The organism is Kitasatospora sp. NPDC048407, assembly GCF_043200475.1.
Taxonomy (GTDB): domain Bacteria; phylum Actinomycetota; class Actinomycetes; order Streptomycetales; family Streptomycetaceae; genus Kitasatospora.
Genome location: NZ_JBICXW010000009.1, coordinates 1 through 114,517 on the forward strand (window position 1 = coordinate 1; position 114,517 = coordinate 114,517).

The window sequence follows — 114,517 nt, forward strand, 5'->3', positions numbered from 1 at the left end:
CGCCCCGCCCCCCCGCCGCCCCCGGGGGGGGGCCGCCGGCGCCCCCGCCGGGGGGGGCGGCGGCGGGCCCCCGGCCCCCCCCCCCGCCCCCCCGCCGGCCGCCCCCCCCCCCCCCCCCCCCCCCCCCCCCCCCCCCCCCCCGGCCGGGCCCCCCCCCCCCCCCCCCCCCCCCCCCCCCCCTTCCGGTATGTCCGGGTTCGGGTAGGTGTGTCGGGCCGGAGCGGCGCGGAAGCGGCGGCTAGTGTCCGCGACCAGACGCGACGGAACTCGGACGAGAGGCTGGCCGATGGGCAGGCTGCGGCGGACGGCGGCACACGCCGGAATGGTCTTACTGGTGGTGGCGGGGACCGGCGGGGGCTGGTCGGCCGGGGCCGGTCAGGAGAAACGTTTTGCCTATGAGGGAGTACCGGTCCGGCCACCAGCCGACCGGCCCCCGCCGCTGCTGGACCAGGCACCCGCCCCCCACGGCTGCCTGCGCCAGGACATCAGCGCGGTCGACCCGGCGGCGCCGGACGGGGACCAGGACTGCCGCACACCACCGGTGCCGGTCCCGGCCCACGGGCTGCTGACCGAACCCGCCCGCCCCGCGCCCGTCCCCCCGTCCCCGCCGTGGCCGGCGCAGGACGCCGTCGCCCCCCATCAGGCCCCCGCGGCGACCGACAGCCAGAACGGCGCCCCGGACAACACCCGCGACGGCGACGAGGACGACGGCCCGCGCACCGACGTCGTCGGCCACGCCTTCGACCGCTGCTCCGCACCACCGGACAGCGCGATGCAGACCTGGGCGGAGTCCTCCCCCTACCGCGCCGTCGGGGTGTACATCGGCGGGCCCTCGCAGGCCTGCGCCTCACCCGACCGCGACTGGGTGGACGCCCGGAACGCCGAAGGCTGGGGCTTCCTGCCGATCTACGTCGGCCGCCAGGCCGCCCGCGGCCGCCTGCTGGTCGACGCCGACCAGGAAAACGCCCGCCAACAGGGCTCCGACGCCGCCGACGACGCCGTGCAGAAGGCCGAAGGACTGGGCTTCCAGCCCGGCGCGGTGCTCTACAACGACATGGAGAACTACGAGTCCTCCGTCTACCGCGACCGCGTCCTCGCCTACCTGGCCGGCTGGACCGACCAGCTGCACGCCCACGGCTACCGCTCCGGCGTCTACACCGGCGCCGCCAGCGGCGTGCGGGACCTCGCCGGACGCTGGGACGACGACTCCTACCCGGAGCCCGACGTCCTCTGGGCCGCCGCCTGGAACTCCCACCACGACGTCACCGACGACGGCATGGGCCTGCCCGGCGAAGGCCGGTTCACCGGCGGCCGGCGCGCCCACCAGTACCTGGGCGACACCACCGAGGAGTACGGCGGCGTCAGCATGACTATCGACGCCAGCTACCTGGACGTCACCTCGCCCGCCGGCGACGACGGCCGGCTGCGCCCCGGCGAGCGGCTCGCCGCCGGACGCAGCGTCGGCAACAACGCGGTGGAACTGACCATGCAGGACGACGGCGACCTCACCGTCCGGATGCGCGGCGACGGCCGGCTGCTGTGGTCGGCCGGCACCGGCGGCCACCCGGGCGCGTACGCCGTGCAGCAGGACGACGGCAACCTGGTGCTCTACGCCCCCGACGGCGGCCCCGGGGTGGGCGGCGCGCTGTGGGCCACCGGCACCTGGAACTGCCCGGGGGCGTTCGCGACGCTGCAGGACGACGGCAACTTCGTGCTGTACCGGCGCGGAGGCGGCCCGGAGACCGGAGGCGCCGTGTGGGCCACCGCCACCTGGGGATTCTCCCCGCACTGAGCAGGGCCGCCCGACCGAGGCGGACAAAGGGCCTGGACGAGTGGTCACCTCCATCCACTACAGTCCCTGACGTCACATCAGGTCGGATACGACTCAGGGGTGGGAACCACATGAAGCGTCGTACAGCAGCACGGGCCGCGGCCGTCGTGCTCGCCGTCTCGGGACTGGCCACGGCCGTCCCCAACGCGTGGGGTGCGGACACGGCGGGCGCGGGGGCGGGCACCGGCGGGCAGGCCACCAAGCGGATCGACTACCAGGGCTTCCACGCCCAGGTGCCCGCCGACTGGCCGGTCGTCGACCTCGCCGCCGCGCCCGGCACCTGCGTCCGGCTCGACGTCAGCGCCGTCTACCTGGGCACCCCGAGCGGGGACCAGAACTGCCCGGCGCACCTCGCGCCCGGCCACGCCGACGGCCTGCTGATCCAGCCGGTGGAGAGCGGACGCGTCCAGGGCACCGTGGTGCCCGGGCAGCCGGTCGCGGCGGGCGTGCTGAAGGAGGCCGAGGCCGGCCACCAGATCCAGGCCAAGCTCGGCACCAGCGGGCTGCAGGTGACGGCCAGTTACGCCACCTCGGCCGACCGGGTCCGGCAGATCCTGGAGACCGCGAGCGTCGACGCCGGGGCCCGCGCGACCGCCGCGCCGTCCACCGCCAAGCCCGCCCTGGCCGGCACCGCCCCGCGCACCGACGTCGCCGGGTACGCCTTCGACCGCTGCGCCGCGCCGTCCGACACCACCATGTCGACCTGGGCCGCGAACTCCCCGTACCGGGCCGTCGGCGTGTACATCGGCGGGCCCTCGCAGGCCTGCGCCTCGCCGGTGAAGAGCTGGGTGGACGCCCGGAACGCCGAGGGCTGGGGCTTCCTGCCGATCTACGTCGGCCGCCAGGCCGCCCGCGGCAACCTGCTCGTCGACCCCGATGTGGCCGTCGCCCGCCAGCAGGGCTCCGACGCCGCCGACGACGCGATCGCCAAGGCCAACGGCCTCGGCTTCCAGCCCGGCGCGGTGCTCTACAACGACATGGAGAACTACGACTCCAGCGTCTACCGCGACCGGGTGGTCTCCTTCCTGGCCGGCTGGACGGCGCAGCTGCACAACAAGGGCTACCGCTCCGGCGTCTACGCCAGCGCCTCCAGCGGCGTCAAGGACCTCGCCGCCCGCTACACCGACAGCTCCTACCCCGAGCCCGACGTGCTGTGGGCCGCCGCCTGGAACTCGCACCACGACGTGACCGACGCCGGCATGGGCCTGACCACCCCCGGCCAGTGGATGCCCGGCCGCCGCGCCCACCAGTACGCCGGCGACGTCACCGAGACGTACGGCGGCATCGCCATGGGCATCGACGCCAACTACCTGGACGTCACCTCGCCCGCCTCCGGCAACTCCCTGCAGCCCGGCCAGCGCCTCGCCCCCGGCCAGAGCATCAGCAGCAACGCTGTCACCCTGACCATGCAGACCGACGGCAACCTGGTCGCCAACCTGAACGTCGGCGGCGGCCGCCCGCTGTGGAGCAGCAACACCTACGGCAACGCCGGCGCGTACGCCGTCATGCAGGACGACGGCAACCTGGTCGTCTACCGCAGCAACGGCGGCCCCGGCAACGACGGCGCCCTGTGGGCCACCGGCACCTCCAGCGCCGGCGCGTACGCCACCGTGCAGGACGACGGCAACGTGGTGGTCTACCGCCGCGGCGGCGGTTCGGGCGCCGGCGGCGCGCTGTGGGCCACCGGCACCTCGGCGTTCGCGCCGAAGATCGGCTCCGGGCAGCGCCTGTACGGCAACCAGTGGACCCAGTCGGCGACCGTCCGGCTGGTCATGCAGGACGACGGCAACATGGTGATCTACCGCCGCAGCGACAACGCCGCGATCTGGTCCACCAACACCTGGGGCAACGCCGGCGCGTACCTCTCCATGCAGCCCGACGGCAACATGGTGATCTACAAGGCGGGCAGCACCACCGCCGCCCTGTGGAGCACCAACTCCTACGGCAACACCGGGGCGTACGCCCTGCTCCAGGACGACGCCAACTTCGTGGTCTACACCCAGAACGGCAGCCCGAGCGCCGGCGGCGCGGTCTGGGCCAGCGGCACCTCGGGCCGCGGCTGACCCGCCGAGGTTCCTGAAAACGGCCGAGGGCCGCACCCCGTGGGAACGGGGTGCGGCCCTCGGCCGTACTGACGTCGATCTAGAAGTCGTCGTCGAAGGAGACCGAGCCCTCGACGGCGACCTGGTACGCGGAGACCCGGCGCTCGAAGAAGTTGGTCAGCTCCTGGACGTTCTGCAGCTCCATGAACCCGAACGGGTTGGTCGAGCCGTAGCGGATCGGCAGGCCGAGGCGGGCCAGGCGCTGGTCGGCGACGGCCTCCAGGTACTGGCGCATCGAGGCGGTGTTCATGCCGGGCAGGCCGTCACCGCACAGGTCCTGGGCGAACTGGAGCTCGGCCTCGACGGCCTCCTCCAGCATCTCGGTGACCTGCTTGGCCATCTCGTCGTCGAAGAGGTCGGGCTCCTCCTCGCGGACGGTGTCGACCACCGAGAACGCGAAGTCCATGTGCATCGACTCGTCGCGGAACACCCAGTTGGTGCCGGTCGCCAGGCCGTGCAGCAGGCCGCGGCTGCGGAACCAGTACACGTAGGCGAACGCGCCGTAGAAGAACAGGCCCTCGACGCACGCCGCGAAGCAGATCAGGTTCAGCAGGAAGGCCCGCCGGTCGTCCTTGCTCTGCAGCGAGTCGATGTGGTCGACCGCGTTCATGTACTTGAAGCAGAACTGCGCCTTCTGCGCGATGGAGGGGATGTTCTCCACCGCGGCGAAGGCCGCGTTGCGGTCCTCCGGGTCGGGCAGGTAGGTGTCCAGCAGCGTCAAGTAGAACTGGACGTGCACGGCCTCCTCGAACAGCTGCCGCGACAGGTAGAGCCGCGCCTCCGGCGAGTTGATGTGCTTGTAGAGGCTCAGCACCACGTTGTTCGAGACGATCGAGTCACCGGTGGCGAAGAACGCGACCAGCCGGCCGATCATGTGCCGCTCGCCCTCGGAGAGCTTGGCGAGGTCGGCGACGTCGGAGTGCAGGTCCACCTCCTCGACGGTCCAGGTGTTCTTGATCGCGTCCCGGTACCGGTCGTAGAACGACGGGTAGCGCATCGGACGCAGCGTCAGCTCGAAGCCCGGGTCGAGCAGCATCTTCTTCTGGTCTTCGGAGCTCATTACTGGCACGCCTCGCAGGACTCGGGGTTCTCCAGGGAGCAGGCGATGGCGTCCTGCTCGGCCTGGCTGAGGGTCGGGGTCTGCACCGGCACGGGCGCGGCGGTGCGGGCGGCGCCCGACGCGGCCTGGGCGATCCGGGTCGCGGGGCGGGAGCGCAGGTAGTAGGTGGTCTTCAGACCGACCTTCCAGGCGTACGCGTACATCGAGGACAGCTTGCCGATGGTCGGCGCCGCCATGAACAGGTTCAGCGACTGGCTCTGGTCGATGTACGGCTGCCGGGCGGCGGCCAGGTCGATCAGCGCGCGCTGCGGCAGCTCCCACGCGGTGCGGTACAGCGAACGGACGTTCTCCGGCAGCCACTTGAAGTCCTGCACGGAGCCGTTGGCCTCGCGCAGCTCGTCCCGGGTCTGCTGGTCCCAGACGCCGAGCTCCTTCAGCTCGCGCACCAGGTACGGGTTGACCTGGAGGAACTCGCCGGACAGCGTCTCGCGCTTGAACAGGTTGGACACCTGCGGCTCGATGCACTCGTAGACGCCCGCGATGGACGCGATGGTCGCGGTCGGGGCGATCGCCAGCAGCAGCGAGTTGCGCAGACCGGTCTCGGCGATCCGGGCGCGCAGCGCGTCCCAGCGCTCGGTCCACTGCGGGGTGGCACCACCGCTGTGCTGGTCTTTAAAGAAATGGTCGATGTGCAGCTGGCCGCGGGCCGCGCGGGTCTCGCCGTACGCCTCGTGGCGGCCGAACTGCTCGGCCAGGTCCGCGGAGCGCTCGTACGCGGTGAGCATGATGCGCTCGGAGATCAGCGTGGAGAGCGCCTTCGCCTCGGCGGAGTCGAAGTCCAGCCGGAGCTTGAAGAAGACGTCCTGCAGGCCCATCACGCCCAGGCCGACCGGGCGCCAGCGGGAGTTGGACGTCCCGGCCTCGGTGGTCGGGTAGAAGTTGATGTCGATCACGCGGTCGAGGAAGGTGACCGCGGTGCGCACGGTGGCGTCGAGGCGGTCCCAGTCCATCGCGTTGATCAGGTCGTCCGCCGAGGCGCCCGGGGCGACGTGCGCGCCCAGGTTGACCGAGCCCAGGTTGCAGACCGCGGTCTCGGAGTCGTCGGTGACCTCCAGGATCTCGGTGCACAGGTTCGAGGAGTGCACCGTGCGGCCCGGCAGCGCGGTCTGGTTGGCGGCGCGGTTGGAGGCGTCCTTGAAGGTCATCCAGCCGTTGCCGGTCTGCGCCAGGGTGCGCATCATCCGGGCGTACAGGGTCTGCGCCGGGATGGTGCGGACGGCCTTGCCGGCCAGCTCGGCCTTGCGGTAGGCCTCGTCGAAGTCGGCGCCCCACAGGTCGACCAGCTCGGGGACGTCCGCAGGGGAGAACAGCGACCAGTCCTCGTTGGCGTTCACGCGGCGCATGAACTCGTCCGGGATCCAGTGCGCCAGGTTCAGGTTGTGGGTGCGGCGGGCCTCTTCGCCGGTGTTGTCGCGGAGCTCCAGGAACTCCTCGATGTCGGCGTGCCAGGTCTCCAGGTACACGCAGGCCGCGCCCTTGCGCCGTCCGCCCTGGTTGACCGCCGCCACGGAGGAGTCCAGGGTGCGCAGGAACGGGACGATGCCGTTCGACTTGCCGTTGGTGCCGCGGATCAGCGAGCCGCGGGAGCGGATCCGGGAGTAGGACAGGCCGATGCCGCCGGCGTGCTTGGACAGCCGGGCGATCTGCGCGTAGCGGTTGTAGATCGAGTCCAGGTTGTCCAGCGGCGAGTCCAGCAGGTAGCAGGAGGACATCTGCGGGTGCCGGGTGCCGGAGTTGAACAGCGTCGGGGAGCTGGTCAGGTACTCCAGGCGGCTCATCAGCTTGTAGAGCTCGGCCACCTCCAGCACCGACTGCTCGGAGTTGCCGACCGCCAGGCCCGCCGCCACGCGCAGCAGGAAGTGCTGCGGGGTCTCGACCACCTTGCGGGTGATCGGGTGGCGCAGCAGGTAGCGGGACTGCACGGTGCGCAGGCCGAAGTACTCGAAGCGGTCGTCGCCGGCGGCGTCGATCAGCGAGTCGAACAGCGCGGTGTGGGCGGCGACGAACTCGGCGGTCGCGTCGCCGATCAGGCCCTCGGCGTGGCCGACGGCGATCGAGGCGGAGAACGAGGTGACGCCCTGGGTGGCGGCCTCGTCGGCGATCTCCATCGCCAGCAGGCGGGCGGCCAGCTTCGAGTACTGCGGGTCCTCGGCGATCATCGACGCGGCGGCCTCCACGGCCAGCCCGCGCAGCTCGGCGAAGTCCGAGCCGGCGTGGCGGCCGCGCAGCGCGGCGGCGGCGACGTGGCCGGGGTCCACCTGGGGGAGGTCGGTGCTGCGGTCGGTGAGCAGCCGAAGCAGCGCCGCACCGGGGTCGGTGAAGGCGTCGGCGGAAGCCTGGGACGGCAGGGTGACTGAGGCGGCGACGGTCAAGGCGCACTCTCTCCTGTGGCGGCGGCGGACGTGGCTCAAGGTGTCCGGTGGCGCGCGTGCGGCAGGGGAGGACGGCACGCCGAAAACGCTCGATCGGCGCGCGAAAGACCCACCCCCGGCCCGCCCGCGAGGCCGGACGGCAAAACAGTGCTGCATGGCGTCTGCGGGGATGCCGTGTCGCACACCGTCGGTCAGGTCCTCGGACTGCGCGGGCGTTGCTACAGCCCGCTCACCGTTGCGGGGCAGTCCCGGATTCGCACCGGGTTCCCCTGCTTCGACAGCGAGGTCGAGCATACATGTTGTGGCGGCTGGAGCTGGCGGCACCAGATGTAGTAGCGCGTGTCGCGTTGGAGGTGCCGCGCGTAGACAACGGAAACCGCGCCGGAGCCGCCTCGGAACGGCCGCAGAACCGTCGCAGAACCGCCTCAGAACCGCATCGTGTAGACCATCAGGTCCACGCCCGGGGCCGCCTCCCAGTCCCGTTCGGGGGTGCGGAGGAAGCCCAGAGCATCGTAGATCCGGTGCGCCGCGGTCATCTCCGGCCGGGTGGAGAACGCCATCCCGGCCAGTCCGAGTTCCCGGCTGCGGTCCATCGCCGCGCGGACCAGCGCCCGTCCGACGCCGCGCCCGCGGGCGGCCGCGCCGACCGCCAGCATCCGGATCTCGCCCTCGTCCGGGAGCGCGACGTCCGCCCAGGGGGTGCCGCCGGCGGCGAACGTCACGCAGCCGAGGACCGCCCCGTCGCCGTCGACGGCGACCAGCAGCTCGGCCTCCCGGTTGCGGCGTGCGGTGTCCCTCAGCAGTTCGACGTAGCCGGACGCGGGGTCGGTGTGGCCGTCGCCGACGAAGGCTTCGATGCTGACCTCCCCGGCTCCGGCGAGGTCGTGGTCGAGGGCGCGGCGGACGATCGGGGAGTGCATCCGGACAGTGTGCCGGACCGCGTCCGGCGCGGGTCGGCCAGGTCCGGGTCGAAGGGGTAGCCGGTCGGGCGGTGCCGTTCGGGCCGGCCCGGGCGGCCGTTGCGGTTCAGGTCGCGGCCGACCAGAACGCCGAGGAGTCCGAAGCTGCCGATGAGGCCCAGCAGGGCGAGCGCGGAGGTCATGGCTCCACTCTCCGCGCCGCGGCACCCCGTCACGAGTGGCAGGAACGCAGCATTGCCACGAAATCCTGCCACTGCCATGCTGGACGGATGCTGAGGAACGTCGCGGTGATCGTGCTGGAGGAGATCCACCCCTTCGAACTGGGCGTGGCCTGCGAGGTGTTCGGCCTGGACCGCAGCGACACCGGCCTGCCGGTGTACGAGTTCGGCCTGGTCGGCGACCGGCCCGGCCCGATGCGCACCCACGCCGGCTTCGACGTCCACGTGCCGTACGGCCCGGAGCGGCTCGCCGAGGCGGACCTGGTGATCGCCACCGCCACCGGCATCCGCGACCACTACCCCGAGGCGCTCTGCGAGGCCCTGCGGGCCGCCCACGCACGCGGCGCCCATACGCTGTCGATCTGCTCCGGCAGCTTCCTGCTCGGCGCCGCCGGCCTGCTCGACGGCCGCCGCAGCACCACCCACTGGCGGTACGCCGACGTGCTGGCCGAGCGCTTCCCGCTGACCACCGTCGAACCCGACGTGCTGTACGTGGACGACGACCCGGTGATCACCTCGGCCGGCACCGCCGCCGGCATCGACGCCTGCCTGCACCTGGTGCGCAAGGTGCAGGGCGCCGAGGTGGCCCGGGAGATCGCCCGCCGGATGGTGGTCGCCCCGCACCGCGACGGCGGGCAGGCGCAGTTCGTCACCCGCCCGCTGCCCGAGGGCGACGGCGAGTCACTGTCCGGGACGCTGGAGTGGATGCGCCACCGCCTCGACCGGGAGACCAGCGTGGACGACCTCGCCCGGCACGCCCACATGTCCCCGCGCACCTTCGCCCGGCGCTTCCAGCAGGAGACCGGCACCACCCCGCACCGCTGGCTGACCGGCCAGCGGGTGCTGTTCGCGCAGCGCCTGCTGGAGTCCACCGACGAGAGCGTGGACGCGGTCGCCGCCCGCTGCGGCTTCGGCAACGCCGCCACCCTGCGGCACCACTTCGGCCGCCGCCTCGGCACCACCCCGCAGGCCTACCGGCGGGCCTTCGGCGGGCCCGGCGGCCCCGGGCGGGCTGCCGAGCGGCAGCCCGCCTGACGGCCGCTCAGGACAGGTGCGAGGTCTGGTTCCAGCCGGACGGCCGCAGCCGGCCCTCGCGGGCCCGCCACAGGCTGGTCGAGCAGTTGCCCACCGGCGGCAGCGCCAGCAGCTCCTCCTCGCCCAGCCGGTCCAGCACGTGACGCAGCATCAGCACCGTGCAGTCGTGGGCGACCAGCAGCACCGGCCGGCCGGCCTCCTCCTCGTTCAGGTCGCGCAGCAGGCCGCGCACCCGCAGCGCCACGTCCAGCCAGGACTCGCCGCCGGGCGGCCGGTAGTACAGCTCGCCCATCCGCCGTCGGCGCTCCGCCTCGGCGGGGTGGTCGCGTTCGATGGCGGCCTTGGTGAGCATCTCCAGCACGCCCAGCTCGCGGTCGCGCAGCCGCTCGTCGTAGCGGATCGGCAGGCCCACCGGGACGGCGCCCAGCCCGGACGCCTGGGCGAGGGCGATTCTCGCGGTCTCCGCGGTGCGCACGTACGGGGAGCACCACACCGAGCGGGGCCGGTCGGCGGGCGGCAGGGCGGCCCACCAGCGGCCCAGGTCGTGGGCCTGGGCCTGGCCGCGCAGGGAGAGCGGGATGTCGGCGTCGCGGCAGGTGATCGGGACGGTCAGGGCACCGGTGGAGTCCGCGTGCCGGAACTCCACGTTGGCGGTGGACTCGCCGTGCCGGGTGGCGATCAGGACCGACGGCAGCCGCCGTCCGCCGTCGGCCTGGGTGCGGTGCCCGTTGCGTACCGTGGTGAGGTCGGTCATGGCGGTGGCTCCCCGTTGTCGGTGCTGCCTCGGTGGTGCTCGTCTCTCCCGTGTCTCTCCCGAAAAGGGCGGTCATAACAGATGATCGCGCCGTCACCCCAGTGTCGATCGAGGCAACGGCGCGACCCAAGGGCGCAAACGGGGGCGGGTTGCGCCCCCGCACGCGTCAGTGCGCCAGCGTGGGCTGCGGGGCACGCTCCACAGCCTCGTCACCGGCCTCCGCGGAGTAGTCGGCCTTCGAGGTCTCGTCGGCGCCCTCCGGGGCCTTCAGGGCCCGCAGCACCAGCGTCAGCACCACCGCGACGAGCAGGTTCAGCACGAACCCGGTCAGGCCGATGTAGCCGATCTCGCCGATCACCGGGATCTTCGCGGCCGACCCGCCGAAGTGCTTGGTGGCCGGCGAGGACACCCCGTACGCCCGCCAGGTGCCGTAGATCATGCCGGTCGCCCAGCCCGCCAGCAGCGCCCAGCGGTGGAACCACCGGGTGAACAGGCCCGCCACCAGCGCCACCGCGGTCTGCAGGATCCACACGCCGCCCAGCAGCTGCATGTTGATCGCCGCCTGCTTGTCCATCACCAGTACGAACGCCAGCGCGCCGACCTTCACCAGCAGCGAGGCGATCTTCGCCACCCGGGTCTCGTCGGCCGGCGTCGCGTCCGGCTTCAGGAACTCCTTGTAGACGTTGCGGGTGAACAGGTTCGCCGCCGCGATCGACATGATCGCGGCGGGCACCAGCGCGCCCACCCCGATCGCCGCGAACGCCACCCCGGTGAACCAGCTCGGGAACATGTCCGCGAACAGCTGCGGAACGGCCAGCTGGGCGTTGAAGTGCTTGTCGCCCTTGCTCACCCCCGCGGCGATCGCCATGAAGCCCAGCAGCGCCAGCAGACCCAGCATCAGCGAGTACGTCGGCAGGATCGCCATGTTGCGGCGCACCGTGTTGCGGGACTTCGCCGCCAGCACGCCCGTCACCGAGTGCGGGTACATGAACAGCGCCAGCGCCGACCCGAACGCCAGCGTCGCGTACGACCACTGCCCGGCCGGCCCGACGAGCATCGACCCCGGGGCCTTGCCGGTCACCGGATCGGGCTGGAACTTGTGCGCCGCCGCGTCGAAGATGTGCCCGTAGCCGCCCAGCCGCATCGGAATGTAGATCACCGCGACCAGGATCACCACGTACACCAGGGTGTCCTTGACGAAGGCGATCAGCGCCGGCGCCCGCAGACCCGACGAGTACGTGTACGCCGCCAGCACGCCGAACGCCAGGAACAGCGGCAGGTCCTTCAGGAACCAGTTCCCGGTGCCGCCCACGCCCAGCACGTCCAGCACCGCCTGGATGCCCACCAGTTGCAGCGCTACGTACGGCATGGTCGCCAGGATGCCGGTCAGCGCCACCGCCGCCGACAGCCCGCGCGACCCGTACCGCCCGCGCACGAAGTCCGCCGGCGTCACGTAGCCGTGCACCCGCGACACCGACCACAGCCGGGGCAGGATCAGGAACACCAGCGGGTACGCGATGATCGTGTACGGCACCGCGAAGAAGCCCGCCGCGCCCGCGCTGTAGACCAGGGCCGGCACCGCGATGAACGTGTACGCGGTGTACAGGTCGCCGCCCAGCAGGAACCAGGTGATCCAGGTGCCGAAACTGCGGCCGCCCAGACCCCACTCGTGCAGGTGCTCCGCGTTGTCCGCCCGGCGCCAGCGCGCGGCCAGGAAGCCCATCACGGTGACCGCGGCGAAGAACAGCAGGAAGACCGTCATCGCGGTCCAGTCCACGTGCTTCACAGCTGCTCACCCCCGTCCGGCTGGGCGGGCACGGGGAGCGGCCCGGCCGAGGCGGCGGCCTTGCGGGCCGCCTCGTCACGGCGCAGCAGCAGGTACGCGGAGGTGGTGAACACCGCCGACAGCGGCACCCACATCAGCTGGTACCAGTAGAAGAACGGCATACCGCCGAGCGCCGGGTCGGTCTTGCTGTACGACGGCACCCACAGCACCACCACGATCGGCACCAGCAGGCACAGGCCGGCCAGCACCCGGGCGGGGGAGACCGCGGGCAGTGCGCCCGCGGATGGCGTTTGAGACGACACGAGCGGCTCCCGGATGACGAGGAGTCACCTCACTGGCACCGCACCGCACATTGCTGTACGTCCGCCGAGCAGCACCTTCGGTGATCGAAAGGTCTCCGCGAGAGTAGGGCAGGGGAGTGACTTGTGTCACTACCCTGTCAACTTCGTGTTACGCCGCGCCTATGCGGGCCGCCGCAGCCTGGTCGTGAACTTGTACCGGTCCCCGCGGTAGATCGACCGCACCCACTCCACCGGCGCGCCGTCCGCGTCGAAGGAGTGCCGGGACAGCTGGAGCATCGGCAGGCCCAGGTCGGAGCCGAGCAGGCCGGCCTCGCGCGGGTTGGCGAGGGTGGTCTCGATGGTCTCCTCGGCCTCGGCGACCGTCACCCCGTAGACCTCGCGCAGCGCGGTGTAGAGCGAGTTGTGCTTGGCGAGGTTGCGGCGGAGCGCGGGGAAGCGCTTGGCCGACAGGTGCGCCACCTCGATCGCCATCGGGTCGCCGTTCGCGAGCCGGAGACGCTCGATCCGCAGGACGCGCCCGCCGGGCTTGATGTCCAGCAGCGGGGCGAGTCGCTCGTCCGCGGAGATGTACGCGACCTCGACCAGGCGGGAGGTCGGCTCCATGCCCTGGGCGCGCATGTCCTCGGTGTAGGAGGTCAGTTGCAGCGCCTGCGCGACCTTCGGCTTGGCGACGAAGGTGCCCTTGCCCTGGATGCGCTCCAGCCGGCCCTCGACCACGAGTTCCTGCAGTGCCTGCCGGACGGTGGTGCGGGAGGTGTCGAACTGGGCGGCCAGTGCCCGCTCCGGGGGCACCGGGGTGCCGGCCGGCTGGGTCTCGGTCAGCTGCAGCAGGTGCCGCTTCAGGCCGTAGTACTTCGGTACCCGGGCCGTGGTGGTGGCAGGGCCGGTCTGGATCGGCACCGTGGAGCCCTCGGCGAGCGCCGAATCCCTGTCGCCACTCATGGCAGCTCTCACTCCTCGTTGGAGACGGGTCCTTAAGGGACCCCTAAGTCCTATGTAACAGCACATGTTTGCACGCACGGGTGAGCAAGCGGGAGCACCTGCGGGCAAACCGGCATGCGACGGGCCCGGAACGGAGCGACTGGCGTCCGGCCCGGGCCCGTACCCGAGTGTCTCAGCCCGCGGTCGCCGCGGTCACCGCGAGTCCGGCCAGCGCCTCGGCCGCGGCTGTCCCGCCGACCCGCGAACCGCCGTACGTGGCAAGGGTGGTGACGCCGAGTGGGGCGAACAGCCCGGACAGCCCGTGGGCGGTGCCGATCTCCACCACGACCGCGTCGGGGCGGTGCTCCACCAGGGCGAGCGCGGCCCGGCGCATCCAGGAGTGGCGGTGCACGTCGCGCACCACCAGCACCAGCGGACGGCCGATCGCGGCGCCGAGCAGCGGGGCGGTATCGATCTCGGCGTCCTCGGCGGCGACCGCCACGTGCAGCAGGCCGGAGCCCTCGGTGACGGTGGCCGGCGGGGAGACCCGGCTGGAGGTGGTGCCGGGGATCAGCTCGGTCAGCGGGCCGGCCACGCCCCACGGGGTGTCCTCGCCGGCCGCGATGTTCGCGCCGGGGGAGAACTCGACCACGTGCGGCACGCCGTTCAGCGGGCGGAGTTCGCCGGTGATCCGCAGTGCCCGGCGGGCGGCGGCCAGGCCGACGCCGGCCTCGCCCCGCTGTCCGAGCTGCGAGGCCCGCAGGGCGGCGGACCAGCGGGCCACCGCGCGGTTGCGCTCGGCGGCCTCGTGCAGCCGTTCGGCCGGCAGCCGGCCCTCGCGGACCGCCCACACCAGCGCGTCGCGCAGGTACACGAAGGCGTCCTCGTCGTGCAGGCCGCCGCCGACGCAGATGGTGTCGGCGCCGGCCGCGACGGCCCGCACCGAGCCGGCCGCGACGCCGTGGGTGCCGGAGATGGCGCCCATCTCGATGCCGTCGGTGACGATCAGTCCGTCGAAGCCCAGCTCCTCGCGGAGCAGCCCGGTGAGGATGCGCTGCGACATGGTGGCGGGCAGCTGGGCGTCGTAGGCGTCGAACAGGATGTGCGCGGTCATGATGCTCTTCACGCCGGCCGCGATGGCGGCCTTGAAGGGCAGCAGGTGCTGGCCGAACTGCTCGGCGGCCAGGTCGATCCGGGGCAGTCCGAGGTGCGAGTCGCCGGCCGTGTCGCCGTGGCCGGGGAAGTGCTTGGCGCAGGCCGCGACGCCGGCGGACTGCAGGCCGCGGACGTACGCGGCGGTGTGACGGGCCGCCAGTTCGCCGTCGCCGCCGAAGGACCGGACGCCGATGACCGGGTTGTCCGGGTTGGAGTTGACGTCCGCGTCGGGCGCGTAGTTGAGGTTGACGCCGACGCCGGCCAGGTCGAACCCGATGGAGCGGGCGACCCGCTCGGTGAGGTCGGTGTCGTCGACCTCACCGAGCGCCAGGTTGCCGGGGTAGGAGGACCCGCTGGTCACTTCGAGGCGGGTGACGTCGCCGCCCTCCTCGTCGGTGGCGATCAGCAGGTCGCCGTTGAGCGCGTACATCTCACCGGTCAGCGCGGCGACCTGCTGCGGGGTGCGGATGTTGCGGCCGAACAGGGCGACGCCGCCGAGTTCGCCGTCGCCCAGTCTGCGGCGCAGCCACTCGGGTGCGGTCAGACCGGCGAAGCCGGGCTGCAGGACCGCTCCGGCGTCGCGCAGGAGTTCGGCGCTTTCCGTACCGGGCATCGCCATGGTTCCTTCCCTGGGGGTGGAGGTGCTTCAGGTGCGATTGAGGGTGAGGAAGGGACCTTAGCCCTTGACCGCACCGGCGGTGAGACCCGCCGACACCTTCTTCTGGAAGAACACGAACAGGATGATGACGGGCAGCGAGACCAGCAGACCGCCGGCCATCTGCGCGCCGTAGTCCGCACCCCGGGTGGGGGTGGTGGAGTAGAAGGTCAGCCACATCATCGAGGTGTGAGCCTTGCTGCTGCCCAGCAGCACGTTGGCGACGATGAACTCGTTCCACGCCTGGATCCAGCTGTAGACACCGGTGGTGATCAGGCCGGGCAGGGTGAGCGGCAGGATGATGCGGAAGAACGCGCCCCACTGGGTGCAGCCGTCGACCATGGCGGCCTCGTCCAGCTCCGCCGGGATGTTCACGATGAACGAGCGCAGCGTCCAGACCACGTACGGCACGGTGAAGACCAGGTACGCGATGATCACACCGAACAGGGCGTTGGTCAGCCCGGCGTTGTTCATCACCACGAACAGCGGAATGATGATCGCCAGCAGCGGCACCATCTGGACGACCAGCATGGTGATGATGAAGAAGTTGCGGCCGCGGAAGTTGAACCGGGCCACGGCGACGGCGGCGAGGAAGCCGACCACCACGCCGAGCGCCACCGCGCCGAGCGTGAGGATCAGGGTGTTCTGCAGCGACGGCAGGAACTCGGGGTCGTCGAAGATCGTCTTGTAGCTCTCGAACGAGAAGGTCGAGGGCCAGAAGGTCGGGTCCTGGGCGATCAGGTCCTTGTTCGTCTTGAACGTGGTGATGATCATCCAGTAGATCGGGAAGGCCATCACCACGGCGACGCCGATGGCGAGGATGTTCCAGAACCAGGTCATCACCGGGCTGCGGCCGACGGTGCGGGCCTTGACCTTCTTCTTCGGCTTGGCGGCCTCGGGCGCCAGCGGCGGCCCGGACGGGTGCGTCGTCGTCGCGGTCATCGCTCGTTGGCTCCGATCTTGAGCATCTGGCGGATGTAGAACACGAGTACCGCCAGCATCATGACGATCATGATGATCGAGATCACCGAGCTCTCGCTGTAGCGCGAGCGGACGATGCCGTTCATGTACAGGTAGATGCCGATGGTCCAGTAGCCGGGCTCGGGCGAGGAGTTGCGCAGCGCGAAGATCTGCGCGAAGACCTGGAAGTCCCAGATGAAGCTGAGCGCGGCGGAGATCATCAGGAACGGCTTGATGACCGGGAGGGTCACGTGCCGGAAGACCTGGAGGTTGTTGGCGCCGTCCAGCCGGGCGGCCTCGGTCAGCTCCGGCGGCACCTGGGTGAGCGCGGCGTACAGGCCGAGGACCAGGAACGGCAGCGCGCCCCAGATGATGACCGCGGCGCCGACCACGAACAGGCCGACGGTCGGGTCGGCGAACCAGTCGTAGTGCTTCCAGGACTCGTCACCGGTGACCAGGAAGGCCAGGTAGTCGACCACACCGCCGTTGGCGGAGAACAGCCAGCGGAACACCTGGCCGTTGACCAGCGCCGGGATCGCCCAGACGAACATCATCACGGTGATGACGGTGACCCGGACCCAGTTGGACACCCGGTTCAGGAGCAGCGCGATCGCCATGCCCAGCACCAGCGAGAGGATGACCAGCTCGGCGGTGAAGTAGATCGAGCGGAGCACGACCTCCCAGAACTGGTCGTCCCCGAGGATCTTGCTGAAGCCCTCGAAGCCGATGTACTTCGCCATCTCGGGGTGCGCCAGCAGCGCGTACCGGTTGACGTTCTGGAACGACAGGTCGAACAGTCTGAACAGCGGATACGCCAGAACGCCCACCAGTACGACGACGGCGGGCAGCAGAAGCGTGTAGGGGACGTACTGGCCGGCCGCGAAGAATCCGCGGCGCTGCGGCTTCCCCGCCGGGGCAGGCCCCGACTTTTCGGACCGGGTCACGGTCTCGTTGGTGGTCACACTCATCAGGGTCCTTCCCGGGCCCGCGGGTTCTGGTCGGTCCTGGCGCACGGGTGGGCAGTCCGCGTGATCGCGGACTGCCCACCCCCTGGGCCTGTCCGGCCTTCTGGCGCTCAGTGCGGTGGTCCGCCCGGGAGCGGACTCCCGGGCCGACCGCGGATCAGCTGGGTCAGCCGTTCAGGTCCTTGACGATGACGTCCTGGGCCTTCTTGAGCTCGGTGGCCGGGTCGCCACCGGCGGCGATCGCGCTGAACGCGGTCTTCAGCGCGGTCTCGTCGGCGCCGGACCACAGCGGCGAGTTCGGGATGAACCAGGTCGCGCCCTCGGCCGCCTCACCGGTGGCCTTGTTCGCCGGGTCGGCCTGCTTGTAGGCGGCGACCAGGTTCTTGGCGTTCGGGATGGCGTGCTTGGCGAGCAGGGTCTGCTGCGCGGTGTTGGTGTAGATCTGCAGGAAGGTCGCGCCCAGGCCCGGGTTGGCGGCCTTGGACGGGACGGCCAGGTCGGAGCCGCCGAGGAACGCCGGGGTCGGGGTGCCGGCCGCGGTGCCCGGGAGGGCGATGGTGGCGAGCTTGTCCTTCAGGGTCGGGTCGCCGATCTTCGGGTCGGCGACCGAGCCGACCTCCCAGCTGTTGCCGATGATGGCGGCGATGTTGCCCTTGGCCATCATCGCGTCCTGGGTGGCCTCGTCATTGGTGGTGCCGCCGACCGAGAAGTCCTTCTGCAGGTCGCCCCAGGTCTTGACGCCCTCGAGGAACTTCGGGTCGGTCAGGTTGCCGGCCCACTTGTCGCCGTCCTTCTTGGCGATGACACCCTTGACACCGAACTGACCGGCGCCGAAGGCGACCGCGGAGTACCAGTTCTGGCCCGGCATGTAGAGGGCCGAGAAGTTGGCGGTGCCGGCGTTGGCGGCCTTGACCTTGGTCAGGGCGGCCTTCAGCTCGTCGATCGTGGTCGGGGCCTGGGTGACACCGGCGGCGTCGAACAGGTCCTTGCGGTAGATCAGGACGCGGGCACCGGCGTAGTACGGGACGGCGTAGGTCTTGGTGCCGTCGGCCGACTGGCCGGAGGCGGCGACCGAGTCCAGCCACTTGTCCGAGTTGTCGAACTGGCTCTTGACCCCGGTCAGGTCGACGAAGGAGCCGGCCTCGATGTACTTGGCGGCCTGGGTGTTACCGACCTCCAGCGCGTCCGGCGCGTTGCCGGAGAGCAGGGCGGTGTCGAGCTTGGTGGTGTAGTTGTTCCAGGTCTGCCACTGAACGTCGACCTCGGCGCCGGTCTGCTCGGTGAATTCCTTCTTCGCCGCGTCGACGACCTCGGGCCAGCCCTTCTGGGCGTCCTGCATCAGCCAGACGGTGATCTTCTTGCCCTTGCCGTCCTTGCTCAGGGTGGCCTTGTCACCGCCGGAGCTGGACGAAGACGAGGAGCAAGCCGAGGCGACGAGCACGGTGGCGACAGCGGCCACGGCTGCGATCTTGCGGTTCAAACCATCCTCCAGGGATGAGCAAGGTGGGGCACCGGGCCGCCGGGCCATGGGCCCTGAAGCTGCGTCGTGCCGTAAGGGGGAACGTCACCGGGTGACACGGACACGAACTGCCGGGGCAGGCGGGCCGATCCGTGAGGTGGAGTAGACCATTGGTTTAGACCAACGCCTGGAGATTGGCATGGACCAATGACGAGCGTCAAGGGATCGAAGAGCGTCTGCACAAGCCGTTATCAACGCTTGACTAGGTCGTGTTGGACTGGACCAAGTCGGGGGACGGATCCGGATATGACGGGACGAATCGGCCACATCGGAACGCTCGCCTCCGGTTACTCAATGTGGCCTGAAGTGAACCTTAAGTGAGCCTTAAGAGGCATACCCACCCCGGTATTGACGTGAGCGGGGCGAAATCAGCAACGGATCGACAACAAGCGGGACTTGTAATCATCACGCGCGTTGACGCTGCAAATGGTCTGGGCCAGTATCCGGAAAGCTGGTCTGTACCACTCGCGCAGACCTCCCCCACCTGATTCGGAGGATTTGCGTGAAGCGTCAGGTTCTGGCCACGCTCGGCACCGCCGTTCTGCTGGCCACCGCCGTCGGCTGCTCGTCCGGCGGCTCGGCCGCGTCGCCGGGCGGCGCCGACCCGAAGGACGCGACCGGCAGCGTCACGGTGTGGCTGATGGACGACGCCCAGAAGAGCTGGCCGGAACTGGTGCAGCAGGTCAACGACCAGTTCGCCGCGAAGTACCCCAAGGTGGAGCTGAAGCTCAGCTACCACTCCTGGAAGGACAAGATCGCCGAGCTGGACGCCGCGATCGCCACCAACCAGGCGCCCGACGTCGTCGAACTCGGCAACACCGAGACCACCAAGTACATGGTGAACGGCACGCTGGCCGGACTCGACCGGACCGGATTCGACAACTCCGACAACTGGATCAAGGGTCTCGCCGACACCTGTACGTACAACCAGAAGCTTTACTGCGTTCCTTATTACGCGGGCGCCCGGGTCGGCGTCTACAACGCGAAGATGTTCCAGGACGCCACCGGTTCCGCCGATCTCCCGCAGACCGAGGAAGAACTCACCGCCGCCCTCGACAAGGTGGCCCTGCGCAACAAGAGCACCGCCGGATTTTCCGCGTTCTACCTGCCCGGCCCGTACTGGTACGCCGCGATGTCCTACGTCACCGCGTACGGCGGCTCGATCGCCAAGTTCGACTCCAGCGGCGTCTGGCACGGCACCCTGCACGATCCCAAGTCGCAGGCCGGCCTCCAGCACTTCGTCAACCTGGTGAAGACGTACAACAAGGGCGATCTGAAGGTCAACGAGGCCAAGCAGGCGGGCGTGCTCGGCCACGAGAAGGCCGCGCTGATCTACGCCAACGGCTGGGAGCTGAGCGACGCGGTCGCCCCGATCACCGGCACCCCGGCGCTCAAGAACTCGCTGAAGATCGTCACCATGCCCGGCCCGAACGGGAAGCCGCTGCCCTCCTTCATCGGCGGCTCCGACCTCGCCGTCACCGCCAAGTCGCAGAACGCCGCGATCGCCACCGACTGGGTGCGGATGTTCACCAGCACCAAGTCCGAGCAGGTGCTCGCCGACAAGGACACCCTGCCGAACAACCTGACCCAGCTGGCGCCGCTGAAGAACAAGCCCGCCACCGCCGCGGCCGCCAACGCCGTCCAGGACGCCTGGTTCACCCCGGCCGCCCCCGGCTGGGGCGCGGTCGAGAAGCAGAACGTCCTGGTGAACATGCTGGACTCGATCTTCAAGGGCAAGAGCGTCGACGACGCCACCAAGGAAGCCGACGCGCAGATCGACCAGCTGATCAACAACCCGAGCTGAATCTCGCGGACCGGACGCCGACGCACCGTCACGACGTGTGCAGCGGCGCCCGGTCCACGTAGGATCGGCACAGCACAGTTCCACGCAGCGAGGGTGCGGACTCGCCGCCGTTCCAGAGGTCCCCGTCGGGCATCCCGCCCCACGGGGTAGAACCATCTCTCCACGGAGGCACCCCCGATGTCCGACCCGCAGACTGTTTCCGTACCCGGCAGGATCATGTCGGCGGAGATGGCCGAGCAGCCGGCCGTCCTGCAGCGCATCCTCGACGAGGGTGCGCCCGCGATCCGTGAGATCGCCAAGCAGATCGCCGCCCGCAACCCGCGGTTCGTCCTGCTCACCGCCCGCGGCACCTCCGACAACGCCGCGCTGTACGCCAAGTACCTGATCGAGGTGCTGCTCGGCAAGCCCGCCGGCCTCACCTCGATGTCCACCACCACCGCGTACGGCGCCAAGCCGGACCTCACCGACTGCCTGGTCATCACCGTCAGCCAGTCCGGTGGCTCGCCCGACCTGGTCGCCTCCACCAAGGCGGCCCGCGAGGCCGGCGCGATCACCCTGGCGGTCACCAACAACGCCGGCTCGCCGCTCGCCGAGGTCTCCGAGTTCCACATCGACGTGCTGGCCGGGCCGGAGAAGGCGCTGCCCGCCACCAAGACCTACACCGCCGAACTGCTCGCGCTGTACCTCTTCATCGAGGGCCTGCGCGGCAACGACGGCGACGCGGCGAAGGTCCTGCCGGAGCTGGCCGCCGGGATCCTGGCCCGTCAGGCCGAGGTCAAGGCGCTCGCCGAGCGCTACCGGTTTGCCCAGCGCCTGGTCATCACCTCGCGTGGCTACGGCTACCCGACCGCCCGCGAGGCGGCGCTGAAGCTGATGGAGACCACCTACATCCCGGCCTCCCCGTTCTCCGGCGCCGACCTGCTGCACGGCCCGCTGGCCATGGTCGACAACGTCTCGCCGGTCATCGCGATCGTCCCCGACGGCCGCGCCGGCGAGGCCCTGCAGCCCGTCCTGGACCGCCTGCGCGGCCGGGGCGCCGACCTGGTCGTCATCGGCCAGCAGGACCAGGTCGACGCCGCCAGCGCCGGCTTCGCCCTGCCGGGCGGGGTTCCGGAGGAGGTCCAGCCGATCCTGGAGATCCTCCCGCTCCAGCTCCTCGCGTACGAGGTCACCATCGCCCGCGGCCAGGACCCGGACGCGCCGCGCGCTCTCGCGAAGGTCACCGAGACCCACTGACGTCGGTCGACACGAAAGGCCGCCTCCACCAGAAGTTCGGTGGGGGCGGCCTTTCGTGGGTGCGAAACCAGGACGTGCACCACCAGGGGCGCGGGGAACGGCGCGACAAGCGCAGACGCAACGGTCAGGTCGCGATCAACGGCAAGTCATTGCCCGCGTTGCGATCCTGCTGTGAGGGCGTTCCCCTTCGCGCAGTTCCCCGCGCCCCTGGTTTCGCACCCGTCTGCTGGCGCGGAGAAAAACACTACGGGCCACGGCGCCGACACAGGACCCTCAACCTGTGCGGCACCGTAGCCCGGAGCTGTATGTCGGAGGCGGGGACCGTCCGAGAGTTGTGCGGGACCCTCGAACGACGCCTCCGACCGAGGAGCGGCCTCGCGCGGTCAGGGCAGTTGCGCGGGGGGCCTCTCCTTGGTGCACCTTCATTGTGGACTAGACCAATCTGCGTTGTCCAGGGGCCCGGGTCGATTGGTCTGGACAACGTGCCCCGGAGTGGTCGGAGATACCCTCACGGTGTGCCCTCGCTGAACGAACTCGTCCGCCGCCACACCACCCTCACCGGTGCCGACGTGGAGTGGCTGCATCTGCTGGTCTCGGAGTGGCAGCTGCTCTCCGACCTGTCCTTCGCCGACCTGGTGCTGTGGATCCCCACCTGGGACGGCATCCGCTACGTCTCGGTGGCCCAGATGCGGCCCAACACCGGACCGACCTCGTACCAGGACGACATGGTCGGCCACCTGGTGCCCCGGGGCCGCCGGCCGTTGCTGGACGCGGCGTACGACGAGGGGCGGATCGTCCGGGAGGGCGACCCGGAGTGGCGGGAGGAGGTGCCGGTGCGGGTGGAGTCCATCCCGGTGCGACGGGACGGCAAGGTGCTGGGCGTGATCGCCCGGAACACCAACCTGCTGACGGTGCGCACCCCGAGCCGGCTGGAGCTGACCTACCTGCAGAGCGCCAGCGATCTGGCGCAGATGATCGCCGCCGGCACGTTCCCGTTCCCGGGCGCCGAGCAGGCCGATATGGACGCCGCGCCGCGGGTCGGCGACGGCCTGATCCGGCTGGACGCGGAGGGCGTGGTGACGTACGCCAGCCCGAACGCGCTGTCGGCGTACCACCGGCTGGGCCTGACCACCGACCTGGTGGGAAGTCATCTCGGCCAGGCCACCGCCGAGTTGGTGCCGCCGAGCCGCGGCAAGGTGCACGAGGCGATGGTGAAGATGGCCAGCGGCTGGGCGCCCCGGCAGACCGAGGTGGAGGCGCAGGGCGGCGTGGTGACCCTGCGGACCATCCCGCTGAAGCCCAAGGGGACGCCCACCGGTTCGCTGGTGCTCTGCCGCGACGTCACCGAACTCCGGCGCCGAGACCGCGAGTTGATGACCAAGGACGCCACCATCCGGGAGATCCACCACCGGGTGAAGAACAATCTGCAGACGGTCGCGGCGCTGCTGCGGCTGCAGTCCCGCCGGATGGACTCGGATGCCGGCCGGGCCGCGCTGGACGAGGCGGTGCGCCGGGTCGGTTCGATCGCCATCGTGCACGAGACGCTGTCGCAGGCGCTGGACGAGCAGGTGGCGTTCGACGAGATCGCCGACCGGGTGCTGGCGATGGTGATGGAGCTGTCCCAGGACGGCCGGGTGGCGACCCGCCGCAGCGGCTCGTTCGGCATCCTGTCGGCCGAGGTGGCCACTCCGCTGGCGATGATCCTCACCGAGCTGACCCAGAACGCGCTGGAGCACGCGTTCGGCCCGTCCGCCTCCGGGAAGGTCGAGGTGAGTGCGCTGCGCGGCCGCGCGCCGGTGTCCGGCAAGGGCTGGTCGGACAGCTGGAACAGCGGGGCCCGGCCGGAGGAGTACCTGCTGATCACCGTGCAGGACGACGGCCGCGGCATGCCCGAGGGCTTCGACCCGCAGCAGGCCGGCAACCTCGGCCTGCAGATCGTCCGCACCCTGGCCACCGGTGAGCTCGGCGGCACCTTCGACATGGTGGCCGTGCCGGGCGGCGGCACCAAGGTGGTGCTGGAGATCCCGGTCCGCTGACCGGCGCACCCGGGGCAACGGGAACAGCCCGGGGAGACAGAAACGAGGCCCTGCCGACCGGGGGGGGTGGGTCGGCAGGGCCTCTCAACCCGGTCCGGCCGTCGGGGGGAGTCGGCCGGAACGGGGGCTCTGGGGTGGCGCGACGCTCGCCTCGTGTGTTGCACACGGTGAGCGCCACAGGTCCACGATATTGCTCTAAGTGAACAGTATCAAGTGCCTGGGCGGCTCGCGTCGTCGGCCCCGCAGTTGGAGCGGGGCCCGTGCGGGAAGGCTCGGCCGGCCAAATGCGGCCGAACCCTTGATCGTGGGTTGATCCGTACTGCTTCTGATGCTGCGTCAGGCGGTGCGGGCGCGGTTGCGGGCGGCGCGGCGCTTCATCGCGCGACGCTCGTCCTCGCTCATGCCGCCCCAGACGCCGGCGTCCTGGCCGGTCTCGAGCGCCCACTGCAGGCACTGCTCCATGACGGGGCAACGGCGGCACACGGCCTTGGCTTCCTCGATCTGCAGCAGAGCAGGACCGGTGTTCCCGATCGGGAAGAACAGCTCCGGGTCCTCTTCGCGGCAGACAGCGCGGTGGCGCCAGTCCATGGTCGTCCAACTCCTCCGGTCACGGACGGTGCCCGCGACTCACTCGTATGGCTTGTGAATGTGAACGCTTTCACGAATCCCGTAACAGCAAAAGGGACCAAAGGCCCACCGGGCCCGGGAGGTCTTTGCTGGAAGGGGTTCGGCGATTCGAGGGACTCTGCCGCGATGTCGTCTGCGGTGTGTCCCGATCGCCATGTAGAGGTTCGCAAACCTCGAAGCCGGATACAACCCCCTTCGGCAAGAAATTTTTGATTCTTCGGTGTCGCCTACCTCACAGGCGGTACTTCTATGGGGTGAAGGGGCTCGAACGTTCGAGTGCAAGGTGAAGACCCCCTTCTGGTCACACAATCACACGCAGTGCCCGTCGTACGCCTGTGAAACTGACGCGACTCCTGTCTCCAAGGTGGTCCCCGTCGACCTGAAACGGCACCGGTTCCTGTGAAACCAAGGTGAAGTGTCTGACGTCGTGATAGGAGACGAGATGCTTTCCGGTCGGGCCGGCAGGGCGTGCGCCGTCCTCTGCCGAGGGCTGCGGGCGCAGGATCTGACGGACCGTCCGGGCGGTGCGGAACGCCGTCATTCGAGTGATGCCGAAGATGTCCAGATCGGTTTCGAACGATGCCGAGGGGGACGGAAAGACCGGACGGGAGCCCAGATAGGTCCACGGAGAGGTGTTGGAGACTATGGCCATCACCATGCCCGGCACCGGTTCCCGGCCGTTGATCTCCAGGGAGATCGGGCCCGAACGGCGGCGCTCACGCTCGGTCACGTAGTGCCGCAGCGCCTCCATGACATAGAGCGCGTGAGTGGATTTGCGCCCCGCGCGGCGCTGACGCTCCACCCGGCCGACCACGCCCGCGTCGAACCCCAGTCCGGCGGTGAAGGTGAACCAGCGGTCCGGCTCGCCGGCGCTCAGCGCCTTGCCCAGACCGATCGCGCGCTCCCGCCGGTGCTCCAACGCGTCCAGGAGTGCGCCGGTGGCCTCCACCGGATCGTTGGGGAGCCCCAGCGCGCGGGCGAACACATTGGTCGACCCGCCCGGCACCACCGCCAGCCGCGGCACCCGCTCGCCCGGACCGTGCGCCAGCAGGCCGTTCACGACCTCGTTCACCGTGCCGTCGCCGCCCAGCGCCACCACCAGGTCCACCGAGCCGTCCTCGGCCGCGTGCCGGGCCAGATCGCCCGCGTGCCCCCGGTACTGGGTCTCCGCGACATCCAGCTTCAGATCGCTGCGCAGGGCATGGATCAGGACGTCCCGGGTCCGGCCACTGGTGGTGGTCGCCTTCGGGTTCACGACCAGGAGAGCGCGCATGGCGATCAGCCTACGACCCGTCCGACGTAAGACGACCGTTACCCTGGCCCGGTGACCGCTGAATCCGCTCCCGCCACCACCACCGCCCCCGACCGGCCCGTCCCGCTGCTCGTCGGCGCGGGCATCACCGCGCTGGAGGGCGCGGCGATGGCGGGTTGGGGAATCTACGACCTGATCTCCGGCTTCCTCGGCTCGGACGCCGCCTTCGGCCGCGCCGAGATGGGCGGCGCCGTGCTCGTGCTGATGGGCCTGCTGCCGCTGCTGGCCGGCCGCGCGCTGCTGCGCGGGCAGAAGTGGGGCCGCAGCCCCGCCGTGCTCACCAACTCGATCTGCCTGCCGGTCGCGTACTACATGTGGCAGTCCGGCGGCGGCATGGTCGCCGTCGGCGCCGCGGTCGCGGTGATCGGCCTGGCCGGCATCGTCGCGCTGCTCAACCCGCGGGTCACCGCGGTGCTCTACGGCGAGCAGTAGCCGCCCCCTACGCACGCCGCAGGGCCCGCCCCCGGGATCGGGGACGGGCCCTGCGGCGTACGTGCGAGGGGTGGTTACTCCTCGACCAGCAGCTTTTCGCGCAGCTGCGCCAGGGTGCGAGCCAGCAGCCGGGAGACGTGCATCTGGGAGATGCCGACCTCGGCCGCGATCTGCGACTGCGTCATGTTCCGGAAGAACCGCAGCACCAGGATCTTCTGCTCCCGGGGCGGGAGTTGGGCCAGCAGCGGCTTCAGCGACTCGCGGTACTCGACGCCCTCCAGGGCCTCGTCCGTGGCGCCCAGGGTGTCCGCGACGGCCGGCGACTCGTCGTCGCTGTCCGGCACGTCCAGGGACAGCGTGGAGTACGCGTTGGCGGACTCCAGGCCCTCCAGCACGTCCTCCTCGGAGATGCCCAGGTGTTCGGCCAGCTCGTGCACCGTGGGGGAGCGGCCGTGCCGCTGGGACAGCTCGCTGGTCGCCGTGGTCAGCGACAGCCGCAGCTCCTGCAGCCGGCGCGGCACCCGCACCGCCCAGCCCTTGTCGCGGAAGTGGCGCTTGATCTCGCCGACGATGGTGGGCGTCGCGTAGGTGGAGAACTCGACGCCGCGCTCGTGGTCGAAGCGGTCCACCGACTTGATCAGGCCGATGGTGGCGACCTGGGTCAGGTCGTCCAGCGGCTCGCCGCGATTGCGGAACCGGCGGGCCAGGTGCTCGACCAGCGGGATGTGCATCCGGACCAGCTGGTTGCGGATCTCCACCCGCTCCGCCGACCCCTCCGGCAGCTCGGACAGCCGCACGAACAGGGCCCGGGCCGCCTCGCGGTCGGGCGCGCCGCTGCGGTGCCCCTGTGCCGGGACGGTCGAGCGGACGGCCTCGGCGGCGGCCGCCGGGCCGCCCTCCTCGGGCTCGGCCGCGGGCCGCTCGGGCTTCGGGTCGGTCGGCTGGCTCATCCGGCTGGGGTCCTTCGGGAGGGCTTCGTCAGGGGTGGCGGTGCGGGCAACGCTGGCCTGCGGAGGTACGACGGCAACTGTGCGGTCCAGATCACTCACGGCGATCACCCGTTCCGTTCCGAGAACACGTCACTACCTACGGCTGGCCCGGCGACCCGCCGCGCTTCTTGTGCAGGCTGATGGAGACGGTGTTGTCCGCGGCCACCGTGGAGTCCACCTCGCCGGCCAGTGCGGAGAGCACCGTCCAGGCGAAGGTGTCCCGTTCCGGGGCCCGCCCGTCGGTGGTCGGGGCGGAGACGGTGACCCGCAACGCGTCCCCGACCAGGCGGAACTCGCAGCTCAGGATCGAGCCCGGAACGGCCTGTTGGAGCAGGATCGCGCAGGCCTCGTCCACTGCGATGCGGAGATCCTCGATCTCGTCCAGGGTGAAGTCCAGCCGTGCCGCGAGGCCGGCCGTGGCCGTCCGCAGCACCGAGAGGTAGGCGCCCGCCGCAGGCAGGCGGACCTCAACGAAGTCCTTCACTCCGGGCTCGCTGTCGATCTGGGACACCCTCACCTCCTGGGTGGCGCTCGGTGCTTGGGGGGCCGGAGGCCCCGGCACCACCATTGGCATCGGTTCAACTGCCTTGTGCCCCGAGACGTTACCGCGCCCGGGGCCGGTCTGTCGTGATCTCCGTCCACCGTCACGGGAACGAGGGACCGGTGTTCGAAATGCGCTGCCCTCAGCGGGGCGTGGAACCCAGCTCGGTGAGCGCGTCGTCGGTGAGCCGGAAGACCGTCCACTCGTCCATCGGGACGGCGCCCAGCGACTTGTAGAAGCCGATCGACGGCTCGTTCCAGTCCAGCACCGACCACTCCAGCCGGTGATAGCCGCGCTCCACGCAGATCCGGGCCAATTCGGTGAGCAGCGCCTTGCCGTGGCCCCCACCGCGCTTGTCGGGGGAGACGTACAGGTCTTCCAGATAAATGCCATGAGTGCCGCGCCAGGTCGAGAAGTTGCGGAACCACAGCGCGAAACCGGCCGGCACGCCCGACTCGTCCTCGGCGATCAGGCCGAACAGGGCGGGGTGCTCGCCGAACAGCGCGTCGTGCAGCTGCTCCTCGGTGGCCCGGGCCTCGTGCAGGGCCTTCTCGTAGTCGGCGAGCTCGCGGATCATGGCGTGGATGACGGGAACGTCGGCGGGAGTCGCGGTGCGGATCATACGATCGAGCGTACTCATCTCCCCCCTCCTTCCGGAAAGCCCCAGAGGCCGGGAAATTGCTGTATGCCCGGGAGGAACCTGGGAAAACCCCGGGCCGGGCCGGGGCCGGGCCGGGACAGGGCCGGGGCCCGGAAATGCGGAACCCGACCGCCGGGGCCCCGGGGCGGGGGCGGTGGCGGCCGGGTTCCGGCAGACGCAACTGGCGTGGCGTCAGGCCTTCTTGGTCTCCCAGAAGATCCCGTCGATCTCGGCGATCAGGTCCAGCAGGGCCTGGCCGGTCGCCGGGTCGGTGGACGCCTTGGCGGCCGAAGCGGCCTTGCCGGCACGGTTGAACAGGTCGTGCAGGCCCGGGTAGGCCTCGAAGTGCGGGGCCTTGAAGTAGTCGGTGTGCAGCACCGAGAGGTGGTGCTTGACCAGCTCGGCGCGCTCCTCCTTGATGACGATCGCACGAGCGCGGAACTCGGCGTCCTCGTTGGCCTGGTACTTCTCCTGAGTGGCCTTCACCGACTCGGCCTCGATGCGGGCCTGGGCGGGGTCGTACACGCCGCAGGGCAGGTCACAGTGCGCGTGGGCGGTGACCCGCGGAGCAAACAGACGAGAGAACATGGGGGTCCTTCCTTAGATCGTCTTCCCGGGCCCGACATTACCCTCACGGCGAGCCGAATTCGCCGTCGCCCCGGGGGCCTAGGGCAAAAGAAGGAGTCATAAATCGTGCGATATGGGACACCGTTCGGCGTGGCCGACATCGCCGGACCGTCGATGCGCCGGCTGCTGTCCGACGGGGACCGGGTGCTGGTGCGCTACGGCGCCCCGCTGCGGCCGGGCGCGATCGCGCTGTTCAGGCACCCACTGCAGCAGAATCTGCTGGTGGTGAAGCGGGCCGCGGGCCGCCGGCCGGGCGGCTGGTGGATGCTCTCCGACAACCCGCTGGTGCACACCGACAGCCGCGAATACGGCGCGGTGCCGGACGAGTTGGTGCTCGGCCGGGTGCTGCTGCGGCTGGCGCCCCGGCCGGCCTGGCTGGCGCCGGGCCGCGGCCTGGAGCGCGCGCTGCGCGGCCGCCCGGCGTGGCTGGCCGAGCGGCTGGGCGTCAGCGCGCCGGTGGAGACGGAGCTCTGATGTTGTCTCAGGCTTGGGCGGCGGCCAGTGCGCGCTGCGCCTCCTGGCGCTTGCGGGCCCGGTAGGCGGCCACGTTGGCGCGGGTGGCGCAGCGGTCCGAGCAGTAGCGGCGGGAGCGGTTGGTGGAGGTGTCCAGGTAGGCGTTGCGGCAGGGCGAGGCCTGGCAGATGCCGAGCCGGTCGACGCCGAGCTCGGTGAGGTGGATGGCCAGCCCCATGCAGGCGACGGCGGCGTAGTTGGCGGCCGCGGTGGGCGCGTTGTCGGCCAGGTGCAGGTGCCAGTTGGGGCGGCCGGTGTCGTCCAGGTCGTCGTGGCCGGAGACCAGCGGGCTGACGGGGTACTCCACCATCAGGCTGTTCAGCAGGTTGACGGCGCGCACGTCCTCGCCCTCGGCGGCGGCCTCGAAGACGCCGCGCAGCCGGGTGCGGACGCCGCGCAGCCTGGGGAGGTCGGACTCGTCGGCGAGCGCGGAGGCCCGGGCGGAGGTGCTGCCGAACAGGGCCCGGACGGCGTCCACCGAGGTGAGGCCGTCGGTGCCGCGGTCCGGCTCCTCGCTGTTGACCAGCCGGACGGCGAAGTCGGCGTACGAGGCGAGATCCACGGGGGTCCTTCCGAGGCGGGATGTAACGGGTCTACTGGCTCCAGGGTATTACAGGCCGGTGGGCGGACATGCCGGTGCCCGCCGCATGTGGGGCGTGCGGCGGGCACCGGGGGAGTGCGGCGGGGTCAGAGCACCTTGGACAGGAACGCCCGGGTGCGCTCGTGCTGCGGGTTGGTGAGCACCTCGCGCGGGTGGCCGGACTCGACCACCACACCGCCGTCCATGAACACCAGGGCGTCGCCGACCTCGCGGGCGAAGCCCATCTCGTGGGTGACCACGATCATCGTCATGCCCTCCTCGGCCAGGCCGCGCATGACGTCCAGCACCTCGCCGACCAGTTCGGGGTCGAGCGCCGAGGTGGGCTCGTCGAACAGCATCAGCTTGGGCTGCATGGCCAGCGCCCGGGCGATCGCCACCCGCTGCTGCTGACCGCCGGAGAGCTGGGTGGGGTAGTTGCCGGCCTTGCTGGCCAGCCCGACCCGCTCCAGCAGGACCATGGCCCGCTCCTTGGCGGCCGCCCGGTTCTCCTTCTTGACCTGCACCGGCGCCTCTATGACGTTCTCCAGCGCGGTCATGTGCGGGAACAGGTTGAACCGCTGGAACACCATGCCGATGTCCTGGCGCTTCAGCGCGACCTCGCGGTCCTTCAGCTCGTACAGCCGGTCGCCGCGCTGCCGGTAGCCGACCAGTTCGCCGTCGACGTACAGCCGGCCGGCGTTGATCTGCTCCAGGTGGTTGATGCAGCGCAGGAAGGTGGACTTGCCGGAGCCGGACGGGCCGACCAGGCAGAACACCTCGTTCTGCTTCACCTCCAGGTCGATGCCCTTGAGCACCTCGACCTGGCCGTACGACTTGTGCACGCCCTCGGCCTTGACCATCGGCTGGTCGGTGGCCTGCGGCTTGGTCAGGTCGGTCATGCGTGGCTCCCTCCGCTCGGCACCTCGGTGTCCGCGGGGACGGCCTTCGGGGCGGACTTGCCCGCGAACATGGCCTGCACGCGCTGGATCGGGGTGGGCGGCAGCGTCCGGTTGGCGCCCCGGGCGTAGTGCCGCTCGATGTAGTACTGGATGACCGTCAGGATCGAGGTCATCAGCAGGTAGTACATGGAGACGGCGATCAGCACCGGGATGGTCTGGAAGGTGCGGGCGTAGATGTCGTGGCCGGCGGTGAACAGCTCGACCAGCGCGATCACCTGGACCAGCGAGGTGGTCTTCAGCATCGAGATGGTCTCGTTGCCGGTCGGCGGGATGATCACCCGCATCGCCTGCGGCAGCACGATCCGGCGCATGGTGGCCAGCTTGGACATGCCGAGCGCGTGCGCCGCCTCGGTCTGTCCCTCGTCCACCGACTGGATGCCGGCCCGGACGATCTCCGCCATGTACGCGGCCTCGTTCAGGCCGAGGCCGAGCAGCGCGGCGGTGAACACCGGGATCAGGGTGTTGGAGCTCTCGGACCAGAACGACGGGCCGAACGGGATGCCGATCGACAGCGTCGGCCAGAGCGCGCCGATGCTGTTCCAGAACACCAGCTGCACCAGCACCGGAGTGCCGCGGAAGATCCAGATGTACACCCAGGCGGTCCCGGAGAGCACCGGGTTCGAGGAGAGCCGCATGACGGCCAGCAGCACACCGCCGACCACGCCCATCAGCATGGACAGGACGGTCAGCTCCAGGGTCACCCAGATGCCGTGGACGACGGTGGGATCAGTGAGGGTCGCGCGGACGATGTCCCACTTGATCGCCTCGTTGGTGAGGAGGGCGTGGAGCAGCATGGCCGCGAGAACGGCGATGACGGCTACTCCGACCCAGCGTCCGGGGTGGCGGACCGGGACGGCCTTGATGGCCTGGTGCTGTCCCGATGTCACCGACCCCTGGTCGGTCTTGTTCACGTGTACCTCGTCAGGGGTTCGGGCGGGCGGAGGGTCAGCTCTTCGCGGCGTTGATCTCGGAGGTGGTGACGGCGCCGGCGGCGACACCCCACTTGTCGAGGACGGCCTTGTAGGTGCCGTCGGCGATGAGCGCGGTGATCGCGCCCTGGACGGCCTTGGTCAGCTCGGTGCCCTTGTTGACGATCACGCCGTACGGCGCGGAGTCGTAGGTGTCGCCGACCTTCTCCAGCTGGCCGCCGGTCTGCTTCAGCGCGTAGTCGACGACCGGGGAGTCGGCCAGCATGACCTGGTCGCGGCCGGCCATCAGGGACTGGGTGACGTCCGTCTGGAGGACGAACTTGTCGCCGTCGTTCGGGATGGCGGGCTTGCCGGCCTTGGCGCACGCCGGGTTCAGGGTGTCCTTGACCTCGTCGGCCTGGGTGGTGCCGGTCTGCACGGCGACCTTCTTGCCGCACAGGTCCTTCGGGTCGATCTTGTTCGGGTTGCCCTTCTTCACGGCGGCGGCGGAGCCGGCGGTGAAGTAGGTGACCATGTCGACGGTCTTCTCGCGCTCCTTCGTGTCGGTGAAGGAGCTCATGCCGAGCTGGTACTTGTTCGAGGAGATGCCCGGGATGATCGCGGTGAACTCGGCGTTCTGGACGTCCGCGGTCAGGCCGAGCTTCTGGGCGATGGCGACCCCGAGGTCGATGTCCATGCCGACGATGTTGCCCTTGTCGTCCTTGAACTCGTTGGGCGCGTAGGAGGCGTCCGCGGCGATCACGAGCTTGCCGGAGGCCTTGACGTCGGCCGGGAGGAGGGCGGCCAGCGCCGGGTCGGCGGAGGCGGCCGGGATGACCTGGGTCGGTATGGCCGCGGCGCCCGCGCCACCGCCGGAGCCGGAGTTGCTGGTGGTGCTCCCGCAGGCGGTGAGGAGCAGGGAACCGGTGGCGAGGACGGCGGCCGCGGCGATCAGCCGGGTGCGCGGGGTACGGGTCATGAGGGGATCCTCCTGGGGAGTCGGACGGGGTCAGCGCCGCTTGGGGGGAACGGTGCGGGGATACAGCGGGGTCGGTGCTCGCCACCCTCCGCCGAGGTGACACGTGGATCCGATGTGTGGGAATCCTGCCACCGTGAAGGCCTGATCAGGCGCCGGATCAGATCAAAATCGGATAACAGGACCACCATGTGTCCGCTATTCGGACTATTCGCCTGGCCATGTCACATTGTGCATAAGTATGCACCCATGGGCTGCCGGGGCCCAGGACCGCCACCGGCCCCGGGCCCCGTCCCACACGCGGCCCTAGAAGCCGCCGTTCACCACCGCGTTCTGCGCCGCACCCGCGGTCAGACCCCACTTCGAAAGGATCTTTTCGTACTCACCACTGCGGATCACCCGGTCGAGTGCCTTCGCCAAGGTGTCCCGCAGCGCGGTGTCCTCCTTGGACAGCACGATCCCGTACGGACCCGGCTGCATCTGCTCGCCCACCACCTGGAACTGCGCACCCGCGCGCCCCTGCTGCGCCGCGTACGCCGCCGCGGGCGTGTCACTCAGATCGGCGACCGCCTTGCCCTGCGCCACCAGCGCGAGCGCCTGGTCGTCGGTGTCGGTCTGCTGCACCGTCAGCTTCTTGCGGGTCTTCTCGCACACCGGGACCTGACGCTCGGCCAGCGCCGCCTGCACAGTGCTGCGCTGGAGAGCCACCGTTCGCCCGCACAGGTCGTCCAGGGTGGCGATCTTCTGCGGGTTGCCCTTGGCCACCACGATCGAGGTGCCGGTGACGAAGTAGTCGATGAAGTCCACACCGGAGTTCATCTTCATGCCCTTGGCGTCGGTGCCGTCCCGGCGCTGCAGGTTGTCGGTCATCCCCGACATCACCACGTCGAACTCGCGGCCCTGCAACCCCAGGAACAGCCGCTCGAACGGCGTCTGGCTGAACTCCACCCGCACGCCCAGCGCGCGGCCCAGCGCGTTCGCCAGATCGACGTCCAGGCCGTCCGGCTTGCCCTCGGCGTTCTTGAACCCGATCGGCGCGTAGCCCAGGTCGGTGCCGACCCGCAGCACCCCCGCACTGCGCACCGGGTCGGGCAGCTGCCCGTGCAGGTCGGGGGCCGCGGAATCCCCCGAGGAGGACGTGCTGGTGCAGGCCGCCAGCAGCAGTGAACCGGCCACCGCGGCGAGGCCGAGCCGCTGACCTGCACGCGGTCTTGCATGCGGTCCTTCCTGCGGTCTCGCCGAGGGGGCGGAGGGGTGGGTGGCGAACGACATGAGGGATCCTCCTGTGGAGAGGTGGCGCGGGCCGGCGCCGGTGCGCGGGTGTGCGCGACCGGGCGCGGGCGGGCCTCCGGACGCGGAGCGGAAAGGCGTGGGAACGTCCGGACAACGGTGGTCGAACTCCGGATACTGCCATCCCACCCGGACGATCCCGGTGGCGGGTGTGTCAGAATCTGCTATCGGGTGACCCCCGACGCAGAACTCAGACCGCCGGTTCGCCACAGGGCCGGGGGTGCGCAGGAACGGAAGCCGTCACCGGCTCCGTATCCGAAGCACCAGCTCCCTTGCGTGTCTGCGTTCACTCCTGCGAGTGCCTGCGGACCCCTCGCTATCGGGGGCCACGCGGAACAAGACGGACCCGGTACATGTTGCGAAGCCGGTGTCCCGACGAAAGCGCAGAACACCGAAAACCCTCACCCGAGGGCGCCCGCCCGACGGCAGCGCCCCGACCCGGCCACGGGTACGCCACCGACGGCGTGCCCGTCTTCGCGCATCGGCGCGCGAACGGGTCGAAGTCCGTCGGAAGCGCGCCTTCGCTGATATGACGAAGAGGTCATTGTGGCAGCGGAGATCATCACCGATACCCAGAGCACGGCCGACCCGGTCGACGCCGTCTTCGCGCTGCACCGCGGCGGCAAGATGGAGATCCGGGCCACCGTCCCGGTGCGCGACGCGGACGACCTGTCCCTCGCCTACACCCCCGGCGTCGCCCGCGTCTGCACCGCGATCGCGGAGAAGCCCGAGCTGGTCAACGACTACACCTGGAAGGCCAACACCGTCGCCGTCGTCACCGACGGCACCGCGGTGCTCGGCCTCGGCGACATCGGCCCGGAGGCCTCGCTGCCCGTCATGGAGGGCAAGGCCATCCTGTTCAAGCAGTTCGCCGGCGTCGACGCGGTGCCGATCGCGCTCGCCTGCACCGAGGTCGACGAGATCGTCGAGACCGTGGTCCGGATGGCCCCGTCCTTCGGCGGCATCAACCTGGAGGACATCTCCGCCCCCCGCTGCTTCGAGATCGAGAAGCAGCTCCAGGAGCGGCTCGACATCCCGGTCTTCCACGACGACCAGCACGGCACCGCGATCGTCAGCACCGCCGCCCTGTGGAACGCCGCCAAGGTCACCGGCCGCGAGATCGGCGACCTGCGGGCCGTCATCTCCGGTGCCGGCGCCGCCGGCATCGCGATCGCCAAGATGCTGGTCGCCGCCGGCATCGGCGACGTCGCCGTCTGCGACCGCCGCGGCGTGGTCCACGAGGGCCGCGGCGACCTGACCGACGCCAAGGCGGAGATCGCCGCGCTCACCAACCGCACCGGCCTGAAGGGCAGCCTCGTGGACGCCCTGAACGGCGCGGACGTCTTCATCGGCGTCTCCGGCGGCACCGTCCCCGAGGAGGCCGTCGCCACCATGGCGCCCGGCTGCTTCATCTTCGCGATGGCCAACCCCACCCCGGAGATCCACCCCGAGGTCGCGCACCGCTACGCGGCGGTCGTCGCCACCGGGCGCTCCGACTTCCCGAACCAGATCAACAACGTGCTCGCCTTCCCCGGCATCTTCGCCGGCGCGCTGTCGGTCCGGGCCAGCCGGATCTCCGAGGGCATGAAGCTCGCCGCCGCGAAGGCCCTGGCGGGCGTCGTCGCCGACGAGCTGACCCCGCAGAAGGTCATCCCGTCCCCGTTCGACGAGCGGGTCGCCCCGGCGGTCACCCGGGCGGTCGCGGAGGCGGCGAAGGCGGAGGGTCTCGCGCGCATCTAGTACCACGAGGGCGTGGGGAGACCTGCGCGAGCGGATGGGCGCGAAATCAGGGGCGCGGGGAACTGCGCGACAAGCGCACGTCACGTCCGCAAGGTCGCGATCAAGTGCAAGCCATTGCCCTGCGTCGCGATCTTGCGGACGTGGTGCGTTCCCCTCCGCGCAGTTCCCCGCGCCCCTGGCGGTGCTCACCCTGGTTTCGCACCCTTTGGGCCTGTATGGTCCCGGGCATGTTTGCTGCCTATGCCGCACGTATCAGTCCTGACGACCCGTTGAGCGCGCTGGAGCTGGGCGAGGTGCCCGAGCCCGAGGTGCGGCCGGGGTGGAGCGTGGTGACGGTGAAGGCCGCCACGTTGAACCACCATGACCTGTGGTCGTTGCGGGGGGTGGGGCTGCCGGCCGAGCGGCTGCCGATGATCCTGGGGTGCGACGCCTCGGGCGTCGATGAGCACGGCAACGAGGTGGTGATCCACTCGGTGGTCGGACAGAGCGGTCACGGGGTGGGGCCGGACGAGCCGCGGTCGATTCTCACCGAGCGGTACCAGGGGACGTTCGCGCAGCGCGTCGCGGTGCCGACGTGGAACCTGCTGCCGAAGCCGAAGGAGCTGAGCTTCGAGCAGGCGGCGTGCCTGCCGACGGCGTGGCTGACGGCGTACCGGATGCTGTTCACCAACGCGGGCGTGAAGCCGGGTGACACGGTGCTGGTGCAGGGGGCCGGTGGCGGGGTGTCGACGGCGTTGGTGGTGCTGGCGAAGGCGGCGGGGCTGCGGGTCTGGGTGACCGGGCGGGACGAGGCCAAGCGGGCCCGGGCGGTCGAGTTGGGCGCGGATGCCGCGTTCGAGAGCGGTGCCCGGCTGCCGGAGCGGGTGGACGCGGTGATGGAGACGGTGGGCGCGGCGACGTGGTCGCACTCGGTGAAGTCGTTGCGTCCGGGCGGCACCATCGTGATCTCGGGGGCGACCAGCGGGCCGAGCCCGAAGGCGGCCGAGCTGAACCGGATCTTCTTCCTGGAGCTGAAGGTGGTCGGTTCGACCATGGGGTCCAAGGAGGAGCTGGCCGGCCTGCTGGCGCTGTGCGCGAACTCCGGGGTGCGTCCGGTGATCGACTCGGTGCGGCCGCTGGCGGAGGCCCGGGAGGCGTTCGAGCAGCTGGAGCGCGGGCAGGTGTTCGGCAAGCTGGTGCTGACCCCCTGACCCCCTGACCCCCTGACCCCTGACCGCCTGAGCAGGCGAAGGGCCCCTGAGCAGGCGAAGAGCCCCTGACCTTCCTTCAGGTCAGGGGCTCTTCGGGCTCATCGGCGCTCGTGCAGGGCGCGGGCCGCGGCGGCCAGGGCCTGTTGGGCGCGGGCCAGGCCGGCGGCGTCCACACCGCGGTCGCGGGCGGTGTCGCGGACGTGGTCGCGGAAGCGGTCGAGCAGGCGCTCCAGTTCGCGGACCGGGTCGCCGGCCGGGTCGGTGCGGGCCCAGTCCGGCAGCTCGGTGTCGGACTTGTCGAGGTCGATCCGGACGGGTTCTTCCGGGGCCGGCGTCTCGGTGGCCGGTGTCTCGTGGGAGCCCCAGCGGGCGGCGTCGGCGAGTGAGCCGAGGCCGCGGGTGAGTTCGGCGAGGCCCTCGGCGAGGCCGGTGGACCAGTCGCCGTGCGAGGTGTGCTCGCGGACCTGTTCCTCGATCCGGCGCTTGAGCCGCAGCGCTTCCTGCTGGGCGGCGGTGCGGGCGGCCTTGGACTGCTCGCGCAGCCGCTTGGCCTCGGCCTCGGCGGCCTTGGCCTGCTGCCGGGCCGCCTTCTCCTGCTCCTTGGCGCGCCGGGCCTGTTCCTTGGCCTCGGCCTTGAGCTGGGCGAACTGTTCCTTGGCGCGCTGCCAGGACTCCTTGTCCCGCCAGGGTGCGGCGAACGGGTCGCCGCCGGCGGCGGGGGTCTGTTCGGCCTGCTGCCAGAGTTCGGCGCGCAGGTCCTTGGCGCTGTCCCGGACGTCCTGCCGGATGGCGCCGGCCAGCTGGCCGACGGAGTCGTGGATCTCGGCCTCCAGGGACGTCAACTCGTCCTGGCGGGAGGCGAGTTCGGTGCGCCCGGTGTCCGTCAGCCGGTAGACCTTGCGGCCGCCCTCGGTGGTGTGGCTGACCAGTCCCTCGGCCTCCAGCTTGGCGAGCCGGGGGTAGACGGTGCCCGCGGAGGGCGCGTACAGGCCGTGGAAGCGCTCCTCCAGCAGGCGGATCACCTCGTACCCGTGCCGGGGGCTCTCGTCGAGCAGCTTCAGCAGGTACAGGCGAAGCCGGCCGTGGCCGAACACCGGGGTCATTTCAGGCCTCCTTGGTCAGGTCGAGCGGGCCGGAGGTCAGTTCCTTGGCCGGCCGGTCCTCCTCGGCGTCGGGACGGCGCTGGACGGTGACCGCACCGGTGACGGTGGTCACCTGGAGGCGGCCGGCGCCGGAGCCGAGCTGGCCGGAGAGCTTCTTGGATCCCCAGCCGCCGCCGACGGCGAGCTCGGCGAAGGCGCTGGAGAGGGTGCCGCTGGTGGTGCCGGCCTCGACCTTGGCGTCGGCGAACGAGGGCAGCCGGACGCCGACCGCGCCGGAGACGGTGGTCACGCCGATGTCGGTGGGGGTGGCGGCGTCCAGGTCGAGGGTGACCGCGCCGGACACCGAGTGGGCGCGGATCCGGGTGGCGCTGCCGGCCACCAGGGTGACCGCGCCGGAGACCGTGTTGACCTTCAGCTCGCCGGACAGGCCCTCGGCGTCCACGTCGCCGGAGACGGTGTTGGCGGAGACCGGGCCGGTCAGCCCGGCCAGCGTGGTGTCGCCGCTGGCGCCGTTCACCGCGACCTCGCCGGTGATGCCGGAGACGGTGGCGTGCGCGGAGACCGTGCCGACCTTGACCGCGGCGGCGGCCGGGACGGCCACCGTGATCTCGGCCCGGCGCTTGCGGCGCAGGCCGGAGAAGTACGACTTGACGGTCTCCACGGACTTCACGGCCACGCCGACCTCGGCCCAGCTGAGGTCCTTGTAGCTGACGGTGAGTACGCCGTCGATCAGGGTCACCTCGAGCGGTTCGCCCTCCAGAGCGGCGACTTCGAGGCGGGCCGGTCCCTCGGTGGGGACCACGTTCACGGTGCCGTCGACGATCCGGACGTGCAGGATGTGCGCGGCCTCGTCGAAGGTGATGGTCTCGGTGCTGTCTACCGTCTGCTGGAACATGTCCGGCTCCCCGTCCTCCCATACGCGATGTATCGCGTTCTCTTTGATATTTACGATATATCGCGTCGGGCGGAAGTCAAGGAGATCCGACCCCGATCCGGACCCGGAGCGCACCCCGGCCGACCCCGACCCCACCCTGAAGGGCGACCCCGGGACCGCCCGAAAAAGCCGGCGGCCCGGGAGGCGAGAACGCCTGCCGGGCCGCGCTGCTGAGGGCTTGTCAGTCCTCGTCGTCCTCGTCGTCCAGCCGGGCCAGCCAGGTGGCCAGCCGCTCCACCGGCACCTCGAAGTCCGGGTTCAGGTCGACGAACTCGCGCAGGCGCTCGGCCAGCCACTCGAAAGTGACCTCCTCCTCGCCACGCCGGCTGTCCAGCTCCTCGATGCCGCGGTCGGTGAAGTACACGGTTACTCGCTCCGGTGGGTGGTTCTGGTACGCCGCCGCCCAGGATAGTGCGCCGCCCGGGAACGGATGCGGCCCCCGCCCCCGGAGACCGGGGGCGGGGGCCGACAGGGCCGGGTGGGCGTCAGCGCGTCAGAGCGCGAACACCTCGTCGACCAGGGCCGCCTGCTCGGCGGCGTGCCGCTTGGCCGAGCCGACCGCGGGGGCCGAGGAGGCCGTGCGGGCGACGCGGCGCAGGCGGGCGCCACCGTTGGCGGAGCGGCCGATGACGACCTGCAGGTGGTCGACCAGGTTCATCGCGATGAACGGCCAGGCACCCTGGTTGGCCGGCTCCTCCTGCGCCCAGACGAACTGGACACCCTCGCCGTAGCGGGCCAGCTCCTCCTGGAGCTCCGCGATCGGCAGCGGGTACAGGCGCTCGACGCGGACGATCGCGGTGTCGGTGACGCCACGCTCGGTCCGGGCCGCCTCCAGGTCGTAGTAGAACTTGCCGGAGGTGATGACCACCTTGCGGACCTGCGCCGGGTCCACCGTGCTGTCGCCGATCACCGGGCGGAACGAGCCGCTCATGAACTCGGACGACGAGGACGCCGCGGCCTTCAGACGCAGCATCGACTTCGGGGTGAAGACGACCAGCGGCTTGTGGTGCGGGTTGTGCGCCTGCCAGCGCAGCAGGTGGAAGTAGTTCGACGGCAGGGTCGGCATGGCGACCGTCATGTTGTCCTGCGCGCACAGCGCCAGGAAGCGCTCCGGGCGGGCGGACGAGTGGTCCGGGCCCTGGCCCTCCATGCCGTGCGGCAGCAGCAGGGTGACGCCGGAGTGCTGGCCCCACTTCTGCTCGGCGGACGCGATGTACTCGTCGACCATGGTCTGCGCGCCGTTGACGAAGTCGCCGAACTGCGCCTCCCACATGACCAGCGCGTTCGGGCGGGTCAGCGAGTAGCCGTACTCGAAGCCCATCGCCGCGTACTCGCTGAGCAGCGAGTCGTAGACGGTGAAGCGGGCCTGGTCCTCGGTCAGGTACATCAGCGGGGTGTAGTCCTCGCCGGTGTTCCGGTCGATCAGCACCGCGTGGCGTTGGCCGAAGGTGCCGCGGCGGGAGTCCTGGCCGGCCAGCCGGACCGGGTGGCCCTCCATCAGCAGCGAGCCGATGGCGAGCGCCTCGCCGGTCGCCCAGTCGATGGTGTTGTCCTCGATCGAGGCGGCGCGGCGCTGGAGCTGCGGCAGCAGACGCGGGTGCACGGTCAGCCAGTCCGGCAGGTTGACCTGCGAGGCGGCGATCCGCTTGATCATCTCGGCGGAGATGCCGGTCTGGATGGACACCGGGAAGTCCGCGACCGGGCGGCCGGTCTCGGCCGGCGCCGGGGCGGCGGTGGCCTCGCGGACCTCCGCGAACACCTTCTCCAGCTGTCCCTGGAAGTCCTGGAGCGCCTGCTCCGCCTCTTCCATGGTGATGTCGCCGCGACCGATCAGCGCCTCGGTGTACAGCTTGCGCACCGAACGCTTCTTGTCGATCAAGTCGTACATCAGCGGCTGGGTGAACGACGGGTTGTCGGCCTCGTTGTGACCGCGGCGGCGGTAGCAGATGAGGTCGATCACGACGTCCTTGTGGAACTGCTGACGGAACTCGAAGGCCAGCCGCGCGACGCGGACCACGGCCTCCGGGTCGTCGCCGTTCACGTGGAAGATCGGCGCCTCGATCATCCGGGCGACGTCGGTGCAGTACATCGACGAGCGCGAGGAGGTCGGGGCGGCGGTGAAGCCGACCTGGTTGTTGACCACGATGTGCACGGTGCCGCCGGTGCGGTAGCCGCGCAGCTGCGACATGTTCAGCGTCTCCGCGACCACGCCCTGGCCCGCGAAGGCCGCGTCGCCGTGGATCTGGATCGGCAGCACCGGGAAGGTCGTGCCGCCGAAGTCCAGGATGTCCTGCTTGGCGCGGGCGATGCCCTCGACGACCGGGTCGACCGTCTCCAGGTGGGACGGGTTCGCGGCCAGCGACACCTTGATGGTCTCGCCGTCCAGGCCGGTGAAGGTGCCCTCGGAGCCCAGGTGGTACTTCACGTCGCCCGAGCCGTGCATCGACTTCGGGTCGAGGTTGCCCTCGAACTCGCCGAAGATCTTGCCGAACGGCTTGCCGACGATGTTCGCCAGCACGTTCAGGCGGCCGCGGTGCGCCATGCCGATGACGGCCTCGTCGAGGCGGTGCTCGGCGGCGGCGTCGATGGTGGCGTCCAGCAGCGGGATGAGCGACTCGCCGCCCTCCAGCGAGAAACGCTTCTGCCCGACGTACTTGGTCTGCAGGAAGGTCTCGAACGCCTCGGCCGAGTTCAGCCGGCGCAGGACGCGCAGCTGCTCCTCGCGCTCCGGCTTGGTGTACGGCTTCTCCAGGCGCTCCTGCAGCCACTTGCGCTGCGCCGGGTCCTGGATGTGCATGTACTCGATGCCGACGGTGCGGCAGTACGTGTTGCGCAGCAGGCCGAGGATGTCGCGGAGCTTCATCATCTTCTGGCCGCCGAAGCCGCCGACCGCGAACTCGCGCTCCAGGTCCCACAGGGTGAGGCCGTGCGTGGTGACGTCCAGGTCGGGGTGCTTGCGCTGCATGTACTCCAGCGGGTCGGTGTCGGCCATCAGGTGACCGCGGACCCGGTAGGAGTGGATGAGCTCCATGACACGCGCGGTCTTGTTGACCTCGTCGTCGTGCGTGGTCGCCACGTCGGTGGCCCAGCGCACCGGCTCGTACGGGATCCGCAGAGCCTCGAACACCTCGTCGTAGAAGTTGTTCGCGCCCAGCAGCAGCTGGTGGATCGAGCGGAGGAACTCGCCCGAGGCCGCGCCCTGGATGACCCGGTGGTCGTACGTCGAGGTGAGCGTCATGATCTTGGAGACGCCCAGGCGGGCCAGGGTCTCCGGGGAGGAGCCCTGGAACTCGGCCGGGTACTCCATCGCGCCGACGCCGACGATGGTGCCCTGGTTCTGCATCAGGCGCGGCACGGAGTGCACGGTGCCGATGCCGCCCGGGTTGGTCAGCGAGACCGTGACGCCGGTGAAGTCGTCCATGGTCAGCTTGTTGGCGCGGGCCCGGCGGACGATGTCCTCGTAGGCCTGCCAGAAGCCGAAGAAGTCGAGCGTCTCGGCCTTCTTGATGGCCGCGACGACCAGCTGGCGGTCGCCGTTCGGCTTGACCAGGTCGATGGCGAGGCCCAGGTTCACGTGCTCGGGCTTCACCAGGTAGGACTTGCCGTCCTCCACCTTGTAGCTGTAGTTCATGCCCGGGTTGGCCTTCACGGCCTGAACCAGCGCGTAGCCGATCAGGTGGGTGAAGGAGACCTTGCCGCCGCGGGCGCGCTGCAGGTGGTTGTTGATGACGATGCGGTTGTCGATCAGCAGCTTGGCGGGCACCGCGCGCACCGAGGTGGCGGTCGGAACCTCCAGCGAAGCATCCATGTTCGACGCCACGGCCTTGGACGGGCCGCGCAGCTGCACCAGCTCCGGGCCCTCGGCGGCGGCCTTCGCGGCGGCGGCCGGGGCCGGAGCCGGGGTCGCGGCCTTCGGCGCGGGCGGCGCGGCGGGAGCGGCGGCCAGCGGCGCGGGGGCCACCGGCTGCGCGGGCGCCGGGGTGGCGGCCATTGGAGTGGCATCGGCCGGAGAAGTCGCGGCCGGAGCAGCGGCAACAGGAGCGGCAACGGGGGCCGGCTGGGCGCCGACCGGGGTTGCGGCCTGGGTCACGGGAGTCACCTCGGTACCGGGCTTGTAGTCGGCGAAAAAGTCCCACCAGGCACGGTCGACCGAAGCCGGGTCCTGGAGGTACTGCTGGTAGATCTCGTCGACGAGCCACTCATTGGGGCCGAAGCCAGTGGAGCTTGCCGAGCTGGGGGTTTCTTGGTGTGGCGACACGGGGCAACCGCCCTCTTCCGCTTCCTTTTGGGATGGTGGACAGCGGGGATTAAGGCTACGCCTCCGACCAGTGATCGCGCAGTCCCCGATGGTCAGGCGTCGCCCAGATCACATCGGTGGACCGGATTTTGGCTGGAATTGTGCGTTAGAGATGCCGGAAAGCAGGGAACCCGCGGCCGGGGCGATCACTGCCATACCGAGTGAAAATCGGACGAACAGGCGGGCCGGGACGGTCCGTTGACTGTCCCGGCCCGGCCTCGAACGCGGTTTGTACCGGTTCCGCCACAAACTAGACGGCGATCGCGCTTTCACCCGGCAGGGTGACCTCGATCCGGCAGCCCGCGGCGGCCTCCGCCACCCGGATCCGGCCGCCGTGCAGGTCCACCGCCCAGCGGGCGATGGCCAGCCCGAGGCCGGTCCCGCCGTCACTGCCCGGGCCGAGCGCCGTCGGCGAACCGCTGCGGCCGAACCGCTCGAACACCCGCTCCCGGTCGGCGACCGGAATGCCCGGACCCTGGTCCTCCACCTCCAGCAGCAGCCCGCCGCCCTCCGCCGCCCGGGCCCGCACCGTCACGGTGCCGCCGGCCGGCGAGTGCTTGCAGGCGTTGTCCACCAGATTGGCCACCACCTGGTGCAGCCGCTCCGCGTCCGCCACCGCCGACAGCTCGGCCGGCTGCACGTCGACCGCCAGCCGCACGTCCTCGCGCCGGGCGTACGCTCCGCCCGCCGTCGCGCCGTCCACCGTCACGCCCCGCAGCACGCCGTCCAGGAACTCCCGCACCTGGAACGGGCGGCAGTCCAGCGGGACGACGCCGTCGTCCAGCTTCGACAGGTCCAGCAGGTGGGTGACCAGCCGGCCCAGGCGTTCGGTCTGCTCCAGCGCGGTGCCCAGGTTCTTCGGGTCCGGCTTCACCACGCCGTCCACCACGTTCTCCAGCAGGCCGCGCAGCGCCGCGATCGGCGTGCGCAACTCGTGCGAGACGTTGGCGATCAGCTCGCGGCGGTGCCGGTCGGCGGCCTCCAGGTCGCCGGCCATCCGGTTGAAGGTGTCGGCCAGCTCGCCGATCTCGTCCCGGGAGGACACGTCCACCCGGGCGGTGTAGTCGCCCTCGGCCATCGACCGGGCCGCCGCCGTCATGTCCCGCAGCGGCGCGGTCAGACCGTTCGCCAGGAACTGCATGAACAGCAGCGAGGCGATCAGCGAGAAGATCATGATGATCCGGATCTGGGTCTCCGACCGGATCGCCACCACCACCATGCCGGTGGCCAGCACCACCGAGACCACCACCAGCATCGCCAGCTTGCCCTTGACCGAGCGCACCGGATCGAACGGGCGGATGTCGGCCCACACCCGGCGCGCGGCGCGCACCGCCAGCGGGGGCTGCGGGGTCGGCTCGGCTTCCCCGTTGCGTTGCTGTGGAAAGGTCATGTGTCCCCAGAACTCGTCCCCCGTGCACGACCGGACCGCCGCGCGGGCCCCCCGGAGGCCCGAACCGGCGGCTCCGGGTCAGGACAGCGGAGCCTCCAGCGCGTAACCCACGCCGTGCACCGTACGGATCCAGCTCGCACCGATCTTCCGGCGCAGCGCCTTCACGTGACTGTCGACCGTGCGGGTGCCGGACGCGTCGGTCCAGTCCCACACCTCGGCCAGCAGCTGCTCGCGGGTCAGCACCGCACGCGGCTGCGCGGCCAGGCAGGCCAGCAGGTCGAACTCGGTCGGCGTCAGGTGCACGTCGCCCGAACCCAGCCGGACCCGGCGCTGCACGTGGTCGATCTCCAGCTCGCCGAAGCGCAGGCTGCCGAGAGCCGGCGTGCGGGCCGCCTGCTGGGCGCGCTCCACCCGGCGCAGCAGCACGTTCACCCGGGCCGCCAGCTCGCGCATCGAGAACGGCTTGGTCATGTAGTCGTCCGCGCCGACGCCCAGACCGACCAGCAGGTCCGTCTCGTCGTCCCGCGCGGTCAGCATCAGCACCGGCACCGGGCGCTGGGCCTGGATCCGGCGGCACACCTCGAGGCCGTCGAAGCCCGGCAGCATGATGTCGAGCACCACCAGGTCGGGCTGCCAGGTGTGGAACCCGTCCACTGCGCCCGGCCCGTCGTGGGCCACCGCCACCTTGAAGCCCTCGGCTCCCAGGCGCGCCGCGATCGACTCCGCGATGGTCGGCTCGTCCTCCACGACGAGCACCCGTCGCTGGGTACCCACCGGGCCACTGCTGATCGTCTCTTGCTGAATCTCTGTCACGGTCACGCCACCGCCCCCAGGGCTGCGGGCCGGCCGTCTGTGGGGACGGGCGGGCTCCGCGTTGTAGTCGTCTCAATCCGTCTTGGGCTGTTGCCCCGCCCGCCGGTGCTGCTCCTGGCAGCGTACGGACGCCGTCCCCGCCCGGGTGGGCTGACCGGATGATTCCGGCCGCGGACCGTCATGCTTGGCAGGTCCCCGATCGGACGGGCACGGGCCAGTACCTTACCCAAAGCGCTTGCGACCTGTAACGGTACGTGTGCGAGCGGCATATGCACGGACAGTGGTCTTCACAGGACTTACCCAGACACCTCTCACCTGCCACCCGTATCGTGGGGCGGACGAAGCGTTCGGGAGGCACGATGACCAGCGCGGAACTGCGACGACGGCTGATCCGGCCGGGCCTGCGGGCCGTCCCCACCCCCCGGACGAACCCGTTCGCGCTCGGTTACCTCGGCCTGCTGCTCGGCACCACGCTCTACGCCCGCTTCGGCGACCCCGACACCGTGCACCGGCTCCAGTCGGTGTCCTCCACCGACGCGCACAACCTGCTCGTCCACCCCGTGGTCTCCCTCATCGGCAGCGGCCTGTGGGTCGCCGGCTCGGTCTGGGCGCCCTACTTCTGGGCCTTCCTCTGCACCGTCGCACCTCTTGAACGACGGGCGGGGGGAGTCCGTGCCCTCGGCGTCTTCGGGGCCGGGCACATCGGCGCGACGCTGCTCTCGCAGGGGGTGGCCGTGGCGAGCGTGGCCGGAGGGGCGGCCGGGCCCGATGTGCTGGACGCGATGGACATCGGCGTCAGTTACGGGGTGCTGGCCTCGCTCGGCGGGCTGGCCGGACTGCTGCCGCGGCCCGGGCGGGCCGTGGCGCTGGGCGCGGGGCTGGCGTTGATCGGGCACCAGTTGCTCTCCGACCCCGATCTGGTGACTTCGGTCGGGCACCCGGCGGCGTTGCTGTTGGGTGTGGCGATGTGGCCGTGGCTGAGGCGCGGCAGGGGGCCGCGCGGGCCGGAGCGGGCGTGGGCGTGGAAGCGCTCGACGGCCGTCGCGGAGGGCTGAGACATCCACCCTGAGTCCCCTTCGCTCAGGGTGAACACCCGGAGGGGAACAACCGAGGCGTGCCAAACCTTAGTCAGGTCAGCTCAACTTCACTGACTGGGGAGAGATCATGGCATCGACGTCCATTCCGCTCACTCTGCCCGTGCTGCCCCTCGACGACGAGGTCGTGCTCCCTGGCATGGTGGTTCCGCTGGAGCTTTCGGATCCGGAGGTGAGGGCTGCCGTGGAGGCGGCCAGGGCGGGGAGCAACGGGGGGAAGCCGCAGCTGCTGCTGGTGCCGCGGCTCGACGGGTCGTACGCGGCGGTGGGTGCGCTGGCGACGGTCGAGCAGGTCGGGCGGCTGGCGGACGGTGACCCGGCGGCGCTGGTACGCGCGGTGCGCCGGGTGCGGATCGGCAAGGGGACGACCGGGCCGGGGGCGGCGCTGTGGGTGGAGACCACGCCGTTCCAGGAGTCGGACGCCGGGCTGCCGGTGGCAGGTCGGGCGGCCGAGCTGGCCAAGGAGTACAAGGCGCTGTCCACCAAGTGGCTGCGCAAGCGCGGGGCATGGCAGATCGTGGACCGGGTGGCCGCGATCGAGGACATCGGCGAGCTCGCGGACAACATCGGGTACGCGCCGTTCGCCACCGCCGAGCAGAAGCTGAAGGTGCTGCTGGAGGCCGACCGTCAGGCCCGGCTGGAGTACGCGCTGGGCCTGCTGCGCGAGCACCTCGCGGAGGAGGAGGTCAACGACACCATCCGCAAGGACGTCGAGGAGGGCGTCGCCAAGCAGCAGAAGGAGTTCCTGCTGCGCCGCCAGCTGGAGGCCGTCCGCAAGGAGCTGGCCGAGCTGAACGGTGAGGCGGGTACCGAAGAGGATGACTACCGGGCGCGGGTGGAGGCGGCCGAGCTGCCCGAGAAGGTCCGGGAGGCGGCGCTCAAGGAGGTCGACAAGCTGGAGCGTTCCAGTGATCAGTCGCCCGAGGGCTCGTGGATCCGCACCTGGCTGGACACCGTGCTGGAGCTGCCGTGGAACGAGCGCTCCGAGGATTCGTACGACATCACCGCCGCGCGTGCCGTGCTGGACGCCGACCACACCGGTCTGGCGGACGTGAAGGACCGGATCGTCGAGTACCTGGCGGTCCGCAAGCGCCGGGCCGACCAGGGGCTCGGCCAGATCGGCGGCCGGCGCGGAGGTGCGGTGCTGGCGCTGGTCGGCCCGCCCGGTGTCGGCAAGACCTCGCTGGGCGAGTCGGTGGCCCGCGCGATGGGCCGGTCGTTCGTCCGGGTGGCGCTGGGTGGCGTCCGGGACGAGGCGGAGATCCGCGGCCACCGGCGGACGTACGTGGGCTCGATCCCCGGCCGGATCGTCCGGGCGATCAAGGAGGCCGGGACGATGAACCCGGTGGTGCTGCTGGACGAGATCGACAAGGTCGGCTCGGACTACCGGGGCGACCCGGCGGCGGCGCTGCTCGAGGTGCTGGACCCGGCGCAGAACCACACCTTCCGGGACCACTACTTGGAGGTCGAGCTCGACCTGTCCGACGTGGTGTTCCTGGCCACCGCCAACGTGCTGGAGGCCATCCCGGAGCCGCTGCTGGACCGGATGGACCTGGTCCGGCTGGACGGCTACACCGAGGACGAGAAGGTCTCCATCGCCCGCGACCACCTGCTGCCCCGCCAGCTCGCCAAGGCGGGCCTCGCCGCGGAGCAGCTGACGGTGGACGAGGAGGCGCTGCGCCGGCTCGCCGCCGAGTACACCCGGGAGGCGGGCGTCCGGAACCTGGAGCGGTCGATCGCGCGGGTCCTGCGCAAGGTCGCCGCGCAGACCGAGCTGGGCGAGCGCGAGCTGCCGGCCGCGATCGGCCCGGACGACCTGCGGGCGCTGCTGGGCCGGCCGCACCACGTGCCGGAGTCGGCGCAGGAGCCGGCCGAGCGTCGCACCGCGGTGCCCGGGGTGGCGACCGGCCTGGCGGTCACCGGGGCCGGTGGTGACGTCCTCTACATCGAGGCGTCGCTGGCGGACGCGGAGACCGGCTCGACCGGGCTGACGCTGACCGGGCAGCTGGGCGACGTGATGAAGGAGTCGGCGCACATCGCGCTCTCCTACCTGCGTTCGCGCGGCGCCGAGCTGGAGCTGCCGGTGACGGGCCTGCGCGAGCGGGGCATCCACCTGCACGTGCCGGCCGGCGCGGTGCCGAAGGACGGCCCGAGCGCGGGCATCACGATGACCACGGCGCTGGCCTCGCTGCTGTCGGGGCGCAAGGTGCGCACCGACGTGGCGATGACCGGCGAGGTGTCGCTGACCGGCCGGGTGCTGCCGATCGGCGGGGTCAAGCAGAAGCTGCTGGCCGCAGACCGGGCCGGGGTCACCACGGTGATCATCCCGAAGCGCAACGAGGCGGACCTGGACGACGTCCCCGCCGAGGTGCTGGAGCGGCTCACGGTGCACGCCGTGTCCGACGTCCGGGAGGTGCTGCGGCTGGCGCTGGAGCCGGCGGAAGTGCTGGTCGCGGCGGCCTGATGACGGCCGAGGGGCCGGGGAGTGTCCACTCCCCGGCCCCTGGTGGTTGCCGATTGTGGCCCATGGCAGACTTCCGGCATGCCGTCCCCTACGCAGCGCGCGCTGACCGCAATGCCGGAGAACTTCCGTCCGTTCCTGGTCAAGCACCGCAAGTTGGTGAAGTTCCTCGTGGTCGGAGGAACCTGCTTCGTGCTCACCATGTTGATCAACTTCGCTCTGAAGATGACCGTCTTCGAGGCCAAGCCGCTCGTCGCCCTGACCGTCGCGACCGTGATCGCCACCGGCGTCTCGTACGTGCTGAACCGGCAATGGTCCTTCCGGGCCGCCGGCAAGCATCGCGAGGCTGTCCTGTTCGTCGTGGTCAGCGCTCTCGCGGTCGGTGTCAACGACCTTCCGCTGGCGGCCTCGCGCTACCTGTTCGACCTGCGGGAACCGCACGTCACCCACATGACCCAGGAGGTCGCCGACTTCCTCAGCGGCATGATCCTGGGCACCCTGCTGGCGATGGTGTTCCGCTACTGGGCGATGAACCGGTACGTGTTCACCCGGTTGTCGGACCGGGTGAGCGAGGAGCAGGGGCGGGCGACCGAACGGGTCTGACCCCGCCCCTTTCCGTGACGGCCGCTCACACCTCCGTCGGGGTGGGGCGGCCGAGGAACGGGTGGCGGGACGCCGCGAGGAAGGTCACCGCGACACCGAGGGCGGCCCAGACCGCCAGCACCGTCAGCGGCATCGCCAGCGCGGACGAGCCCAGGTAGGCGATGGAGCGGGTGGCCGAGGTGCCGGCGCCGTTCGGGATCCACTGGCCGATCGCCCGCCAGAACGTGGGCAGCAGCGGCGGCGGGTAGACGCCGCCCGCGCTGGGATTGCCCAGCACCACGAAGATCAGTACCGCCACGCCGATGCCGATGATGTCGAACAGGCACTGCAGCGCCATGGTGACCGCGCCGACCGCGAACACCACCAGTGCGCCGATGGCGGTCAGGGCCACGATCGAGCCAGGCAGCGCGTCCAGGATCGGGCCGGTGATCAGCGTGCCGCCGAGGCCCGCGACGACCGAGTACAGCGCCAGGGCGCCCAGGCGCACCGCGGCCCGGTTGACGTTGGCGGGGCGGGCACCGGCGCTGATGCCGAGGATCGAGGCGACCAGGTAGCCGCCGACGCACCAGCCGACCACCAGGTAGAAGCTGGACAGGCCCCTGCCGTCGCCGGGGGCCAGCGGAATGGTGTCCTGCACCTCGACGGTGCGGTGCTGGGCGGCCGCGACCTTGGTGACGATCAGCTCGGCGGCGCCGGAGGCGGCCGGGCCGCGGGCCTCCGCGACCAGCAGGGTGTCCTGGGTACCGGTCGGGTCGAACACCCAGGCCGCGTAGATCTTCTGGTCCTTGATCCGGGCCTTCGCGGTCTCCGCGTCGGGCAGGACGGACGCACGCACCGCGTCGTCCGGGACGGACTCCAGGGCGGCGGTCAGCTTCGGAGCGACCTCGGGCGGGGCAACCACTGCGATGGACAGCTGGTGCGGCTTCGGCTGGTGGAGCGCACCCACGTACGAGGTGATGAAGCCGAGCTGGAGCAGCAGGACGGCGACGACCATGAGGAACGCGCGTGGTGTCACCGCGTCCTTGAGATCGGCGACGAATCCCTTTGCAGGCTCTGCCATGGGCGGGCATCTCCCTATCAATCCGGTACCAGTACACAAATCGGATACTTAATATCATGAAACAGTTGCGCCCCGGAGAACGTGCAGGCTGCGCGATACTGAGCGCCATGAACGACCCCGTGGCAGAGCCGAACGCCGCCGAACTGGCATTTCTCGCGGTCGAGCGCGAGGTGGCGACGCTGTTCCGGCGCAGCAGGGCCCGGGCCGCCGAGGTCTCGCGGCAGGTGCACCCCGAGCTGGAGGCCGGGGCGTACGTCCTGCTCTCCTTCATCCGGGAGTCCGGGCAGGCGCGGGTGACCGACATCGGGCTGCACTTCGGCGTGGGCAAGGCCACGGTGAGCCGGCAGATCCGGGCGATCGAGGAACTGGGGCTGCTGCGGCGGGAGACCGACCCGCTGGACCGGCGGGCCTCGCTGGTGTCGCTGACCGAGGAGGGCGAGCGGCGGTTCGCGGCCGCCCGGGAGGCGCGGATGGCGCGCTTCCGGGCCTCGCTGGAGGCGTGGGAGGTGGGCGAGCTGGAGCAGTTCGCGCGCCTGCTGGAGCGGTTCAACGAGCTGACCGAAGGGGTCTGACCCGTTCTGACCTGGGCCTTTGAGGGGGCCCTTTACTTTGACTTGAATAAAGTTGTCTTAGTCAACTATCGGCGTATAGTTGCTTGAGGCAACGAATTTTTAGTCGAAGGAAACGCATGTCGACGACCCCCCAGACACCCCCGCAGGCCCAGCTGTCCCACCGCCAAGTGCTCGAAGCCCTGTCGGGCCTGCTGCTCGGCCTGTTCGTGGCCGTGCTGTCCTCCACGGTCGTCTCCAACGCGCTCCCGCGGATCCTCCACGACCTGCACGGTGGCGAGTCCGCCTACACCTGGGTGGTCACCGCCGCCCTGCTCTCGATCACCGCCGCCACCCCGCTCTGGGGCAAGCTCTCCGACCTGGTCAGCAAGAAGCTGCTGGTCCAGATCGCCATGGTGATCTACGTGCTCTCCTCGGCACTGGCCGGTCTGTCGCAGAGCATCGGCATGCTGATCTTCTGCCGCGTGCTGCAGGGCATCGGCGCCGGCGGTGTGATCGCGCTCGGCCAGATCTGCCTGGCCGCGATGGTCCCGCCGCGCGAGCGCGGCCGGTACAGCGGCTACTTCGGCGCGGTGTTCGCACTCGCCACCCTCGGCGGCCCGCTGATCGGCGGCGTCATCGTGGACACCTCCTGGCTCGGCTGGCGCTGGTGCTTCTACGTCGGCGTCCCGTTCGCCCTGCTCGCCATCCTGGTGCTGCAGCGCACCCTGAAGCTCCCCGAGCAGACCGTCCGCAAGCCGAAGATCGACTACCTGGGCGCGGTGCTGATCACCGCCGCCGTCAGCCTGCTGATGATCTGGATCTCGCTGGCCGGCAAGAACTACGACTGGGTGTCCTGGCAGACCGCGGTGATGGTGCTCGGCGGCCTGGCACTGGCCGGACTGTTCGTCGCCGTCGAGAAGCGCGCCGCCGAGCCGCTGATCCCGCTCGACCTGTTCCGCCACCGCACCGTCGCGCTCGCCTCGGTGGCCTCCGCTTTCGTCGGCGTCGGCATGTACGGCACCACCACCTTCCTCGGCCAGTACTTCCAGCTCGCCAAGGAGAAGACCCCCACCCAGGCCGGTCTGCTCACCCTGCCGATGATCCTCGGCCTCGCGGTGTCCTCCACGGTGGCCGGAAAGCTCATCACCAAGTACGGCAAGTGGAAGGGCTACCTGGTCGGCGGCACCGTGATGCTCGCCGTCGGACTCGGCCTGATGGGCACCGCCCGGGCCGGCACCTCGTACGGGCTGCTCGCGCTCTACATGGCGGTGGCCGGCATCGGCCTCGGCCTGACCAGCCAGAACCTGGTCCTCGCGGTGCAGAACACCGTCCCGCGCCACGAACTGGGCGCGGCCAGCTCGGTGGTCACCTTCTTCCGCACCATGGGCGGCGCGATGGGCGTCTCCGCGCTCGGCGCGCTGCTGGGGCACAAGGTCGCCTCGTACATGGCGGAGAACTTCGTCAAGGCCGGCCTGCCCGCCCCCGCGGGCGGCGGCGACGGCATCCCGGACCTGCACGCGCTGCCCGCGCGGATCGTCCCGCTGGTCACTGACGCGTTCGGGCACGGCGTCGGCACCGTGTTCCTGGTCGCCGCCCCGTTCGCGGTGGTCGGCTTCCTGCTGGTGCTGTTCATCCGCGAGGTGCCGCTGCGCACCGCCGACGACGACCGGGCCGCCGCCCCGGCCGCCAAGGCCGCGGAGCTGGTCACCGACTGATCGCTGCCGACATGCGTGAAGGGCCCCGCCGGATGGCGGGGCCCTTCGTCGTGTCCGCTCGCGTTACTTGGCGGCGATCAGCGAGATGCCGTACGCGACCACCGCGGCGCAGGCGGTGAAGCACACGACCGCGGCGGCCAGGGCCGGGACGCCCTTGCCGGTGCCGGCCTCGACGGCCGCCTCGCGGCGGGTCAGCGCCAGGTTGCCCAGCGCGAAGACGGTGACGACGGCGAGGGTGACGGCCAGGCTGACGCCCGCGGTCTCGGCCAGAGCGGCCCACTTGATGTGCATGATTCGTAGTCCTTTCAGGCCGCGATGGTGGTCTGGCCGGTCGGGCTGCCGGTGACCGGCAGGTCCACCGTCTCGCTGTCGTGCACGTTGCCGGCGTGCACCGGCTGGCGGCGGGAGATCAGCCACATCGAGCCGGCGCCGAGCACCAGCGCCACGCCGACCACGGCCACGCCCCAGTCGCCCTGGTCCGCGATCAGGGCGGCCAGGCCGGACACCGCGGCGGCGGCCGGCAGGGTCAGGCCCCAGGTGTAGACCATGCGGCGGACCATGCCCCAGCGCAGCTTGCCGGAGGGGCCGCCGAGGCCCGCGCCCATGATGCCGCCGGAGCAGACCTGGGTGGTGGACAGGCCGTAGCCCATGTGCGAGGAGGTCAGGATCACGGTCGCGGCGGCGGTCTCCGAGGCGAAGCCCTGCGGCGGCCGGATGTCGGCCAGGCCGGAGCCCATCGAGCGGATGATCCGCCAGCCGCCCATGTAGGTGCCCAGCGCGATCGCCAGACCGGCGCTGACGATCACCCAGGTCGGCGGGCCGTCGCCCTTGTGCAGCTGGCCGGCCGAGATCAGGGTCAGCGTGATGATGCCCATGGTCTTCTGCGCGTCGTTGGTGCCGTGCGCCAGCGAGATCAGCGAGGAGGAGAAGATCTGGCCCCGCCGGAAGCCCTTCTCGGTGCTCTTCTTCGGGCTGCTGCCGGCGATCAGGTAGGCCAGCTTGGTGGCGCCCCAGGAAGCGACGCCCGCGATGATCGGGGAGGCCACCGCCGGGATCAGGATCTTGGAGACCACGACGCTGAAGTTGACGCCGCCGATGCCGGCGCCGACCACCGTCGCGCCGATCAGGCCGCCGTACAGGGCGTGCGAGGAGGACGAGGGAAGGCCCTTGAGCCAGGTCAGCAGGTTCCACAGGATCGCGCCGACCAGGGCGGCGAAGATGATCGAGGGTTGCAGTCCGGCCTTCTCGTTGACGATGCCACCCGAGATGGTGGTGGCCACCTTGACCGAGAGGAAGGCACCACCGAAGTTCAGCGCCGCGGCGATGGCCACGGCGACCTTGGGCTTGAGGGCGCCGGTGGCGATGGAGGTGGCCATCGCGTTGGCGGTGTCGTGGAAGCCGTTCGTGAAGTCGAAGGCGAGCGCCGTGATGATCACAACGGCCACCAGGAACGTGATGTGTTCCATACCCAAACAATCGTCGAAGGTGTCGGACTGACGTTGCTGTCCTCGGTGACCGTAGGAAGCGATGGTGAACGGGAGGTTAACTCGGCACGGAGTTGTGGTTCCTTGGGTGGCGCGGGAGTTGCCGGGGCGTCGGTTTTCCATGGAGATCGCGAAATCCGGTGAGAGGGTTGTCACACTCCCGCGCGGATGAGAATTCACTTCACGCCCCCCTGGGCATCTGCCGGGAACTCCCTCCGCATGGCAGGATCGGTCCGATCGCCGACGGGAACCAGGGGAGGGCCGGCCGATGGGGGCAGGGCAGCGCGCGGAATCGACCGGGATGCGGCCGTGGGTACGCGCCGCACTGCGTTGCGGGGCGGTGCTCGCCGTCGCCGCACTGACCTTGCCGTTCGCCTCCGCCGCGTACGCCGCGCCGGACCCCGGAGCCTCGACCTCCGCCCCCGGGGCCGACCCGCTGGCCGAGGCCAAGCGGACCCTCGGCCCGCTGCTGGAGCAGCTGCACACCCTGTACCAGGAGGCCGAGGCCGCCACCGAGCAGTACAACGGCACGGTGGCCCGGCTCGCCGAGCAGCAGGCCAACGTCCAGGACCTGAACGCCCGGGTGACCCGGCAGCAGGAGGCCGTGGACACCGGCAACGACCTGGCCGCCCAGCTGGCCGGCGCGCAGTACCGCAACAGCCAGATATCCGGGTACGCCGAGATGCTGCTGGCCAAGGACCCGTACGAGGCGGTGGTGATCGCCGGACTGCTGGACTCCGCCGGGCGCTCGCAGAAGGAGTTCCTGGAGCGGCTGAAGTCCGACCGGGACACCCTCGCCGCCGCGCAGCTGGCCGCCCAGCAGGCGCTGACCGAGGCGCAGACGCTGGCCGGTCAGCAGGAGCAGCAGAAGAACACCGTGGCCAAGAAGCTGGCCGACGTGGAGACCCTGGTCGGCTCGCTCACCGGCGCCCAGCGCAGCGAGCTGGAGGCGCTGGAGAAGCAGCAGGCCGACCAGGCGCAGCTGACCTTCCTGGCGTCCGGCGCACTCGGCAAGGGCGAGCGCACGCCGTCCGCGATGGGCCGCAAGGCGGTGCAGTACGCGCTCCAGCAGCTCGGCAAGGACTACGTGTGGGGCGGTGCCGGGCCGGACGTGTTCGACTGCTCGGGCCTCACCTCGCAGGCCTGGCTGCACGCCGGGAAGGCCATCCCGCGCACCAGTCAGGAGCAGTGGGCGCAGCTCAAGCACGTGGCGCTGAACGAGATGCGCCCCGGTGACCTGGTGGTCTACTACGGCGGCGCCACCCACATCGGGATGTACATCGGCGGCGGCCTGGTCGTGCAGGCCCCGCGCACCGGCGACGTGGTGAAGGTGTCGAAGGTCGGCGCGATGCCGATCCTGGGCGCCGTCCGGCCCGACCCGGAGGACTCGGCGGACGACGCGGGCGGCGAGTGGAAGGTGCCGGACGTGAAGGCCGGCGAGTCGAAGATCGGGCCCGCCAAGCCGTCCACGCTGCCGCCGGCGCCGAGCACGCCCGCGCCGAGCACGCCTGCGCCGAGCACCCCGGGCCCGAACGTCCCGGGGCCGGACACGAAGCCCAGCAACCCCGGCACCATCCCGTCGCAGCCCGGTGGCAGCGGCTCGCCGAGCACCGGTTCGAGCAACTCGCCCAGCGGATCGGCGAGCGGTTCGGCCTCCGGCTCGCCGTCCGGCGCCGCGTCGGCCTCCGGGTCGGGTTCGGCCGCGCCGACGGGCAACTGACCGACCGGGCCGCCGTCGCAGGACGGCGGCCCAGGCGGGGCGGACGGGTCAGGCGGTCGGCTCCAGGCGGACCACCACGGCCTTGGAGGTCGGGGTGTTGCTGATGTCCGCGGTGGAGTCCAGCGGCACCAGCACGTTGGTCTCCGGGTAGTAGGCGGCCGCGCCGCCCCGGGCCACCGGGTAGTGCACCACCCGGAAACGCGGGGCGCGGCGCTCCACGCCGTCCTTCCACTCGCCGACCAGGTCGACGAACTGCCCGTCGGTGAGGCCGAGTTCGGCGGCGTCGGCGGGGTTGACCAGGACCACCCGGCGGCCGCCCTTGATGCCCCGGTAGCGGTCGTCCAGGCCGTACACGGTGGTGTTGTACTGGTCGTGCGAGCGGAGCGTCTGGAGCAGCAGCCGGCCCGGCGGGACGTCGGGGGCGGTGAGCGGGTTGACGGTGAAGTTGGCCTTGCCGGTGGCGGTGGGGAAGCTGCGGCTGTCGCGCGGGGCGTGCGGCAGGGCGAAGCCGCCGGGGCGGCGGACCTTGGCGTTGAAGTCGTCGAAGCCGGGGATCACCCGGGCGATGCGGTCCCGGACCAGGTCGTAGTCGCGGGCGAAGTCCTCCCACGGGGTGGGGTCCTGCGGGCCGAGTGCGGCCCGGGCCAGCCGACTGACGATGGCGACCTCGGAGAGCAGGTCGGGCGCGGGCGGGCGCAGGCCGCCGCGCGAGGAGTGCACCATGCCCATCGAGTCCTCGACGCTGACGAACTGCGGGCCGAGCGCGCTGACGTCCCGGTCGGTGCGGCCCAGGGTGGGCAGGATCAGCGCGCGGGCGCCGGTGATCACGTGCGAGCGGTTCAGCTTGGTGGAGACGTGCACGGTCAGCCGGCAGCGGCGCATCGCGGCCTCGGTGGCGTCGGTGTCGGGGCTCGCGGAGACGAAGTTGCCGCCCATCGCGAAGAACACCTTGACCCGGCCGTCGCGCATCGCCCGGATGGTGTCGACGGTGTCGAAGCCGTGGGCGCGCGGCGGCTCGAACGCGAACTCCTGGCCCAGGGCGTCCAGGAACGCGGTGCTCGGGCGTTCGAAGATGCCCATCGTGCGGTCGCCCTGCACGTTGCTGTGCCCGCGCACCGGGCAGACGCCCGCGCCGGGGCGGCCGACGTTGCCGCGCAGCAGCAGGAAGTTGACCACCTCGCGGATGGTCGGCACCGAGTGCTTGTGCTGGGTCAGGCCCATCGCCCAGCAGACGATGATCTTCTGCGAGGAGAGCACCAGGCGGTGCAGCTCCTCGATCTGCTCCCACGGCAGGCCGGTGGCCGCCAGCGTGGCCGGGCGGTCGAGTTCGGCCGCCTCGGCGGTGAACTCCTGGTACCCGGCGCAGTGTTCGGCGACGAACGCCTCGTCGACGGCGCCGGGGGTGGTGAGCAGCAGGTGGTTCAGGGCCCGGAACAGCGCCAGGTCGCCGCCGAGGCGGATCTGCAGGAACAGGTCGGTGAGCTTGGTGCCGCCGCCGACCAGGCCGCGCGGGGTCTGCGGGTTCTTGAACCGCTCCAGGCCCGCCTCGGGCAGCGGGTTGACGCTGACGACCTTCGCGCCGGCCCGCTTGGCGCGCTCCAGCGCGGAGAGCATCCGGGGGTGGTTGGTGCCCGGGTTCTGGCCCGCGACGATGATCAGATCGGCCTGGTACAGGTCCTTGAGCGAGACGCTGCCCTTGCCGACGCCGAGTGTCTCGGTGAGCGCCGAACCCGAGGACTCGTGGCACATGTTGGAGCAGTCGGGCAGATTGTTGGTGCCCAGCCGGCGGGCGAACAACTGGTAGGCGAAGGCCGCCTCGTTGGACGTCCGGCCGGAGGTGTAGAACGCGGCCTCGTTCGCGGAACCCAGCGCGGTGAGCTCGGCGGCGATCAGCGCGAACGCCTCGTCCCAGCCGATCGGGGTGTAGTGGGTGGCGCCCTCGTCGAGCAGCATCGGGGTGGTGAGGCGGCCCTGCTGGCCGAGCCAGTAGCCGGAGCGCTCCGCGAGGTCGGCGACCGGGTGGGCGGCGAAGAACTCGGGGGTTATCCGCCGCTCGGTGGCCTCCTCGCTGACCGCCTTCGCGCCGTTCTCGCAGAACTCCGCCAGGTGCGGCTTGTCCGGCTCGGGCCACGCGCAGCCCGGGCAGTCGAAGCCGTCCTGCTGGTTGACCTTGCGCAGGGTGGAGAGCACCCGGCCCGGGGACATCTGGTCGGCGGCCATCCGCAGGGTGTGACCGATCGCGGGCAGACCGGCGGCGGCGTGCGCCGGAGGTCCGACGTGCGGCGCGTCCTGGGCGGGGTCGCGGTGCGGGGGCTGCTTGGCCATGGCGGACTCTCCGGAGGGCTCGGGGGTGCTTGGAGCGTATCCGGTACGACCGCGGGTGTCGTGGGGCGGAGGGCCGGGCCGGTCACCAGCCGTGCGGGATGCGCTCCAGCACCCCGCCCGCGAACACGTCGTACAGCGGCAGCGACTCCAGGTGCACATAGCCGATGTGGCAGTCGCACTCGCCCAACGGGCAGGCGCGCGGGCGCAGTTGGGCCCGGTAGGAGTCGTCGTACAGGTTGCCCAGCGGCGGTCGGACGAAGTGGCAGCGACGCACCGTGCCGTCCCCGTCCACCGACACCACGCTCTCCCCGGTGCGGCACGGCAGGCCCGCGCTGCGGTGCGGGTGGCGGCTGTAGCCGAACAGCGGGTCCAGCTCCGTCCACCCGGCCGCCTCCGCGTCGGTGTACGTGAGCCCGTCCGCCGCGTTCACCCACAGGTAGACGGACGCCGGCAGCGCCGCGCGCAGCCGGCGGGCCGCCGCCAGGTGCTCCGGCTGCCCGACCACGCCGACGCTGAACCGCACGCCCAGTGCCGTCAGTTCGGCGCACTTGGCGAGGAAACGCTGCTCCGTCACCTGGCCCGGGTGGTACGTCACCCAGAGCGCCAGCTTCGACAGGTCCGCCTCGGCCAGCCAGCCGGTGCGGCAGCTCGCGTTGGTCTGGATCGCCACCCGCTCCAGGTGCGGCAGCCGGCTCAGCTCCACCATCGCCCGCCGGTACCAGGACCGCACCAGGCCCTCGCCCCACGGCGTGAACAGGACGGAGAGACGGCCGTGTTCGTACCGGGACGCCCACGCGGTGAACCGCTCCAGCGCGGCCCGGTCGGTGCGCAGCAGCTCCGGGGGGTCCCGCCGCTTGGCGAACGGGCAGTACGGGCAGTCGTAGTCGCAGGAGGACAGCGGGCCCCGGTACAGGACGGTCAGTGCGCTCATTTCGGCGAGTACCCCGCCATCCGCTCGCGCACCCCGGCGGAGAACAGCCGCGGGCCGATCGCGTCCGACCAGGCCAGGCCCTCCGCGGTGAGCAGCAGCCGGTCCGCGCCGGCCGCCAGCCAGTTGTTGGCGGCGAACCCGGTCAGTTCGGACGGGAAGTCCTGCTCGGGGCTGCTGCCGAAGCGCTCCCGGTAGGCCGCCAGGTCGACGCCCTCGCCCTGCAGCAGCGACTGCACCAGATGGCGGCGGCGGGTCTCCTCGTCCGTCATCTCCCAGCCCAGTTCGGCGCGCGAGAAGTCCGGCGCCGCCACGTAGTCGTCGATGATCCGGCGGACCTCGCGGGCGTCCACCGCGTAGTCGAAGGAGTAGTGCAGCTTCGAGGTGTACGAACGCGCCCCGCAGCCCAGGCCCACCATGCCGTCGGTCTGGCAGGCGTACTCGCCGGCGCTCGCGCCGGCCGCGCCGGAACGGCGGAACATCCGCATCGACACCTGCTCGTAGCCGTTCGCCAGCAGGTGGTCGCGGCCGGCCCGGTAGAGCGTCAGGCGCTGAGCGTCCCACTCGGGGGAGGGTGTGCTGTCGGCGTGCCGGCCGAGCCCGGTCAGCGGGCGGACGTACAGCGGGTACAGGTACAGCTCCTCGGGCTGCCAACTCAGCGCCGCGTCAAGGGACTTGATCCAGCTGACGGCCGTCTGGCCGTCGATGCCGTAGATCAGGTCGATGTTCAGCACGGGGAAGCCCGCGTCCCGGATCCGGCCGAGCGCCGCCTCCACCGCCGCCCGCTTCTGCGGCCGGACCGCCGACCTCGCCTCCTCGTCCAGGAACGACTGCACGCCCAGGCTCAGCCGTGTCGTGCCGCGCTCGGCCAGGACCTGGAGGCGGTCCGCGGTGGCGGTGTCGGGGGAGGCCTCGACGGAGAGGGGGATGGACCGCAGATCCGCGCCCATCCGGTGCTCGGCGATGTCGCAGAGACGCTCCAACTCGGCCGCCGTCAGATAGGTGGGCGTGCCGCCGCCGAACGCCGCGAGAGCGAATTCGGCGGTGTCGGAGAGGGCCTCCCGGGCCTGGCCGGCCTGTCGCTCCAGCGCGTCCAGGTAGGCCGTGGTCAGGCCCTCCGGGCTGCCGATCCGGGTGAACAGGTTGCAGAAGCCGCAGCGCACCTCGCAGAACGGGATGTGCAGATAGAGGGAGAGCGCGTCCTGCTTCTCGCCCCGCCACAGGTCCGCCAGCGACGGGCGGGCGGGCAGCGGGCGATAGGCGGTCTTGTGCGGGTACGCGTAGACGTACGACTGGTACGGGGACTCGGCGGGCGTCATCGGTGCTCCTGGATGGTGGCCGGGAGGGTGAAGTGCGCGTACGGCACCGTCCAGACCACCTCGTGGCCGATCCGGTGACCGGTGTAACCGTCCTCGCCGTACGCGGTGCCGTGGTCCGAGCAGACGATCGCGAAACACGGACGGCGGGCGGACATCGCCGCGAACAACCGCCCCAGATGCGCGTCCACGTACTCCAGCGCGGCCGCGTGACTGGCCCGGGAGTCGCCGTCCTCACGAGTCGCGCCCGGGAGGTGGAACCAGTTCGGCTGGTGCAGCGCCGAGACGTTGATGAACAGGAACAGCGGCTGGTCGGACGGCTGTTCTGCCGCGACCCGCTCGGCCACCGCCACCTGCGACTCGAACGAGGTCGGGGACGGGACACCCAACTCCGGTGCCCAGTGGCTCTCCTGGAACAGGCCGGGGAGAACGGAACCCAGCGGGCCCTGCTTGTTGAAGAACCCGACGCCACCGATGCAGACCGTGCGGTAACCGGCCGCGGCGAGAGCCGTCGGCAGATCGGGCGCGTCGAACACCCAAGTGCGGGACTCGGTCGACTCGGAGCCGGCGAAACGCGCGGCGAACAGACGCGGGTGCGGGCCATTGGGGGACGCGGGCGTGGGGAGGAAACCGGCCAGGATCGCCTGGTGCGCGGCGTACGTGAAGCTGCCGGGGGAGTGGCGGCGCTCCCAGGCTCCGTTCGGGATCACCCGGGCGAGATTGGGGAGGCGGCCGGCGGCGAGAAGCTCTTCGGCGACGTCGTAGCGGAGGGTGTCGAGGGTGACGAGGAGGAGATCGTGGGTGCCGACGATCTCGTTCATGTTCGGTATGCCGTGCTGCAAGGGAGTTCCTTCGGGGTTACGCCGCCGGGGCGTCAACTGGCTGCGGGGTGAGCGGATCCGGCCGGACAGGCCCTAGTCCTGGCGGGCTGGGAGGTGCCCCCACGCGTCCCTGGTTTCGCACCCGCTCGCGCTCCCCGCCGGGGGCTGGGAAGAGCGCCTCCCGGTACTTCGGCGAAGCCAGCTGTGCCGCGTAGGTGTCGAGTCCCGGGGCCGGGCCGTCCGGGAGGCCCGGGAGGTTGGGGAGGAGGTCGCCGAAGGCGTTGACCTCGCCGATCAGGGTGCGGCGCCAGCGGGCGTGGGGGAGCAGGTCGACGCCGACCATCGGGGCGTGCGGGAAGCAACTCGCGGCGGCTTCCGCGGTGGCGAGCAGGGTGGGCCAGGTGTCGCCGGCGGCGGCGCGGACGGCGGCCAACTCGCCGCGGGCGCCGCCGAGGTGGAGGTTGGTCATGGGGTGGCGGCTGGTGCGGACCACCATGTGGGTGGCCCGGCCGCCGACCACCAGTACCCGCAGGTCCGCGGCGCGGCCGCCCTGGCCGGACTTGGGGACCCACTGTTCGACGTGCAGGCCCTCCGGGGCGAGCCGGTCGACGAGTGCGGCGACCTCGGCCGCGTCGCGGTAGCGGCGGACGGTGAGCGAGTTGTGCAGCCCGTCCGGGGCGACCTCCACCGAGGTGGTGGCCTGGACCTGCCCGCGCGGGCCGAACTCCAGTGCCACCACCCCGGAGGCGGAGGAGCCGTGCACCGGTTTGAGGAACACCCGGCGCATTCCGGCGGACGCCATCCGTTCCCGCAACTCCTCGAAGGAGGACGGGAGTTCACCAGGGAGTGCGGGCGGAACCGGCACCCCCGCGGCGGCCAGCGCCGCGTGCGCGCGGCGCTTGTCGAACATCACGGCGATCTCCTCCGGATCGCCGAGCATCCGCACCCCGGGCCGGGCGGCCAGTTCGCGGAGTGCGGCGGTGACGCCCGCGTACCAGGCCGGTCCGCCCTCGACCCGGGTGGCCGCGTAGCTGTCACCCAGTGCGGCGCCGCGCAGCAGCCGGTCGGCCTCCGGGTCCTCGCCGGGCGAGTCGACCCGGACCACCGCGCCGGGCGGCAGTTCGTACCGTCCGCGCAGCACCGAGGACCAGGGCAGCACGGCGGGCTCCGGCAGGCCGGCGGCGTGGGCCGCGGCGGCGAACAGGGTGACCCTCCGGTGCCCCGGGCAGCCCAGGACGACCAGCTTCGGCGGCGTCAACGCAGGACCTCCGCCTACTCGGAGACGGCGACGTAGCGCCAGTTGTCGTTCGGGTCCCCGGCCTGGGAGAGGTCGATCTCGACGCCGGGCAGGGCGTCCCGCAGGCGCTTCCGCATGCCCTCGGTGAGGTAGTGGTGGCGCAGGTCGAGCTTCTTCAGGTGGGTGAGCGGCTGGCCCTCCAGCAGCGCCGCCGCGCCCTCGTCGGTGAGCGCGCCCAAGGACAGCGCCAGCCCGGTCAGCCGGGGCACCACCGGGGCCTGGGCGACCAGCGCGGCGATCCGGTCCTGCTGTTCGGCGTTCTGCAGGCCGAGGTACGTCAGCGACGGCAGGTTGGCGCCGGACAGGAACGGGCCGAGGTCCTCCATCGTCCAGTCGCCGCCGTAGTTGTCGACGCCGAGCCACAGTTCCAGCTTCTCCAGCGCCGGGAAGTCGCAGGCCGCGACCGAGCGGATCACCGAGCCCGGCAGGCCGCCGGCCTCGAAGCGGAGCGCCTTCAGCTTCTCGTGCTTCACCGGCTTCAGGGAGAGCGGGTCCTTGCCGTCGTAGTCGCCGTCGGTGCCGCGCACCACCAGCTCCTCCAACTGCGGGAAGGCGGCGAAGACCGGCGTGATCTCGCACATCTGGATCCAGGAGATCTCGCACTCCTCCGCGATGATGTCGCCGATGAACAGCGCCCGCAGCGCCGGAAAGCGGTCGGCGGCGGCGAGCACCGTCGGCAGCACCCCGGACAGCGACTCCGGCTCCTCGGAGAACCAGGGGCCGAGCACCAGCGCGGTGACCTCCTCCAGCGCGACGGTCTTCAGGAACGCTGCCCAGACCTCACCGAACTCGCGCTCCTCCTCGTAGTCCAGCCCGATCCGCCAGGCGGTGGCCGCGGCCGCCGGCAGCTTCTTCCCCTCCGCCTCGGCGGTCCGGAAGTCGGTGACGGGGAGGCCGTGGAACTCCTCGATGTGCTGATTGATGGTCATGCGCGCCGCTCCTGGCTGCTCGTCGTGGGCCTGACCCTGTCTACCAGCCGCCCCCGACGTTCACCCGCACGGGGAGTTCTCTGGCGTGGTGTTGTCGGTGGCGCCGCCTAGTTTTCCGGTCGGGACGTCCGGCGCCCGGCCGGACCCGACTGCGGGAGGACTTTCGTGTACCGCCAGGGTGACGTACTGATCGTGCCGGTCGAACAGAGCGCGGTCCCGGCCGCGGTGGCCCACCTGCCCCGCCAGCCGCGGGACGGCCGCGGCCGGCTGGTGCTGGCCCTCGGCGAAGTCACCGGCCACGCCCACGCGGTGGTCGGCCCGGGCGAACTGCTGCGCGAGTCCGGCCCGTTCGGCCGGGCCTGGCTGCACCTGCCCGAGGGCGGCAAGGTCGTGCACGAGGAGCACGCGGCGATCCCGCTGCCCACCGGCTGGTTCCGGGTGGTCCGGCAGCGCGAGTACGCGCCCGGCGCGGTCCGGATCGTCGCGGACTGAGCACCCCTTAAGGATTGAGGACAGAACTGATGAGCACGCAGCTGACCGGCCGTCCCGCCGACGCCTCGGTGGCGCACTGGCGGGCCGTCGCCGCCGCCACCGGGCCGGCCGACCGGGCCACCGCCGAACACGCCGTCCGCGCCGCCTACCGGGCCGCCGGGCTGGCCGAGCCCACCGCGTTCCGCTGGTACCCCTCGCCGCTCGCCGCCGTCACCGAACTGCTCGACCACCGCGAGGAGTTCGGCGCCAACGTTCGCGAACAGGTGCGCACCGCCGCCTGGGAGCGCGCCCGCACCGCCGCGTTCACCGCACACGGCCCGGGCGGCTGGGCCGAGATCTGGGGCGCGACCGGCGCCGAACTCGCCGCCACCACCACGCTCCCCGCCGAACGCGTCCGCGCCGCGCTGCTCGACCACTTCGCGCCCGAGCCCGAACCGCTCGACTGGGAGGAATCCCGCAAGCCCGAGAACAAGGAACGCCGCCGGGTGGCCGGCGAAGCCCGCGCCAAGGTCCGGCTCGCCCTGGTCGACGCCGTCGCCGGGCAGCACGACGCCGCCTGGTTCGCGGCGTTCGACACCGCGGGCACCGGCGACGAGGCGCTCGCCGCGCTGGCCGGCGTCGCCCGGCAGACCGGCTGGTGGTGGCCCTTCGAGAACACCGTGCTGCTCAGCGAACGCCCCACCGCCCTGCACCGCGACGAGGCCGGCCGCCTCGACCGCGCCGACGGCCCCGCCCTCGCCTACGCCGACGGCTTCGCGCTGCACGCGTGGCGCGGCATGCCCGTCCCCGCGGACTTCCTGGAGCAGCTGACCGGCCTCACCGCGGAGCGGATCCGCGCGGAGGAGAACGCCGAACTGCGCCGCGTCATGCTGGAGCACTTCGGCTACGAGAGGTACCTGGCGGAGAGCGGCGCGAAGCCGCTGCACCGGGACGAGACGGGCGTGCTCTGGCGGATCCAACTCCCCGACGACGAACCGGTGGTGATGGTCGAGGTGGTCAACTCCACCCCCGAACCGGACGGCACCTACCGCACGTACTACCTGCGCGTCCCCCCGTCCGTCCGCACCGCGAGGGCGGGCGTGGCCTGGACGTTCGGGGTCGAGGAGGCGGAGTACCGCCCCCAGCGGGAAACCTGACCGCGGGCGGGTGCGAAACCAGGGGCGCTGGGGGTACCCCCAGGCGAAGCCGAGGGGGCGGAACTACGCGACAAGCGCAAGTCACGTCCGCAAGGTCGCTCTCACGTGCAAGTCATTGTCCTGCGTCGCGATCTTGCGGACGTGTCGCGTTCCCCTTCGCGCAGTTCCGCCCCCTCGCTTCGCTGGGGGTACCCCCAGCGCCCCTGGTTGTTCGCCGCAGGTGTTCCATGAGCACCCCCGCCGGGCTGTCCTCCGTCTCCAAGCGGAGCCAGTTGCGCAGGACTTCGGCCGTCTGTTCGTCGCGGACGGCCGTTGCGGCGGCCATCACGACGAACTGGTCGACCAGCCAGTCGCAGAGGGAGTCGAGGGGGATCTGGTGGCCCTCGTCGAGCCAGCTGATCGCGGAGGCTTCGACCACCGAGATCCAGGAGCGGACCAGCAGGGTGAGTCGCGGGCCGGCCTCGCGGACGCCCAGGTGGCGCAGGGTGCGGCGGATCGCCGCCCTGCGGACGTCGTCGACGATGGCGGAGGTGCGGGCGGTCTCGACCACGGAGCCGCCGCGGAGGAGTGCGGCGTAGCCGGCGGCGTGTTCGTCGACGAACGCGAAGTAGCGGTGGAGGACGGCGCCGAGTTGCTGGGTGGGGGTGCCGGGGGTCGCGGAGACCGTGAAGCGCTGGGTGAGTTCGGTGGCGGCGCTGCGCAGGGCGGCTTCGTAGAGCTGCTGCTTGCCGCCGGCGAAGTAGCGGTAGACGAGGGGGCGGGACGCGCCGGCGGCCTCGGCGACGTCGTCGAGTGAGACGTCCTCGGGCGGGCGGGCGGCGAAGAGTTCGAGGGCGACGGCGATGAGTTGTTCGCGCCGTTGCTGGACGGGCAGTCGGCGGTAGGTGGCGCGCCGGGGGCGCTGGGCCTCGGTGCGGGAGGGGGTCGCTGCCATGGGTGCCAGCGTAATCGTCGGGCGGGTCGTTGCCGCCGACCGCAGACTGTGAGCAGGTGTCGGTGGAGTGCGACGAGGAGCGGCCGGTGCGGTGGGTTCGGGCGGTCGGTCGGTGGATCGGCAGGTCTCCGGGGACGTACGTGTGGCTGCTGCTGCTCGCGGTCACGAGTTTTGTGGTGGGTCAGAAGGATCCGGCCGCGCTGCACTATTTCCTGCAGAAACGGTCCACCAATATCGATCAGCTGACTTCGCACCCGGTGCATGTCCTGGTGGCCAGCCTGATCTGGACGGAGCAGGCGAACTTCTGGTTCTACTTCGTGATGTTCCACATCTTCCACGTCCCGGCCGAGCGCTGGCTGGGCACCCGGCGCTGGCTGACGGTGGCGCTGACCGCGCACGTCCTGGCGACGTACATCAGCCAGGGGGTGGTGGCGTGGGGCGTCCACCACCAGGTGCTGCCGATGAACATGGCGAACACCGTGGACGTCGGGGTGTCGTACGCGCTGGCGGGGGTGCAGGGCGTCCTGACGTGGGGGCTGGCGGGCTGGTGGCGGTGGGTGTACGGCTGCGGGCTGGTGGTGTTCTACCTGGTGCCGCTGCTGATCTCGCACACCTTCACCGACCTGGGGCACTTCTGCGCGGTGCTGATCGGGCTGGCGTTCCGTCCGATCACCCGGGGCCGGCCGGTGTGGGATCCGTGGCAGGCGGTGCGGCGCCGGTGGCCGGTACGCAGTTGACGCGATCACTTCCAGTTGGGGCTTGAATTCGTCCGCCGCTGCGACAGGATGGCCGAATGGCTCATGAACTGAACGATCGTCACGTCGGCGGCCCCACTCCGCGCCGCATCGCCGACTCCTACGTCCACGCCCTCGCCGAGCTGGACCCGCTGACCGCGGTCTACCTCGGCCTCAACCCGGAGGACGACCGGCTCACCGACCTGTCCCCGGCGGGCACCGCCGCCCTCGACGAGCTGGCCCGCCGCACCCTTGCCGAGCTGGACGCGCTGGAGGCGTCCGGCCCGATCGAGGACGAGGCGGAGCGCCGCTGCGCCCGGCTGCTGCGCGAGCGGCTGATCGCGGAACTCGCGGTGCACGACGCGGGCGAGGAGTTCCGGTCGGTCCGCAACCTGGGCTCGCCGGTGCACAACACCCGGGAGATCTTCACCCTGCTGCCCACCGACACCGACGAGGACTGGCTGCGGCTGGGCCGCCGGCTGGCCCGCTTCCCGGAGGCGCTCGCCCAGTACCGGCAGACCCTGGAGGAGGGCGTGCGGCGCGGCCTGCTGTCGGCGCCGCGCCAGGTGACCACCGTGGTCGGCCAGTTCGAGGAGTGGATCGAGTCGGAGCGGCCCGGCGGCTGGTTCGGCGACCTGGTCGCCCCCGCGCCGGAGCACCTGCGCGAGCAGCTGACCGCCACTGCGGTCGCGGCCACGGCGGCCCTCGCCGAGCTGCGCGACTGGATGCGCGACGTGTACGGCCCCGCCGCCCAGGGCACCCCCGACGCGATGGGCCGCGAGCGCTACGCCCGCTGGGTGCGGTTCTGGACGGGCGCCGACCTGGACCTGGACGAGGCGTACCGCTGGGCGTGGGAGCAGTTCCACGACCTGGACGCGCAGATGCGGGTCGAGGCGGAGAAGGTGCTGCCGGGGTCGACCCCGATGCAGGCGATGAAGTGGCTGGAGACCGACGGCCCGGCGATCCGCGGCGAGCAGGAGGTGCAGGAGTACCTGCAGGGCCTGATGGACCGGGCGATCAACGACCTGCAGGGCGTGCACTTCGACCTGGCCGAGCCGCTGCTGAAGGTGGAGTCGCGGATCGCGCCGCCCGGCAGCGCCGCCGCCCCGTACTACACCCAGCCGTCGCTGGACTTCTCCCGCCCCGGCCGGACCTGGCTGCCGACCCTGGGCCGGGAGGCGTTCCCGGAGTGGGACCTGGTCTCCACCTGGTACCACGAGGGCGTCCCGGGCCACCACCTGCAGCTCGCGCAGTGGACGTACATGGCGGACCGGCTGTCCACCTACCAGGTCACCCTGGGCGGCGTCAGCGCCAACATGGAGGGCTGGGCGCTGTACGCCGAGCGCCTGATGGACGAGCTGGGCTACCTCACCGACCCGGGCCACCGCCTGGGCTACCTGAACGCGCAGATGATGCGCGCGCTGCGGGTGATCGTGGACATCGGCATGCACGCCGAGCTGGAGTTCCCGGCCGACTCGCCGTTCGCCGCAGGCGAGCCGATGCTGCCGGAGCGCGCCCGCGAGTTCTTCGGCGCGTACTGCGGCCTGTCCGCCGATTTCCTGGACAGCGAGCTGGTCCGCTACCTGGGCCTGCCCGGCCAGGCGATCGGCTACAAGCTCGGCGAGCGGGCCTGGCTGAGCGGCCGGGCGGCGGCCCGGGCGGCGGCCGAGGCGCGCGGCGAGGAGTTCGACCTGAAGGCGTGGCACATGGCGGCGCTGTCGCAGGGCTCGCTGGGCCTGGACGACCTGGTGACGGAGCTGGGCGCGCTGTAGCCGGGGGAGTGTCCCGGGTGGCCGATGCGGCCGGGCACCCGGGTCCCGCGTCACAAATCATGACAAAAGAACACAGACCGCCTTGCCGATGACCGGATCGGGCGTTTGGCTGGAGAGAGCGCCGTGCGCGCGACCAGGCCCATTCCCGATTCGGCGGAAGGCGGTCCTCCGGTGACCTCCCAGCACGCCCCCGACACCCAGACGGTTGACCCGCGCCGCTGGTGGGCCCTGGCGGTCATCGCCATCGCCCAGCTGATGATCGTCCTGGACGCGACGATCGTGAACATCGCCCTCCCGTCCGCCCAGCACGACCTGGGCATCTCCAACGCCAACCGGCAGTGGGTGATCACCGCCTACACGCTGGCCTTCGGCGGTCTGCTGCTGCTCGGCGGCCGGATCGGCGACCTCTACGGACGCAAGCGCACCTTCATCATCGGCCTGCTCGGCTTCGCGGCCGCGTCCTGCCTCGGCGGCTTCGCCACCAGCGGCGGCATGCTGTTCGCCGCCCGCGCGTTGCAGGGCAGCTTCGGCGCGCTGCTCGCCCCGTCCGCACTGTCGCTGCTGTCGATCACCTTCCGCGACGCACGTGAACGGGCCACCGCGTTCGGCGTCTTCGGCGCGCTGGCCGGTGGCGGCGCCGCGATCGGCCTGATCACCGGTGGCCTGCTCACCGAATACCTCAGCTGGCGCTGGTGCCTGTACGTCAACGGCCCGATCGCCGCGGCCACCGCGCTCGGCGCCTACTACCTGCTGCGCCGCGACCACATCGACCGCTCCCACCGGGTCCGGCTCGACCTGCCGGGCGCGGTGCTCGGCTGCGGCGGACTGCTGCTGATCGTCTACGGCACCTCCGAGGCCGTCGACCGCGGCTGGGGCGACTGGCTGGTGCTCACCGCGCTGTGCACCGGTGTCGCGCTGCTCGCCGTGTTCGCCCTGGTCGAGCGGCGCACCCCGCACGCACTGCTGCCGATGCACCTGGTCCGCGACCGCAACCGGGCCGGCAGCGCGCTCTCGGTCGGCCTCGCCGTGATCGCCATGTACGGGCTGTTCCTGTTCCTGACGTACTACATGCAGGTGGTCAAGGGGTACTCGCCGATCCGGGCCGGCGTCTCGTTCCTGCCGATGACCGGCGCGATCATCCTCAGCTCGGCCGGCATCGGCTCCCGCCTGATGACCCGCATCCCCACCCGCGCCCTGATCGTCCCCGGACTGCTGATCGGCGCGGGCGGCATGGCCTGGCTCACCCAGCTGCGGGTGGACAGCTCCTACGCCGGACTGGTGCTGCCCGCCGAACTGCTGCTCGGCATCGGCCTCGGCCTGGTCTTCATGCCGGCCATCAACCTGTCCACCCTCGGCGTCGCCCCGCAGGAGACCGGCGCCGCCTCCGCCATCATCAACAGCGCCCAGCAGGTGGGCGGTTCGATCGGCACCGCGCTGCTGAACACCATCGCCGCCAGCGCCACCGCCACCTACCTCGCCACCCGCAACCCGACCGACCCGCTGGTCCAGGCCCAGGGCGCGGTGCACGGCTACACGGTCGCCACCGTTGTTGCGATGGGCATCCTGCTGGCCGCCGCGGTGGTCGCGTTCCTGATGATCACCCACCGGCCCGCGCCCGGCGAGGCCAGAGGCCGGGCCACCCAGCCCGAGGCCAGAGCGGTGGCCTGAACGGTGGCCTGACCCGCCCGCCGGGTGTCGCCGACCCCGCACCCGGCCCCGGCCGTGAGACCCTGCTGTCCGCCACCGGAAATCTCACGAGTCTCCCAGCCAGGAATCACGGCATTTCCAGCTCGGCGACGCATATTCGAGACAGCTCGGGTCACCGGTGTCCGCGTCGACAACGACGCGGACACCGCTACGATCCTCCGGTCGGCAGGAACGGGGCACCATGGGACGGCACGCCAAGCAGCGCAAGCGCCGTTCGCTACGCCCGGTCGTCCTCAGCTCGGTCCTCGCCGTCGGCGTGGTCGGCGTGATAGCCGTCGCCGGGCTGTTCTCCGTCCACGTGCGCGACCCGCGGCAGCGGACCAGCGCCGACAGCGTCGCGATGGCCGCCTCGGCCCCGGCGCCCGTCCCCGTCACGGGCGCCACGGTCGACGCGAGCCCGAGCCCGAGTGCCGGTGAGGAGACCGGTGCGAGCGAGCAGCCCGGCGCCGCCGCAGGGTCCGCCGACCCCAGCGCGGGTCTCAGCCGGCAGATCCCGCCCTTCGCGCCGCCGGACGTGAAGCTCGGCGTCACCGCCGACGCCGCCGTCAACACCGAGTCGGTCCGGGTCGGCGCGCTGTTCACCGGCGACATCGGGCCGGGCAACCACTTCTGCACGGCCAGCGTCATCGACAGCCCCGGGCGCAACCTGATCCTCACCGCCGCGCACTGCCTGTCCGGCGTCAGCAGCATCACCTTCGTCCCCGGCTACCACGACGGCCAGGCCCCGTTCGGGAGTTGGCAAGTCAGCAAGGTGTTCACCGCGGACGGCTGGCAGAACGGCAACGACCCCGACGAGGACTTCGCCGTCCTTGCCGTCGCCCCCAGCAACGGGCAGCGGATCGAGGACGTGGTCGGCGGCAACCCGCTCGGCATCAACGCCGCCTGGACGGTGCAGACCCGCCTGTACGGCTACCCGGACGGCGCCGAGAAGCCGATACTGTGCACCAACGTCACCAGCCGCGAGGACACCTTCCAGCGGCGCATCGACGGCCCGTCCTTCCCCGGCGGCACCAGTGGCGGCCCGTTCATCGACGCGGCCACCGGGCAGGTGATCGGCGTCATCGGCGGCTACCAGCAGGGCGGCGACACCGACGGCACCTCCTACAGCGCCTACTTCGACCACACCGTCGCCGACCTGGTCACCCGCGCGAGCTGACCAACCCTGGAATCCCTCGGGGCCGTCACCCACAATGGGGCGACGACGCAGACGAGGGGGAGGCGCGGTGTTCCGCCGCTGGTGGTTCCTGAAAGCCGCGGGGCCCGCCCCGACATCCGAACACCACCCGAGCCGCCGGGAGATCCGCGAGCACAACGCCCTGGTGCTGGGGGAGTGGGAAGCCCTCCGGGACCGGCTGCGCGACCTCGCCGCCGAGCGGGTCACCACCGCCGGCGCGGTCTTCCGGGCCGCCGAACTCCAGCTCCCCACCGAGGAGTCCGCCGCCCGCCGGGCCTACCAGTGGGCGTTGGAGGCGTACGAGGCGGCCGGCCGGCTGCTCGACGCCGCCGAGCACCGCGACACCGACCTGCCCGACCTGGCCGCCGCCGTGGTGCTGGCCGAGCAGGCCGTCGAACGCCTGGCCGCCGCCCACCTGTTGCACGCCGGACAGCGCCCAGGCCCGCTCGTCGTCCGCTGCTACTACAACCCGCTGCACGGCCCCGCCGAGAGCGCGGCGGAAGCGCCGAAGAACCGCAAGACCCGGCAACGGGCCCACACCACCGTCCGGGAGGCCGCCGCGGACCGGCGCCCCGCCTGCCGCTCCTGCCGCACCGCGATCCTGGCCGGCCAGACCCCCGACGTGCTGCCCGCGCTGCTCCCCGCCAAGGCCGCCCCCGGTCGCAAGGGCCCCGTGCTGGTCCCGTACTTCGCCGTCCCCCGCCAGTGGTCCCCCTGGTCCACCACCGCCTGCGGAGCCTACGACCCGGCCACCCCGGCCCTGGTGCTGCGCGGCGATCACCGCAAGCGGAAGCCGAGTTGACGCTGCCTCAGCGCTTCTTGCGCTCGGCCACCCGGCGTTCGACCTCGGCCAGGAAATGCGGCGGGACTTCGCCGGTGGCCCGCAGGTGCGCGCGTTCGGCGGCGGTGAGTGACTCGGCCGCGATGTCCACGGCGAAGGCGTATTCGTGCAGCTTCGCCGAGGCCGCGTCGCGCCGCATGTCCCCGGCCATCCCGGCCGCCTGCCGTCCGGCCGATCCGCCGCGGAAGGCGAAGATCGCGGTGAACCAGCCGAACGCCCCGGGCCGGCGGGCCTTCTTGTTCAGCTGGTCGCGGACCGCCAGCCAGGCCAGTCGGTCGTCCGACAGGTTCGGAACGGTGTTGGTCATGGTGGTTCCCCCCTCGTGCAGGTGTCGGGGGAGCGTACCGGTCGGGGGAGCGCGAAGGACAACGAAAAAGGCCCAAGTCCCTTGGACTTGAGCCTCGTTCACGCACTTGCTGCGAAGTGCCCCCGGTAGGATTCGAACCTACGCACCCGCCTCCGGAGGGCGGTGCTCTATCCCCTGAGCTACGGGGGCCTGGGTGATCTGTGATCGCCCGGCCTTGCGGGGAAAACACTACCAGGGAAACTCCGTGGTCCGTGCACGGGTTTCCGGCAGCGGGGCCGGACGGGCCGTCAGGGGGCGATCGGCAAGTCGGGCAAAGGCCGGACGGGCGGGGTGGGGCGCGGCTACCCTCGGTGAGGTGGCGGCGGCGTCGGGGCGGGTCCTCGTGGTGGACGACAGCGAGGCGATCCGTCGGCTGATCACGGTCAACCTGGAGCTGGAGGGCTTCGAGGTGGTGACCGCCGCCGACGGTGCCGAATGCCTGGAGGTGGTCCGCCGGGTCGCGCCGGACGTGGTGACGCTGGACGTGGTGATGCCCCGGCTGGACGGGCTGCGCACGGCGGCCCGGCTGCGCGCCGCCTGGGAGACCGCGCACCTGCCGATCGCGATCGTGAGCGCCTGCACCCCGGCGGATCTGGAGCGGGGTGCCTCGGTGGGGGTGGACGGCTATCTGGCGAAGCCGTTCGACCCGGCGGACCTGATCGAACTGGTGCGCCGCCTGCGGGCGATGGACCGCCGGCCCGCGGCGGGGCGCCGTTTCGCGTACGACTTCGGCAGCACCGCGCCCTCGATACCCGTCCCGCCCGTTCAAACCGTACGAGATTTCGCCCTGAGCGAACAGTCGCAGGAACTTGTTCCGCCGGACGAGTCACGCCCGTGAGATGTGCCGGTCTGCGGCGCTGTTCGACGAGACGAAGCACACCGGGCGGCACGACGCGCGTCCCACTCGGCAAACCGAGTGGCGGGCGACCACCCCCTCTCGCCTAGGCTTGGGCCCGTGACACCCGCAGAACTCTCCCAGGCAGTCCAGGCCGCCGTCAGCGCCGCCATCCAGGCCGGCGAGCTGACCGTCGACGTGCCCGCGCACGTGACGGTCGAGCGGCCCAAGAACAGGGACCACGGCGATTACGCCACCAACGTGGCCCTCCAGCTCGCGAAGCCGGCCGGCAAGCCGCCGCGAGCCGTCGCGGAGATCCTGTCCGCCCGCCTGCGAGAGATCGCCGGCGTCGCGAAGGTCGACATCGCCGGTCCCGGCTTCTTGAACATCACGCTGGACGCGGCCACTCAGGGCGAGCTGGCGCGCACCATCGTCGAGGCGGGCGAGGCGTACGGCCGCAACGACGCGCTCAAGGGCCTGAACATCAACCTGGAGTTCGTCTCGGCGAACCCGACCGGCCCGATCCACATCGGCGGCGTCCGCTGGGCGGCCGTCGGCGACTCGCTGGCCCGCGTCCTCAAGGCGTCCGGCGCCGAGGTGGCCACCGAGTACTACCTCAACGACGCCGGCGTGCAGATCACCAAGTTCGCCAAGTCGCTGAAGGCCGCCGCGAACGGACAGCCCGTTCCGGAGGACGGCTACGTCGGCGAGTACATCGCCGACATCGCCAAGGCCGTCACCGACGGCGTGCCCGGCATCCTGGAGCTGCCCGAGGACGAGCAGCTGCTGGCCTTCCGCACCGAGGGCCTGAAGCTGATGGTCGCCGAGATCCAGCGGTCGATGGCCGAGTTCGGCGTGCACTTCGACACCTGGTTCTCCGAGAAGACGCTGCACGACTCCGGCGCCGTTCAGCAGGCCATGGAGCGGCTGCGCGAGCAGGGCCACGTCTTCGACCGGGACGGCGCGATCTGGCTGCGCACCACCGACTTCGGCGACGACAAGGACCGCGTCCTGATCAAGGCCGACGGCGAGACCACCTACTTCGCCGCCGACGCCGCCTACTACCTGAGCAAGCGGGACCGCGGCGCGGAGGTCTCGGTCTACATGCTCGGCGCCGACCACCACGGCTACGTCAACCGCCTGAAGGCCATCGCGGCCTGCGCCGGCGACGACATGGACCGCAACATCGAGGTGATGATCGGCCAGTTCGTGAAGATGCTGCGCGACGGCAAGGAGGTCCGACTCTCCAAGCGCGCGGGCAACATCATCACGATCGACGACGTGGTCGACTGGATCGGCGTGGACGCCGCCCGCTTCATGCTGGTGCGGCAGTCCACCGACTCCACCATCACCATCGACATCGACCTGGTCACCCGCCAGAGCAACGACAACCCGGTCTTCTACGTGCAGTACGCGCACGCCCGGATGTGTTCCGTGCAGCGCAACGCGGTGGACAAGGGCGTCATCCGCAGCGCGGACTTCAAACCGGAGCTGCTGGACACCGAGTGGGAGAACGACCTGCTCGGCCGGCTCGGCGAGTTCCCGCGGGTGGTGGCCCGGTCCGGTGAGGAGCGCGCCCCGCACCACGTGGCCACCTACCTGACCGAACTGGCCCGCTCCTACCACCGGTTCTACGACAACTGCCAGATTCTGCCGAAGGGCGACGAGCAGGTCACCGACCTCACGCACGCCCGCCTCTGGCTCGCCGACGCCACGCGAACGACGCTCGCCAACGGCCTCGGTCTGCTCGGCGTATCCGCGCCCGAGCGGATGTAAAGCACCACAACCCCCAAGCGCAGCACAGCGGGGGCGGCGGACCGGTCGACGGAGACCGGTCGCCGCCCCTCGCCATAGGTCGAGGAAGTTCCGCACATGTCTCGCTCCGCACACCCCGCAGGTCCCCGGCACGGCGACGTGCTGCCCGAGGGCCACTACCAGGCCCCGCCCGCCGACCTGAACGCCCTCGACCCGAAGATCTGGTCGCGCACCGTCACCCGTGACGCGGACGGCGTCGCCACCGTCGGCGGCGTCGATGTCCGCACCCTGGCCGCCGAGTTCGGCACCCCCGCGTACGTGCTGGACGAGGCCGACTTCCGGGCCCGCGCCCGGGCCTGGCGGGACGCGTTCGGCGACGACGCGGACGTGTACTACGCGGGCAAGGCGTTCCTGTCCAAGGCCGTGGTGCGCTGGCTGCACGAGGAGGGCCTCAACGTCGACGTGTGCTCCTCGGGCGAGCTGCAGGTCGCGCTGGCGGCCGGCATGCCGGGGGAGCGGATCGCGCTGCACGGCAACAACAAGTCGGTGCGGGAGCTGGAGCAGGCCGTGCGGGCCGGCGTCGGGCACATCGTGGTCGACTCGTTCCAGGAGATCGACCGCCTGGCGGAGATCGCCGCGGCGCGGGGCGTCCGCCAGCCGGTGCTGATCCGGATCACCGTCGGCGTCGAGGCGCACACCCATGAGTTCATCGCCACCGCGCACGAGGACCAGAAGTTCGGCCTCTCGCTCTCCGGCGGCCTGGCCGCCGAGGCGGTCCGCCGGGTGCTGGCCAAGCCCTCGCTGGAGCTGCGCGGCATCCACTCGCACATCGGCTCGCAGATCTTCGACTTCGCCGGTTTCGAGGTCGCCGCCCGCCGGGTGGTCGGCCTGCTCGCCGAGGTCCGCGACGAGCACGGCGTCGAACTGCCGGAGATCGACCTCGGCGGCGGCCTCGGCATCGCGTACACCCCCGACGACGATCCGCGCGAGCCCGCTGAGATCGCCGTCTCGCTCGGTGAGATCGTCCGACGCGAGTGCACGGCAGCACAGTTGACGGCCCCTCGGATCTCGGTGGAGCCCGGCCGGGCGATCGTCGGCCCGACCGCTTTCACGCTGTACGAGGTCGGCACCGTCAAGCACCTGGAGGGCCTGCGCACCTACGTCAGCGTGGACGGCGGCATGTCCGACAACATCCGCACCGCGCTGTACGACGCCGAGTACTCGGTGGCGCTGGTCTCCCGCACCAGCGAGGCCGAACCGATGCTGGTCAGGGTGGTCGGCAAGCACTGCGAGTCCGGCGACATCGTGGTCCGGGACGCCTTCCTGCCCGCCGACCTGGCGCCCGGCGACCTGATCGCGGTGCCCGCCACCGGCGCCTACTGCCGGTCGATGGCGAGCAACTACAACCACGCCCTCAAGCCCCCCGTGCTGGCCGTCGCGGACGGTGCGGCCCGAGTGATCGTCCGCCGCGAAACGGAGGAGGATCTCCTGCGGCTCGATATCGGCTGACGAAATTTTCGTCTCAGAACGTGGACCAGCCGTAGATCCGTGCGGAAAGTCCCGGAGACTGGTGGGGACAGGAAAGCCCCCGGGGAAACCGAATCGCCCCGGCGGGGACCGAAGAATGCAGAGCGGAGTCGGATGATGCGTACGCGCCCGCTGAAGGTGGCGTTGCTGGGCTGTGGTGTGGTGGGCTCCGAGGTGGCGCGCATCATGACGACGACAGCCGACGACCTCGCCGCGCGCATCGGCGCCCCGGTGGAGCTCGCCGGCATCGCGGTACGGCGGGCCGGGCGCCCCCGTCCCGGGGTGCCCGAGCACCTGCTCACCACCGACGCCGAGGCCCTGGTCGGCCGCGACGACATCGACGTGGTGATCGAGGTCGTGGGCGGCATCGAGCCGTCCAAATCGCTGATCCTGAAAGCCTTCCAGGGCGGCGCCTCGGTGGTCTCCGCCAACAAGGCACTGCTCGCCAAGGACGGCGCCGAACTGCACGCCGCGGCCGCCGAGGCCGGCGTCGACCTCTACTACGAGGCCGCCGTGGCCGGCGCCATCCCGCTGCTGCGCCCGCTGCGCGAGTCGCTGGCCGGCGACAAGGTGAACCGGGTGCTGGGCATCGTCAACGGCACCACCAACTTCATCCTCGACAAGATGGACTCCACCGGCGCCGGGTACTCCGAAGCGCTGGAGGAGGCCACCGCACTGGGCTACGCCGAGGCCGACCCGACCGCCGACGTGGAGGGCTTCGACGCCGCCGCGAAGGCCGCCATCCTGGCCGGCATCGCCTTCCACACCAAGGTGACCGCCGCGGACGTCTACCGCGAGGGCATCACCGAGGTCTCCGCCGCCGACATCGCCTCCGCCAAGGAGATGGGCTGCGTGGTCAAGCTGCTGGCGATCTGCGAGCGCTCCGCCGACGGCAGCTCGGTCACCGCCCGGGTGCACCCGGCGATGATCCCGCTCAGCCACCCGCTGGCCTCCGTCCGCGAGGCGTACAACGCGGTGTTCGTCGAGGCCGAGGCGGCCGGCCGGCTGATGTTCTACGGCCCCGGCGCGGGCGGCTCGCCGACCGCCTCCGCGGTCCTCGGCGACCTGGTCGCGGTCTGCCGCAACAAGGTCAACGGCACCACCGGCCCCGGCGACTCGGTCTACACCCAGCTGCCCGCCAAGCCGATGGACCAGGTGGTCACCCGCTACCACGTCAGCCTCGACGTGGACGACCGGGCCGGCGTGCTCGCCCAGGTCGCCTCGGTCTTCGCCGAGCACGGCGTCTCCATCGACACCGTGCGCCAGCAGGGCCGCGACGGCGACGCCGCACTCGTCGTGGTCACCCACCGCGCCACCGACGCCGCCCTGTCGGCGACGGTCGACAAGCTCCGCGCACTGGACAGCGTGCGCGACGTGGCCAGCATCATGCGGGTCGAAGGGGAGTAGGAAGAACCATGAACGCCGAAAACGCTGCCCGAGGCACCCACACCCACCAGTGGCGCGGCCTCATCGAGGAGTACCGCGACCGCCTCCCGGTCACCGACTCCACCCCCGTGGTCACCCTGCTCGAGGGCGGCACGCCCCTCGTCCCCGCCCAGGTGCTCTCCGAGCGCACCGGCTGCGAGGTCTACCTCAAGGTCGAAGGCGCCAACCCGACCGGCTCCTTCAAGGACCGCGGGATGACCATGGCCATCTCCAAGGCCAAGGAGGACGGCGCCCAGGCCGTCATCTGCGCCTCCACCGGCAACACCTCCGCCTCCGCCGCCGCCTACGCGGTCCGGGCCGGCATGGTGTCCGCCGTGCTCGTCCCGCAGGGCAAGATCGCCCTCGGCAAGATGGGCCAGGCGCTGGTGCACGGCGCGAAGATCCTCCAGGTGGACGGCAACTTCGACGACTGCCTGACCCTCGCCCGCGAACTCTCCGAGAAGTACCCGGTCGCCCTGGTCAACTCGGTCAACCCGGTGCGCATCGAGGGCCAGAAGACCGCCGCCTTCGAGATCGTCGACATGCTCGGCGACGCCCCCGACATCCACGTCCTCCCGGTCGGCAACGCCGGCAACATCACCGCCTACTGGCGGGGTTACCGCGAATATGCGGCCGACGGCCTTTCCACCAAGACCCCGCGGATGTGGGGCTTCCAGGCGGCCGGCTCCGCACCCATCGTGGACGGCGCCCCGGTGCTCAAGCCGCAGACCATCGCCACCGCGATCCGGATCGGCAACCCCGCCTCCTGGGACTTCGCGCTGGCCGCCCGGGACGAGTCCGGCGGCCTGATCGACAAGGTGACGGACCGCCAGATCCTGTCCGCCTACCGCCTGTTGGCCGCGCGGGAGGGCGTCTTCGTGGAGCCCGCCTCGGCCGCCTCGGTGGCCGGCCTGCTCGCCAAGGCCGAGGCCGGACTGGTCGACCCCGGCCAGCGGATCGTCTGCACCGTCACCGGCAACGGCCTCAAGGACCCGGACTGGGCGGTGGCCGGCGCGCCGCAGCCGCAGATCGTCCCGATCGACCCCGAGACGGCCGCCCGCAGCCTCGGCCTGCTCGACTGATCCTGCGTCAACGCCCTTGAGTGGCGGGCCTGATCGGGCCCGCCGCTCAACCGCATCTGCGCTGCTTTCAGGTCATCCGACCGGCGCTTTTCCGCTTCTTGTGGCAACACGGAAGATCCGGGCCGGGCAGGGTGTACCGCTCTGGAACCTCTCTTCGATACGCTGGACCCCGGCGGGCCGCGCCATGCTGCGCGCTCCCTTCGACCAACCCGCCGTCGTACCACCGCAGGCCCCGTCGTCCGGGCCGCCCCCACTTTTCAGGAGTGTCCACCGCATGGCCGGTCCCGCGTTCCGCGCCGCCGCCGTCCGGGTCCGCGTTCCCGCGACCAGCGCCAACCTCGGCCCCGGCTTCGACGCTTTCGGCCTCGCCCTCGGGCTCTACGACGACGTGGTGGTCCGGGTCGCCGACTCCGGCCTGAGCGTGGACATCGCCGGCGAGGGCGCCGACACCCTGCCCCGCGACGAGCGCCACCTGCTGGTCCGCTCGCTGCGCGCCGCCTTCGACCGGCTCGGCGGACAGCCCCGCGGCCTCGAAGTGGTCTGCGCCAACCGCATACCGCACGGCCGCGGCCTGGGCTCCTCGTCCGCGGCGATCTGCGCCGGCATCGTCGCCGCCCGCGCGGTCACCATCGGCGGCGCTTCCGCCCTCGACGACGACGCGCTGCTCGCCCTCGCCTCCGAGCTGGAGGGCCACCCCGACAACGTCGCGGCCTGCCTGCGCGGTAACTTCACCGTCGCCTGGACCGAGGACGGCACCGCCCGCACCATCACGCTCGACCCCTCCGACCGAGTGGTTCCGGTCGTGTTCGTGCCCTCGACCGAGGTGCTCACCGAAACGGCGCGCGGTCTCCTCCCCAAGACCGTTCCGCTCTCCGACGCCGCCGTCAACGCCGGCCGCGCCGCACTGCTGGTCGAGGCGCTCACCCGCCGCCCCGAACTGCTGCTCACCGCCACCGAGGACCGCCTGCACCAGGACTACCGGGCCTCCGCCATGCCCGACAGCGCCGCCCTGGTCGCCACGCTGCGCGCCGAGGGCGTGCCGGCCGTCATCTCGGGTGCCGGACCGACGGTGCTCGCCCTCGCCGACGAGGCCGGCGCGGAGAAGCTGCTCAACTTCGCGGGGCCGCAGTTCGCGGCGCACCGGCTGGAGCTCGACCGCACCGGCGCGACGGTTCTGCCGCTCGACATGTGAGACGGACACGATTGACAAACAAAGGGCTGGGGAATGTGTCAGGGGGTCGGTAGTGTTAACCTCATTGCTGCACCAGATGCCCTCCGGGGCCCGGTGCGACGCATCCCGATCCCGTTCCCCCGTCCGCACGGGGGCCGGAAGCTCGGGATCACGATTCTCCGGGAGCCCGCCACACTGCGTACGCAGCCTGCCTGCGCAACTGCGGCCCATCCCGAAGCCGTGACGGCACCAGACTCCCACCCGCAGCCTCTGCACTGAGGCCTGGCCGGGCGGGGCCCGAACTGCCGCCGCGCGACGGGGGCCCGGGCATCAACAAGGCGCAGCGAGGTCGGTACCGGCCGTCCGCGCCACCTTCGCACCACAGTGCACCGCACTTCGCAGCTCCCCGGAAGGACCAGCCTTCCGCGGGAATCCAGCCCCTGACCAGCGCACAGAGACGTTGGACAGGACAGCACAACCGGTCGCCGTGCCAGACAGGCCGACGTCCGCTCCAGGGAAGGACCCTTAGTGAGCGACACCACCGATCTGATGGGCGCGCGCCCGGACGCCGAGGCGTCGGACGCAGCCGCCGCCCCCGCGGCTCCGGCGCGACGCCGTCGTACCGCTGCCGCCGGCCTGGACGGCCTGGTCCTGGCCGAGCTCCAGAAGCTCGCCTCGACCCTCGGGATCAGCGGTACCGGACGGATGCGCAAGAGCCAGCTGATCGAGGCCATCAAGGAGAAGAGCGGCGGAGACCCGCTGCTCGCGGGCGGCTCCGCCCCCGCCGCTCCGGCCGCCAAGAAGGCCGCCAAGTCGGCTGCTCCCGCCGCCGAGGCCGCTCCGGCCGCCGCGGAGGAGAAGGAGAAGCCGGCCCGCCGCGCCCGCACCGCCGCCGCCACCGAGCCGCAGCCGCAGGCGCAGATCGAGATCCCGGTGCAGGCCGCCGCCGACACCGCGGCCGCCACCACCCGGACCGAGCGTCCGCGCCGCCGCGCCACCGCCGCCGCCGGTGCGCCGACCGCCGAGGCCGCGGCCACCACCACCACCGAGCAGGCCCAGCCGGCCGCCGAGGCCAAGGCCGAGGGCCAGCGCCAGGCCGCCGAGGGCGAGGGCCGTTCCGAGCGCCGCGAGCGCCGGGACCGCCGCGACCGCCGCGAGGGCGGCGAGCGCACCGAGCGTGCCGAGCGCACCGAGACCGCCGCGGCCGACAGCGACGGCGAACTGCGCGAGTCCCGCCGGGACCGCCGCAACCGCCGTGAGCGCGACCGCGCCGACCGGCAGCAGGGCGGCGGCCAGCAGCAGGACGGCGGCCAGTCCCGCCAGCAGGGCCAGCAGCAGGGCCAGAGCCAGGGCCAGCAGCAGGGCGGCGGCGCCCAGCAGCAGGGCGGCTACGACGACGACGAGTTCGGCGACGGCCGCCGCGGCCGCCGTGGCCGCTACCGCGACCGCCGGGGCCGTCGCCGCGACGGCTTCGAGGGCACGACCGGCCCCGAGGTCCCGCTGAGCGACGACGACGTCCTGATCCCGGTCGCGGGCATCCTGGACATCCTCGACAACTACGCGTTCGTCCGGACCTCCGGCTACCTGCCCGGCCAGAACGACGTCTACGTCTCGCTGGCCCAGGTCCGCAAGCACGGCCTGCGCAAGGGTGACGCCATCACCGGCGCCGTCCGGCAGCCGAAGGACGGCGAGCGCCGCGAGAAGTTCAACGCCATGGTGCGCCTGGACTCCGTCAACGGCATGGACCCGGACAGCGGCCGCGGCCGCCCCGAGTTCGGCAAGCTGACCCCGCTGTACCCGCAGGAGCGGCTGCGCCTGGAGACCGACCCGGGCGTGCTGACCACCCGGATCATCGACCTGGTGTCGCCGATCGGCAAGGGCCAGCGTGGTCTGATCGTGGCCCCGCCGAAGACCGGTAAGACCATGATCATGCAGGCGATCGCCAACGCGATCACCCACAACAACCCCGAGTGCCACCTGATGGTCGTCCTGGTCGACGAGCGTCCGGAAGAGGTCACCGACATGCAGCGGTCGGTGAAGGGCGAGGTCATCTCCTCGACCTTCGACCGCCCGGCCGAGGACCACACCACCGTCGCCGAGCTCGCCATCGAGCGTGCCAAGCGCCTGGTGGAGCTGGGCCACGACGTGGTGATCCTGCTGGACTCCATCACCCGTCTGGGCCGCGCCTACAACCTGGCCGCGCCCGCCTCCGGCCGCATCCTGTCCGGTGGTGTCGACTCGACCGCGCTGTACCCGCCGAAGAAGTTCTTCGGTGCCGCGCGCAACATCGAGAACGGCGGCTCGCTGACCATCCTGGCCACCGCGCTGGTCGAGACCGGCTCGCGGATGGACGAGGTGATCTTCGAGGAGTTCAAGGGCACCGGCAACATGGAGCTCAAGCTCGACCGGAAGCTCTCGGACAAGCGCATCTTCCCGTCCGTCGACGTGGACGCCTCCGGCACCCGCAAGGAGGAGATCCTGCTCGGCCACGAGGAGCTCTCCATCGTCTGGAAGCTCCGCCGGGTGCTGCACGCTCTGGACTCGCAGCAGGCGATCGAGCTGCTGCTGGACAAGATGAAGCAGACCAAGACGAACGCCGAGTTCCTGATGCAGATCGCCAAGAACACCCCGGGTTCCGGCGACTGATCCGGTTACGCCCTGCTGAGACCCCGTACCGCCGCGCGCGGTGCGGGGTCTCAGGCTTTTCTCAGGCGGGGTTCGCAACCCGCTCGCCCTACCGGTGCGTCACTTATGCTCGAAAGGTCGCACTCCAGGTGAAATGAGGCGATATGGCCGAACACCGGAAGACCCGCTTCACGGGTCGACGCGGACTGCGGATCGCGCTGTTCGCGCTGGTCGCCGTGCTGTTGCTGGTCGCAGGACTGGGTGGGCTCGCCTACTGGAAGCTGAACCGGAACCTGCACGGCGTCGACATCTCCGGGCAACTGGGCAGTGCCCGGCCGCCCGCCTCCACCGACGGCTCGTTCAACCTGCTGGTGCTCGGCTCGGACTCCCGGGCCGGCGCCAACGGCGACCTGGCCGGTGGTGACACCGGGAACACCGCCCGCTCCGACACCGCCATGGTGGTGCACGTCAACCAGACGCACACGGCCGCCTCGGTGGTCTCCATACCGCGCGACACCCTGGTCGCCCGGCCCGCCTGTACCGGTCCGGACGGCAAGCCCGTCCCGGCGGTCCGCAGCGCGATGTACAACTCGGCGTTCGAGGTCGGCGGACCGGTCTGCGCGGTGAAGACCACCGAGCAGCTCACCGGGATGCGGATGGACCACTTCGTCGAGCTGGACTTCGCCGGCTTCGCCTCGGTGATCGACGCGATCGGCGGGGTGGACGTCACCACCACCGTGCCGATAAGCGACCAGGACAGCGGGCTCCAGCTGCCGGCCGGCACCCACCACCTGGGCGGGCAACAGGCGCTGGCGTTCGTCCGCACCCGGCACGGCGTCGGCGACGGCAGCGACCTGGGGCGGATCGAGCTCCAGAAGGAGATGGTGAAGGCCATGCTCGGCCGGATCGACGCGCAGGGCCTGGCCACCGATCCGATGGCGGTGTGGAGCCTCGGCGACAAGCTCACCAAGTCGCTCACCACCGACTCCGACCTGGCCTCGGTGAGCTCGCTGGTGGGCCTGGCGCAGACCCTGAAGCGGATCGGCCCGGATCAGCTGACCATGGTCACACTGCCCGTGACGTACGCCCCCAGCGACCCGAACCGGGTGGCCCCGAAGAACCCGGACGCCCAGCAGCTCTGGGCGGCGCTGCGGGTCGACCAGCCGGTGCCGACCCCGGTGGTCTCCGAGCAGCCCAGCAACCCGGCGGAGGCCTCCCCGTCCGCCCGGGCGTCGATCAGCCCCGGCGCGGCGGCCCCGTACCGGGGCGCGGAATAGCGCAACCCCCCTCCCGGTTTGGGAAGAAGCGGGCAGTGCTGGCACACTGGTCCGTCGGTCCCGGTTCACGTGCGGATGTCCATGTTCGCCGACCCGGTGCCCTCCCGATCAGCTAGGAGAATCCGTTGAAGTCCAACGTTCACCCGGAGTACGTGGTCACCAAGGTGACCTGCACCTGCGGCAACGAGTTCACCACTCGCTCGACCGAGACCAGCGGTGAGATCCGCGCCGAGGTCTGCTCGAACTGCCACCCGTTCTACACCGGCAAGCAGAAGATTCTGGACACCGGTGGCCGCGTGGCCCGCTTCGAGGCGCGCTTCGGCAAGAAGCTTTCCGGCAACAAGTCGGCCTAGCGCTTCCACGGCGCCGGTCTCGGGCGCCCTCGTGTACTGCACGGGGGCGTTCGGGCCGGCGCCGTTCGCGTCTCTCCTGCCCAGCACCCAGGTTGGGCACCCCCTGTTCGGCACTCACGGAAGTAGGACCACCCGATGTTCGAGGCAGTCGAAGAGCTCCTCGTCGAGCACGCCGACCTCGAGAAGAGGCTGGCCGATCCGTCCGTGCACGCCGACCAGGCGAACGCGCGCAAGCTGGCCAAGCGGTACGCCGAGCTGACCCCCATCACCCGGACCTACCTGGCCTGGAGGCAGGCCGGCGAGGACATCGTCGCCGCGCGTGAACTCGCCGCCGAGGACCCGGACTTCATCGCCGAGGCGAAGGCGTCCGAGGCGCAGCAGGCGGAGCTCACCGAGGAGCTGCGGCTGCTGCTGGTGCCGCGCGACCCCAACGACGACAAGGACGTCATCCTGGAGGTCAAGGCGGGTGAGGGCGGCGAGGAGTCCGCGCTGTTCGCCGGTGACCTGCTGCGGATGTACCTGCGGTACGCGGAGCGGGTCGGCTGGAAGACCGAGATCATCGACGCCAACGAGTCCGACCTCGGCGGCTACAAGGACGTCTCGGTGGCCGTGAAGACCAAGGGGAACGCCGAGCCCGGCCACGGCGTCTGGGCGCAGCTGAAGTACGAGGGTGGCGTGCACCGGGTGCAGCGGGTGCCCGCGACCGAGTCGCAGGGCCGCATCCACACCTCCGCCGCGGGCGTGCTGGTCACCCCGGAGGCCGAGGAGGTCGAGGTGGAGATCCACGCCAACGACCTGCGGATCGACGTCTACCGCTCCTCCGGCCCGGGCGGGCAGTCGGTCAACACCACCGACTCCGCGGTCCGGATCACCCACCTGCCGACCGGTATCGTCGCGTCCTGCCAGAACGAGAAGAGCCAGCTGCAGAACAAGGAGCAGGCGATGCGCATCCTGCGTTCGCGGCTGCTGGCCGCCGCGCAGGAGGAGGCCGAGCGGGAGGCGTCCGACGCCCGCCGCAGCCAGGTCCGCACGGTCGACCGCTCCGAACGGATCCGGACGTACAACTTCCCGGAGAACCGCATCTCCGACCACCGCACCGGGTTCAAGTCGTACAACCTGGACCAGGTGCTGGACGGCGACCTGAACGCGGTGATCCAGTCCTGTGTGGACGCCGACGCCGCGGCCAAGCTGGCCGCCGCGCAGGAGAACTGAGCCTAAGGGGCCCGAGGGATGAACCTGCTGCTCGCCGAGGTGGCCCAGGCCACCCAGCGCCTCGCCGCGGCCGGCGTACCCTCGCCGCGTTTCGACGCCGAGGAGCTGGCCGCGCACATCCACGGCGTGAAGCGCAGCCAGCTGCATACCGTGCCGGACGGGGACTTCGACGCCCGCTACTGGGAGGCGATCTCCCGCCGTGAGCAGCGCGAGCCGCTGCAGCACATCACCGGGCGGGCGTTCTTCCGCTACCTCGAACTGGAGGTCGGCCCCGGGGTGTTCGTGCCCCGGCCGGAGACCGAGACAGTGGTCGAGTGGGCGATAGAGGCGGTCCGCGCGATGGACGTCGCCGAGCCGCTGGTGGTCGACCTGTGCACCGGCTCCGGGGCGATCGCGCTGGCGCTCGCCCAGGAGCTGCCGCGTTCCACGGTGCACGCGTTCGAGCTCGACGAGGGCGCGATCGCCTACACCCGCCGCAACATCGAGGCCAGCCCCGACCGGGCCCGGGTCCACCTGCACCAGGGCGACGCCACCAAGGCGTTCGCCGACGACCGGGCCTGGGACGGCCGGTTCGACCTGGTGATCAGCAATCCGCCGTACATCCCGCTCACCGAGTGGGAGTACGTCGCCCCCGAGGCCCGCGACCACGACCCGCAGATGTCGCTGTTCTCCGGCGAGGACGGCCTGGACACCATCCGCGGCATCGAGCGGGTCGCCGCCCGGCTGCTGCGGCCCGGCGGCGCGGTGGTGATCGAACACGCGGACACCCAGGGCGGCCAGGTTCCGTGGATCTTCCGCGAGGAGGGCGGCTGGACGGACGCCGCCGACCACCGGGACCTGAACAACCGGCCGCGCTTCACAACGGCCCGGAGGGCTTCGTTGTGAACATCAGGCACAGCACAACGGCGCGCCGCGCTTCGCTGTAGACCACCACTGAATTCACCGGAAGGGGATTGCTCCGATGAGCCGCCGATACGACTGCTCCGACGCCCAGGATCGCGCCAGCGGGCTGCGTGAGGCCGCCACGGCGATCCGCCGCGGGGAGCTGGTGGTGGTGCCGACCGACACGCTGTACGGGATCGCGGCGGACGCGTTCTCGCCGGAGGCGGTCGGCGCGCTGCTGGCGGCCAAGGGGCGCGGGCGGAACATGCCCTCGCCGGTGCTGGTCGGCTCGCCGACCACGCTGCACGGGCTGGTCACCGACTTCTCCGAGCAGGCCTGGGAGCTGGTGGACGCGTTCTGGCCGGGCGGCCTGACCCTGGTGGCCCGGCACCAGCCGTCGCTGCGCTGGGACCTGGGCGAGACCCGGGGCACCGTCGCCGTCCGGATGCCGCTGCACCCGGTCGCGCTGGAACTGCTGAACGCCACCGGCCCGCTCGCGGTGTCCTCCGCCAACAAGACCGGCGGCCCGTCCCCGTCCACCTGCGACGCGGCCGAGGCGCAACTCGGTGACGCGGTGTCGATCTACCTCGACGGCGGGACGGCCGACTACGCCACGGCCTCCACCATCGTCGACGTCACCGGCAAGGTGCCGGTGGTGCTGCGGGCGGGCGCGATCAGCGTCGAGCAGCTGAGGGAGGTCGCTCCGGACGTCGAGGCCGGCAGTTGACCGCCGCCCCGTTGTACGGAGCGGGGAGTGCCCTGGCGCCGTTCCCGGCGTCCGGGCCGCTCCCGCTGGACACCTTCAAGATCCTGTTCGTCTGCACCGGCAACATCTGCCGCTCCCCGATCGCCGAGCGCCTGGCGCGGTTGGAGCTGGACTCCCGGCTGGGCGCCCGGGTGGGCGGCCGGATCGTCGTGGAGAGCGCCGGGACCTGGGGCCACGAGGGCGCCCCGATGGAGGCGCACGCGGCCACCGTGCTGGGTGAGTACGGCGCGGACAGCGCCGGCTTCGCCGGGCGGGAGCTGCTCGACGAACACGTGATCGACGCCGACCTGGTGCTGACCGCGACCCTGGACCACCGCGCGCAGGTGATCTCGATGGGACACGCGGCGGGTCTGCGCACCTTCACGCTGAAGGAGTTCACCCGGTTGGTGCAAAGGGTCGATCCGCGGACCCTGCCCGACCCCAGGGACGGCGCGCGGCTGACCGAACGCGCCCGCGCGCTGGTCCGCTCGGCCGCCGCCCTGCGCGGCTGGCTGCTGGCCGCCGCACCGGAATCGGATGAGCTGAGGGACCCGTACGGGGCGCCGATCGGCATGTTCCGCAACTGCGGCGAGGAGATATTCGACGCGCTGGACCCGGTGGTGACCGCACTGACCGGCGTGGACCGGTGAGTTGAGCGCCCTCCACTAAAGTTTCGGTGGAGAAGTTGTGAAGCCTGCGTGCGCAGGCGATGCAGGTGACCGAGGCGCGGCCGAAAGGCCCAGTCCCGCGCGTGGGGGCGGGCCCGGTGACAGGGGCCGACCTAGGCTGGAGAGATCTCCGCCCGCACCGGCCCCCTCGCCTTCGGCTGGGGGACCCCCCACCCGGGAGCCAGCATGACGGTCGCCGATGCCCGACAGACCCACTGGCAGGCCGCCGAGGCCCTGCGCGCGGCGGACCCGCTGACCGCCGACCTGCTCGCCGCCGAGGACGAACGCCGGGCCGATTCCGTGCAGTTGCTGGCCGGCGAGAACCTGGCCACCCCCGCCGTGCTGGCGGCGCTGACCGGCCCGCTGATCGACAAGTACGCCGAGGGCTACCCCGGCCGCCGCCACCACACCGGCTGCGCGCCCGCCGACACCGTCGAGCTGCTGGCGGTCGACCGGGCCCGCGAACTGTTCGCCGCCCCGCACGCCAACGTCCAGCCCCGGTCGGCGACTTCGGCCGTGCTGGCGGCCTACGCGGCGCTGCTGCGGCCGGGCGACGCGGTGCTGGCGATGTCGCTGGAGCACGGCGGCCACCTGAGCGCCGGTTCGCGGGCCAACTTCTCCGGCCGCTGGTTCCAGTTCCACGGCTACGGGGTGCGCGAGGAGGACGGCCTGATCGACCTCGACCAGGTCCGCCGGCTGGCCCACGAGCACCGTCCCAAGGCGATCGTCGCGGGCGGCATCTCCTACCCCCGGCACCTGGACTGGGCGGCCTTCCGGGAGATCGCCGACGAGGTGGACGCCTACCTGATCGCCACCGCCGGGCAGAGCGCCGGCCTGGTCGCGGCCGGCCTAGCGCCGTCCCCGGTGCCGTACGCGGACGTCACCGCCGTGGCCACCCACAAGCTGCTGCGCGGCCCGCGCGGCGGCCTGCTGCTGTGCACCGACGAACTGGCGGACCGGATCGACCGCGCGGTGTTCCCGTTCTGCCAGGGCGGGGCGGCGATGAACGAGGTGGCCGCCAAGGCGGTGGCGCTGGCCCAGGCCGCCACCCCCGCCTTCGCCGAGTACGCCCGTCGGGCCGTGGCCGGAGCCCGGGCGCTGGCCGCCGCGCTGGCCGCCGCCGGGGCCGCGCCGCTCACCGGCGGCACCGACACCCACCTGGTGACCGCGGAGGTCGGCGGCCTCGGCCTGACCGGCGTGGAGGCCGAACGCCGTTGCGCCGCAGCGGGGTTGATGCTCGGGAGGTGCGCCGTCCCGTACGACCCGGCGCCGCCCACCGAGACCTCCGGGATCCGGCTCGGCACCGGCACCTGCGCGGCCCAGGGGATGGGGGAGAGCGAGCTCGGCGAGGTCGGTGAGCTGCTCGGACAGGTGCTGCGCGGGGCCGAGCCGGCGTCGGTGCGGGGCCGGGTCCGGGAGCTGGCGCGGGCCTTCGCCGGGCGCCGCTGAGCATCCGGTGGCCGCGGAGGCGAACCGCGATGCGGGGGCTGGGCGTCGGAGTCAATAAGGTGTGCACCGTGGCGACGCACCTCGAACCCCGAACCTGCGCGGGAGTACCCTGCGTACTCGTCCGTCGGACCGTGACCCTGGAGGCCAGTGGTGCGTGAGTATCTGCTGGTCCTGTTCGTCTCGGCGGCAGTGACCTACCTGCTGGTGGCCCCGGTGCGGAAGTTCGCGATCGCCGCCGGCGCCATGCCCGCGGTGCGGGCGCGTGACGTGCACCGCGAACCGACCCCGCGGCTCGGCGGCATCGCGATGTTCGGCGGCCTGCTGGCCGGCCTGCTGGCGGCGTCCCAACTCACCAACCTGGGGCGGCTGTTCGTACAGAGCGCGGACGTCAAGGCGCTGCTGTCCGGGGCCGGGATCATGTTCGTGCTGGGCGTCCTGGACGACAAGTGGGGCGTGGACGCGCTGGTGAAGCTCGGCGGTCAGATGATCGCGGCCGGCGTGATGGTGTGGCAGGGCGTCACGGTGATCTCCATCCCGGTGCCCGGCTACGGCACGGTCACCTTCACCCCCACCCAGGGCATGCTGATCTCCGTCACGCTGGTGGTCGTGATGGTGAACGCGGTGAACTTCATCGACGGCCTGGACGGCCTGGCGGCGGGCATGGTGTGCATCGCCGCGATCGCGTTCTTCCTGTACTCGTACCGGCTCTGGCTGGGCTACGGGATCAACGACGCCGCTCCCGCCGCGCTGTTCACCGCCGTGCTGATCGGCATGTGCCTGGGCTTCCTGCCGCACAACCTGCACCCGGCGCGGATCTTCATGGGCGACTCCGGCTCGATGATGCTGGGCCTGATGCTGGCCGTCGCCGCGATCTCCATCACCGGCCGCGTCGACCCCGACCTGATCTCGGCCCGGACCGGTTCGCAGACCAGCGCCGTGCACGCCCTGGTGCCGATCTACATCCCGCTGATCCTGCCGCTGACGGTGATCGCGCTGCCGCTGGCGGACCTGCTGCTGGCCGTGGTGCGCCGCACCTGGGCGGGCAAGTCGCCGTTCGCGGCGGACAAGCAGCACCTGCACCACCGGCTGCTGGAGGTCGGGCACTCGCACAGCCGGGCCGTGCTGATCATGTACTTCTGGGCCGCGCTGATCGCCTTCGGTACCGTCGCGGTCTCGATCACCAACACCGGCCGCACGGTCGTCCTGACCATGGCGGGCCTGTGCCTGGTGGGCCTCGCGGTGCTGCTGATGCCGCGCTTCAAGCCGCGCGCCCCGAAGGCCGTTCAGCCGTTCGTGCCGCCCCGCTACCGCAGCAGCGAGCGGGCCGCCGGGCCGGATTCCGTGGAGGGTGCTAAGGACGCCGCCGAGGACGCCTCCGAGGTGCCCGCGATGGCCGAGCTGTCGGCCGAGGACAAGGCCCTGCTGGGGCGGATCGGAACGGGGGCGACGGCGTCCGGCCGGCGGGACGAGCGGCAGTCCTGACGCGGTGTCAACTCCCGTTGGGCCGTTCGGATACACCCGTTCGGCGGCACTCGTGGGCCGATGGTGTGACAGGTGCCACACGTTCATGGTAAAGCTCTCATCAAATAGTTTGTGATACCGTTCACGAGTACCGAGAACACGCCGAAAGACCTGACATGGAGGACTTCCGTCCCTGGTCGGTCTCCCTCGACGGGCTCCGCACTCAGTGGTGGTCCGCGGCGTGGTTCTCGTCCTTGTACCTCTGCCCCTTGCCACCGACATGCCGCCGGAGCTGCCGACATGCCGTCCCACGACGCCCGGATCCTCCGTGGCGCCGCAATCCCCACTGCGGCCGCCGGAGTGATCGCCATGGCGATCTCCTTCGCCGTTGCCCAGGGGAAGGGCCTGCTCGGCGCCCTGCTGGCAACGGTGGTGGTGATCGGTTTCTTCGGATTCGGCCAGGTCGCACTCGACCGGCTGACCCGGAACAATCCGCAGATGATGATGGCGGCAGCGCTGCTGGTCTACACCACGCAGATCCTGCTGATCGGCATTCTGCTGGCAGTCGCCAAGCACCTCTCGTTCTTCGACCACAAGGTCTTCGGTTTCACCCTGCTCGGGCTCGCGATCATCTGGACGGCGTTCCAGGTGCGCGGCTGGCTCAGGGCGAAGACCTTCTACGTGGAACCCGACGGCAAGTCGAAATCCGGGCGTCAACCGTGAGTGGGGCACACCGTCCCCCTCGCGAGGGGGGCGGTGTTTATGCCCTCCTGACGGGCTGCTATCGTCCGTCCCAACGGCGGAGTGCGGGATGCGGCCAGGTCCCTCCGGGAATCGGACGGATCGCCCCCCAACTCCACGAAGCTTTCGAAGATCCCGTGGCGTGGATATGCGCCGCGCAGGGTCCGCGAGAAATCCAACTAGTTCCAGTGCCGCACCGTGGCCGCAGGCCACGCCGACACACCGAGGTTGCCGTAACCATGCGTCAGAACGAAGGAGTCTGTGGTGGGTGCTGACGTCCAGCTCGCCTCCGAGGCCGGTTGCCACCTGAACTCCGGCTGCGGCTTCCCGGCCCCCGGCCTGAACGAGTTCGACTTCAAGCCGATCTTCTCGATCGGTAGCGTCGACTTCACCAAGCCGATGCTGCTGTCGATCATCTGCGCACTCCTGGTGGTCGGCTTCTTCTGGGCCGCGTTCGCCAAGCCGAAGCTGCTCCCGGGCAAGCTCCAGCTGGTCGGCGAGATCGGGTACGACTTCGTCAAGCGGAGCATCGTGCTCGAGACGATCGGCAAAAAGGGCGAGAAGTACGTCCCGATGCTGGTCTCGATGTTCTTCTTCGTGTGGATCATGAACATCATGTCCATCATCCCGTTCGCCCAGTTCCCGGTGATGTCGCGCATCGCGTTCCCGGTCGGGCTCGCGGCGATCGTGTGGATCACCTACATGACGCTGACCTTCAAGAAGCACGGCTTCGTCGGCGGTATGAAGAACCTCTGCTGGCCGTCGGGCATCCCCGGCTGGGTCATGTTCATCCTGGTGCCGATCGAGTTCTTCTCGAACATCTTCGTGCGCCCCTTCACCCTCGCGGTCCGAGCCTTCGCGAACATGTTCGCCGGTCACCTGCTGATCGTCGTCTTCTCGGTGGCCTCGTGGTACCTGCTGAGCCCCAGCATCGGCGCCCTGTACGGCTCGGTGTCCTTCGTGGTGGCCGTCGGTCTGACCGGTTTCGAGCTGCTGGTGCAGTTCCTGCAGGCGTACATCTTCGTGATGCTCGCCAGCAGCTACATCGCCGGTGCCCTGGAAGAGGCGCACTGAGCCCCGCGGCCCCGGCCGCGCCCCTGAACTCCCGGTGGCCAACACCCACCGGTATCCCATCCCCGCAAAGGATTAGCTGAGATGTCCGCTCTCGCCGCTGGTGTGTCCGGTTCCGTTGCTTCCATCGGCTACGGCCTCGCTGCGATCGGCCCCGGCATCGGTGTCGGTCTGATCTTCGGTAACGGCGTGCAGGCGATGGCCCGTCAGCCCGAGGCTGCCGGCCTGATCCGCTCCAACATGTTCATCGGCTTCGCCCTGACCGAGGCCCTCGCCCTGATCGGCATCGTCATGCCGTTCGTCTACGGCCAGTGAGCCAGGCGCACCGGTAGTCAATTCCGACGAAAGGTTCTGATATGACCCCCGAGGTTCTCCTCGCGGCTGAAGAGAAGATGAACCCTCTTCTCCCCGCGTGGCCCGAGGTCATCATCGGCCTGCTCTGCTTCTTCATCGTCTTCGGTCTTCTCGGCAAGAAGCTCCTCCCCAGCATCGAGAAGGTGCTGGAGGAGCGCCGCGACTCCATCGAAGGCGGCATGAAGCGCGCGGAGACCGCTCAGGCCGAGGCCCAGGCCCTGCTGGAGCAGTACCGTGCCGAGCTGGCCGAGGCGCGTCACGAGGCCGCTCGGATCACCGAGCACGCCCGTGAGCAGGGCGCTGTCCTGATCGCCGAGATGCGCGAGGAGGGCCAGCGTCAGCGCGAGGCCATCGTCGCCGCCGGCCACGCGCAGATCGACGCCGACAAGAAGCAGGCGACCGCCGCCCTGCGCCAGGACGTGGGCTCGCTGGCCTCCCAGCTGGCCTCCCGCATCGTCGGTGAGTCCCTGGAGGACCACGCCCGCCAGAGCGGTGTCATCGACCGCTTCCTGGACGAGCTGGAGTCCAAGGCCGCCGCTGCCCAGGGTGCGTCCAAGTGATCGGCGCGAGCCGTGAGGCCCTCGCCGCCGGTCGCGGGAACCTCGAGAGCCTGACCGACAACACTTCGGTGGACGCGGCCAAGCTCGCCGAGGAACTCGCCGCCGTCACCGTGCTGCTGGACCGTGAGGTCTCGCTGCGCCGCGTGCTGACCGACCCGTCGCGGTCCGGTGAGGACAAGGCCCAGCTGGTCGCCTCGCTGCTGGCCGGTCAGGTCTCCGGCGAGACCGTCGACCTGGTCTCCGGCCTGGTCCGCTCGCGCTGGTCCGGTTCGCGTGACCTGGCCGACGCGGCCGAGCAGTTGACCGCGTACGCCGAGGTCATCGCCGCCGACAAGGCGGGCGCGCTGGACGATGTCGAGGACGAGCTGTTCCGGTTCGGCCGGGTGGTGGCGGGCTCGCACGAGCTGCGCGCCGCGCTGACCGAGCCGAAGGCCGACAAGGCCGCCAAGACGGCGCTGATCCGCAAGCTGCTCGGCGGCAAGGCCAACGCGGGCACCGTCCGCCTGGTCACCAGCCTGGTCACCGCCCCCCGGGGCCGTAGCCTGGAAGGCGGCCTGGAGTCCTACTCCAAGCTCGCCGCCTCCCGGCGTGGCCGCGTGGTGGCCCTGGTCACCAGCGCTGTGCCGCTGTCGGACCGCCAGAAGGAGCGGCTCGCCGCTGCGCTGGCCGGCCTGCACGGCCGTCCGGTGCACCTGAACATCGACGTGGACCCCGAGGTCCAGGGCGGTGTCCGGGTGCAGATCGGCGACGAGATCATCGACGGCACCGTCGCGAGCCGCCTCGAAGGCGCTCGCCAGGGCCTCGAAGGCTGAGCACCAGCACTATCCGACCCTCGGTCGGGCGTCGGTCCACACCAGGTGGGCCGGCAAAACGTACGGCCGGTTCACCCGACCCGGCCGAGAGTCGAGCACTTGCGGCCCTCAATGGCGGGCCGAGGATCGCAAACTAGGAGAGCAGGGAAGCCTGATGGCGGAGCTTACGATCCGTCCGGAGGAGATCCGGGACGCGCTGGCCGACTTTGTCCAGTCGTACCAGCCGGACGCCGCTTCTGTGGAAGAGGTCGGCAAGGTCACTGACGCGGCGGACGGCATCGCGCATGTCGAGGGCCTGCCCTCGGTCATGGCGAACGAGCTGCTGAAGTTCGAGGACGGCACGCTCGGCCTCGCGCTGAACCTCGACACCCGCGAGATCGGTGTCGTCATCCTCGGTGAGTTCGGCGGCATCGAAGAGGGCCAGACCGTGCGCCGCACCGGCGAGGTCCTCTCGGTTCCGGTCGGCGACGGCTACCTCGGCCGCGTCGTGGACCCGCTGGGCAACCCGATCGACGGCCTGGGCGACATCGCCTCCACCGGCCGCCGTGCCCTGGAGCTGCAGGCCCCCGGCGTCATGGCCCGCAAGTCGGTCAAGCAGCCGCTGCAGACCGGCATCAAGGCCATCGACGCGATGACCCCGATCGGCCGCGGCCAGCGCCAGCTGATCATTGGTGACCGTCAGACCGGCAAGACCGCGGTCGCCGTCGACACCATCATCAACCAGCGCGACAACTGGCGCTCGGGCGACCCGGAGAAGCAGGTCCGCTGCATCTACGTCGCCGTTGGCCAGAAGGGCTCCACCATCGCGTCCGTCCGCGGCGCCCTGGAGGAGGCCGGCGCGCTGGAGTACACCACGATCGTGGCTGCTCCCGCCTCCGACCCGGCCGGCTTCAAGTACCTCGCCCCGTACACCGGTTCGGCCATCGGCCAGGAGTGGATGTACGACGGCAAGCACGTCCTCATCGTCTTCGACGACCTGTCGAAGCAGGCCGAGGCCTACCGCTCCGTCTCCCTGCTGCTGCGCCGCCCGCCGGGCCGCGAGGCCTACCCGGGTGACGTCTTCTACCTGCACTCCCGCCTGCTGGAGCGCTGCGCCAAGCTGAACGACGCCCTCGGCGGCGGCTCGATGACCGGTCTGCCGATCATCGAGACCAAGGCCAACGACGTCTCGGCGTACATCCCGACCAACGTCATCTCCATCACCGACGGCCAGTGCTTCCTGGAGTCCGACCTGTTCAACGCCGGCATCCGCCCGGCCGTGAACGTCGGTATCTCGGTCTCCCGCGTCGGTGGCTCCGCCCAGATCAAGGCCATGAAGTCGGTCGCCGGCCGCCTGCGCCTGGACCTGGCCCAGTACCGCGAGCTGGAGGCGTTCGCCGCCTTCGGTTCCGACCTGGACGCGGCCTCCAAGGCCCAGCTGGAGCGCGGTGCGCGCATGGTCGAGCTGCTGAAGCAGGGCCAGTACCAGCCGTTCGCGGTCGAGGACCAGGTCGTCTCGATCTGGGCCGGCACCACCGGCAAGCTGGACGACGTCCCGGTCGCCGAGATCCGTCGCTTCGAGCGCGAGTTCCTCGACCACCTGCGCCTGGAGCACAAGGGCATCCTGACCGGCATCGCCGAGACCCAGAAGCTCGAGGACGGCACCATCGACGCGCTGACCGCGGCGATCACCTCGTTCAAGCAGGGTTACACCACGGCGGACGGCAAGCTGCTCTCCGAGCAGGCCTGAGTCCGGTAGCGAGGGAAAGGACGTAACGACCCATGGGAGCACAGCTTCGGGTCTACAAGCGCCGCATCCGCTCCGTCACCGCGACGAAGAAGATCACCAAGGCGATGGAGATGATCTCCGCGTCGCGCATCGTCAAGGCGCAGCGCGCGGTGGCCGCCTCCACCCCGTACGCCGATGAGCTCACCCGTGCGGTGACCGCGGTGGCCACCCGGTCCAACGCGAAGCACCCGCTGACCACCGAGAACCCGAACGCCACCCGCGCCGCCGTGCTTGTGATCACGGCGGACCGCGGTCTGGCGGGCGGCTACTCGACCAACGCCATCAAGCAGTCGCTGGCGCTCGCCGCCCGCCTCCGCGAAGAAGGCAAGGAAGTGGTCACGTACATCGTCGGCCGCAAGGGCGTCGGGTACTACGGGTTCCGCAACCTCGCGGTCGCGAACTCGTGGACGGGCTTCTCGGACAAGCCGACCTACGGGGACGCGAAGACCGTCGCGGCGGACCTCATCGAGGCCTTCACCGCGGAGACCGGTGGCGTGGACGAGCTGCACCTGGTGTCGACCGAGTTCGTGTCGATGCTGACGCAGACGGCCGTGGACCGGCGCCTGCTGCCGCTGAAGCTCGACGAGGTCGAGCTCAGCGACAAGTCGCCGGCGAAGAACCAGATCTTCCCGCTGTACGACTTCGAACCGTCGGCCGAAGGCGTCCTCGACGCCCTGCTGCCGCGGTACGTCGAGAGCCGGATCTACAACGCTCTCCTGCAGTCGGCCGCCTCCGAGCACGCCGCCCGCCGGCGTGCGATGAAGAGCGCGACGGACAACGCCGGCGAGCTCATCAAGTCGCTCACGCGGCTTGCCAACTCGGCCCGTCAGGCCGAGATCACCCAGGAAATCAGCGAGATCGTGGGCGGCGCGAACGCGCTGGCCGACGCTAGCGCGGGGAGCGAATGATATGACCACCACTGTTGAGACCACGGCGACGGGCCGCGTCGCGCGGGTCATCGGCCCGGTCGTCGACGTGGAGTTCCCCGTCGACGCTATTCCGGACATGTACAACGCCCTGCACGTCGAGGTGGACAACCCCGACGGCACCGGCAAGAAGACCCTGACCCTCGAGGTTGCCCAGCACCTCGGCGACGGCCTGGTCCGCGGCATCTCGATGCAGCCGACCGACGGCCTGGTCCGCGGCTCGCAGGTCACCGACACCGGTTCGGCGATCTCCGTCCCGGTCGGCCAGATCACCAAGGGCAAGGTCTTCAACGCCCTCGGTGAGGTGCTGAACGTCGACAAGGCCGAGTTCGAGGCCTCCGTCGAGGTCAAGTGGCCGATCCACCGCAAGGCCCCGAACTTCTCCGAGCTCGAGTCGAAGACCGAGATGTTCGAGACCGGCATCAAGGTCATCGACCTGCTCACCCCGTACGTCCAGGGTGGCAAGATCGGTCTGTTCGGTGGTGCCGGTGTCGGCAAGACCGTTCTGATCCAGGAGATGATCTACCGCGTCGCCGAGAACTTCGGTGGTGTGTCGGTGTTCGCCGGTGTCGGTGAGCGCACCCGTGAGGGCAACGACCTCATCGACGAGATGGTCGACTCGGGCGTTCTGGACAAGACCGCGCTGGTCTTCGGCCAGATGGACGAGCCGCCGGGCACCCGTCTGCGCGTCGCGCTCTCCGCGCTGACCATGGCGGAGTACTTCCGCGACGTCGAGAAGCAGGACGTGCTCCTCTTCATCGACAACATCTTCCGGTTCACCCAGGCCGGTTCCGAGGTGTCGACCCTGCTCGGCCGTATGCCCTCCGCGGTGGGTTACCAGCCGAACCTGGCCGACGAGATGGGCCTCCTGCAGGAGCGCATCACCTCGACCCGCGGTCACTCGATCACCTCGATGCAGGCGATCTACGTCCCCGCGGACGACCTGACCGACCCGGCGCCGGCCACCACCTTCGCCCACCTGGACGCGACCACCGTTCTGTCGCGCCCGATCTCGGAGAAGGGCATCTACCCGGCCGTCGACCCGCTGGACTCCACGTCCCGCATCCTCGACCCGCGGTACATCGCGCAGACCCACTACGACACGGCCATCCGTATCAAGGGGATCCTGCAGAAGTACAAGGACCTGCAGGACATCATCGCGATCCTCGGTATCGACGAGCTGTCCGAGGAAGACAAGATCACGGTGCAGCGTGCCCGCCGCATCGAGCGCTTCCTCTCGCAGAACACCTACGTGGCGAAGCAGTTCACCGGTGTCGAGGGCTCGACCGTCCCGCTGTCGGAGACCATCGAGGCCTTCAACGCCATCGCGGACGGCAAGTACGACCACGTCCCGGAGCAGGCCTTCTTCATGTGCGGTGGCATCGATGACCTCGAGCGCAACGCCGCCGAGCTGCTGAAGAAGTAACCGCAGACCGGTCGCACGGCAGACCCAACCGTTGAGGGGTGGTTCCCGGCTCTCGTCGGGGGCCACCCCTCAACGCTGGAAGTGCTGTGATCCCGGTCATTTACGGGCCCTTGGTTTCGTTCCGGGGGCGCGTGACCGTTATTCTTACCGAAACTGCCGAGAGCTCAGCCGCCCGTTCGCCCGGGTGGCCGGGCCCCGGCGAGAGCCAAGGAGCCCACGTTGGCTGAGCTGCACGTCGAGCTGGTCGCAGCCGACCGCAAGGTGTGGTCCGGTGCGGCCACCATCGTTGTTGCCCGTACGGCCTCCGGCGACACCGGCATCATGCCGGGTCACACCCCGGTGCTGAGCGTGCTGGAGACCGGCCCGGTCACCATCCGCACCGTCTCCGAGGGCACGATCGTCGCCGCGGTGCACGGTGGCTTTATCTCGTTCGCCGACAACAAGCTGTCGATCCTCGCCGAGATCGCCGAGCTGGCCGACGAGATCGACGTCGCCCGCGCCGAGCGCGCGCTGGAGAACGCCCGGAACGAGGCCGACGCGCACGCCGAGCGTCGCGCCGAGGTCCGGCTGGTCGCCGCCGGCGGCCTGAAGGCGCACCACTGAGCCTGGTCTCAGCGACGGTCCCGGGGACGCTTGTAGCGTGTCCTCGGGACTGTCGTATCAGTTGGTAGGAATGGGTGGCCGCGCAAGGCCGCCAACGGGGATGAAGGCAGCGAGGAGGTAGGTGAGCGTGGTCCTCGCCCTTGTGGTGTGCGCGTCGGTAGTGGTCCTCGCCCTCGCGGGCCTGGTCGGCTTCGCGGTACGCCGCCGCCTCATCCAGCGGGTGGGCGGCACCTTCGACTGCTCCTACCGCTTGAAAATGCCGGCGGACGCCTCCACGCAGCCGGATCTCGACGAGAACGGCCAACCCACCTCGGCCCCGGTCCCACAGACCGACGGCAAGGGGTGGGTTTTTGGTATCGGCCGGTACAGCGGCGACTCCATCGAGTGGTTCCGGGTGTTCTCCTACGCGCCCCGGCCGCGACGGGTCCTCCCGCGCACCGAGATCGAGGTGCTGGGCCGCCGCTACCCGCAGGGGCAGGAAGAACTCGCCCTGCTCTCCGGCTCCGTGGTGCTGCGCTGCCTGCACCGGGGCGCGCCGCTGGAGCTCGCGATGAGCGACGACGCGCTGACCGGCTTCCTGGCCTGGCTGGAGGCCGCCCCGCCCGGGCAGAGGGTCAACGTCGCCTGATTTCCCGGGTGCTTGATCTCCCGGGTGCTTGATCTCCCGGATGCCTGATTCGGCGTCAGGAGAGCGTGACGCGGCTCGCGTCCACCCGCTCCGACGTGCGCGCTAGGCTGCGGGCATGGTGAACCTGACGCGCATCTACACCCGCACCGGGGACGACGGCACGACCGCGCTCGGCGACATGAGCCGGACCACCAAGACCGACCCGCGACTGATCGCGTACGCCGACACCAACGAGGCCAATGCCGCGATCGGCGTGGCGCTGGCCGCCGGGGCGCTGGACGGCGAGCTGGTGACGGTGCTGACCCGGATCCAGAACGACCTGTTCGACGTGGGCGCGGACCTGGCGACGCCGATCGTCGAGGACCCCAAGTACCCGCCGCTGCGGGTCGAGCAGTCGTACATCGACCGGCTGGAGGGGGACTGCGACCGGTTCCTGGAGGAGCTGGAGAAGCTGCGCAGCTTCATCCTGCCCGGCGGCACCCCCGGCGCCGCGTACCTGCACCTGGCGTGCACCGTGGTGCGGCGGGCCGAGCGGGCCACCTGGGCGGCGATCGAGGCGCACGGGGACAACATCAACCCGCTGACCGCGAAGTACCTGAACCGGCTGTCCGACCTGCTGTTCATCCTGGCCCGCACCGCCAACAAGGAGCGCGGCGACGTGCTGTGGGTGCCCGGCGAGAACCGCTGACGCCTGGTCATCCGGTCTGCTCGGGCCGCTTGGGGAAGACCGTGTAGCTGGCGGCGATGACGAGGTTGATGCCGACCACCAGCGCCATCCGCGGGTACCAGGAATCCAGCCGCGCGGTGCGCGCGGCGTCGCCGACCAGCCACTGGACGGCGGCGATCAGCGCCACCGTGACGGCCGAGGCCAGCAGCGTCAGCAGGAACACGCCCCACTCGTAACGGGCCCTCGGCGCACCGTACTTGGGCGCGCCGGGCGGCTTGGGGCCGCCGGCCAGCCGGTGCGCGGCGTGGCCGTCGGCCCAGCGGACCATGCGGTGGCCGTAGGCGATCGAGAAGCCGACGTAGGCGGCGGCCAGGCCGTGCGTCCAGTCGGCGGTGGCGCCGCCGCGCAGGTCGGCGACGGTGGCGCCGAGAATCACCAGATCGACCACCGGCAGCAGCGCCAGCAGCGCCAGGCCGGTGCGGCGCAGGCGCAGCGCGTAGCGGGCCAGCAGCCCCGCCGCCAGTACGACCCAGAAGCCGGCCTCGCCGGCCACGATCAGGGAAACCATGCTTCGATCCTTCCCGCACCCGGGCGGGCCGTCATCGTCCGGCCAGTGGAGTGGCGTGTCAGCCGTTCGTCGGACGGCGGGTCCTCCGAGGGGTCGTTCCGGCCGGTGGGGAGGAGTGCTGGGATGGGTCGGGTGAGACTCTCCGAACGCGGGCAGGACATGGCCATCGCCCTGGCCGGGCTGCTGGGCGGCCTGCTGTTGATCTCGGTCGGCGCGTACGACCGGCGGCCCGAGTGGTCGGCGTGGGTGTCGGTGCTGCCGTTGGTGGCGATGGCCGGGCTGTCGCTGGTGCGGCGCCGGTGGACGGTGTGGACGGTCAGCGTCGGCGGCGTGGTGTTCGGCGTCGCCGTGTACCTCGGCTCGCTGGTGCCGACGATGCTGCTGTACACCGACCTGCTGTACGCGGCGGTGCTGTACGGCCCGCCCCGGATGAGCCGGGTCCTGCAGCTGTCCGGCGCCGCCACCACCGTGGTGCTGACGGGGCTGACGTGGCAGTACGCCTCGCTGCCCGAGGCGCTGCTGGTCGCCGTGTTCTGCGGGCTGATCTTCCTCTCCCCGGTGTGGACGGCCGACCTGCTGCGGCGGCACCGGGAGGTCGCCGAGACGGAGCGGCTGCGGGCCGAGCAGACCGCGCTGCTGGCCGAGTTGGACCGGCGCGGCGCGGTGGTCTCCGAACGGGCCCGGATGGCCCGCGAGTTGCACGACGTGATCGCCAACCACCTGTCGGCGATCGCCATCCACGCCACCGGCGCGCAGGCGGTGGCGCGCCGTCAGGCACGGGAGGCGGACGAGCCGTTGGTGGAGGCGCTCGCGGTGATCCGGGAGAACAGCGTGCAGGGCCTCGCCGAGATGCGTCGGATGATCGGACTGCTGCGCGAGGCCACACCCGAAGAGCCCTACGCCGCACCGCGGTTGACCGCCGTCGACGTGCTGCTGGAGCAGGCCGGGGCGGCCGGGCGGTCGGCCGGGCTGCGGTTCGAGGCCGAGCAGCAGGGCGAGGCGGTCGAGCTGCCCGCGCCGGTCGAACTGGCCGCGTACCGGATCGTCCAGGAGTCGCTGACCAACGCCGTCAAGCACGCCGCACCCGGCTCCGTCCGGCTCTGTATCCGGTACGGGGAGCGGGAGTTGGAGATCACCGTGGAGTCCGCGTACCGGGAGGGCGAGGGCCGGGCGGTGCCCGGGGCGAAGGCCGGGCTGGTCGGCATGGGCGAGCGGGCGCAACTGCTCGGCGGCGCGTTCGACGCCGGGCCGGACGGGCGGACGTGGCGGGTCCGGGCGGTGCTGCCGCGGACGGCGAGCGGGGAGCGGGAATGATCCGGGTACTGGTGGCGGAGGACCAGGCGGCCGTCCGGGCCGCGCTGGTGATGATCCTGCGGGCCGAGGCCGACCTCCAGGTGGTCGGCGAGGCCGCGGACGGCGAACAGGCCGTCCGGATGGCGCTGGAGCTGCGGCCGGACGTCGTCCTGATGGACGTCCAGATGCCCCGGCTGGACGGCGTCGCCGCGACCCGGCAGGTGGTGGAGGCCGGGGCGGCGCAGGTGCTGGTCCTCACCACCTTCGACCTGGACGAGTACGTGTGGGGCGCGCTGCGGGCCGGCGCCGCCGGGTTCCTGCTCAAGGACCTGGAGGCGGACACCCTGGTCGAGGGCATCCGCACGGTCGCCCGCGGCGACGGCATGCTCGCGCCGTCCGTCACCCGGCGGCTGATCACGTCCTTCGCCAAGTCGCCGGCTCCGGCGCCGGACTCCGGTGCGCTGCTGGACGGGCTGACGCCGAAGGAGCGGGAGGTGCTCGGCTGCCTCGGGGCCGGCCTGTCCAACGCGGAGATCGCGCACCGGCTCGGGACGGCGGAGGCCACCACCAAGACGCACGTCAGCCGGATCCTCGCGAAGCTCGGGCTGCGCAGCCGGGTGCAGGCGGCGATCCTCGCGCAGGAGCGGGGAGTGCCCGTTCCCGGGGAGCGGTGACGGGGCCGGTGTGACGGAGTTCGTCCGGCGGGGTCTGTGTGGCGGAGCGGTTCCGTGGGAGGGGCGCAGATCACACCTGTTCCGGTGCAGATCACACTGCCGGAACGCACCACGGAACGCGTGCTCCTACTAGAGTCCGGCGCAGAGCGATGTGGCTCCCGCCGGGCGGTCGGTGCCGCCCCGGCACGGGCGGCCCTCGGCGTGCCCCCGGGAGGACCAGATGACCGTACGACCAGCTCTCTAGCGGCGCCCGCACCCGCCGGGTGAGTTTGCTCACGGAGCACCCCGCAGACGGGTGATTTGGGCGGTTATCGAGCGTAAGTACCAGGTGTACCTGCGTATATTCCCTCGGACGGGTGAAGTTGAGGGACAGTCCGCCGGGTGACAGCAACCTGCGGAACTGGTTGGCCGTCAGATTCAGCAAGGGCCGGTGCACAACCGGCCCGAAACATGTCGCGGTCGGTCCTTGGGGAACGGGACGGGCGGCAGGGCGCAACGCGGCGGACGAGCAACGGCACACGGCCGAGGAGGAGGACAGCGTGCGCATCACCGGCGACCACACCGGACTGGCCATCGAAGGGCGGCTCGACGTGCGCAGCGCCGCCGACGCCAAGGCGCGGTTGCACGCGGCGGTCGACGGCGGAGAGGGCGACTTCGTCCTCGACCTCTGCCGGCTCGAGTCCTGGGACGCGACCGGACTCGGCGTCATCATGGGCACCCACCGCCGGGCCGGGCGGGCCGGGCGACGGCTCGTCCTGCGGGAGGTGCCGGTGCAGCTCCAGCGGCTGCTGGTGGCTACGCGGCTGCACCGGATTCTGGCGGTGGAGGGGGCGGCGCTTCCCGCGATGGGGTAGTGGCGGGCCCGACCGCTGGGGCGCGAGTACGGGCAAGTCATTGTGCGGTGGCGCGATCTTGTGGTGGGGTGCGTTCCCCCTCGCGCGGTTCCACCCCCTCGGCTTCGCCCGGGGGTACCCCCAGCGCCCCTGGTTTCCCATCGCTACCCGGTGTGTTGACCCGGTTCGGTCATGTGGGACAGTCTCCGGTCAGGTGTCCGAGTGGCGGGGAGCAACGACGTGGGTCAGCCGAGCGGGGAATTCCGGGGGGACGGGGTACGCCCGCGGGGTGGGGAACTGGTCAGCGGTGAGCGGCTGGTGGTGGTCGGGGGGCCGGAGGGGTCGGAGGCGCGGCGCTGTCCGGACGAGTGGTTGCCGCAGCCGCGGCGCATACGCGGGTTGGTGCAGGCGCGGCCGGAGTTGGGGCCGAGTCCGGCGGTGGGGCCGCTCGCGTTGGGGGCCGGGCCGGGGGATCTGCCGCTGCTGGACCGCGACGGTGACATCGAGGCCGTGATCGGGCAGCTCCGGGAGGGGCGTTCGGTGCGGCTGGTCGGGCAGTCCGGCTCGGGCCGTTCCGCGTTGCTGGCGGCGGTCGCCGAGGCGGCGGGGGAGTTGGCGCCGGACGGCGTGGTGCGGCTGAGCGGCTACCGCAGGACGTCCGCCGATCTGTTGCAGGACCTGTTCGCGACGACGCATCAGGCGCCGGACTTCCGTCCGGACCGGGAGCAGTTGGTCGAACTGCTGGCCGGGGTCGCCGCGGTGGTGGTGATCGACGATCTGGAACCGTCCGGCGAGGAGTTGGAGGAGCTGCTGGCGCTGGCCCCCGAGTGCGCGTTCCTGGTCAGTACGGCGCCGGACGCGCCGCCGTCGCCGCCCGGTTCGCGGTTGCGGGACCACCTGGTGGCGGGTCTGTCCCGGCCGGCGTGTCTGACGCTCGCGGCGCGGCTGGCGGGCCGTCAGCTGGACGAGGCCGAGCGGGCCTGGGCGGTGGACCTGTGGTTCGAGTCGGAGGGCCTGCCACTGCGGTTCGTCCGGGCGGCGGCGCTGGTGCGGCAGCGGGACGTCGCGGTGGACGCGCTGGTCGCCGCGCAGGAGGACCGGCGGAGCGTCTTCGGCTTCGTGAAGGAGTACGAACTCCCCAGCGATCCGGCCGAGTTGGAGGCCGAGCTGCGGGCCGGGGTGCCGTTGCCGTCGGTCGGTGAGAGTGCCGCGCCGGCCCGGCTGCTGGTGCAGGGCCTGAGCGAACCGGCCCGGCGGGTGCTGCGGCTGGCGCTGGCGCTGAACGGGGAGTGCCCGACCGCGCCGCACCTGCCCGCGCTGATCGACGTCGGTCTCGGCGAGAGCGCGCTGCAGGAACTGGTGGACAACGGCCTGGCGGTGTCGGTGGGCGGACACCACCGGCTCACCGAAGGCGTGCTCGCCGCGCTGCTGCCCGAACTCGAGGCCGACGCGCACGGGCAGCCCGCCCCGTTCGCCCCCGGCGGCGTCGCGCACGGCGCGGCCGAACACCTGTCCTGGTGGGTCGGGCACGCCTCGGTGACGACCCGCCAGGTCGCCGCCGAGGCCGAGGTGATCCTCGCGGTACTGGCGGCCGAACGGGACGCCGACCGCCCAGAGCAGGTGCTGCGGCTGGCCCGGGCCGCCGCGCCCGCGCTCGCCCTGTCGCTGCGCTGGGGCGCCTGGGAGCGGGCCCTGCAACTCGGCCTGGAGGCCGCCCGGATGCTCGGGGCGGACGCCGAACAGGGCTGGTTCCACCACGAGTTGGGCGTGTACGCGCTGTGCGTCGGCAACTCGCAGCGGGCCGTCGCCGAACTGGAGGCCGCGCTCGCGCTGCGCGTCGCCGGCGGCGACCAGCGCGGTGGCGCGGTCGGGCGGCGGATGCTCGACCTGATCCGGCTGGAGGAGACCGCGGCGATCACCGCCGGCACCGGCGAAACCCCGTCGGACCGCGGCCGGCGCACCATCCGCGCGATCGCCCAGGTGCCGGCCCGGCTGCGCAAGCGGGCTCCCGCCGGGGCCCGGAAGACCGTTCTGGCCGCGAGTGCCGCTGTGATGGCGCTCGGCGTGCTCGGCACCGCGATCGGCGTCGCCGTCAGCAGCGAGGACAGCCCCGCAGGCAAGCAGCCCGGCAACTCCGCGGACGACATCGTCCCGGACCCGGGCGCCACCACCAGCCCCCGGCCCAGCACCAGCCCGCGGCCGTCGGCGAGCGACAGCGCGACGCCGTCCGACAGCCCGTCGGAGACGGCGAGCGGCAGTCCCTCCAGCAGTCACCGGCCGAGCGGCAGCGCGAGCAGTACGAAGCCGAGCGCCACGACGAGCACCACCAAGTCGTCGTCCCCGCCGACGAGTTCGTCCCCGCAGCCCACCAAGTCGTCCACCCAGTCGTCCTCCCCGTCGCCCAGTACCTCGTCCAGCGCCTCGCCGTCGGACAGCCCGTCCCCGTCGAACAGCGCGGTGGGCTAGCCCCGGAGCCAAGCCTCGACAGTTTCCGGGTCCAGGTTGCCGCGAGCCGCCGATCCGGCGTGCCCGGCCCAGGTCGGGCAGCCGAGCATGGCCGCGCCGAGGTGTTCGGGGGCGGCCGCGCCGAGGGCCTCGGCGGTGAGGCGGTAGGCGAGCGGGAGCGTCGCCCGGCGGTCGGCCAGCCAAGCCTGGGTGGCGGCGAGGCCCTGTTCGGCGTGCAGGCGGCGCAGGGGCACGAGCCAGCCCTCGCGCCACCAGGTGGCGAGCTCGGCGGCGGGGACTTCGGCGAAGGTCGGGGCGAGGGCGTCGGCCAGGCGTCGGGTGTGGTCGGACTCCTCGCCGGCCAGCCGCGGGTACTCGGTGGCGAAGTTCGGCCAGTCGGTCTCGGTGAGCACGTCGTCCAGGCCGATCGGGTGCTCGGCGTAGTGGGCGATGTCGGTCGCGAAGACATCCCGCAGTACCTGGTAGCGCAGGCGGGTGGAACCGGCCAGCAGGGCCGCGTCGTACAGATCCTTGCCCTGCGGGTCGCTGTCGGTGGCGAGCCAGAGGAGTTTCCAGGCGAGCGAGAGCTCCCGCCCGGCGACGTTCAGCACCGTGCCGGGGGCGACCTCCAGGGGCTCGGCGGGGACGGGCAGCTCCTCGTTGAAGACGAAGTCGAGCTGGACGGTGCCGCCGGGCAGGCCGTCGGTCTCCCAGCTGAACAGCAGGCGGCGGCCGGGGGCCCGCTCGTACGTCCAGATGTCCTCGCTGACGGTCCGCTCGGGCAGGAAGCGGACCGGGCCGGTCGAGGCGGCGACGGTGCGGGTGAGGTCGTCGAACAGGTCCTCGGTGCGCGGGTCGTCGAGCATCCAGTCGGCGGGGGTGATGACGAAGTCGAGGTCGCCGGGCTCGCGGGCGGCGTCGCCGAACCAGGCCTTCAGCACCACCGAGCCGCGCAGCACCAGGTGGTCGGACCGGCCGGAGGCGGCGACGGCGGCCAGGACGGTGTCCATCGCGGTGCGGCGGGCCGCGTACCAGGCGGCGGAGAGGGCCGGGTCGGTGAACTGCGGGTCGCCGGCGCGGTAGGCGTTGGCGAACTGGATCAGGGCCGGGTCGTAGATCTCGGCCTGGGTGGCCCGCGGGTCGTCGATCGGCAGGAATGTGCGGGGCCAGTTGTCACGGGCCTGCGGCAGCATGCGGGGGTCGGACATGGGTCCTCCTCGGTCAGGCGGTGGTCGGGGCGTCGTCGAGCCAGCCGGAGTCCAGCGCGAGCGCCGAGTCGTGGACCACGTACTCGCGGGTGACCTTCAGCGGCGGGAAGCCGGCGGCGGTCAGGGCGGCGGTGAGGCGGTCGAGGTGCCGGCCGGCGGTGGTCAGGCCGAGGCGGTGGCAGCGCTGGGTGACGAAGTACTGGCGGTGGCCGCCGGGTTCGGTGCGACGGGCGTTCCAGGAGACGTGGGCGTGGTGGCCGTCGGCGGCCCGGGCCAGGGCGTCGCGGGGGACGTCCGGGGCCAGCCGGACCTTCACGTGGTGCTCGAAGTAGCGGGCGGGGTCGGCCTGTTCGGCTTCCGCGTCGGTGCCGGGGACGCCCGGGGTCCAGGGGGCGGCCTCGATCTTCACCCGGACCGGGGTGAACCCGGCGGCCCGCAGCCGGGCCGCTTCGGCGGCGGCGCGGTGGTGCTGGGCGGCCAGGGTGCCGTCGCTCTGCCAGGACAGCATCGGCTGCGAGGGGTGCCGGCCGCGGGCCAGCAGGATGTGGGTGAACTCCAGGCCGTTCGCGGCCGCCCAGTCGGCGAGCGCCTCGGCCTCGGCCGGGGCCAGCGTGAGATGGGTCTCGTACCGGCCGACCTGGTCAGCGCTTCGAACGGGCATGCGGTGATCTTGGCAGGCGGGCGCGGAGGGCGGCCCGCCGGGGTCCGCCGGGGCCCGTCGGGGTCAGAACAGCTTGAGCTTGTCGTCGTCGATGCCGCGCAGCTCGTCGTAGTCGAGGACGACGCAGCCGATGCCGCGGTCGGTGGCGAGGACGCGGGCCTGCGGCTTGATCTCCTGGGCGGCGAAGATGCCCTTGACCGGGGCCAGCAGCGGGTCGCGGTTGAGCAGGTCGAGGTAGCGGGTGAGCTGCTCGACGCCGTCGATCTCGCCGCGGCGCTTGATCTCGACGGCGACGGTGGCGCCGTCGGAGTCGCGGCAGAGGATGTCGACGGGACCGATCGCGGTGGGGTACTCGCGGCGGATCAGCTGCCAGCCGGTGCCGAGGACCTCCATCCGGTCGGCGAGCAGTTCCTGCAGGTGGGCCTCGACGCCGTCCTTGACCAGGCCGGGGTCGACGCCGAGCTCGTGGCTGGAGTCGTGGTGGACGTCCTCCAGCGTGATGATCAGCTTCTCGCCGGCCTTGTTGGTGACCGTCCACACCCCCTCGGTCTCCTTCAGGGAGCACGGCGGGGACATCCAGTTCAGCGGCTTGTAGGCCCGGTCGTCGGCGTGGATGCTGACGCTCCCGTCGGCCTTCACGATCACCAGGCGCACGGCGGAGGGCAGATGTGCAGCGAGGCGGCCCGCGTAGTCCACGGTGCACTTGGCGATTACAAGACGCATGGGGACAAGCCTACGGCCCGCCGGGAGTGCCCCCGTCCCTGTTCGATTTTGGAGGGGCGCGGGGACGGGGCGTGCGGTGGGGGAGGTGCGCCGGCGTGCAGTGGGTCGAGGGGGCGTGATTCCTGAGACAGGCGGCTGTCCGGAGGGGCCCTCGGGGGCCGTTTGAAGCGAGTGTCCGCACAGTGGGTGTGGGCCGGGCGGGAGGGGCGAAACATGGTGACCGCACGGCCACCGGCGGTGAGCCGTGCCAGCTCGGCACAGAGGGTCGGTGCACAACTGATTCCGGCCAATCTCGGCCTCGGCACGGCGATTCGGGCGGCAATCCCCGGATTCTCCAGCCGGGTCCGGGAAGGACTGACACGCTGGTTGAACCCCTGGCCAGGACCTCGACGTACGCGGCGTCACCCCCAGCCCGCCGCGCCGTCGGTATTCGAACATCGCGCGCGGTTCACCGCACGTCCGTCCAATGCACCCTCAGCACACCGGTACGACCGCCCCGTCGAATCCGCCGGGGCGGACCGTGAGAGGAGAACCCATGTCGCTCGACGTCTCACCGGCCCTGTTGGAGAAGGCCGAACGAGGCGAGGTCGACGAGCGGGAGTTCGTCGACTGTGTCCGCACCTCGCTGCCCTACGCCTGGGACATGATCAGCTCGCTGGTGGCCCAACTCAAGGTCGACGGAACCGACTTCGCCGACAACGAGGTCCCCCCGCCGAGCGAGCAGGAGCGCGGACAGCTGCTCCGGGCGCTGGCCAGCGATGCCATCCGCGGAGCCCTGCAGCGCCACTTCGGCGTCCAGCTGGCCTTCCAGAACTGCCACCGGGTCGCGGTCTTCGCCCCCGGCCCCGACACCGACGAGCGGCTCGCCCGCTTCACCTCGGTCCGCGCCCAACTGCTCAACCAGTCGCCGGAGTTGCGCGACTGCTGAGCCCCGACACGCCCGAGCGCGGGTCGCCCCGGTCCCCATCGGACGGGGCGGCCCGCGGGTGCGGTCTCAGCGCAGCTGCGGCAGCACCTCGTCGCCGATCCGGTCCAGGTTGTGCAGCGTCGCCGCGGTGTCCCCGGAGCCCTCGGCGAGCAGCGCGAAACGCCGGATTCCGGTGCTCTCCGCCGTCGCCTTCAGCCGGTCCGCGCACTGCCGGGGCGTGCCCACCGCGTGCAGGTCGCACAGCAGCTCGGTGTACGCCCGAGGGTCGCGCATCGAGCGCTCCCGGCCGTCCACCGTGCGGTGCGCGCCCAGCCCGTACGCGAAGAAGTCCGGCATCGCCCGCAGCAGGCTGGCCCGGGCCGCGCCCGCCCGGTCGTCGACCTGCACCACGCCCGCCGCGACGTGCTCCCGCTCCACCCGGGACAGGCCCTCCTCGCCGCGCCCCGCGGCCCGCCAGGCCGCCCGGTAGGCGGCCAGCATGTCCCGCTTGTCCTCGTCGCCCGAGTGCATGCCCAGCAGCATCGGCAGACCCCGCTCGGCGGCCGTCCGCACCCCCGCCGGGGAGGTGCACGCCATCACCACCGGCGGGCCCGACTGCGCCTGCTGTGCGGGCTCCTGGCGCTGCCGCGGAATCACCGCGGTGGTGGTGGCGGCCCCGTCCAGGCCCAGCCAGCCCGTCAGGTCCGACCGCCGGGCCGGTTCGGCGGCCCGCGGCACCACCGCCACCTCGGGGAAGTCGAAGTGCGGCCCCGAGCCGCCCACCCGGGCCCCGCGCAGCCAGCGCAGCAACAGGTCCAGCCGCTCCGGGTAGCCCTGCTCGTACGCCTCCAGGCCGCCGCCGAACACCGCCAGGTCGATCCACGGCCCGCCCCGGCCCACGCCCAGCGTGAACCGGCCGCCGGACGTCAGGTGCAGCAGCGCCGCCTGCTCGCCCAGCGCCACCGGGTGCTTGGTGCTCAGCACGCTGACGGCGGTGCCCACCCCGATCCGCCGGGTGCGGCCCAGCAGCATCGCCGCGAGCGTCGCAGCGTCCGGGCAGACCCCGTACGGCACGAAATGGTGCTCGGCCAGCCACACCGCGTCCAGGCCCACCCGTTCCGCGGCCAGCGCCGCCGAGACGGTCCGGTCCAGCGCCTCGCCGTGGCTCTGCCCCGGGAACTGTGCGGACAGCAGGAACGCGCCGACCCGGATCGCGTCCGTATCGGCGCCCCGCGAGGGCTCCGGGGCCGGCTGCGCGGCCGGTGCCACCCCTCGGCCGGCCCGCCGCTGCTGCTCGGCGGATCGGGAGTGGCGGCGGGCGGTGGTCTTCGTCATGCGGTGTGCCTCCTCGGTGCGCGCAGGGTTCGCGGGCCCCGCCGTGTCACCTCGTGAGTAACCCATGTCATGTGCCAATGGCACGCCGAACCCTCAATTTGCCCAAGGGAAGGGTGGATTACCGTCGAATCGCTGAAGCCGGACGGGGATCCATGCTAGTGGCGCACGAGGGGCCGGTGTGGCCGCCGAGACCCCCGGGAGACAGCGGATGGGAGCCTGTCCGTCCGGCGCCGGCGCGGTGGCCCGTACCCTTGGAGGACAACGCGCCGGAACGAGGGGTAGTCACGTGTCACCGCGACGCAATCGGATCCAGAAGCCCGAGGGCGGCGAGAGCGCCGCACCGATGGGCGGTGGGCTGCGGCGGGTGGAGTCGTACCGGGGCGAGGACTGGATCGTGCAGACCGTGGCCGGGACGGCGGGGCGGTTCTACCGGTGCCCGGGGTGCGATCAGGAGATCCCGCCGGGCGTCGGGCACGTGGTGGCGTGGCCGGATCACGGCAGTGGGGTGGACGACCGGCGGCACTGGCACCGGGCGTGCTGGGGAGCGCGGGAGCGCCGCGGCTCCAACCTGTTGCGGGGCCGCGGCGCTCCGAGGTACTGACGGCGGGTCAGGCGTCGCGCCGCTTCAGCACCAGGTAGCCGCCGAGCAGGGCGGCCGCCGCCCAGGCCGCGCAGATCGCCAGGCCCGTCCACGGGCCGTACGGGTGGTCGGAGGTCTGGTGGACCTGGAAGGCCGCCGAGCCCGCGCGGTCCGGGAAGTACCGGGCCACGTTCTCCACCTTGGGGACGATCGACAGGATCGGCGAGACCAGCAGCAGGAACGGGACCAGGATGCCCAGCGACAGCACCTGGTTGCGCAGCATCATGGTGACGCCGATCGAGAACAGGCACAGCAGCGTCAGGTAGCAGGCCGCGCCGAACACCGCCCGCAGCACGTCGGGTTGGCCGAGATCGGTGTTGTACTGGCCGAGCGCCGCCTGGCCGAGGAAGAAGGCGGCGAACACCGTCGCCAGCGAGACCAGCAGCGCGAGGACGCCCAGCACCGCCGTCTTCGCCCCCATCAGGGGGCCGCGCTGCGGGACGGCCGCCAGCGACACCCGGATCATGCCGCTGGCGTACTCGTTGCCGACCGCCAGCACGCCGAACACCACGATCGCCAGCGCGCCGAGCGTGATCCCGGCGAGCGAGGTGGTCGTCGGGTCGAACGGGTTCCGGTTGTGCTCGGTGAACTGGACGAAGTTCAGTCGGGTGAGCAGCGAGATCACGAAGCCCATCACGACCACCACCAGGAACGTGGCGACCAGCGTCCACACGGTGGAGCGGATGGTGCGGACCTTGGTCCACTCGGACTGCAGGACGGCGGGGAACGCGGCCATCTCAACTCTCCTTTCCGGCCCGGCGGGCATCCCAGTCGGCGCCCCACGCGGGCTGCTGTTGCTGCGGCGGGGGCGGGGTGGTGCCGGCCTCGGGGACGTCGGTGCGGTACTCCACGGAGTCCGCGGTCATCTGCATGAACGCCTCTTCCAGCGAGGCCTGTTGGGGGCTCAGCTCGTGCAGCGTGACGCCGTGCGCGGCGGCCAGGTCGCCGAGGAACACCGGGTCGCCGTCGACCACCTCCCAGGCCCCGTCCGGGCCCGGCTCGGCGGTCAGGCCGGCGCCGCGCAGCGCGTCCAGCAGCTGCTCCGGCTGCGGGGTGCGCAGGCGCACCGAGGAGCGCGAGTTCCGCTTGATGAACTCGGCCATCGGCAGGTCCGCCAGCAGCCGGCCGCGGCCGATCACCACCAGGTGGTCGGCGGTCAGCGCCATCTCGCTCATCAGGTGCGAGGAGACGAACACCGTGCGGCCCTCGGCGGCCAGCGACTTCATCAGCCGGCGGATCCACACGATGCCCTCGGGGTCGAGCCCGTTCACCGGTTCGTCGAACATCAGGATCTTCGGGTCGCCGAGCAGTGCCGAGGCGATGCCCAGGCGCTGGCCCATGCCCAGCGAGAACCCCCGGGCGCGCTTCTTCGCGACGGCGGTCAGGCCGACCAGTTCGAGCACCTGGTCCACGCGTTCGCGCGGGATCCGGTTCGACTGCGCCATCCACAGCAGGTGGTTGTAGGCGGTCCGCCCGGGGTGCGCGCCCTTCGCCTCCAGCAGCGCGCCGATCTCGCGCAGCGGGTCCTGGACGGAGGCGTAACTGCGGCCGTCGATGGTGACTTCGCCGGCGGTGGGCCGGTCCAGGTCGAGGATCATCCGCATCGTGGTGGACTTGCCGGCGCCGTTCGGGCCGAGGAATCCGGTGACCACGCCCTCCGGGATCCGGAAGCTCAGATCGTCCACGGCCAACTTGTCGCCATAACGCTTCGTCAGGTGGTGCAACTCGATCATGTGCCACTCCTTGGTCTGGGGCCAGGGTAGGGCAGAAGTGGATTAATCGGGCGATCGTCGTCCGGGGCGCGGCGCCCGGGGCCTACGGTGGAGCCATGACCTCCCCCAGCGCGCCGGTCGTTCGCGCGAACGGCACCGGCACCCCGCTCGTCCTACTGCACGCCTTCCCGCTCTCCGCGCGCATGTGGGAAGGACAACTGGAACGCGTACCCGGTCCGGCCGGGGACGATGCGTGGGTGGTCGCGCCGGACCAGCGCGGCTTCGGCACCGCCCCGCTCGGCGAGGAACCGCCGTCGCTGGACACCGCCGCCGACGACCTGGTGCACCTGCTGGACGAACTCGGCATCGACCAGGCCGTGCTCGGTGGCCTGTCCATGGGCGGCTACGTGGCGATGGCCTTCGCCCGCCGCCACCCCGAACGGCTGGCCGGCCTGATCCTCGCCGACACCAAGGCCACCCCCGACACCGACGCCGCCCGCGCC

102 protein-coding genes, 1 tRNA gene and 1 riboswitch (1 of these 104 cut by a window edge) are annotated in these 114,517 nt (G+C 71.3%); of the genes, 56 read left to right on the forward strand and 47 right to left on the reverse strand.

Annotated elements, in window-relative coordinates; all coding sequences use genetic code 11:
* The first annotated feature begins 334 nt into the window (after positions 1-334).
* Positions 335-1,792, forward strand: a complete 1,458-nt coding sequence (locus ACGFWJ_RS18230; RefSeq protein ID WP_392950575.1) for a glycoside hydrolase domain-containing protein — start codon at positions 335-337, stop codon at positions 1,790-1,792.
* A gap of 110 nt (positions 1,793-1,902) precedes the next feature.
* Positions 1,903-3,894 (forward strand): glycoside hydrolase domain-containing protein, encoded by a 1,992-nt coding sequence (locus ACGFWJ_RS18235; protein WP_392950576.1) that lies wholly within the window; start codon positions 1,903-1,905, stop codon positions 3,892-3,894.
* Between the two features lie 79 nt (positions 3,895-3,973).
* Here the strand turns inward: ACGFWJ_RS18235 and ACGFWJ_RS18240 are convergent, their stop codons facing one another.
* The 3 genes from ACGFWJ_RS18240 to ACGFWJ_RS18250 form a co-directional block, all read right to left on the reverse strand.
* Complete coding sequence (locus ACGFWJ_RS18240; RefSeq protein WP_387637459.1) at positions 3,974-4,993, reverse strand: ribonucleotide-diphosphate reductase subunit beta; 1,020 nt, start codon at positions 4,991-4,993, stop codon at positions 3,974-3,976.
* Positions 4,993-7,425, reverse strand: coding sequence for a ribonucleoside-diphosphate reductase subunit alpha (locus ACGFWJ_RS18245; protein ID WP_387865542.1), 2,433 nt, complete (start codon positions 7,423-7,425; stop codon positions 4,993-4,995). The genes ACGFWJ_RS18240 and ACGFWJ_RS18245 overlap by 1 nt, the downstream gene beginning before the upstream one ends.
* A gap of 172 nt (positions 7,426-7,597) precedes the next feature.
* Positions 7,598-7,730, reverse strand: a riboswitch (cobalamin riboswitch).
* Between the two features lie 120 nt (positions 7,731-7,850).
* Entirely contained in the window at positions 7,851-8,345 is a 495-nt protein-coding gene (locus tag ACGFWJ_RS18250) for a GNAT family N-acetyltransferase (protein WP_392950579.1), read from the reverse strand.
* 269 nt (positions 8,346-8,614) lie between these two features.
* Between ACGFWJ_RS18250 and ACGFWJ_RS18255 the strand changes: the two genes are divergently transcribed.
* A complete protein-coding gene (locus ACGFWJ_RS18255) occupies positions 8,615-9,598 on the forward strand; it encodes a helix-turn-helix domain-containing protein (RefSeq protein WP_392950582.1) in 984 nt (327 codons plus the stop codon).
* A gap of 7 nt (positions 9,599-9,605) precedes the next feature.
* Here ACGFWJ_RS18255 and ACGFWJ_RS18260 read toward each other — a convergent pair whose 3' ends face one another.
* From ACGFWJ_RS18260 to ACGFWJ_RS18295, 8 genes are all read right to left on the reverse strand, one after another.
* Positions 9,606-10,352, reverse strand: a complete 747-nt coding sequence (locus tag ACGFWJ_RS18260) for a histidine phosphatase family protein (RefSeq protein WP_392950585.1) — start codon at positions 10,350-10,352, stop codon at positions 9,606-9,608.
* Positions 10,353-10,518: 166 nt separating this feature from the next.
* Complete coding sequence (gene mctP / locus ACGFWJ_RS18265; protein WP_392950963.1) at positions 10,519-12,114, reverse strand: monocarboxylate uptake permease MctP; 1,596 nt, start codon at positions 12,112-12,114, stop codon at positions 10,519-10,521.
* 20 nt (positions 12,115-12,134) lie between these two features.
* Positions 12,135-12,440, reverse strand: a complete 306-nt coding sequence (locus tag ACGFWJ_RS18270; protein ID WP_387637446.1) for a DUF3311 domain-containing protein — start codon at positions 12,438-12,440, stop codon at positions 12,135-12,137.
* A gap of 159 nt (positions 12,441-12,599) precedes the next feature.
* A complete protein-coding gene (locus tag ACGFWJ_RS18275; RefSeq protein ID WP_392950587.1) occupies positions 12,600-13,382 on the reverse strand; it encodes a GntR family transcriptional regulator in 783 nt (260 codons plus the stop codon).
* A gap of 172 nt (positions 13,383-13,554) precedes the next feature.
* On the reverse strand, positions 13,555-15,129 hold the full coding sequence (locus tag ACGFWJ_RS18280; protein WP_387865539.1) for a glycoside hydrolase family 3 protein: 1,575 nt from the start codon (positions 15,127-15,129) through the stop codon (positions 13,555-13,557).
* A gap of 63 nt (positions 15,130-15,192) precedes the next feature.
* Positions 15,193-16,113, reverse strand: coding sequence for a carbohydrate ABC transporter permease (locus ACGFWJ_RS18285; RefSeq protein WP_387637438.1), 921 nt, complete (start codon positions 16,111-16,113; stop codon positions 15,193-15,195).
* Positions 16,110-17,099 carry a carbohydrate ABC transporter permease gene (locus ACGFWJ_RS18290; RefSeq protein ID WP_392950592.1) on the reverse strand — a complete coding sequence of 330 codons (990 nt, stop codon included), beginning with the start codon at positions 17,097-17,099 and terminating at the stop codon, positions 16,110-16,112. Before ACGFWJ_RS18290 ends, ACGFWJ_RS18285 begins: the two co-directional genes overlap by 4 nt.
* A gap of 163 nt (positions 17,100-17,262) precedes the next feature.
* A complete protein-coding gene (locus tag ACGFWJ_RS18295) occupies positions 17,263-18,576 on the reverse strand; it encodes an extracellular solute-binding protein (protein WP_387865537.1) in 1,314 nt (437 codons plus the stop codon).
* 541 nt (positions 18,577-19,117) lie between these two features.
* On the opposite strand from ACGFWJ_RS18295, the gene ACGFWJ_RS18300 reads away from it, so the two are divergent.
* The 3 genes from ACGFWJ_RS18300 to ACGFWJ_RS18310 all read left to right on the forward strand — a co-directional run bounded on the left by ACGFWJ_RS18300 (position 19,118) and on the right by ACGFWJ_RS18310 (position 23,691).
* Positions 19,118-20,419: a sugar transporter gene (locus tag ACGFWJ_RS18300; protein ID WP_392950595.1), complete on the forward strand. Its 1,302-nt coding sequence runs from the start codon at positions 19,118-19,120 to the stop codon at positions 20,417-20,419.
* 177 nt (positions 20,420-20,596) lie between these two features.
* On the forward strand, positions 20,597-21,655 hold the full coding sequence (locus tag ACGFWJ_RS18305) for an SIS domain-containing protein (RefSeq protein WP_392950597.1): 1,059 nt from the start codon (positions 20,597-20,599) through the stop codon (positions 21,653-21,655).
* A 515-nt stretch (positions 21,656-22,170) separates the two neighbouring features.
* Positions 22,171-23,691, forward strand: coding sequence for a sensor histidine kinase (locus ACGFWJ_RS18310; protein WP_392950600.1), 1,521 nt, complete (start codon positions 22,171-22,173; stop codon positions 23,689-23,691).
* A gap of 336 nt (positions 23,692-24,027) precedes the next feature.
* Here the strand turns inward: ACGFWJ_RS18310 and ACGFWJ_RS18315 are convergent, their stop codons facing one another.
* A complete protein-coding gene (locus tag ACGFWJ_RS18315) occupies positions 24,028-24,279 on the reverse strand; it encodes a WhiB family transcriptional regulator (protein WP_014138019.1) in 252 nt (83 codons plus the stop codon).
* A gap of 340 nt (positions 24,280-24,619) precedes the next feature.
* On the reverse strand, positions 24,620-25,591 hold the full coding sequence (locus tag ACGFWJ_RS18320; protein WP_392950603.1) for a diacylglycerol/lipid kinase family protein: 972 nt from the start codon (positions 25,589-25,591) through the stop codon (positions 24,620-24,622).
* 51 nt (positions 25,592-25,642) lie between these two features.
* On the opposite strand from ACGFWJ_RS18320, the gene ACGFWJ_RS18325 reads away from it, so the two are divergent.
* Positions 25,643-26,062, forward strand: a complete 420-nt coding sequence (locus ACGFWJ_RS18325) for a hypothetical protein (RefSeq protein WP_387865531.1) — start codon at positions 25,643-25,645, stop codon at positions 26,060-26,062.
* Positions 26,063-26,136: 74 nt separating this feature from the next.
* On the opposite strand, the gene ACGFWJ_RS18330 is transcribed toward ACGFWJ_RS18325, so the two are convergent.
* The 4 genes from ACGFWJ_RS18330 to sodN form a co-directional block, all read right to left on the reverse strand.
* Complete coding sequence (locus tag ACGFWJ_RS18330) at positions 26,137-27,111, reverse strand: RNA polymerase sigma factor SigF (protein WP_387637411.1); 975 nt, start codon at positions 27,109-27,111, stop codon at positions 26,137-26,139.
* Positions 27,112-27,148: 37 nt separating this feature from the next.
* Positions 27,149-27,562 (reverse strand): anti-sigma regulatory factor, encoded by a 414-nt coding sequence (locus ACGFWJ_RS18335; RefSeq protein ID WP_387637409.1) that lies wholly within the window; start codon positions 27,560-27,562, stop codon positions 27,149-27,151.
* 172 nt (positions 27,563-27,734) lie between these two features.
* Positions 27,735-28,214: a GNAT family N-acetyltransferase gene (locus ACGFWJ_RS18340; protein ID WP_387638852.1), complete on the reverse strand. Its 480-nt coding sequence runs from the start codon at positions 28,212-28,214 to the stop codon at positions 27,735-27,737.
* 210 nt (positions 28,215-28,424) lie between these two features.
* A complete protein-coding gene (sodN, locus tag ACGFWJ_RS18345; RefSeq protein WP_073814350.1) occupies positions 28,425-28,820 on the reverse strand; it encodes a superoxide dismutase, Ni in 396 nt (131 codons plus the stop codon).
* A 105-nt stretch (positions 28,821-28,925) separates the two neighbouring features.
* Between sodN and sodX the strand changes: the two genes are divergently transcribed.
* Positions 28,926-29,333: a nickel-type superoxide dismutase maturation protease gene (sodX, locus tag ACGFWJ_RS18350; RefSeq protein WP_392950608.1), complete on the forward strand. Its 408-nt coding sequence runs from the start codon at positions 28,926-28,928 to the stop codon at positions 29,331-29,333.
* A gap of 7 nt (positions 29,334-29,340) precedes the next feature.
* On the opposite strand, the gene ACGFWJ_RS18355 is transcribed toward sodX, so the two are convergent.
* From ACGFWJ_RS18355 to ACGFWJ_RS18375, 5 genes are all read right to left on the reverse strand, one after another.
* On the reverse strand, positions 29,341-29,934 hold the full coding sequence (locus ACGFWJ_RS18355; protein ID WP_392950611.1) for a CGNR zinc finger domain-containing protein: 594 nt from the start codon (positions 29,932-29,934) through the stop codon (positions 29,341-29,343).
* A 125-nt stretch (positions 29,935-30,059) separates the two neighbouring features.
* Positions 30,060-30,812: an amino acid ABC transporter ATP-binding protein gene (locus ACGFWJ_RS18360; protein WP_387865668.1), complete on the reverse strand. Its 753-nt coding sequence runs from the start codon at positions 30,810-30,812 to the stop codon at positions 30,060-30,062.
* Positions 30,813-30,847: 35 nt separating this feature from the next.
* Entirely contained in the window at positions 30,848-31,822 is a 975-nt protein-coding gene (locus ACGFWJ_RS18365) for an amino acid ABC transporter permease (RefSeq protein ID WP_392950613.1), read from the reverse strand.
* Positions 31,823-31,856: 34 nt separating this feature from the next.
* Positions 31,857-32,798, reverse strand: coding sequence for an ABC transporter substrate-binding protein (locus ACGFWJ_RS18370; RefSeq protein ID WP_387637399.1), 942 nt, complete (start codon positions 32,796-32,798; stop codon positions 31,857-31,859).
* Positions 32,799-33,101: 303 nt separating this feature from the next.
* Complete coding sequence (locus ACGFWJ_RS18375; protein ID WP_392950616.1) at positions 33,102-34,067, reverse strand: ABC transporter substrate-binding protein; 966 nt, start codon at positions 34,065-34,067, stop codon at positions 33,102-33,104.
* Positions 34,068-34,631: 564 nt separating this feature from the next.
* On the opposite strand from ACGFWJ_RS18375, the gene ACGFWJ_RS18380 reads away from it, so the two are divergent.
* Together ACGFWJ_RS18380 and ACGFWJ_RS18385 are read left to right on the forward strand one after the other, a co-directional pair.
* Positions 34,632-35,825, forward strand: a complete 1,194-nt coding sequence (locus ACGFWJ_RS18380; RefSeq protein ID WP_392950618.1) for an NADP-dependent malic enzyme — start codon at positions 34,632-34,634, stop codon at positions 35,823-35,825.
* 227 nt (positions 35,826-36,052) lie between these two features.
* Positions 36,053-37,015 (forward strand): zinc-binding dehydrogenase, encoded by a 963-nt coding sequence (locus tag ACGFWJ_RS18385; protein ID WP_392950621.1) that lies wholly within the window; start codon positions 36,053-36,055, stop codon positions 37,013-37,015.
* A gap of 98 nt (positions 37,016-37,113) precedes the next feature.
* Here ACGFWJ_RS18385 and ACGFWJ_RS18390 read toward each other — a convergent pair whose 3' ends face one another.
* From ACGFWJ_RS18390 to ACGFWJ_RS18415, 6 genes are all read right to left on the reverse strand, one after another.
* Positions 37,114-38,118 carry a PadR family transcriptional regulator gene (locus ACGFWJ_RS18390; RefSeq protein ID WP_392950623.1) on the reverse strand — a complete coding sequence of 335 codons (1,005 nt, stop codon included), beginning with the start codon at positions 38,116-38,118 and terminating at the stop codon, positions 37,114-37,116.
* Position 38,119: 1 nt separating this feature from the next.
* The gene (locus ACGFWJ_RS18395) at positions 38,120-39,013 is read right to left on the reverse strand and encodes a DUF4097 domain-containing protein (RefSeq protein WP_387865513.1); all 894 of its coding nucleotides are present in this window, start codon (positions 39,011-39,013) and stop codon (positions 38,120-38,122) included.
* 220 nt (positions 39,014-39,233) lie between these two features.
* The gene (locus tag ACGFWJ_RS18400) at positions 39,234-39,416 is read right to left on the reverse strand and encodes a DUF6104 family protein (RefSeq protein WP_387637385.1); all 183 of its coding nucleotides are present in this window, start codon (positions 39,414-39,416) and stop codon (positions 39,234-39,236) included.
* Between the two features lie 129 nt (positions 39,417-39,545).
* Entirely contained in the window at positions 39,546-43,310 is a 3,765-nt protein-coding gene (locus tag ACGFWJ_RS18405) for a multifunctional oxoglutarate decarboxylase/oxoglutarate dehydrogenase thiamine pyrophosphate-binding subunit/dihydrolipoyllysine-residue succinyltransferase subunit (protein WP_392950627.1), read from the reverse strand.
* Positions 43,311-43,599: 289 nt separating this feature from the next.
* Positions 43,600-44,739, reverse strand: a complete 1,140-nt coding sequence (locus ACGFWJ_RS18410; protein ID WP_387637380.1) for an ATP-binding protein — start codon at positions 44,737-44,739, stop codon at positions 43,600-43,602.
* A 78-nt stretch (positions 44,740-44,817) separates the two neighbouring features.
* Entirely contained in the window at positions 44,818-45,552 is a 735-nt protein-coding gene (locus tag ACGFWJ_RS18415; protein WP_014138042.1) for a response regulator transcription factor, read from the reverse strand.
* Positions 45,553-45,911: 359 nt separating this feature from the next.
* Between ACGFWJ_RS18415 and ACGFWJ_RS18420 the strand changes: the two genes are divergently transcribed.
* From ACGFWJ_RS18420 to ACGFWJ_RS18430, 3 genes are all read left to right on the forward strand, one after another.
* On the forward strand, positions 45,912-46,607 hold the full coding sequence (locus ACGFWJ_RS18420; RefSeq protein ID WP_392950629.1) for a rhomboid-like protein: 696 nt from the start codon (positions 45,912-45,914) through the stop codon (positions 46,605-46,607).
* 109 nt (positions 46,608-46,716) lie between these two features.
* A complete protein-coding gene (gene lon, locus ACGFWJ_RS18425; RefSeq protein ID WP_392950631.1) occupies positions 46,717-49,110 on the forward strand; it encodes an endopeptidase La in 2,394 nt (797 codons plus the stop codon).
* A gap of 78 nt (positions 49,111-49,188) precedes the next feature.
* A complete protein-coding gene (locus ACGFWJ_RS18430; protein ID WP_392950635.1) occupies positions 49,189-49,710 on the forward strand; it encodes a GtrA family protein in 522 nt (173 codons plus the stop codon).
* Positions 49,711-49,735: 25 nt separating this feature from the next.
* On the opposite strand, the gene ACGFWJ_RS18435 is transcribed toward ACGFWJ_RS18430, so the two are convergent.
* A complete protein-coding gene (locus tag ACGFWJ_RS18435; RefSeq protein WP_392950638.1) occupies positions 49,736-50,770 on the reverse strand; it encodes a DUF3533 domain-containing protein in 1,035 nt (344 codons plus the stop codon).
* Positions 50,771-50,877: 107 nt separating this feature from the next.
* Between ACGFWJ_RS18435 and ACGFWJ_RS18440 the strand changes: the two genes are divergently transcribed.
* A complete protein-coding gene (locus ACGFWJ_RS18440) occupies positions 50,878-51,342 on the forward strand; it encodes a MarR family winged helix-turn-helix transcriptional regulator (RefSeq protein ID WP_392950640.1) in 465 nt (154 codons plus the stop codon).
* Positions 51,343-51,458: 116 nt separating this feature from the next.
* Complete coding sequence (locus ACGFWJ_RS18445) at positions 51,459-53,036, forward strand: MDR family MFS transporter (protein WP_392950643.1); 1,578 nt, start codon at positions 51,459-51,461, stop codon at positions 53,034-53,036.
* A 63-nt stretch (positions 53,037-53,099) separates the two neighbouring features.
* Here ACGFWJ_RS18445 and ACGFWJ_RS18450 read toward each other — a convergent pair whose 3' ends face one another.
* The gene (locus ACGFWJ_RS18450; protein WP_387865501.1) at positions 53,100-53,327 is read right to left on the reverse strand and encodes a hypothetical protein; all 228 of its coding nucleotides are present in this window, start codon (positions 53,325-53,327) and stop codon (positions 53,100-53,102) included.
* A gap of 14 nt (positions 53,328-53,341) precedes the next feature.
* Complete coding sequence (locus ACGFWJ_RS18455; protein ID WP_392950646.1) at positions 53,342-54,502, reverse strand: anion permease; 1,161 nt, start codon at positions 54,500-54,502, stop codon at positions 53,342-53,344.
* A 319-nt stretch (positions 54,503-54,821) separates the two neighbouring features.
* Here ACGFWJ_RS18455 and ACGFWJ_RS18460 point away from each other — a divergent pair, with 319 nt between their 5' ends.
* A complete protein-coding gene (locus ACGFWJ_RS18460) occupies positions 54,822-56,240 on the forward strand; it encodes an NlpC/P60 family protein (RefSeq protein WP_392950649.1) in 1,419 nt (472 codons plus the stop codon).
* Between the two features lie 48 nt (positions 56,241-56,288).
* Here ACGFWJ_RS18460 and ACGFWJ_RS18465 read toward each other — a convergent pair whose 3' ends face one another.
* From ACGFWJ_RS18465 to ACGFWJ_RS18490, 6 genes are all read right to left on the reverse strand, one after another.
* Positions 56,289-58,565 (reverse strand): FdhF/YdeP family oxidoreductase, encoded by a 2,277-nt coding sequence (locus ACGFWJ_RS18465; protein WP_392950651.1) that lies wholly within the window; start codon positions 58,563-58,565, stop codon positions 56,289-56,291.
* An 82-nt stretch (positions 58,566-58,647) separates the two neighbouring features.
* Entirely contained in the window at positions 58,648-59,496 is an 849-nt protein-coding gene (locus ACGFWJ_RS18470) for an STM4011 family radical SAM protein (protein ID WP_387865494.1), read from the reverse strand.
* Positions 59,493-60,812: an STM4012 family radical SAM protein gene (locus ACGFWJ_RS18475; RefSeq protein ID WP_392950654.1), complete on the reverse strand. Its 1,320-nt coding sequence runs from the start codon at positions 60,810-60,812 to the stop codon at positions 59,493-59,495. Before ACGFWJ_RS18475 ends, ACGFWJ_RS18470 begins: the two co-directional genes overlap by 4 nt.
* Positions 60,809-61,630, reverse strand: coding sequence for an STM4013/SEN3800 family hydrolase (locus ACGFWJ_RS18480; RefSeq protein ID WP_392950657.1), 822 nt, complete (start codon positions 61,628-61,630; stop codon positions 60,809-60,811). Before ACGFWJ_RS18480 ends, ACGFWJ_RS18475 begins: the two co-directional genes overlap by 4 nt.
* Before the next feature lie 37 nt (positions 61,631-61,667).
* Positions 61,668-62,888: an STM4014 family protein gene (locus ACGFWJ_RS18485; protein WP_392950660.1), complete on the reverse strand. Its 1,221-nt coding sequence runs from the start codon at positions 62,886-62,888 to the stop codon at positions 61,668-61,670.
* Between the two features lie 14 nt (positions 62,889-62,902).
* On the reverse strand, positions 62,903-63,856 hold the full coding sequence (locus tag ACGFWJ_RS18490; protein WP_392950663.1) for an STM4015 family protein: 954 nt from the start codon (positions 63,854-63,856) through the stop codon (positions 62,903-62,905).
* Between the two features lie 165 nt (positions 63,857-64,021).
* Between ACGFWJ_RS18490 and ACGFWJ_RS18495 the strand changes: the two genes are divergently transcribed.
* Together ACGFWJ_RS18495 and ACGFWJ_RS18500 are read left to right on the forward strand one after the other, a co-directional pair.
* Positions 64,022-64,348, forward strand: a complete 327-nt coding sequence (locus ACGFWJ_RS18495) for a hypothetical protein (RefSeq protein WP_387637340.1) — start codon at positions 64,022-64,024, stop codon at positions 64,346-64,348.
* 29 nt (positions 64,349-64,377) lie between these two features.
* Entirely contained in the window at positions 64,378-65,484 is a 1,107-nt protein-coding gene (locus ACGFWJ_RS18500; protein WP_392950666.1) for a DUF6745 domain-containing protein, read from the forward strand.
* 112 nt (positions 65,485-65,596) lie between these two features.
* On the opposite strand, the gene ACGFWJ_RS18505 is transcribed toward ACGFWJ_RS18500, so the two are convergent.
* A complete protein-coding gene (locus tag ACGFWJ_RS18505) occupies positions 65,597-66,418 on the reverse strand; it encodes a TetR/AcrR family transcriptional regulator (protein WP_392950668.1) in 822 nt (273 codons plus the stop codon).
* 86 nt (positions 66,419-66,504) lie between these two features.
* Here ACGFWJ_RS18505 and ACGFWJ_RS18510 point away from each other — a divergent pair, with 86 nt between their 5' ends.
* The 5 genes from ACGFWJ_RS18510 (at position 66,505) to ACGFWJ_RS18530 (ending at position 72,607) form a co-directional block, all read left to right on the forward strand.
* The gene (locus ACGFWJ_RS18510; protein ID WP_392950671.1) at positions 66,505-67,155 is read left to right on the forward strand and encodes a rhomboid-like protein; all 651 of its coding nucleotides are present in this window, start codon (positions 66,505-66,507) and stop codon (positions 67,153-67,155) included.
* 56 nt (positions 67,156-67,211) lie between these two features.
* A complete protein-coding gene (locus ACGFWJ_RS18515; protein WP_392950673.1) occupies positions 67,212-68,924 on the forward strand; it encodes a DUF885 domain-containing protein in 1,713 nt (570 codons plus the stop codon).
* Positions 68,925-69,095: 171 nt separating this feature from the next.
* Positions 69,096-70,592, forward strand: a complete 1,497-nt coding sequence (locus ACGFWJ_RS18520; RefSeq protein ID WP_387637325.1) for an MFS transporter — start codon at positions 69,096-69,098, stop codon at positions 70,590-70,592.
* Between the two features lie 220 nt (positions 70,593-70,812).
* A complete protein-coding gene (locus tag ACGFWJ_RS18525; RefSeq protein ID WP_392950676.1) occupies positions 70,813-71,787 on the forward strand; it encodes a trypsin-like peptidase domain-containing protein in 975 nt (324 codons plus the stop codon).
* Between the two features lie 67 nt (positions 71,788-71,854).
* Positions 71,855-72,607: a hypothetical protein gene (locus ACGFWJ_RS18530; protein ID WP_387637320.1), complete on the forward strand. Its 753-nt coding sequence runs from the start codon at positions 71,855-71,857 to the stop codon at positions 72,605-72,607.
* Positions 72,608-72,614: 7 nt separating this feature from the next.
* Here the strand turns inward: ACGFWJ_RS18530 and ACGFWJ_RS18535 are convergent, their stop codons facing one another.
* Positions 72,615-72,953, reverse strand: coding sequence for a hypothetical protein (locus tag ACGFWJ_RS18535; protein ID WP_387637318.1), 339 nt, complete (start codon positions 72,951-72,953; stop codon positions 72,615-72,617).
* A gap of 117 nt (positions 72,954-73,070) precedes the next feature.
* Positions 73,071-73,142 (reverse strand) — tRNA-Arg (locus tag ACGFWJ_RS18540).
* Positions 73,143-73,308: 166 nt separating this feature from the next.
* Here ACGFWJ_RS18540 and ACGFWJ_RS18545 point away from each other — a divergent pair.
* From ACGFWJ_RS18545 to ACGFWJ_RS18670, 26 genes are all read left to right on the forward strand, one after another.
* The gene (locus tag ACGFWJ_RS18545; RefSeq protein WP_392950681.1) at positions 73,309-73,830 is read left to right on the forward strand and encodes a response regulator; all 522 of its coding nucleotides are present in this window, start codon (positions 73,309-73,311) and stop codon (positions 73,828-73,830) included.
* A gap of 117 nt (positions 73,831-73,947) precedes the next feature.
* Entirely contained in the window at positions 73,948-75,603 is a 1,656-nt protein-coding gene (argS, locus tag ACGFWJ_RS18550) for an arginine--tRNA ligase (RefSeq protein WP_392950684.1), read from the forward strand.
* A gap of 96 nt (positions 75,604-75,699) precedes the next feature.
* Positions 75,700-77,091 carry a diaminopimelate decarboxylase gene (lysA, locus tag ACGFWJ_RS18555; RefSeq protein ID WP_387865468.1) on the forward strand — a complete coding sequence of 464 codons (1,392 nt, stop codon included), beginning with the start codon at positions 75,700-75,702 and terminating at the stop codon, positions 77,089-77,091.
* Between the two features lie 132 nt (positions 77,092-77,223).
* A complete protein-coding gene (locus ACGFWJ_RS18560; RefSeq protein WP_387637308.1) occupies positions 77,224-78,516 on the forward strand; it encodes a homoserine dehydrogenase in 1,293 nt (430 codons plus the stop codon).
* Positions 78,517-78,524: 8 nt separating this feature from the next.
* The gene (gene thrC / locus ACGFWJ_RS18565) at positions 78,525-79,616 is read left to right on the forward strand and encodes a threonine synthase (RefSeq protein ID WP_392950689.1); all 1,092 of its coding nucleotides are present in this window, start codon (positions 78,525-78,527) and stop codon (positions 79,614-79,616) included.
* A 274-nt stretch (positions 79,617-79,890) separates the two neighbouring features.
* Complete coding sequence (gene thrB, locus ACGFWJ_RS18570; RefSeq protein ID WP_387637304.1) at positions 79,891-80,808, forward strand: homoserine kinase; 918 nt, start codon at positions 79,891-79,893, stop codon at positions 80,806-80,808.
* Between the two features lie 507 nt (positions 80,809-81,315).
* On the forward strand, positions 81,316-83,433 hold the full coding sequence (gene rho, locus ACGFWJ_RS18575) for a transcription termination factor Rho (RefSeq protein ID WP_392950692.1): 2,118 nt from the start codon (positions 81,316-81,318) through the stop codon (positions 83,431-83,433).
* Between the two features lie 143 nt (positions 83,434-83,576).
* Complete coding sequence (locus tag ACGFWJ_RS18580) at positions 83,577-84,689, forward strand: LCP family protein (RefSeq protein ID WP_392950695.1); 1,113 nt, start codon at positions 83,577-83,579, stop codon at positions 84,687-84,689.
* Between the two features lie 125 nt (positions 84,690-84,814).
* Entirely contained in the window at positions 84,815-85,042 is a 228-nt protein-coding gene (gene rpmE, locus ACGFWJ_RS18585) for a 50S ribosomal protein L31 (protein ID WP_035866123.1), read from the forward strand.
* Between the two features lie 135 nt (positions 85,043-85,177).
* Positions 85,178-86,254: a peptide chain release factor 1 gene (gene prfA / locus ACGFWJ_RS18590; protein WP_392950699.1), complete on the forward strand. Its 1,077-nt coding sequence runs from the start codon at positions 85,178-85,180 to the stop codon at positions 86,252-86,254.
* Between the two features lie 18 nt (positions 86,255-86,272).
* Complete coding sequence (gene prmC / locus ACGFWJ_RS18595; protein WP_043916027.1) at positions 86,273-87,139, forward strand: peptide chain release factor N(5)-glutamine methyltransferase; 867 nt, start codon at positions 86,273-86,275, stop codon at positions 87,137-87,139.
* 76 nt (positions 87,140-87,215) lie between these two features.
* A complete protein-coding gene (locus ACGFWJ_RS18600; RefSeq protein WP_387637294.1) occupies positions 87,216-87,863 on the forward strand; it encodes an L-threonylcarbamoyladenylate synthase in 648 nt (215 codons plus the stop codon).
* Positions 87,864-87,895: 32 nt separating this feature from the next.
* On the forward strand, positions 87,896-88,531 hold the full coding sequence (locus ACGFWJ_RS18605; protein WP_392950968.1) for a protein-tyrosine-phosphatase: 636 nt from the start codon (positions 87,896-87,898) through the stop codon (positions 88,529-88,531).
* Positions 88,532-88,735: 204 nt separating this feature from the next.
* Positions 88,736-89,998 (forward strand): serine hydroxymethyltransferase, encoded by a 1,263-nt coding sequence (glyA, locus tag ACGFWJ_RS18610; protein WP_387637292.1) that lies wholly within the window; start codon positions 88,736-88,738, stop codon positions 89,996-89,998.
* A gap of 150 nt (positions 89,999-90,148) precedes the next feature.
* Complete coding sequence (locus tag ACGFWJ_RS18615) at positions 90,149-91,480, forward strand: glycosyltransferase family 4 protein (protein WP_392950704.1); 1,332 nt, start codon at positions 90,149-90,151, stop codon at positions 91,478-91,480.
* A gap of 279 nt (positions 91,481-91,759) precedes the next feature.
* On the forward strand, positions 91,760-92,182 hold the full coding sequence (locus ACGFWJ_RS18620; protein ID WP_387637286.1) for a hypothetical protein: 423 nt from the start codon (positions 91,760-91,762) through the stop codon (positions 92,180-92,182).
* A gap of 279 nt (positions 92,183-92,461) precedes the next feature.
* Positions 92,462-93,274, forward strand: a complete 813-nt coding sequence (atpB, locus tag ACGFWJ_RS18625; RefSeq protein WP_387637284.1) for a F0F1 ATP synthase subunit A — start codon at positions 92,462-92,464, stop codon at positions 93,272-93,274.
* An 81-nt stretch (positions 93,275-93,355) separates the two neighbouring features.
* Positions 93,356-93,586, forward strand: a complete 231-nt coding sequence (gene atpE / locus ACGFWJ_RS18630) for an ATP synthase F0 subunit C (RefSeq protein ID WP_100588007.1) — start codon at positions 93,356-93,358, stop codon at positions 93,584-93,586.
* 41 nt (positions 93,587-93,627) lie between these two features.
* Complete coding sequence (locus ACGFWJ_RS18635; protein WP_387637282.1) at positions 93,628-94,185, forward strand: F0F1 ATP synthase subunit B; 558 nt, start codon at positions 93,628-93,630, stop codon at positions 94,183-94,185.
* Positions 94,182-94,997 carry a F0F1 ATP synthase subunit delta gene (locus tag ACGFWJ_RS18640; RefSeq protein ID WP_392950708.1) on the forward strand — a complete coding sequence of 272 codons (816 nt, stop codon included), beginning with the start codon at positions 94,182-94,184 and terminating at the stop codon, positions 94,995-94,997. Before ACGFWJ_RS18635 ends, ACGFWJ_RS18640 begins: the two co-directional genes overlap by 4 nt.
* A 154-nt stretch (positions 94,998-95,151) precedes the next feature.
* The gene (gene atpA, locus ACGFWJ_RS18645) at positions 95,152-96,726 is read left to right on the forward strand and encodes a F0F1 ATP synthase subunit alpha (RefSeq protein WP_043916035.1); all 1,575 of its coding nucleotides are present in this window, start codon (positions 95,152-95,154) and stop codon (positions 96,724-96,726) included.
* A gap of 32 nt (positions 96,727-96,758) precedes the next feature.
* Positions 96,759-97,673 (forward strand): F0F1 ATP synthase subunit gamma, encoded by a 915-nt coding sequence (locus ACGFWJ_RS18650; protein WP_387637276.1) that lies wholly within the window; start codon positions 96,759-96,761, stop codon positions 97,671-97,673.
* 1 nt (position 97,674) lies between these two features.
* Complete coding sequence (gene atpD, locus ACGFWJ_RS18655; protein WP_387637273.1) at positions 97,675-99,117, forward strand: F0F1 ATP synthase subunit beta; 1,443 nt, start codon at positions 97,675-97,677, stop codon at positions 99,115-99,117.
* Between the two features lie 219 nt (positions 99,118-99,336).
* Positions 99,337-99,720, forward strand: coding sequence for a F0F1 ATP synthase subunit epsilon (locus ACGFWJ_RS18660; RefSeq protein WP_387637270.1), 384 nt, complete (start codon positions 99,337-99,339; stop codon positions 99,718-99,720).
* Between the two features lie 127 nt (positions 99,721-99,847).
* Positions 99,848-100,348, forward strand: coding sequence for a DUF2550 domain-containing protein (locus ACGFWJ_RS18665; RefSeq protein ID WP_392950713.1), 501 nt, complete (start codon positions 99,848-99,850; stop codon positions 100,346-100,348).
* Positions 100,349-100,463: 115 nt separating this feature from the next.
* Positions 100,464-101,036: a cob(I)yrinic acid a,c-diamide adenosyltransferase gene (locus ACGFWJ_RS18670; RefSeq protein ID WP_387637265.1), complete on the forward strand. Its 573-nt coding sequence runs from the start codon at positions 100,464-100,466 to the stop codon at positions 101,034-101,036.
* A 7-nt stretch (positions 101,037-101,043) separates the two neighbouring features.
* On the opposite strand, the gene ACGFWJ_RS18675 is transcribed toward ACGFWJ_RS18670, so the two are convergent.
* Positions 101,044-101,583 carry a hypothetical protein gene (locus ACGFWJ_RS18675; protein WP_392950716.1) on the reverse strand — a complete coding sequence of 180 codons (540 nt, stop codon included), beginning with the start codon at positions 101,581-101,583 and terminating at the stop codon, positions 101,044-101,046.
* A gap of 123 nt (positions 101,584-101,706) precedes the next feature.
* Here ACGFWJ_RS18675 and ACGFWJ_RS18680 point away from each other — a divergent pair, with 123 nt between their 5' ends.
* The 4 genes from ACGFWJ_RS18680 to ACGFWJ_RS18695 all read left to right on the forward strand — a co-directional run bounded on the left by ACGFWJ_RS18680 (position 101,707) and on the right by ACGFWJ_RS18695 (position 106,849).
* Positions 101,707-102,897: a sensor histidine kinase gene (locus ACGFWJ_RS18680; RefSeq protein WP_392950718.1), complete on the forward strand. Its 1,191-nt coding sequence runs from the start codon at positions 101,707-101,709 to the stop codon at positions 102,895-102,897.
* Positions 102,894-103,550: a response regulator gene (locus ACGFWJ_RS18685; protein WP_392950721.1), complete on the forward strand. Its 657-nt coding sequence runs from the start codon at positions 102,894-102,896 to the stop codon at positions 103,548-103,550. Before ACGFWJ_RS18680 ends, ACGFWJ_RS18685 begins: the two co-directional genes overlap by 4 nt.
* Before the next feature lie 539 nt (positions 103,551-104,089).
* On the forward strand, positions 104,090-104,404 hold the full coding sequence (locus ACGFWJ_RS18690; RefSeq protein WP_387638841.1) for an STAS domain-containing protein: 315 nt from the start codon (positions 104,090-104,092) through the stop codon (positions 104,402-104,404).
* Between the two features lie 381 nt (positions 104,405-104,785).
* Positions 104,786-106,849 carry an ATP-binding protein gene (locus ACGFWJ_RS18695; RefSeq protein ID WP_392950724.1) on the forward strand — a complete coding sequence of 688 codons (2,064 nt, stop codon included), beginning with the start codon at positions 104,786-104,788 and terminating at the stop codon, positions 106,847-106,849.
* On the opposite strand, the gene ACGFWJ_RS18700 is transcribed toward ACGFWJ_RS18695, so the two are convergent.
* The 3 genes from ACGFWJ_RS18700 to nucS all read right to left on the reverse strand — a co-directional run bounded on the left by ACGFWJ_RS18700 (position 106,846) and on the right by nucS (position 109,420).
* On the reverse strand, positions 106,846-108,036 hold the full coding sequence (locus ACGFWJ_RS18700; protein WP_392950727.1) for a nucleotidyl transferase AbiEii/AbiGii toxin family protein: 1,191 nt from the start codon (positions 108,034-108,036) through the stop codon (positions 106,846-106,848). The two genes, ACGFWJ_RS18695 and ACGFWJ_RS18700, sit on opposite strands and share 4 nt — an antisense overlap.
* A 13-nt stretch (positions 108,037-108,049) precedes the next feature.
* The gene (locus ACGFWJ_RS18705; protein ID WP_392950729.1) at positions 108,050-108,697 is read right to left on the reverse strand and encodes a hypothetical protein; all 648 of its coding nucleotides are present in this window, start codon (positions 108,695-108,697) and stop codon (positions 108,050-108,052) included.
* Between the two features lie 63 nt (positions 108,698-108,760).
* Positions 108,761-109,420 carry an endonuclease NucS gene (gene nucS, locus ACGFWJ_RS18710; RefSeq protein ID WP_387637246.1) on the reverse strand — a complete coding sequence of 220 codons (660 nt, stop codon included), beginning with the start codon at positions 109,418-109,420 and terminating at the stop codon, positions 108,761-108,763.
* A gap of 535 nt (positions 109,421-109,955) precedes the next feature.
* On the opposite strand from nucS, the gene ACGFWJ_RS18715 reads away from it, so the two are divergent.
* Positions 109,956-110,348, forward strand: a complete 393-nt coding sequence (locus ACGFWJ_RS18715; RefSeq protein WP_387865438.1) for an SCO5389 family protein — start codon at positions 109,956-109,958, stop codon at positions 110,346-110,348.
* A 66-nt stretch (positions 110,349-110,414) separates the two neighbouring features.
* Here ACGFWJ_RS18715 and ACGFWJ_RS18720 read toward each other — a convergent pair whose 3' ends face one another.
* Entirely contained in the window at positions 110,415-111,539 is a 1,125-nt protein-coding gene (locus ACGFWJ_RS18720; RefSeq protein ID WP_392950970.1) for an LLM class flavin-dependent oxidoreductase, read from the reverse strand.
* Between the two features lie 409 nt (positions 111,540-111,948).
* Here ACGFWJ_RS18720 and ACGFWJ_RS18725 point away from each other — a divergent pair, with 409 nt between their 5' ends.
* The gene (locus ACGFWJ_RS18725) at positions 111,949-112,263 is read left to right on the forward strand and encodes an ATP/GTP-binding protein (protein WP_392950733.1); all 315 of its coding nucleotides are present in this window, start codon (positions 111,949-111,951) and stop codon (positions 112,261-112,263) included.
* A gap of 7 nt (positions 112,264-112,270) precedes the next feature.
* Here the strand turns inward: ACGFWJ_RS18725 and ACGFWJ_RS18730 are convergent, their stop codons facing one another.
* Together ACGFWJ_RS18730 and ACGFWJ_RS18735 are read right to left on the reverse strand one after the other, a co-directional pair.
* Positions 112,271-113,038, reverse strand: a complete 768-nt coding sequence (locus ACGFWJ_RS18730) for an ABC transporter permease (RefSeq protein ID WP_392950735.1) — start codon at positions 113,036-113,038, stop codon at positions 112,271-112,273.
* 1 nt (position 113,039) lies between these two features.
* On the reverse strand, positions 113,040-114,035 hold the full coding sequence (locus ACGFWJ_RS18735; protein ID WP_387637235.1) for an ABC transporter ATP-binding protein: 996 nt from the start codon (positions 114,033-114,035) through the stop codon (positions 113,040-113,042).
* A gap of 95 nt (positions 114,036-114,130) precedes the next feature.
* Between ACGFWJ_RS18735 and ACGFWJ_RS18740 the strand changes: the two genes are divergently transcribed.
* Positions 114,131-114,517, forward strand: the 5' portion of a protein-coding gene (locus ACGFWJ_RS18740; RefSeq protein WP_392950738.1) for an alpha/beta fold hydrolase. It continues 417 nt past the right edge of the window; 387 of the gene's 804 nt are visible here — the first part of the coding sequence; its start codon is at positions 114,131-114,133; its stop codon lies beyond the right edge, outside the window.

Coding starts and splice junctions, on each gene's coding strand:
- ACGFWJ_RS18235 (WP_392950576.1), top strand. CDS start 1,903: ATGAAGCGTCGTACAGCAGCACGGGCCGCGGCCGTCGTGCTCGCCGTC.
- ACGFWJ_RS18240 (WP_387637459.1), bottom strand. CDS start 4,993: ATGAGCTCCGAAGACCAGAAGAAGATGCTGCTCGACCCGGGCTTCGAG.
- ACGFWJ_RS18250 (WP_392950579.1), bottom strand. CDS start 8,345: ATGCACTCCCCGATCGTCCGCCGCGCCCTCGACCACGACCTCGCCGGA.
- ACGFWJ_RS18255 (WP_392950582.1), top strand. CDS start 8,615: ATGCTGAGGAACGTCGCGGTGATCGTGCTGGAGGAGATCCACCCCTTC.
- ACGFWJ_RS18260 (WP_392950585.1), bottom strand. CDS start 10,352: ATGACCGACCTCACCACGGTACGCAACGGGCACCGCACCCAGGCCGAC.
- mctP (WP_392950963.1), bottom strand. CDS start 12,114: ATGACGGTCTTCCTGCTGTTCTTCGCCGCGGTCACCGTGATGGGCTTC.
- ACGFWJ_RS18275 (WP_392950587.1), bottom strand. CDS start 13,382: ATGAGTGGCGACAGGGATTCGGCGCTCGCCGAGGGCTCCACGGTGCCG.
- ACGFWJ_RS18280 (WP_387865539.1), bottom strand. CDS start 15,129: ATGCCCGGTACGGAAAGCGCCGAACTCCTGCGCGACGCCGGAGCGGTC.
- ACGFWJ_RS18285 (WP_387637438.1), bottom strand. CDS start 16,113: ATGACCGCGACGACGACGCACCCGTCCGGGCCGCCGCTGGCGCCCGAG.
- ACGFWJ_RS18290 (WP_392950592.1), bottom strand. CDS start 17,099: ATGAGTGTGACCACCAACGAGACCGTGACCCGGTCCGAAAAGTCGGGG.
- ACGFWJ_RS18305 (WP_392950597.1), top strand. CDS start 20,597: ATGTCCGACCCGCAGACTGTTTCCGTACCCGGCAGGATCATGTCGGCG.
- ACGFWJ_RS18315 (WP_014138019.1), bottom strand. CDS start 24,279: ATGGACTGGCGCCACCGCGCTGTCTGCCGCGAAGAGGACCCGGAGCTG.
- ACGFWJ_RS18320 (WP_392950603.1), bottom strand. CDS start 25,591: ATGCGCGCTCTCCTGGTCGTGAACCCGAAGGCGACCACCACCAGTGGC.
- ACGFWJ_RS18340 (WP_387638852.1), bottom strand. CDS start 28,214: ATGATCCGCACCGCGACTCCCGCCGACGTTCCCGTCATCCACGCCATG.
- sodN (WP_073814350.1), bottom strand. CDS start 28,820: ATGTTCTCTCGTCTGTTTGCTCCGCGGGTCACCGCCCACGCGCACTGT.
- ACGFWJ_RS18360 (WP_387865668.1), bottom strand. CDS start 30,812: ATGGTCAAGGCCGAGGGCGTGCACAAGTCGTACGGCCAGGTCGAGGTG.
- ACGFWJ_RS18370 (WP_387637399.1), bottom strand. CDS start 32,798: ATGACCCGTACCCCGCGCACCCGGCTGATCGCCGCGGCCGCCGTCCTC.
- ACGFWJ_RS18375 (WP_392950616.1), bottom strand. CDS start 34,067: ATGTCGTTCGCCACCCACCCCTCCGCCCCCTCGGCGAGACCGCAGGAA.
- ACGFWJ_RS18385 (WP_392950621.1), top strand. CDS start 36,053: ATGTTTGCTGCCTATGCCGCACGTATCAGTCCTGACGACCCGTTGAGC.
- ACGFWJ_RS18390 (WP_392950623.1), bottom strand. CDS start 38,118: ATGACCCCGGTGTTCGGCCACGGCCGGCTTCGCCTGTACCTGCTGAAG.
- ACGFWJ_RS18395 (WP_387865513.1), bottom strand. CDS start 39,013: ATGTTCCAGCAGACGGTAGACAGCACCGAGACCATCACCTTCGACGAG.
- ACGFWJ_RS18410 (WP_387637380.1), bottom strand. CDS start 44,739: ATGACCTTTCCACAGCAACGCAACGGGGAAGCCGAGCCGACCCCGCAG.
- ACGFWJ_RS18420 (WP_392950629.1), top strand. CDS start 45,912: ATGACCAGCGCGGAACTGCGACGACGGCTGATCCGGCCGGGCCTGCGG.
- lon (WP_392950631.1), top strand. CDS start 46,717: ATGGCATCGACGTCCATTCCGCTCACTCTGCCCGTGCTGCCCCTCGAC.
- ACGFWJ_RS18430 (WP_392950635.1), top strand. CDS start 49,189: ATGCCGTCCCCTACGCAGCGCGCGCTGACCGCAATGCCGGAGAACTTC.
- ACGFWJ_RS18435 (WP_392950638.1), bottom strand. CDS start 50,770: ATGGCAGAGCCTGCAAAGGGATTCGTCGCCGATCTCAAGGACGCGGTG.
- ACGFWJ_RS18440 (WP_392950640.1), top strand. CDS start 50,878: ATGAACGACCCCGTGGCAGAGCCGAACGCCGCCGAACTGGCATTTCTC.
- ACGFWJ_RS18445 (WP_392950643.1), top strand. CDS start 51,459: ATGTCGACGACCCCCCAGACACCCCCGCAGGCCCAGCTGTCCCACCGC.
- ACGFWJ_RS18450 (WP_387865501.1), bottom strand. CDS start 53,327: ATGCACATCAAGTGGGCCGCTCTGGCCGAGACCGCGGGCGTCAGCCTG.
- ACGFWJ_RS18455 (WP_392950646.1), bottom strand. CDS start 54,502: ATGGAACACATCACGTTCCTGGTGGCCGTTGTGATCATCACGGCGCTC.
- ACGFWJ_RS18460 (WP_392950649.1), top strand. CDS start 54,822: ATGCGGCCGTGGGTACGCGCCGCACTGCGTTGCGGGGCGGTGCTCGCC.
- ACGFWJ_RS18465 (WP_392950651.1), bottom strand. CDS start 58,565: ATGGCCAAGCAGCCCCCGCACCGCGACCCCGCCCAGGACGCGCCGCAC.
- ACGFWJ_RS18470 (WP_387865494.1), bottom strand. CDS start 59,496: ATGAGCGCACTGACCGTCCTGTACCGGGGCCCGCTGTCCTCCTGCGAC.
- ACGFWJ_RS18475 (WP_392950654.1), bottom strand. CDS start 60,812: ATGACGCCCGCCGAGTCCCCGTACCAGTCGTACGTCTACGCGTACCCG.
- ACGFWJ_RS18480 (WP_392950657.1), bottom strand. CDS start 61,630: ATGAACGAGATCGTCGGCACCCACGATCTCCTCCTCGTCACCCTCGAC.
- ACGFWJ_RS18490 (WP_392950663.1), bottom strand. CDS start 63,856: ATGACCATCAATCAGCACATCGAGGAGTTCCACGGCCTCCCCGTCACC.
- ACGFWJ_RS18500 (WP_392950666.1), top strand. CDS start 64,378: ATGAGCACGCAGCTGACCGGCCGTCCCGCCGACGCCTCGGTGGCGCAC.
- ACGFWJ_RS18505 (WP_392950668.1), bottom strand. CDS start 66,418: ATGGCAGCGACCCCCTCCCGCACCGAGGCCCAGCGCCCCCGGCGCGCC.
- ACGFWJ_RS18515 (WP_392950673.1), top strand. CDS start 67,212: ATGGCTCATGAACTGAACGATCGTCACGTCGGCGGCCCCACTCCGCGC.
- ACGFWJ_RS18525 (WP_392950676.1), top strand. CDS start 70,813: ATGGGACGGCACGCCAAGCAGCGCAAGCGCCGTTCGCTACGCCCGGTC.
- ACGFWJ_RS18535 (WP_387637318.1), bottom strand. CDS start 72,953: ATGACCAACACCGTTCCGAACCTGTCGGACGACCGACTGGCCTGGCTG.
- lysA (WP_387865468.1), top strand. CDS start 75,700: ATGTCTCGCTCCGCACACCCCGCAGGTCCCCGGCACGGCGACGTGCTG.
- ACGFWJ_RS18560 (WP_387637308.1), top strand. CDS start 77,224: ATGATGCGTACGCGCCCGCTGAAGGTGGCGTTGCTGGGCTGTGGTGTG.
- thrC (WP_392950689.1), top strand. CDS start 78,525: ATGAACGCCGAAAACGCTGCCCGAGGCACCCACACCCACCAGTGGCGC.
- thrB (WP_387637304.1), top strand. CDS start 79,891: ATGGCCGGTCCCGCGTTCCGCGCCGCCGCCGTCCGGGTCCGCGTTCCC.
- ACGFWJ_RS18580 (WP_392950695.1), top strand. CDS start 83,577: ATGGCCGAACACCGGAAGACCCGCTTCACGGGTCGACGCGGACTGCGG.
- prfA (WP_392950699.1), top strand. CDS start 85,178: ATGTTCGAGGCAGTCGAAGAGCTCCTCGTCGAGCACGCCGACCTCGAG.
- prmC (WP_043916027.1), top strand. CDS start 86,273: ATGAACCTGCTGCTCGCCGAGGTGGCCCAGGCCACCCAGCGCCTCGCC.
- ACGFWJ_RS18600 (WP_387637294.1), top strand. CDS start 87,216: ATGAGCCGCCGATACGACTGCTCCGACGCCCAGGATCGCGCCAGCGGG.
- glyA (WP_387637292.1), top strand. CDS start 88,736: ATGACGGTCGCCGATGCCCGACAGACCCACTGGCAGGCCGCCGAGGCC.
- ACGFWJ_RS18620 (WP_387637286.1), top strand. CDS start 91,760: ATGCCGTCCCACGACGCCCGGATCCTCCGTGGCGCCGCAATCCCCACT.
- atpE (WP_100588007.1), top strand. CDS start 93,356: ATGTCCGCTCTCGCCGCTGGTGTGTCCGGTTCCGTTGCTTCCATCGGC.
- ACGFWJ_RS18635 (WP_387637282.1), top strand. CDS start 93,628: ATGACCCCCGAGGTTCTCCTCGCGGCTGAAGAGAAGATGAACCCTCTT.
- atpA (WP_043916035.1), top strand. CDS start 95,152: ATGGCGGAGCTTACGATCCGTCCGGAGGAGATCCGGGACGCGCTGGCC.
- ACGFWJ_RS18650 (WP_387637276.1), top strand. CDS start 96,759: ATGGGAGCACAGCTTCGGGTCTACAAGCGCCGCATCCGCTCCGTCACC.
- atpD (WP_387637273.1), top strand. CDS start 97,675: ATGACCACCACTGTTGAGACCACGGCGACGGGCCGCGTCGCGCGGGTC.
- ACGFWJ_RS18670 (WP_387637265.1), top strand. CDS start 100,464: ATGGTGAACCTGACGCGCATCTACACCCGCACCGGGGACGACGGCACG.
- ACGFWJ_RS18675 (WP_392950716.1), bottom strand. CDS start 101,583: ATGGTTTCCCTGATCGTGGCCGGCGAGGCCGGCTTCTGGGTCGTACTG.
- ACGFWJ_RS18680 (WP_392950718.1), top strand. CDS start 101,707: ATGGGTCGGGTGAGACTCTCCGAACGCGGGCAGGACATGGCCATCGCC.
- ACGFWJ_RS18685 (WP_392950721.1), top strand. CDS start 102,894: ATGATCCGGGTACTGGTGGCGGAGGACCAGGCGGCCGTCCGGGCCGCG.
- ACGFWJ_RS18700 (WP_392950727.1), bottom strand. CDS start 108,036: ATGTCCGACCCCCGCATGCTGCCGCAGGCCCGTGACAACTGGCCCCGC.
- ACGFWJ_RS18705 (WP_392950729.1), bottom strand. CDS start 108,697: ATGCCCGTTCGAAGCGCTGACCAGGTCGGCCGGTACGAGACCCATCTC.
- nucS (WP_387637246.1), bottom strand. CDS start 109,420: ATGCGTCTTGTAATCGCCAAGTGCACCGTGGACTACGCGGGCCGCCTC.
- ACGFWJ_RS18715 (WP_387865438.1), top strand. CDS start 109,956: ATGTCGCTCGACGTCTCACCGGCCCTGTTGGAGAAGGCCGAACGAGGC.
- ACGFWJ_RS18730 (WP_392950735.1), bottom strand. CDS start 113,038: ATGGCCGCGTTCCCCGCCGTCCTGCAGTCCGAGTGGACCAAGGTCCGC.
- ACGFWJ_RS18735 (WP_387637235.1), bottom strand. CDS start 114,035: ATGATCGAGTTGCACCACCTGACGAAGCGTTATGGCGACAAGTTGGCC.